The 115,009-nt window shown below is 71.6% G+C and carries 99 protein-coding genes, 1 tRNA gene and 1 pseudogene (1 of these 101 cut by a window edge); 67 read left to right on the forward strand and 34 right to left on the reverse strand.

Going from position 1 to position 115,009, the window contains the following annotated elements:
- The first annotated feature begins 77 nt into the window (after nt 1-77).
- Together ABZU52_RS01985 and ABZU52_RS01990 are read left to right on the forward strand one after the other, a co-directional pair.
- Nucleotides 78-1,091, forward strand: coding sequence for a 4-hydroxy-3-methylbut-2-enyl diphosphate reductase (locus ABZU52_RS01985; protein WP_354969375.1), 1,014 nt, complete (start codon nt 78-80; stop codon nt 1,089-1,091).
- A 40-nt stretch (nt 1,092-1,131) separates the two neighbouring features.
- Entirely contained in the window at nt 1,132-1,566 is a 435-nt protein-coding gene (locus ABZU52_RS01990) for a hypothetical protein (protein ID WP_354969235.1), read from the forward strand.
- Between the two features lie 70 nt (nt 1,567-1,636).
- On the opposite strand, the gene ABZU52_RS01995 is transcribed toward ABZU52_RS01990, so the two are convergent.
- Nucleotides 1,637-4,933, reverse strand: a complete 3,297-nt coding sequence (locus tag ABZU52_RS01995) for a S8 family serine peptidase (RefSeq protein ID WP_354969236.1) — start codon at nt 4,931-4,933, stop codon at nt 1,637-1,639.
- Between the two features lie 136 nt (nt 4,934-5,069).
- Nucleotides 5,070-6,245, reverse strand: coding sequence for a DNA recombination protein RmuC (locus tag ABZU52_RS02000; RefSeq protein WP_354969237.1), 1,176 nt, complete (start codon nt 6,243-6,245; stop codon nt 5,070-5,072).
- A gap of 54 nt (nt 6,246-6,299) precedes the next feature.
- Here ABZU52_RS02000 and ABZU52_RS02005 point away from each other — a divergent pair, with 54 nt between their 5' ends.
- A complete protein-coding gene (locus ABZU52_RS02005; RefSeq protein ID WP_354969238.1) occupies nt 6,300-7,139 on the forward strand; it encodes a hypothetical protein in 840 nt (279 codons plus the stop codon).
- A gap of 69 nt (nt 7,140-7,208) precedes the next feature.
- Here the strand turns inward: ABZU52_RS02005 and ppc are convergent, their stop codons facing one another.
- The 3 genes from ppc to ABZU52_RS02020 all read right to left on the reverse strand — a co-directional run bounded on the left by ppc (nt 7,209) and on the right by ABZU52_RS02020 (nt 12,293).
- Entirely contained in the window at nt 7,209-9,995 is a 2,787-nt protein-coding gene (ppc, locus tag ABZU52_RS02010; protein WP_354969239.1) for a phosphoenolpyruvate carboxylase, read from the reverse strand.
- Between the two features lie 192 nt (nt 9,996-10,187).
- Entirely contained in the window at nt 10,188-11,219 is a 1,032-nt protein-coding gene (locus tag ABZU52_RS02015) for a hypothetical protein (RefSeq protein ID WP_354969240.1), read from the reverse strand.
- Between the two features lie 117 nt (nt 11,220-11,336).
- Nucleotides 11,337-12,293, reverse strand: a complete 957-nt coding sequence (locus ABZU52_RS02020) for a cyclase family protein (protein ID WP_354969241.1) — start codon at nt 12,291-12,293, stop codon at nt 11,337-11,339.
- A gap of 433 nt (nt 12,294-12,726) precedes the next feature.
- On the opposite strand from ABZU52_RS02020, the gene mfd reads away from it, so the two are divergent.
- From mfd to ABZU52_RS02040, 4 genes are all read left to right on the forward strand, one after another.
- Complete coding sequence (gene mfd, locus ABZU52_RS02025) at nt 12,727-16,356, forward strand: transcription-repair coupling factor (protein ID WP_354969242.1); 3,630 nt, start codon at nt 12,727-12,729, stop codon at nt 16,354-16,356.
- A gap of 64 nt (nt 16,357-16,420) precedes the next feature.
- Nucleotides 16,421-17,227: a hypothetical protein gene (locus ABZU52_RS02030; protein WP_354969243.1), complete on the forward strand. Its 807-nt coding sequence runs from the start codon at nt 16,421-16,423 to the stop codon at nt 17,225-17,227.
- A gap of 2 nt (nt 17,228-17,229) precedes the next feature.
- Nucleotides 17,230-18,216 (forward strand): nucleoside triphosphate pyrophosphohydrolase, encoded by a 987-nt coding sequence (locus ABZU52_RS02035; protein ID WP_354969244.1) that lies wholly within the window; start codon nt 17,230-17,232, stop codon nt 18,214-18,216.
- A 107-nt stretch (nt 18,217-18,323) separates the two neighbouring features.
- Entirely contained in the window at nt 18,324-19,943 is a 1,620-nt protein-coding gene (locus ABZU52_RS02040; RefSeq protein WP_354969245.1) for a DUF885 domain-containing protein, read from the forward strand.
- A gap of 16 nt (nt 19,944-19,959) precedes the next feature.
- On the opposite strand, the gene ABZU52_RS02045 is transcribed toward ABZU52_RS02040, so the two are convergent.
- On the reverse strand, nt 19,960-20,652 hold the full coding sequence (locus ABZU52_RS02045) for a hypothetical protein (RefSeq protein WP_354969246.1): 693 nt from the start codon (nt 20,650-20,652) through the stop codon (nt 19,960-19,962).
- A 213-nt stretch (nt 20,653-20,865) separates the two neighbouring features.
- Here ABZU52_RS02045 and eno point away from each other — a divergent pair, with 213 nt between their 5' ends.
- From eno to ABZU52_RS02125, 16 genes are all read left to right on the forward strand, one after another.
- On the forward strand, nt 20,866-22,149 hold the full coding sequence (gene eno, locus ABZU52_RS02050) for a phosphopyruvate hydratase (RefSeq protein WP_354969247.1): 1,284 nt from the start codon (nt 20,866-20,868) through the stop codon (nt 22,147-22,149).
- Nucleotides 22,150-22,227: 78 nt separating this feature from the next.
- Nucleotides 22,228-22,866 (forward strand): septum formation initiator family protein, encoded by a 639-nt coding sequence (locus ABZU52_RS02055; RefSeq protein WP_354969248.1) that lies wholly within the window; start codon nt 22,228-22,230, stop codon nt 22,864-22,866.
- A gap of 34 nt (nt 22,867-22,900) precedes the next feature.
- The gene (locus ABZU52_RS02060) at nt 22,901-23,458 is read left to right on the forward strand and encodes a DUF501 domain-containing protein (RefSeq protein WP_354969249.1); all 558 of its coding nucleotides are present in this window, start codon (nt 22,901-22,903) and stop codon (nt 23,456-23,458) included.
- Nucleotides 23,455-23,991: an amino-acid N-acetyltransferase gene (locus tag ABZU52_RS02065; protein WP_354969250.1), complete on the forward strand. Its 537-nt coding sequence runs from the start codon at nt 23,455-23,457 to the stop codon at nt 23,989-23,991. The genes ABZU52_RS02060 and ABZU52_RS02065 overlap by 4 nt, the downstream gene beginning before the upstream one ends.
- Nucleotides 23,992-24,102: 111 nt before the next feature.
- Nucleotides 24,103-25,047, forward strand: a complete 945-nt coding sequence (locus tag ABZU52_RS02070) for a Ppx/GppA phosphatase family protein (protein ID WP_354969376.1) — start codon at nt 24,103-24,105, stop codon at nt 25,045-25,047.
- A gap of 190 nt (nt 25,048-25,237) precedes the next feature.
- Nucleotides 25,238-25,570 (forward strand): PadR family transcriptional regulator, encoded by a 333-nt coding sequence (locus ABZU52_RS02075; RefSeq protein WP_074316865.1) that lies wholly within the window; start codon nt 25,238-25,240, stop codon nt 25,568-25,570.
- The gene (locus tag ABZU52_RS02080) at nt 25,567-26,574 is read left to right on the forward strand and encodes a hypothetical protein (RefSeq protein ID WP_354969251.1); all 1,008 of its coding nucleotides are present in this window, start codon (nt 25,567-25,569) and stop codon (nt 26,572-26,574) included. Before ABZU52_RS02075 ends, ABZU52_RS02080 begins: the two co-directional genes overlap by 4 nt.
- 130 nt (nt 26,575-26,704) lie before the next feature.
- Nucleotides 26,705-27,292: a hypothetical protein gene (locus tag ABZU52_RS02085; protein WP_354969252.1), complete on the forward strand. Its 588-nt coding sequence runs from the start codon at nt 26,705-26,707 to the stop codon at nt 27,290-27,292.
- A gap of 199 nt (nt 27,293-27,491) precedes the next feature.
- Entirely contained in the window at nt 27,492-28,178 is a 687-nt protein-coding gene (locus ABZU52_RS02090; protein WP_112621668.1) for a dienelactone hydrolase family protein, read from the forward strand.
- Nucleotides 28,179-28,197: 19 nt separating this feature from the next.
- Nucleotides 28,198-28,911, forward strand: a complete 714-nt coding sequence (locus ABZU52_RS02095) for a uracil-DNA glycosylase (protein WP_354969253.1) — start codon at nt 28,198-28,200, stop codon at nt 28,909-28,911.
- Nucleotides 28,912-28,933: 22 nt separating this feature from the next.
- Nucleotides 28,934-29,719 (forward strand): DUF4129 domain-containing protein, encoded by a 786-nt coding sequence (locus ABZU52_RS02100; protein WP_354969254.1) that lies wholly within the window; start codon nt 28,934-28,936, stop codon nt 29,717-29,719.
- Nucleotides 29,716-30,300: a hypothetical protein gene (locus tag ABZU52_RS02105; RefSeq protein ID WP_354969255.1), complete on the forward strand. Its 585-nt coding sequence runs from the start codon at nt 29,716-29,718 to the stop codon at nt 30,298-30,300. The genes ABZU52_RS02100 and ABZU52_RS02105 overlap by 4 nt, the downstream gene beginning before the upstream one ends.
- On the forward strand, nt 30,300-31,307 hold the full coding sequence (locus ABZU52_RS02110) for a MoxR family ATPase (RefSeq protein WP_354969256.1): 1,008 nt from the start codon (nt 30,300-30,302) through the stop codon (nt 31,305-31,307). Before ABZU52_RS02105 ends, ABZU52_RS02110 begins: the two co-directional genes overlap by 1 nt.
- Nucleotides 31,307-32,749, forward strand: coding sequence for a DUF58 domain-containing protein (locus tag ABZU52_RS02115; protein ID WP_354969257.1), 1,443 nt, complete (start codon nt 31,307-31,309; stop codon nt 32,747-32,749). The genes ABZU52_RS02110 and ABZU52_RS02115 overlap by 1 nt, the downstream gene beginning before the upstream one ends.
- Nucleotides 32,749-33,309, forward strand: coding sequence for a hypothetical protein (locus tag ABZU52_RS02120; RefSeq protein WP_354969258.1), 561 nt, complete (start codon nt 32,749-32,751; stop codon nt 33,307-33,309). The genes ABZU52_RS02115 and ABZU52_RS02120 overlap by 1 nt, the downstream gene beginning before the upstream one ends.
- 102 nt (nt 33,310-33,411) lie before the next feature.
- Entirely contained in the window at nt 33,412-34,743 is a 1,332-nt protein-coding gene (locus tag ABZU52_RS02125; RefSeq protein WP_354969259.1) for an NAD(P)/FAD-dependent oxidoreductase, read from the forward strand.
- 87 nt (nt 34,744-34,830) lie between these two features.
- Here ABZU52_RS02125 and ABZU52_RS02130 read toward each other — a convergent pair whose 3' ends face one another.
- Nucleotides 34,831-36,690 (reverse strand): hypothetical protein, encoded by a 1,860-nt coding sequence (locus tag ABZU52_RS02130; RefSeq protein WP_354969260.1) that lies wholly within the window; start codon nt 36,688-36,690, stop codon nt 34,831-34,833.
- 101 nt (nt 36,691-36,791) lie between these two features.
- Between ABZU52_RS02130 and ABZU52_RS02135 the strand changes: the two genes are divergently transcribed.
- The 4 genes from ABZU52_RS02135 (at nt 36,792) to ABZU52_RS02150 (ending at nt 39,056) form a co-directional block, all read left to right on the forward strand.
- Nucleotides 36,792-36,872: transfer RNA gene (locus ABZU52_RS02135), tRNA-Leu, on the forward strand.
- 107 nt (nt 36,873-36,979) lie between these two features.
- Nucleotides 36,980-37,795, forward strand: a complete 816-nt coding sequence (locus ABZU52_RS02140; protein WP_354969261.1) for a Bax inhibitor-1/YccA family protein — start codon at nt 36,980-36,982, stop codon at nt 37,793-37,795.
- 135 nt (nt 37,796-37,930) lie between these two features.
- Nucleotides 37,931-38,689, forward strand: coding sequence for a Bax inhibitor-1/YccA family protein (locus tag ABZU52_RS02145; protein ID WP_354969262.1), 759 nt, complete (start codon nt 37,931-37,933; stop codon nt 38,687-38,689).
- Nucleotides 38,690-38,735: 46 nt separating this feature from the next.
- The gene (locus ABZU52_RS02150) at nt 38,736-39,056 is read left to right on the forward strand and encodes a hypothetical protein (protein WP_354969263.1); all 321 of its coding nucleotides are present in this window, start codon (nt 38,736-38,738) and stop codon (nt 39,054-39,056) included.
- 12 nt (nt 39,057-39,068) lie between these two features.
- Here the strand turns inward: ABZU52_RS02150 and ABZU52_RS02155 are convergent, their stop codons facing one another.
- The 3 genes from ABZU52_RS02155 to ABZU52_RS02165 all read right to left on the reverse strand — a co-directional run bounded on the left by ABZU52_RS02155 (nt 39,069) and on the right by ABZU52_RS02165 (nt 42,272).
- Complete coding sequence (locus tag ABZU52_RS02155; protein ID WP_354969264.1) at nt 39,069-40,331, reverse strand: acetyl-CoA C-acetyltransferase; 1,263 nt, start codon at nt 40,329-40,331, stop codon at nt 39,069-39,071.
- A gap of 79 nt (nt 40,332-40,410) precedes the next feature.
- On the reverse strand, nt 40,411-41,223 hold the full coding sequence (locus tag ABZU52_RS02160; RefSeq protein ID WP_354969265.1) for an SGNH/GDSL hydrolase family protein: 813 nt from the start codon (nt 41,221-41,223) through the stop codon (nt 40,411-40,413).
- Complete coding sequence (locus ABZU52_RS02165; protein ID WP_354969266.1) at nt 41,220-42,272, reverse strand: SGNH/GDSL hydrolase family protein; 1,053 nt, start codon at nt 42,270-42,272, stop codon at nt 41,220-41,222. The genes ABZU52_RS02160 and ABZU52_RS02165 overlap by 4 nt, the downstream gene beginning before the upstream one ends.
- Before the next feature lie 162 nt (nt 42,273-42,434).
- Between ABZU52_RS02165 and ABZU52_RS02170 the strand changes: the two genes are divergently transcribed.
- Together ABZU52_RS02170 and ABZU52_RS02175 are read left to right on the forward strand one after the other, a co-directional pair.
- Complete coding sequence (locus ABZU52_RS02170) at nt 42,435-42,791, forward strand: YkvA family protein (protein ID WP_354969377.1); 357 nt, start codon at nt 42,435-42,437, stop codon at nt 42,789-42,791.
- 73 nt (nt 42,792-42,864) lie between these two features.
- Nucleotides 42,865-44,235 (forward strand): cystathionine beta-synthase, encoded by a 1,371-nt coding sequence (locus ABZU52_RS02175; protein ID WP_354969267.1) that lies wholly within the window; start codon nt 42,865-42,867, stop codon nt 44,233-44,235.
- A 228-nt stretch (nt 44,236-44,463) separates the two neighbouring features.
- On the opposite strand, the gene ABZU52_RS02180 is transcribed toward ABZU52_RS02175, so the two are convergent.
- From ABZU52_RS02180 to ABZU52_RS02195, 4 genes are all read right to left on the reverse strand, one after another.
- Nucleotides 44,464-44,973, reverse strand: coding sequence for a GNAT family N-acetyltransferase (locus ABZU52_RS02180; protein ID WP_354969268.1), 510 nt, complete (start codon nt 44,971-44,973; stop codon nt 44,464-44,466).
- On the reverse strand, nt 44,970-45,899 hold the full coding sequence (locus ABZU52_RS02185) for a ribonuclease Z (RefSeq protein ID WP_354969269.1): 930 nt from the start codon (nt 45,897-45,899) through the stop codon (nt 44,970-44,972). The genes ABZU52_RS02180 and ABZU52_RS02185 overlap by 4 nt, the downstream gene beginning before the upstream one ends.
- A 362-nt stretch (nt 45,900-46,261) precedes the next feature.
- Nucleotides 46,262-46,924 carry a peptide-methionine (S)-S-oxide reductase MsrA gene (gene msrA / locus ABZU52_RS02190; protein ID WP_354969270.1) on the reverse strand — a complete coding sequence of 221 codons (663 nt, stop codon included), beginning with the start codon at nt 46,922-46,924 and terminating at the stop codon, nt 46,262-46,264.
- Between the two features lie 76 nt (nt 46,925-47,000).
- Nucleotides 47,001-47,423 (reverse strand): HIT family protein, encoded by a 423-nt coding sequence (locus tag ABZU52_RS02195; RefSeq protein WP_354969271.1) that lies wholly within the window; start codon nt 47,421-47,423, stop codon nt 47,001-47,003.
- Nucleotides 47,424-47,520: 97 nt separating this feature from the next.
- On the opposite strand from ABZU52_RS02195, the gene ABZU52_RS02200 reads away from it, so the two are divergent.
- The 4 genes from ABZU52_RS02200 to ilvA all read left to right on the forward strand — a co-directional run bounded on the left by ABZU52_RS02200 (nt 47,521) and on the right by ilvA (nt 52,458).
- Complete coding sequence (locus ABZU52_RS02200; RefSeq protein ID WP_354969272.1) at nt 47,521-48,663, forward strand: cystathionine gamma-synthase; 1,143 nt, start codon at nt 47,521-47,523, stop codon at nt 48,661-48,663.
- A gap of 13 nt (nt 48,664-48,676) precedes the next feature.
- Entirely contained in the window at nt 48,677-50,086 is a 1,410-nt protein-coding gene (locus ABZU52_RS02205) for an amidase family protein (RefSeq protein WP_354969273.1), read from the forward strand.
- Nucleotides 50,087-50,132: 46 nt separating this feature from the next.
- A complete protein-coding gene (locus ABZU52_RS02210) occupies nt 50,133-51,074 on the forward strand; it encodes a DUF4328 domain-containing protein (protein WP_354969274.1) in 942 nt (313 codons plus the stop codon).
- Between the two features lie 163 nt (nt 51,075-51,237).
- On the forward strand, nt 51,238-52,458 hold the full coding sequence (gene ilvA / locus ABZU52_RS02215; protein WP_354969275.1) for a threonine ammonia-lyase: 1,221 nt from the start codon (nt 51,238-51,240) through the stop codon (nt 52,456-52,458).
- A gap of 126 nt (nt 52,459-52,584) precedes the next feature.
- Here the strand turns inward: ilvA and greA are convergent, their stop codons facing one another.
- Both greA and ABZU52_RS02225 read right to left on the reverse strand, forming a co-directional pair.
- Nucleotides 52,585-53,082 (reverse strand): transcription elongation factor GreA, encoded by a 498-nt coding sequence (gene greA, locus ABZU52_RS02220; protein ID WP_091394193.1) that lies wholly within the window; start codon nt 53,080-53,082, stop codon nt 52,585-52,587.
- Between the two features lie 156 nt (nt 53,083-53,238).
- On the reverse strand, nt 53,239-53,679 hold the full coding sequence (locus ABZU52_RS02225; protein ID WP_354969276.1) for a DUF4307 domain-containing protein: 441 nt from the start codon (nt 53,677-53,679) through the stop codon (nt 53,239-53,241).
- Between the two features lie 201 nt (nt 53,680-53,880).
- Between ABZU52_RS02225 and mca the strand changes: the two genes are divergently transcribed.
- The 6 genes from mca to purE all read left to right on the forward strand — a co-directional run bounded on the left by mca (nt 53,881) and on the right by purE (nt 61,740).
- On the forward strand, nt 53,881-54,762 hold the full coding sequence (gene mca, locus ABZU52_RS02230; RefSeq protein WP_030337950.1) for a mycothiol conjugate amidase Mca: 882 nt from the start codon (nt 53,881-53,883) through the stop codon (nt 54,760-54,762).
- A 48-nt stretch (nt 54,763-54,810) separates the two neighbouring features.
- Complete coding sequence (locus ABZU52_RS02235; RefSeq protein WP_354969277.1) at nt 54,811-55,104, forward strand: hypothetical protein; 294 nt, start codon at nt 54,811-54,813, stop codon at nt 55,102-55,104.
- 179 nt (nt 55,105-55,283) lie between these two features.
- A complete protein-coding gene (locus ABZU52_RS02240) occupies nt 55,284-57,815 on the forward strand; it encodes a bifunctional diguanylate cyclase/phosphodiesterase (protein ID WP_354969278.1) in 2,532 nt (843 codons plus the stop codon).
- Between the two features lie 52 nt (nt 57,816-57,867).
- The gene (locus ABZU52_RS02245; protein ID WP_354969279.1) at nt 57,868-59,904 is read left to right on the forward strand and encodes a thioredoxin domain-containing protein; all 2,037 of its coding nucleotides are present in this window, start codon (nt 57,868-57,870) and stop codon (nt 59,902-59,904) included.
- Nucleotides 59,905-60,040: 136 nt separating this feature from the next.
- Nucleotides 60,041-61,216, forward strand: coding sequence for a 5-(carboxyamino)imidazole ribonucleotide synthase (locus ABZU52_RS02250; RefSeq protein WP_354969280.1), 1,176 nt, complete (start codon nt 60,041-60,043; stop codon nt 61,214-61,216).
- A 32-nt stretch (nt 61,217-61,248) separates the two neighbouring features.
- Entirely contained in the window at nt 61,249-61,740 is a 492-nt protein-coding gene (gene purE / locus ABZU52_RS02255; protein WP_354969281.1) for a 5-(carboxyamino)imidazole ribonucleotide mutase, read from the forward strand.
- Nucleotides 61,741-61,877: 137 nt separating this feature from the next.
- On the opposite strand, the gene ABZU52_RS02260 is transcribed toward purE, so the two are convergent.
- Nucleotides 61,878-66,773 (reverse strand): permease, encoded by a 4,896-nt coding sequence (locus tag ABZU52_RS02260; protein ID WP_354969282.1) that lies wholly within the window; start codon nt 66,771-66,773, stop codon nt 61,878-61,880.
- 150 nt (nt 66,774-66,923) lie between these two features.
- Nucleotides 66,924-68,351, reverse strand: a complete 1,428-nt coding sequence (locus ABZU52_RS02265) for a UDP-glucose/GDP-mannose dehydrogenase family protein (protein WP_354969283.1) — start codon at nt 68,349-68,351, stop codon at nt 66,924-66,926.
- Between the two features lie 250 nt (nt 68,352-68,601).
- Here ABZU52_RS02265 and ABZU52_RS02270 point away from each other — a divergent pair, with 250 nt between their 5' ends.
- Nucleotides 68,602-69,765 carry an acyl-CoA dehydrogenase family protein gene (locus ABZU52_RS02270; RefSeq protein WP_354969284.1) on the forward strand — a complete coding sequence of 388 codons (1,164 nt, stop codon included), beginning with the start codon at nt 68,602-68,604 and terminating at the stop codon, nt 69,763-69,765.
- Nucleotides 69,766-69,998: 233 nt separating this feature from the next.
- Here the strand turns inward: ABZU52_RS02270 and ABZU52_RS02275 are convergent, their stop codons facing one another.
- The 3 genes from ABZU52_RS02275 to ABZU52_RS02285 form a co-directional block, all read right to left on the reverse strand.
- On the reverse strand, nt 69,999-71,711 hold the full coding sequence (locus tag ABZU52_RS02275; RefSeq protein ID WP_354969285.1) for an ATP-binding protein: 1,713 nt from the start codon (nt 71,709-71,711) through the stop codon (nt 69,999-70,001).
- Between the two features lie 515 nt (nt 71,712-72,226).
- Nucleotides 72,227-73,273 (reverse strand): helix-turn-helix domain-containing protein, encoded by a 1,047-nt coding sequence (locus tag ABZU52_RS02280; RefSeq protein WP_354969286.1) that lies wholly within the window; start codon nt 73,271-73,273, stop codon nt 72,227-72,229.
- A 900-nt stretch (nt 73,274-74,173) separates the two neighbouring features.
- On the reverse strand, nt 74,174-74,461 hold the full coding sequence (locus tag ABZU52_RS02285) for a hypothetical protein (RefSeq protein ID WP_354969287.1): 288 nt from the start codon (nt 74,459-74,461) through the stop codon (nt 74,174-74,176).
- Nucleotides 74,462-74,481: 20 nt separating this feature from the next.
- Between ABZU52_RS02285 and ABZU52_RS02290 the strand changes: the two genes are divergently transcribed.
- Nucleotides 74,482-74,976 (forward strand): hypothetical protein, encoded by a 495-nt coding sequence (locus ABZU52_RS02290; protein WP_354969288.1) that lies wholly within the window; start codon nt 74,482-74,484, stop codon nt 74,974-74,976.
- A gap of 211 nt (nt 74,977-75,187) precedes the next feature.
- Here the strand turns inward: ABZU52_RS02290 and ABZU52_RS02295 are convergent.
- Nucleotides 75,188-75,391, reverse strand: a pseudogene (locus ABZU52_RS02295) (ABC transporter ATP-binding protein); the annotation flags it as partial.
- A 303-nt stretch (nt 75,392-75,694) separates the two neighbouring features.
- Here ABZU52_RS02295 and ABZU52_RS02300 point away from each other — a divergent pair.
- Nucleotides 75,695-76,987 carry a multidrug effflux MFS transporter gene (locus ABZU52_RS02300; RefSeq protein WP_354969289.1) on the forward strand — a complete coding sequence of 431 codons (1,293 nt, stop codon included), beginning with the start codon at nt 75,695-75,697 and terminating at the stop codon, nt 76,985-76,987.
- A 49-nt stretch (nt 76,988-77,036) separates the two neighbouring features.
- Here ABZU52_RS02300 and ABZU52_RS02305 read toward each other — a convergent pair whose 3' ends face one another.
- Entirely contained in the window at nt 77,037-77,714 is a 678-nt protein-coding gene (locus ABZU52_RS02305; RefSeq protein WP_354969290.1) for a hypothetical protein, read from the reverse strand.
- 23 nt (nt 77,715-77,737) lie between these two features.
- Between ABZU52_RS02305 and ABZU52_RS02310 the strand changes: the two genes are divergently transcribed.
- Together ABZU52_RS02310 and ABZU52_RS02315 are read left to right on the forward strand one after the other, a co-directional pair.
- Nucleotides 77,738-78,256: a hotdog domain-containing protein gene (locus ABZU52_RS02310; protein ID WP_238657289.1), complete on the forward strand. Its 519-nt coding sequence runs from the start codon at nt 77,738-77,740 to the stop codon at nt 78,254-78,256.
- Nucleotides 78,257-78,399: 143 nt separating this feature from the next.
- Complete coding sequence (locus tag ABZU52_RS02315) at nt 78,400-80,409, forward strand: acetoacetate--CoA ligase (RefSeq protein WP_354969291.1); 2,010 nt, start codon at nt 78,400-78,402, stop codon at nt 80,407-80,409.
- 381 nt (nt 80,410-80,790) lie between these two features.
- On the opposite strand, the gene ABZU52_RS02320 is transcribed toward ABZU52_RS02315, so the two are convergent.
- On the reverse strand, nt 80,791-81,480 hold the full coding sequence (locus tag ABZU52_RS02320; RefSeq protein WP_354969292.1) for a TIGR03089 family protein: 690 nt from the start codon (nt 81,478-81,480) through the stop codon (nt 80,791-80,793).
- Between the two features lie 152 nt (nt 81,481-81,632).
- Between ABZU52_RS02320 and ABZU52_RS02325 the strand changes: the two genes are divergently transcribed.
- Nucleotides 81,633-82,778 (forward strand): glycosyltransferase family 1 protein, encoded by a 1,146-nt coding sequence (locus tag ABZU52_RS02325; RefSeq protein WP_354969293.1) that lies wholly within the window; start codon nt 81,633-81,635, stop codon nt 82,776-82,778.
- A 63-nt stretch (nt 82,779-82,841) separates the two neighbouring features.
- Nucleotides 82,842-83,933 carry a sugar phosphate nucleotidyltransferase gene (locus tag ABZU52_RS02330; protein ID WP_354969294.1) on the forward strand — a complete coding sequence of 364 codons (1,092 nt, stop codon included), beginning with the start codon at nt 82,842-82,844 and terminating at the stop codon, nt 83,931-83,933.
- On the opposite strand, the gene ABZU52_RS02335 is transcribed toward ABZU52_RS02330, so the two are convergent.
- On the reverse strand, nt 83,902-84,519 hold the full coding sequence (locus tag ABZU52_RS02335) for an NUDIX domain-containing protein (RefSeq protein ID WP_354969295.1): 618 nt from the start codon (nt 84,517-84,519) through the stop codon (nt 83,902-83,904). The two genes, ABZU52_RS02330 and ABZU52_RS02335, sit on opposite strands and share 32 nt — an antisense overlap.
- A 39-nt stretch (nt 84,520-84,558) precedes the next feature.
- Between ABZU52_RS02335 and ABZU52_RS02340 the strand changes: the two genes are divergently transcribed.
- Together ABZU52_RS02340 and ABZU52_RS02345 are read left to right on the forward strand one after the other, a co-directional pair.
- Nucleotides 84,559-85,605, forward strand: a complete 1,047-nt coding sequence (locus ABZU52_RS02340; protein WP_354969296.1) for a hypothetical protein — start codon at nt 84,559-84,561, stop codon at nt 85,603-85,605.
- A gap of 282 nt (nt 85,606-85,887) precedes the next feature.
- Nucleotides 85,888-86,886 carry a winged helix-turn-helix domain-containing protein gene (locus ABZU52_RS02345; protein WP_354969297.1) on the forward strand — a complete coding sequence of 333 codons (999 nt, stop codon included), beginning with the start codon at nt 85,888-85,890 and terminating at the stop codon, nt 86,884-86,886.
- Nucleotides 86,887-86,956: 70 nt separating this feature from the next.
- Here ABZU52_RS02345 and ABZU52_RS02350 read toward each other — a convergent pair whose 3' ends face one another.
- Entirely contained in the window at nt 86,957-88,042 is a 1,086-nt protein-coding gene (locus ABZU52_RS02350; protein ID WP_354969298.1) for a coenzyme F420-0:L-glutamate ligase, read from the reverse strand.
- The gene (cofD, locus tag ABZU52_RS02355) at nt 88,039-88,986 is read right to left on the reverse strand and encodes a 2-phospho-L-lactate transferase (protein WP_354969299.1); all 948 of its coding nucleotides are present in this window, start codon (nt 88,984-88,986) and stop codon (nt 88,039-88,041) included. Before cofD ends, ABZU52_RS02350 begins: the two co-directional genes overlap by 4 nt.
- A gap of 98 nt (nt 88,987-89,084) precedes the next feature.
- On the opposite strand from cofD, the gene ABZU52_RS02360 reads away from it, so the two are divergent.
- From ABZU52_RS02360 to ABZU52_RS02385, 6 genes are all read left to right on the forward strand, one after another.
- Nucleotides 89,085-90,086, forward strand: coding sequence for a hypothetical protein (locus ABZU52_RS02360; protein WP_354969300.1), 1,002 nt, complete (start codon nt 89,085-89,087; stop codon nt 90,084-90,086).
- A gap of 196 nt (nt 90,087-90,282) precedes the next feature.
- Nucleotides 90,283-92,826, forward strand: coding sequence for a bifunctional FO biosynthesis protein CofGH (locus ABZU52_RS02365; protein ID WP_354969301.1), 2,544 nt, complete (start codon nt 90,283-90,285; stop codon nt 92,824-92,826).
- Nucleotides 92,827-92,989: 163 nt separating this feature from the next.
- On the forward strand, nt 92,990-93,268 hold the full coding sequence (locus tag ABZU52_RS02370; RefSeq protein ID WP_196921188.1) for a hypothetical protein: 279 nt from the start codon (nt 92,990-92,992) through the stop codon (nt 93,266-93,268).
- Between the two features lie 52 nt (nt 93,269-93,320).
- Nucleotides 93,321-94,715 carry a DUF4331 domain-containing protein gene (locus tag ABZU52_RS02375; RefSeq protein WP_354969302.1) on the forward strand — a complete coding sequence of 465 codons (1,395 nt, stop codon included), beginning with the start codon at nt 93,321-93,323 and terminating at the stop codon, nt 94,713-94,715.
- 21 nt (nt 94,716-94,736) lie between these two features.
- Nucleotides 94,737-95,066: a phospholipase gene (locus ABZU52_RS02380; RefSeq protein WP_354969303.1), complete on the forward strand. Its 330-nt coding sequence runs from the start codon at nt 94,737-94,739 to the stop codon at nt 95,064-95,066.
- A gap of 458 nt (nt 95,067-95,524) precedes the next feature.
- The gene (locus ABZU52_RS02385) at nt 95,525-95,782 is read left to right on the forward strand and encodes a WhiB family transcriptional regulator (protein ID WP_007455784.1); all 258 of its coding nucleotides are present in this window, start codon (nt 95,525-95,527) and stop codon (nt 95,780-95,782) included.
- 61 nt (nt 95,783-95,843) lie between these two features.
- On the opposite strand, the gene ABZU52_RS02390 is transcribed toward ABZU52_RS02385, so the two are convergent.
- A complete protein-coding gene (locus ABZU52_RS02390; protein WP_074316962.1) occupies nt 95,844-96,293 on the reverse strand; it encodes a metallopeptidase family protein in 450 nt (149 codons plus the stop codon).
- Nucleotides 96,294-96,446: 153 nt separating this feature from the next.
- Here ABZU52_RS02390 and ABZU52_RS02395 point away from each other — a divergent pair, with 153 nt between their 5' ends.
- A complete protein-coding gene (locus tag ABZU52_RS02395) occupies nt 96,447-96,815 on the forward strand; it encodes a DUF3499 domain-containing protein (RefSeq protein WP_354969304.1) in 369 nt (122 codons plus the stop codon).
- A gap of 134 nt (nt 96,816-96,949) precedes the next feature.
- On the opposite strand, the gene ABZU52_RS02400 is transcribed toward ABZU52_RS02395, so the two are convergent.
- Entirely contained in the window at nt 96,950-98,326 is a 1,377-nt protein-coding gene (locus ABZU52_RS02400) for an FAD-binding oxidoreductase (protein ID WP_354969378.1), read from the reverse strand.
- Between the two features lie 2 nt (nt 98,327-98,328).
- A complete protein-coding gene (locus ABZU52_RS02405) occupies nt 98,329-99,675 on the reverse strand; it encodes an aspartate aminotransferase family protein (RefSeq protein WP_354969305.1) in 1,347 nt (448 codons plus the stop codon).
- A gap of 608 nt (nt 99,676-100,283) precedes the next feature.
- Here ABZU52_RS02405 and ABZU52_RS02410 point away from each other — a divergent pair.
- From ABZU52_RS02410 to ABZU52_RS02420, 3 genes are read left to right on the forward strand one after another with little or no spacing between them, the layout of a single operon-like run.
- Entirely contained in the window at nt 100,284-101,054 is a 771-nt protein-coding gene (locus tag ABZU52_RS02410; protein ID WP_354969306.1) for a helix-turn-helix transcriptional regulator, read from the forward strand.
- Nucleotides 101,045-101,233, forward strand: coding sequence for a DUF397 domain-containing protein (locus tag ABZU52_RS02415; protein ID WP_354969307.1), 189 nt, complete (start codon nt 101,045-101,047; stop codon nt 101,231-101,233). The genes ABZU52_RS02410 and ABZU52_RS02415 overlap by 10 nt, the downstream gene beginning before the upstream one ends.
- A gap of 1 nt (nt 101,234) precedes the next feature.
- Nucleotides 101,235-101,423 carry a DUF397 domain-containing protein gene (locus ABZU52_RS02420; protein WP_354969308.1) on the forward strand — a complete coding sequence of 63 codons (189 nt, stop codon included), beginning with the start codon at nt 101,235-101,237 and terminating at the stop codon, nt 101,421-101,423.
- 108 nt (nt 101,424-101,531) lie between these two features.
- Here the strand turns inward: ABZU52_RS02420 and ABZU52_RS02425 are convergent, their stop codons facing one another.
- Nucleotides 101,532-102,044, reverse strand: coding sequence for an Lrp/AsnC family transcriptional regulator (locus ABZU52_RS02425; protein ID WP_354969309.1), 513 nt, complete (start codon nt 102,042-102,044; stop codon nt 101,532-101,534).
- 218 nt (nt 102,045-102,262) lie between these two features.
- On the opposite strand from ABZU52_RS02425, the gene ABZU52_RS02430 reads away from it, so the two are divergent.
- The 7 genes from ABZU52_RS02430 (at nt 102,263) to speB (ending at nt 110,091) form a co-directional block, all read left to right on the forward strand.
- On the forward strand, nt 102,263-103,447 hold the full coding sequence (locus tag ABZU52_RS02430; RefSeq protein WP_354969310.1) for a spermidine/putrescine ABC transporter substrate-binding protein: 1,185 nt from the start codon (nt 102,263-102,265) through the stop codon (nt 103,445-103,447).
- A complete protein-coding gene (locus ABZU52_RS02435; protein WP_354969311.1) occupies nt 103,447-104,604 on the forward strand; it encodes an ABC transporter ATP-binding protein in 1,158 nt (385 codons plus the stop codon). Before ABZU52_RS02430 ends, ABZU52_RS02435 begins: the two co-directional genes overlap by 1 nt.
- The gene (locus ABZU52_RS02440; RefSeq protein WP_354969312.1) at nt 104,601-105,506 is read left to right on the forward strand and encodes an ABC transporter permease; all 906 of its coding nucleotides are present in this window, start codon (nt 104,601-104,603) and stop codon (nt 105,504-105,506) included. Before ABZU52_RS02435 ends, ABZU52_RS02440 begins: the two co-directional genes overlap by 4 nt.
- Complete coding sequence (locus tag ABZU52_RS02445; RefSeq protein ID WP_354969313.1) at nt 105,503-106,339, forward strand: ABC transporter permease; 837 nt, start codon at nt 105,503-105,505, stop codon at nt 106,337-106,339. The genes ABZU52_RS02440 and ABZU52_RS02445 overlap by 4 nt, the downstream gene beginning before the upstream one ends.
- A 73-nt stretch (nt 106,340-106,412) precedes the next feature.
- A complete protein-coding gene (locus ABZU52_RS02450) occupies nt 106,413-107,879 on the forward strand; it encodes an FAD-dependent oxidoreductase (protein ID WP_354969314.1) in 1,467 nt (488 codons plus the stop codon).
- Complete coding sequence (locus tag ABZU52_RS02455; RefSeq protein WP_354969315.1) at nt 107,879-109,081, forward strand: saccharopine dehydrogenase C-terminal domain-containing protein; 1,203 nt, start codon at nt 107,879-107,881, stop codon at nt 109,079-109,081. Before ABZU52_RS02450 ends, ABZU52_RS02455 begins: the two co-directional genes overlap by 1 nt.
- Nucleotides 109,078-110,091 (forward strand): agmatinase, encoded by a 1,014-nt coding sequence (gene speB / locus ABZU52_RS02460; protein ID WP_354969316.1) that lies wholly within the window; start codon nt 109,078-109,080, stop codon nt 110,089-110,091. The genes ABZU52_RS02455 and speB overlap by 4 nt, the downstream gene beginning before the upstream one ends.
- A gap of 201 nt (nt 110,092-110,292) precedes the next feature.
- Here the strand turns inward: speB and ABZU52_RS02465 are convergent, their stop codons facing one another.
- Genes ABZU52_RS02465 through ABZU52_RS02475 form a run of 3 tightly spaced genes read right to left on the reverse strand, consistent with a single transcriptional unit; the run spans nt 110,293 to nt 113,468 of the window.
- Nucleotides 110,293-110,640 carry a DUF779 domain-containing protein gene (locus tag ABZU52_RS02465; RefSeq protein ID WP_354969379.1) on the reverse strand — a complete coding sequence of 116 codons (348 nt, stop codon included), beginning with the start codon at nt 110,638-110,640 and terminating at the stop codon, nt 110,293-110,295.
- Nucleotides 110,637-112,142 (reverse strand): aldehyde dehydrogenase, encoded by a 1,506-nt coding sequence (adh, locus tag ABZU52_RS02470; protein WP_354969317.1) that lies wholly within the window; start codon nt 112,140-112,142, stop codon nt 110,637-110,639. Before adh ends, ABZU52_RS02465 begins: the two co-directional genes overlap by 4 nt.
- Nucleotides 112,143-112,190: 48 nt before the next feature.
- Nucleotides 112,191-113,468 (reverse strand): GAF domain-containing protein, encoded by a 1,278-nt coding sequence (locus tag ABZU52_RS02475; protein ID WP_354969318.1) that lies wholly within the window; start codon nt 113,466-113,468, stop codon nt 112,191-112,193.
- A 238-nt stretch (nt 113,469-113,706) separates the two neighbouring features.
- On the opposite strand from ABZU52_RS02475, the gene ABZU52_RS02480 reads away from it, so the two are divergent.
- Nucleotides 113,707-114,372: a response regulator transcription factor gene (locus tag ABZU52_RS02480; protein ID WP_354969319.1), complete on the forward strand. Its 666-nt coding sequence runs from the start codon at nt 113,707-113,709 to the stop codon at nt 114,370-114,372.
- A protein-coding gene (locus ABZU52_RS02485; protein ID WP_354969320.1) for a HAMP domain-containing sensor histidine kinase crosses the window boundary here: on the forward strand, nt 114,369-115,009 show its 5' portion. It continues 424 nt past the right edge of the window; the window shows 641 of its 1,065 coding nt (coding positions 1-641); it begins with the start codon at nt 114,369-114,371; its stop codon lies off the right edge, out of view. The genes ABZU52_RS02480 and ABZU52_RS02485 overlap by 4 nt, the downstream gene beginning before the upstream one ends.

Raw genomic sequence — 115,009 nt, forward strand, 5'->3', positions numbered from 1 at the left:
GGTGATCAAGAGGTTTGCGTCAGCGTTGGGCGCGTTTCTGACGCAAACCTCTTGATCACCGGGACTCAGGGGTGGGGTTGCGGGCTGGGTCGGGTTTCGGGGGTGGCACGTACGATGGGGTGGTGACTGAGACCCGCAAGCGCGTGCTCCTGGCCAAGCCCCGCGGCTACTGCGCGGGTGTCGACCGCGCGGTGCAGACCGTGGAGGAGGCGCTGAAGCTCTACGGCGCCCCGATCTACGTGCGCAAGCAGATCGTGCACAACAAGCACGTGGTGCAGACCCTGGAGGCCCAGGGCGCGATCTTCGTGGAGGAGAACGAGGAGGTGCCGGAGGGCGCCACCGTCATCTTCTCCGCACACGGCGTGGCGCCGGAGGTCTACGAGCAGGCCAAGGCGCGTTCGCTGAAGGCGATCGACGCGACCTGCCCGCTGGTCACCAAGGTGCACCACGAGGCGCGGCGCTTCGCGGCCGAGGACTACGACATCCTGCTCATCGGCCACGAGGGGCACGAAGAGGTCATCGGCACCGCCGGTGAGGCCCCCGCCCACATCCAGCTGGTGGACGGCCCGGACGACGCCGACAAGATCACCGTACGTGATCCGGAGAAGGTGGTCTGGCTCTCCCAGACCACGCTCTCGGTCGACGAGACGCTGGAGACGGTGGCCCGGCTCAAGCAGCGGCTGCCGCTGTTGCAGTCGCCGCCCAGCGACGACATCTGCTACGCCACCTCCAACCGCCAGCACGTGGTCAAGGAGATCGCCGCCGACTGCGACGTGGTGATCGTGGTCGGCTCCACGAACTCCTCCAACTCGGTCCGCCTGGTCGAGGTCGCCCTGGACGCCGGCGCCCGCGCCGGTCACCTGGTCGACTTCGCGCACGAGATCGACGACGCCTGGCTGGAGGGGGCCACCACGGTCGGCCTGACCTCGGGCGCGAGCGTCCCGGACGACCTGGTCCAGGAGGTGCTGGTCCACCTCGCCGCGCGCGGCTTCGCCGACGTCGAGGAGATCACCACCGCCAACGAGCGGCTCACCTTCTCGCTTCCGCAGGAGCTGAGGCGGGACATGAAGGCCGCTGCGGCGCGCGGCTGAGCACGGGAACGAACCGGGGTCGGCGTACGTCAGATTCGGCATGAGGACTCTTCGGCTCGTCGTCCCCGCGCTGGCCGTCTGCGTGGCGCTGAGCGCCTGCGGCGGTCAGGGCGTCGGAGGCGGCACACCCACCCCGACCCCGACGGGAACGCAGCCGGTGACCAGCCAGCCCACGCCCGACCCGACCGCCTCGCCGGCGACCGTCACCCCCACCGTGCCGCCCGGGGTGAAGACTCCGAAGCCGGGCGGCCCGAGCACGCCGCCGGGCGTCGGGGCCACCACCCTGAGCGGCACCCTGCAGAGCGGCGTGGAGCCCGGCTGCGTACTGCTCGACGGTTACCTGTTGCTCGGCGGCCCTCGTGACGTGCTGATGGCGGGCGCGCGGGTCGAGGTCACCGGTCGGGTGGAGCCCGGCATGATGACCACCTGCCAGCAGGGCACCCCGTTCGTCGTGACGGCCGCCCACCGGTCCTGAGCACTCGCCCCTGACGTGCGGGAGCCCGCCCCCGAACCGGGGACGGGCTCCTGCGGGTGTCACCAGCGGATCAGTTCACGGCTCCGATGGACACGTTGCCGCGACCCACGATGGCGCCCTCGGTGGTGACGATCGCCAGTTCACCGGAGAGTTGACGCCCGTCGGCCGGAACGGCCACCGCGGTCACCGTGCCGGTGATGGTTGCCGACTCGCCGTGCATCAGCGGCACCGCGACGGCCGGGGCGGTGATCGTGCCCAGCGAGGCGGACGCGAACGCGTCGTAGTAGTCGTAGGCGGTGCTGGTCCCCGGCCCGTCGACCCCGTACGGCTCCACCACGACGCGGTAGGTGCCGGCCGGCGGGTTGGTCAGCGTCACCGCCTCCTCCGAGTCACCGTCGGCGGCCCGGCCGACCTCGGTGGTGCCCCGGTAGACGAACAGGTCCAGGTCGGCGCCCGCGTTCGCGGGGTTGCCGATCCGGGCGGTGAACGTCGACGTACCCGCCGGGATCTCGACGGTCCACTCCTGGTTGGGGCCGCCCTCGGTGATGGTCGGACGCTCGGTACGCACACCGGTCAGCGCGCCGCTGCGGCCACTGACCGAGACCGGGCCGAAGGCGTTGGTGACCTTCCAGCTCACCGGGGTCGGCTTGCCGGCCTCGACACTGGGCAGCTCGACCAGCGCCGGTTCGACGGTCAGGCCCTGCACCCGCGCCTGGAGCGTGAACGGGTTGTTCAGCGCCGGGGACGTCCGCCGCGACTCCACCTCGATCTCCCAGACCCCGGGAAGCGGGTTCTGGTAGTCACGCTCCTGCGGCTTGCAGACGTTGACGTCGGAGAAGTTGGTGTAGCAGGCGGTGCTCGCGGTGCTCTCCACCGGCACACCCAGCGGGTTGATCGCGATGAATCGGGTCTGCGAATCGGTGGCGATCCCGGAGAGGTTCACCTGGAGGGCCTTGGCGCCCTCCGGCACGGTGACGAAGTACGACGTGAAGCCGTTCCGGTCGACCGAGCCCTCGTTGGCGTACGAGAAGGAGGGCTTCTTCACGTCGTTCGAGGCCACCACCACCGTGGACACCTCGAAGTCGACCACGTTGGTGGCCGGATCGTCGATCCGCACGATCGCGCCGTGCGCGCCCTCGGTGGCCGGCTTGGCGGTGATGTTGATGGTGACGGCCTTGTTGAGCGGCAGCGCGACCGTCTTCGGCGCCTTGAAGGTGCCGTCGTCGCCCTGGAGCGTGACGTCGTGCTTGATGGTGCCGGCCGGGCCACTGGTGCGGGTCAGCGTGACCGGGTAGGTCTTGCTCTGGCCGACCTTGTGGCCGCCCACGGATGCGGCGCAGCGGTTGTAGACCCCGGTGCCCCGACCCGGGTTCGGCACGAACTTCACACCGTTCCAGATGGTCAGCTGGTCCGCCAGCGGGCTGCAGACCGGCGCGTCGGAGACGTACGACCGGGTTTCGACGCCCTGGCGCAGCAGCTGCCAGGCGCCCGGCACGTTGACCATGCCGTAGCCCTGCGCGTACGTCGGCACGTCCGCGATCGGCTTGGCGGAGCTGAACAGCGCCCGCCGCAGCGCCGCCGGGCTGACGCCCCGGTCGGTGGCCTTGGCGGCCGACAGCAGCAACGCGCCGGCGCCGGCGGTCTGCGGAGAGGCCATCGAGGTGCCGTTCAGCATCGCGTAGCCCGGCGGCAGCGGGTAGCCGGCCTCGGGGACCGGGTTGCCGAGCTGCCAGGTCGGTGCGGTGGAGATGGCCGAGCCGGGGGCGGCGATGTTCGGCTTGAAGCCGCCGTCCTCGCGCGGGCCACGGGAGGAGAAGTTGAACAGGGCGTTCTTCTTCCTCACGACCGAGCCGTAGTTGGCCAGCCAGGTGTCCTTGCTGATGCTGGCGGCAACGCTGATCACGTTGCTGGCGACGGACGGGTCGCCGACGGTGTTCAGACCCGGGCCGGAGTTGCCGGCCGAGATGACCAACTGCACGCCGTACGTCTCGATCAGCTCGTTGTAGAGGTTGGTCCTCGCGTTGTTGCCGTCGTTCAGGCCCGGAAGGCCGCCGATCGACATGTTGACGATGTCGACGCCACGGTTGGCCACCAGGTCGATCATGCCGGTGGTGAGGGCCGCCGCGGTGCAGCCGCCGCCCCACGAGCAGGCGCGGGCGGAGACCAGCTTGGCGCCGGGGGCCGCACCGTCGAAGGCGCCGTTGCCGAGCATGTCGTTGGCGGCGGTGATGCCGGCGACGTGGGTGCCGTGGGTGCTCTCGACGATGCCGATGTTGACGTAGTCGTAGGTGCCCGGCAACCCGATCGGCGTGGTGTTCACGTTCTTGCGGAACTCGACGACGAAGGGCTGCCGCTCGGCGACCGGCGTGGCCGGGTTGTCGGTGCCGAACCAGCCGATGTCGTACTTCTCCTTGTACGGCCGCATGATCGGGTCGTCGGTGAAGTTGAGGTTCTGGTTGGTGTCCACCCGGATGTTGTTGGTGGCCGGGTCGTAGAGCACACCCCAGGTGTCGGTCGTGTCGCCGTCGCGGTTGACGTCACCGCGGGCGTCGCTCGCGGTGGTGACGGACTCGCTGAACAGGTTGAACCGGTACGTGCCGGCCGGCGCCGTCCAGGTGCCGCCCGCGATGGTGAAGGACGGGCCGGCGACCTCGGCCTGCATCCGCCGCCAGCTGCCGTCCTCCAGCGGGTCGGTCGCGGTGACCCAGTCGACGATCTTGCGCTCGCCGGTGGTGGTCTGCTGCAACGCCGGGTGGGCCAGGTCCACACCGGAGTCCATGATGCCGATCGTGACGCCCCGGCCGTCCCACTCCGGGTGGGCCGCGGTGAACGCCACCGCGCCGGTCTCGTTCGTCGGCATGTAGGGGTTGTCCGCCGGGGTGGCTGCGCCCGGCGCGCCGACGGTGGCCTGCCGCGCGCCAGCGGTGCCGGCGGGGGTGCCTTCCGGGGTCGGGTCCGGCAGTTGGATGACCTCGTCCAGGTCGACGGCCGAGACGCCGGGCAGTCGCGCCGCCTTGAGGACGCGGTCGGTCGGGACCTTGGCCAGCACGAAGCCGACCCGGTCCTGCCGCTGGCTGACCGTGCCGCCGAGCTTGGTGAGGCTGTCGGCGACGTCTCCCGCCGCACCCTTCTCGGTGGCGACGATCAGGGTGACGGTCGGGGCCTTCTTGGCGCGGGCTTCGCTGAGCAGTTTGGCGTCGTGCGCGCCCAGCGTCTCGGCGGCGGTGGCCGGGGAAGTGTCCGCTGTGGTCGTGGGAGCGGCGGCCGCGGTGGCGGCACCACCCACGGCGGTCACGGCGCTCGCCGCCAGGACCGATGCGAAGAGCGCGGCGGAGGTGCGCCGGCTCAGGTTTGGGAGTCTGCTCACGTTCTCTTTTCCTCCAGAGAACAGGGCCCTTCAGAGGAGGGCGCTCGGGTGAGCAGAATCTTTCGTGTTGTCGACGAGCACTGTCACTAGTGGGCAGTTCCTTGTGACCACTTCGTGATATGCGGGATACGCACTGTCACATGAGTGGTGAGCGGGCCGAGACCTCGTCGCCGGCCGGGTCGGCCAGCTCGGGTGCCTGCGGCTGCCGGGGCGTCAACTCGACCTGGGCCGGCGTGGCCAACTCGTCGTCCGAGACGCCCAACTCGGCGAGCTTGCGGGCACTGACCAGCACCCGGGCCTCCAACGAGCCGACCGCCCGGTTGTAGGCGGTCACCGCACCGGCCAGCGAGGACCCGAGCTTGCCTACGTGATCACCCAGCGTGGAGAGCCGGCCGTACAGCTCGCGGGCGAGGGTGTGCACGGCGAGCGCGTTGCGGGCCAGTGCCTCCTGCCGCCACGAGTAGGCGACCGTACGGAGCAGAGCGACAAGTGTGGCCGGCGTGGCCAGCACCACGTTGCGGGTAAAGGCGTGCTCCAGCAGCGTCGGGTCTCGCTGGAGCGCGACGTCGAGGAACGGGTCGGCGGGGACGAACAGCACCACGAACTCGGGTGCGTTGTCGAACGCCGACCAGTACGACTTGGCGGCCAGGGCGTCCACGTGCCCCCGCAGGTGCCGGGCGTGCGCGTCGAGGTGGGTGTCCCGGCCACGTTCGTCGCGGGCCTCCATGGCGGTCAGGTACGCGTCGAACGGTGCCTTGGCGTCCACCACCACCGAGCGACCGCCGTGCAGTCGGACCACCAGATCCGGTCGGACGACCTGCTGGTCGGTGGCGGCGGTGACCTGCTCGGAGAAGTCGCAGTGCTCCAGCATGCCGGCCGCCTCGACGATCCGGCGCAGCTGGTGCTCACCCCAGCGGCCCCGCACCTGCGGCGCGCGCAGCGCCGCCACCAACTGCTTGGTCTCGGTGCGCAGCTCACCGGAGACCGCGTTCATCGACCGGACCTGCTCCCGCAGCTCGGCGTACGCGTCGACGCGGTCGTGCTCCAGCTCGGCCACCCGCTGCTCGTAGCGGCGCAGCGTGTCGTGCAGCGGCGCGACCGCCCGCGCCACCGCCTCCTGGGACTGTGCGGTGGCCTCGTAGCTCAACGCCCGCATGGACTGCTCCAGCCGACCCTCGCCCTCCCGGGTGGCGGCCAGGGTGGCATCCAGCCGGGCGATGTCGGCCGCCGACCGGGACCGGGCCGCGAGCCAGCCCACCGCCCCGCCGACACCGAGGCACACGATCACCAGGAGCAGCGTCGAGACGTCCATCACCGGAGCTTGCCAGACGGATACGACGTGACAGCCGGGGGTACGTTCGATGACATGGAACTTGTGCTCTGCCTCGCCGTCGTGCTGGTCGGCGCGCTGGGCGCCGCCGCGCTCATCCGCGCCCAGGCCGGTGCCCGCCGACGCACCGAGCTCGGCGACGCCCGCGCGGAGGCGCAGCGGTGGTACGAGCGCCTCGGCGGCCAGTTGATGAACCTGCACGGCGACGAACCAGCGGTACGCCAGGCGCTGGCCGACGCCGGTGAGCGGTACAACGCGGCCGGCTCCCAGCTGGAGCAGGCGTCCACGCCGCACCAGTTCGCGCTGGCCCGGGAGACTGCGCTGGAGGGCTTGGCGTACATCCGGGCGGCGCGAACGGCGCTGGGCATCGACCCGGGCCCCGAGGTGCCGACCCTGGCCGCCGCCCGCGGCGTGGGGCAGCTCACCAGGGAGCGCGAGGTCGACGTGCAGGGGCAGACCTTCCGGGCCGGGCCGCAACCCGGCCGGGAAACGCCCTACTACTACCCCGGTGGGCGGTACCAGGGTCGACCGGTGCCCGCCGGCTGGTATTCGACGCCCTGGTGGAAGACGGCGCTGGGCGCCGGCGCCGGTGTGCTCGGCGGCATCCTGATCGCCGACGCGCTCTTCTCGCCCGCCTTCGCCGACCCGGGGTACGGCTACGACGCCGGCTACCAGGAGGGCTTCGGTGACGGCGTCGACCAGGGCGGCGACGGCGGCGACCAGGGCGGGGACTTCGGCGACCAGGGTGGGGACTTCGGCGGTGGCGACTTCGGCGGTGGCGACTACGCCGGCGGCGACTTCGGTGGCGGCGATTTCGGCGGTGGCTTCGGCGGCGGCGACTTCGGCGGCGGGGATTTCGGCGGCGGCGACTTCTGACCGTCGTTCGCAGAGCTACGAGTACGGGCCCCGGTCGCAGTGACCGGGGCCCGTATCCGTAGCTGCTGATCAGCCGGTGTTGCGCATTCCGGCGGCGATGCCGTTCACAGTGGTGAGCAGCGCGCGTTCCAGGGCGGTGCCGTCGCTCGGTGCGCGCCGGCCGCCCGGAGCGGTGGCGATCGCCCGCCCGGCGGCACCCGACTCCCGGTACTGCCGCAGCAGCGCCACCTGAAGGTGGTGCAGCGGCTCCAGGTAGGTGTCGCGGACGGCAAGCGTGCGCTGAAGCACCGGCGAGTTCTCCAGCAGCGCCGGTGCGGCGGTTATCGCCAGCACCTCCCGCTTGGTCAGCTCGTACTCCTGCTCGATCTGCTCGAAGATCGGGTGCAGCTTCTTCGGCACCAGCGTCTCGACGTACCGGCGGGCGATGCTCAGGTCCGTCTTGGTCAGCATCATCTCGACGTTCGACAGGAACGTGCGGAAGAAGTGCCAGTTGCGGTGCATCTCGGCCAACACGTCCGCCAGCCCGGCCTCGCGAGCGGCGGCCAGCCCGGAGCCGACACCGAACCAGCCCGGCACGATCTGCCGGGTCTGCGTCCAGCCGAACACCCACGGGATGGCCCGCAGCCCGGACAACCCGGCGCCGGTGTTCGGGCGCTTCGCCGGTCGGGAGCCGATGTTCAGCGCGCCGAGCAGCTCGGTGGGGGTGGACGCCCAGAAGTACGCCGGCAGGTCCGGGTCCTCGACGAGCGACCGGTACGACCGGAACGCCGACTCGGAGACCACGTCCATCGTCGCGTCCCAGCGTTCCAGCATCTCGGCCGGCTGCCGGGGCGCGGTGTGCAGCAGCGTCGCCTGGAGCACCGCGGCGAGGGTCAGCTCCAGGTTCTCCCGGGCCAGCGAGGGCAGGGTGTACTTGTCGGAGATGACCTCGCCCTGCTCGGTCACCTTGATCGCGCCGTCCATGGTCCCGTACGGCTGCGCCAGGATCGCCTCGTGCGTCGGCCCGCCGCCGCGCCCGACCGTGCCGCCCCGGCCGTGGAACAGCCGCAGGTGTACGCCGTGCCGGGCGGCCACGTCGCGCAGCGCGCGTTGCGCCCGGTGGATCGACCACTGGCTGGTGGTGATCCCGGCCTCCTTGTTGGAGTCGGAGTAGCCGAGCATGACCTCCTGCACGTCGCCTCGGGCGGTCACCAGCGCCCGGTACGCGGGCAGCGACAGCAACTCGTCGAGGAGTTCGCCGCCGGCATTCAACTCGGCCGGGGTCTCCAACAGCGGCACGAACCCGATTCGGGCCCGCCGGCTGTGCACGTCCACCAGACCGGCCTCGCGGGCCAGCACCACGGCGGCCAGCACGTCGTCGACGCCCAGGGTCATCGAGATGATGTACGACTCGATCACCTCGGCGCCGAACCGGTCCTGGGCCTCCCGGATGGTCCCGAACACGTCGAACGTCTTGCGGGCCGGCTCGGACAGCGACGTGTCCACCGTCGACAGGGGTCGGCGGCCGCTCAGCTCGTCGGCGAGCAGCTTGGTGCGTTCCAGCCGGGTCAGCGCCGGGTAGTCGGAGACCTCGCCGACCGCCTCGTAGAGCTGCGCCAGCACCGCGTGGTGCGCCTCGGCGTGCTCCCGGACGTCCATGGTGGCCAGGTGCAGGCCGAACGCGGAGACCGTACGGATGGTGGAGGCCAACCGGCCGACCGCGGTGAGCTGCCCGGAGTTGCGGGCCAGCGAGGCACGCAGCAGGTCCAGGTCGGCGATCAGCTCGGCCGAGCCCCGGTAGTCCCGGCCGGGCACGTGCGCGGTGCCCTGACGCAACCTCAGCCGGGTGTTGGCGAGCTTCGCCTTCACGCAGCGCGCCTTGAGTCGGTAGGGCTCCTCCGCGTTGACCCGGCGGAAGCGCTGCGCCACCTCGGGCAGCGCGTCCAGGTCGGCGGCGAGGCTGGCGGAGAGGTCCAGGGACACCCCGCGCAGTCGGCGGGACACCGAGACCTCGTTGATCAGGTGGTCCATCGCCTTCTCGGTGGCCGCGATGCCGTGCTCGTGCTGAATGGTCAGGACCTCGCGGGTCACCGCCGGGGTGACGAACGGGTTGCCGTCGCGGTCGCCGCCGATCCAGGTGCCGAAGCTCAGCGGCCGGGCCGTCGGTGAGGTTTCCACACCGAGCGTGCGCAACGTGTCGGCCAGGTCGTCGAGCACCTGCGGGGCGGCCTCGGCGTACAGGTCGCGCAGGTAGTAGATCGCGTTGCGGGCCTCGTCGGTCGGGTCCGGCCGGTCGAGCCGCAGCTCGTCGGTCTGCCACATCAGGTCCAGCAACTCGGCCAGCCGGCGGTTGGCCGGGCCCTCGTCGCTGGCGCCGTAGAGGATGGCGTTGGCGGTCTCGGTGTCCAACTCGTCGGCGATCGCCCGCAGCTTCGACAGGATCGAGCGACGGGCCGCCTCGGTCGGGTGTGCGGTGAAGACCGGTCGTACCGCCAGCCGGCGAGCCGCGTTGGCGATCTCCTCGGCCGGCACCCCGCGCTCGGCGATCATCTTGGCGGCCTGGTCCAGCCAGCCGCCCTGCACCGCGCGGCGGCGGCGCAGATCCCGGGCCCGGTGCACCTGCTCGGTGATGTTGGCCAGGTGGAAGTAGGTGGAGAAGGCGCGGGCCAGCTTGGTGCCGGTGGTCACGTCGAGCCCGCCGAGGCGCTGGGCGGCCGCCGGGGCGTCGGAGCGCACCTGGGCGCGGATCTCCTCGACGAGGTCGAGCAGCGGGCGGCCCTCCTGGCGGGCCAGGGTCTGGCCGAGCAGGGTGCCGAGTCGGCGGATGTCGGCGCGCAGTGCGGCGTCCGGGCCGTCGTGGTCGTGCTGGTCGGTCACGATGCGCTCCCTTGCGTGGATACGAAGGACAGCGCTGTCCGACTTACTGGATGGTATCCGCGCGCCGGGGATGTCTGGAGGGCCCCCTGATGATCCATTGCCTCCGGGAGGGTGTTTTCCGGCGTGATCTCAACCACCGTGGCGGACTGGCGGGGGCCCGGGACGGCGTCGTTCGGGGCCAGGACGGGCGGGTCAGGAGCCGGCGTGGGCTGGCCCGGAGCCGGGGTTGGCGGCCCGGCCACCGCGGACCAGGCTCGCGCTGACCAACCCGACGATGCCGAGCACCGCCCACAGCGCCAGGGCGAGCGCGGGCCAGCCGGCCGACCGCCAGTCGAAGTACACAGCGGCCTTGGTCAGGTCGTTGGCGAGCCCCGGAATGTTCCACCGGTGCATGCCGCGCAGCACGCCGGGCAGGAACTCCGGCGCGTAGATGCCGCCGGAGCCCGGGTTGCCGAGCACCACCAGCAGCAGGATGACCAGCGCGGTGCCCGCGACGCCCAGCCAGCCCTGGATGGCGCTGGCGAACATGGCGGCGGCGAAGACGGCCAGCGCGCCGATGGCGGCGATCGTCGGTACGTCGTGGTGCCAGATGTCCAGGACGGGTCCGACCACGACCGCGCCGGCGATGCCGAGCAGCACGCTGTAGACCGCCAGGGCGGCGATGCGCAGTCCGGCTCGACGCGCCGTGCGGGGAGTGGTGCCGGCGGATATCCCGAGCACTGTCGAGGCGAGATAGCCCCCGAGCACGTACCCGACGTTCAGGTAGAAGGGCACCACCCCGCGTGGATCATCCGGGGTGACCGGCACCTCGTCGACGACCTGTAGCGGGGTGCCGGTGCGGGTGGCGGCGGTGCCGAGGACCTCCTTGATCGCGCTGGTGGCGGAGGGGCCGGAGGCATTGGCGATGGTGAGGAGCAGGCCGTTGTCCGGGCCGGTGCTGAGCACCGCGTACACCGCGCGGCTGAGCAGGCCGTCCTCGGCGGCGCTGCTGTCGTCGTACCCGATCGGTTTGATGATGGTGCTCTGGTCCCGGATGGCGTTGAGCGTCGCCTGGGCGCGTTGGTCGCCGCGGGCGACGCCGACCGGCAGGTCGCGCGGCGTGGGCTGGTGCAGTGCCCCGACGTAGGCGGCGATGAACGCGGTGGCCAGCGCCAGGGTGCCGAGGAGCAGTCCGATGCTGCGCGGCGCCCAGTCCCGAGCCGTACCGCGCGGTTCTTTGTCCACGTTGTTAGCTTATGGCCCGATTTGCGGAGCGAGCGGTGGAACCAGTTGGCCCGGGCCGCCAGCGGTTCGTGGTGCGGGCGAGACCGGCCCCGCGCGGTGACGGCGTCCCGGGTGGCGTCAGGGATTGACGACGGCAAAGGCGCGCACCGGAAAGGTGCCCATGCCGGCCACCATCGGCGGGGCCGCGGTGAACCGGAACCCACTCGGTGGCAACGCGCCCAGGCCGGTCAGGTGCTCCACGATCGGGATGCCGGCGGCGAGCAGCGTGCTGTGCGCAGGTCGTACGCCCCCGGCGGCCGGGCTCATGTCGTCGATGTTGATCGAGTCGATTCCGACCAGGGCCGCACCCGCGTCGGCCAACGCCTGGGCGGCGTCCCCGGCCAGATACGGAGCCTCCGGCGCGCCGTACCGCTCGGTGCCGAAGTGCGCATCCCACCCGGTATGCAGCAGCACCGCCCGCCCGGCCACCTCGTAGGGGGCCAGCATCAGTCGCTCCACCGCCCGGGTGCCCGACGGCACCCGCACCACCACCCCGGGCAGGTCGGCGAGTCGGCTCAGCGGCACCCCGGTCAGGTCGTCGCGGCCGGCCCAACGATGGGCGGGGGTGTCCAGGTAGGTGCCGGTGTTGGCGATCATGTCGATCCGTGCCACGTGGAACTCGGTGCCCGGCGCGTACCGCTCGCGGGACGCCGCGAAGGTCAGCCAGTCGGTGATCCGGGGCGCCGGCCAGCCCGGCAGGGTGGTCATTCCGTCGCTGATCACGTGGCTCAGCTCGACCAGCCTGCGGGCGGACGCCGGCTGATCGACTGACACGCTCCGGCCACCCTTGTGCCGCTCTTCGATGATCATCTTCGCGTTGATCCGGACCTCGGCGACCATCAGCAGCCCGAGATGCCGCACGAACAGCGCCGCCAGGTCATCGTCGGTGATCTCCGGACCGGGGATGTCCAGCCGGAATCCCTCGGTGCGCAGCCCGCCGCCGTTGGCGAAGCTCACCTCCGCGTCGAACTGTGCCCGCCACTGCTCACCCATCCCGAAACCCGACCATGAAGCCGACACACCGTCAAGATCCATGGGGGGTTCCGTCGCTGCGGAGCGGTCTGCACCCTCGACCCTCAAGATCGCGCTGGATCCAGGAAAGAGTGCGGTTCGGCGAGTTCGTGACCACTACATCCTGGACAACAACCGGCGCCACCTCGCCGATCATGCAGTTGTGGTGGGCAACAAAACGCCCGTAAACGGCTAAGCCGGGCACCACAACTGCATGATCGCCGCGCCCGCACTGCTCCTACCGGAAGCAGCAACTTTGGGATGACTTGCCCGGATTTTGGGCAGGCGTCGGTGGCCGGACGGGCGGGGCGGGCGCAGGCGACGCGCGGTACGGCGGGGACCTGGGCGGAAGGGGGTGGTTGTCGGTCGACGGGGCTAGGCTTGTTGTCGTGCACCCCCCGTCCGGCTGGACGAGGGGCCGCCGTCGTGTGCGTCGACTCCCCCCGGAAGGATTCCCTTGCTCACCGGTCTGTTCACCGCCGCCCTGGCCGACCCGGGGCTGGCCCGGGCGCGTGACCTGGCGCGCTCCGGTGCCGCCCAGGTCGACGGCCTCGACATCACCGCCCCGGCGGCGCTGCGCCCGTTCGCCGTGGCGGCTGTCGCCGCGGACAACGACGGGGCCGGCCGACCGGTGCTGGCGGTGACCGCCACCACCCGGGAGGCCGACGATCTGGCCGCCGCGCTGGGCGGGTTGCTCCCGGCCGAGCAGGTAGTGGTCTTTCCCTCCTGGGAGACGCTGCCGCACGAGCGGCTCTCTCCACGCTCGGACACGGTCGGCCGCCGGCTGGCCGTGCTGCGCCGGCTGGCGCACCCGGAGGCGACCGACGCGCACGGCGGCACCGGGCCGCTGCGGGTGGTCGTGGCTCCGGTCCGTTCGCTGCTCCAGCCTCAGCTGAAGGGGCTCGGGGACCTGGAGCCGGTGCAGCTCGCCGCCGGCGAGGAGGCGGACCTGGAGGAGGTCGCCCGTCGGCTGATCGACATGGCGTACGCCCGGGTCGACCTGGTGACCAAGCGCGGCGAGTTCGCGGTGCGCGGCGGCATCCTGGACGTCTTCCCGCCCACCGACGAGCACCCGTCCCGGGTCGAGTTCTGGGGCGACGAGGTGGAGGAGATCCGCACCTTCGCCGTCGCCGACCAGCGGACCATCGAGCAGGTGCCGCTGCTGTGGGCGCCGCCCTGCCGGGAGCTGCTGCTGACCCCGGCGGTGCGTGAGCGGGCGGCCGCGCTCGCCGAGCAGCACCCCGAGTTGGCCGAGATCCTGGACAAGCTGGCCGAGGGCATCCCGGTGGAGGGGATGGAGTCGCTGGCCCCGGTGCTGGTCGGCCCCGACTCGTTGGAGCTGCTGCTGGACGCGATGCCGGCCGGCACTCACGTCCTGCTCTGCGACCCGGAGCGGATCCGCACGAGGGCGCACGATCTGGTGCGTACCTCGGAGGAGTTCTTGCAGGCCAGCTGGGCCGCCGCCGCGGTCGGCGGCCAGGCCCCGGTGGACGTCGGCGCCGCCGCGTTCCGCACCCTGGGCGAGGTACGCGCCACCGCGGGCAAGCTCGGTCAGCCGTGGTGGACGCTGTCCCCGTTCGGTCTCGTCGAGGGGGAGACCGCCGAGGCGCGGCAGCCCTGGGAAGATGCGCCGGAGCAGGCAGCCGTCACCCCGGACGACGCCATCGCGGTGACCCTCTCCGCGCAGCCGGCGCCGCTCTACCACGGCGAGACCGCGCGGGTCGTCGAGGACCTCAGGCGCTGGGCCGGCGAGGGCTGGTCGATCGCGCTGGTCTTCGAGGGGCACGGCCCCGCCCAGCGGGCGGTGGAGGTGCTGCGCGACGCCGGCCTGGGTGCCCGGTTGACCGAGGAGGTGCCGACCGCGCCCGTCCCCGGCGAGCTGGTGGTCACCTGTGGTGCGTTGAGCAGCGGGTTCGTCGACGAGGCGTCCCGCTTCGTGCTGCTCACCGGCAACGACGTGACCGGTGGCCGGGGCACCTCGACGCGGGACATGCGCAAGATGCCGAGCCGGCGGCGCAACACCATCGACCCGTTGGAGCTGAAGGCCGGCGACTTCGTGGTGCACGAGCAGCACGGCATCGGCCGTTACGTCGAGCTGGTGCAGCGCACCGTCAACGGCGCCAGCCGGGAATACCTGGTCATCGAGTACGCGGCCAGCAAGCGGGGCCAGCCCGGCGACCGGCTGTTCGTCCCCACCGACCAGCTCGACCAGCTCTCCCGCTACGTGGGCGGCGAGCAGCCGACCCTGCACAAGATGGGCGGCTCGGACTGGCAGAAGTCCAAGGCGCGGGCCCGCAAGGCGGTCCGCGAGATCGCCGCGCAGCTCATTCAGCTGTACGCCGCGCGCAAGGCGTCCAAGGGGCACTCGTTCGGCCCGGACACCCCGTGGCAGCGGGAGCTGGAGGACGCGTTCCCCTGGCAGGAGACGCCGGACCAGCTCGCCGCGATCGACGAGGTCAAGCGGGACATGGAGCAGACCGTCCCGATGGACCGGCTGATCTGTGGCGACGTCGGCTACGGCAAGACCGAGATCGCGGTCCGGGCGGCGTTCAAGGCGGTGCAGGACGGCAAGCAGGTGGCGGTGCTGGTGCCGACGACCCTGCTGGTGCAGCAGCACTACAACACGTTCGCCGAGCGGATGAGCCAGTTCCCGGTCCAGATCCGGCAGCTGTCGCGGTTCCAGACGGCGAAGGAGACCGAGCGGACGCTGGAGATGGTCACCGACGGCACTGTCGACATCGTCATCGGCACCCACCGGCTGTTGCAGACGGCGACCCGGTTCAAGCAGCTGGGTCTGGTGGTCGTCGACGAGGAGCAGCGCTTCGGAGTCGAGCACAAGGAGCACCTGAAGACGCTGCGCGCGTCGGTCGACGTGCTGAGCATGTCTGCCACCCCGATCCCGCGCACCCTGGAGATGGCGATCACCGGCATCCGGGAGATGTCCACCATCGCCACCCCGCCGGAGGAGCGGCACCCGGTGCTCACCTTCGTCGGCGCCCAGGACGACCGGCAGGTGGCCGCGTCCATCCACCGGGAGCTGCTCCGCGACGGGCAGGTCTTTTACCTGCACAACCGGGTCGAGTCGATCGACCGGGCGGCCCGGCGGCTGCGGGAGCTGGTGCCCGAGGCGCGGGTCGCGGTGGCGCACGGCCAGATGGGCGAGGAAGCCCTGGAAAAGGTCATGGTCGGCTTCTGGGAGAAGGAGTTCGACGTCCTGGTCTGCACCACGATCGTCGAGTCGGGCATCGACATCCCGAACGCCAACACCCTGATCGTGGAGCGGGCCGACCTGCTCGGCCTGGCCCAGCTGCACCAGATCCGGGGCCGGGTCGGCCGGGGCCGGGAGCGGGCGTACGCGTACTTCCTCTACCCGCCGGAGAAGCCGCTCACCGAACACGCCCACGAGCGGTTGGCGACCATCGCCCAGCACACCGAGTTGGGCGCCGGCATGTACGTGGCGATGAAGGACCTGGAGATCCGGGGTGCCGGCAACCTGCTCGGTGGCGAGCAGTCCGGGCACATCGAGGGCGTCGGCTTCGACCTGTACGTGCGGATGGTCGGCGAGGCGGTCTCCGCGTTCAAGGGTGAGCGGCCGGAGGAGGAGGCCGACGTCAAGATCGACCTGCCGATCGACGCCCACCTGCCGCACGACTACGTGAGTGTGGAGCGGCTGCGCCTGGAGATGTACCGCAAGCTCGCCGAGGCACGCGACGAGGAGCGTCTGCGCGAGGTCGTCGCCGAGATGACCGACCGGTACGGCGAGCCGCCGGCCCCGGTGCAGAACCTGGTGGAGGTGGCCCGGTTCCGCCTGCTGGCCCGCCGGTACGGCCTGAGCGACGTGTCCATGCAGGGCAAGCACGTACGGTTCGGCCCGCTGCCGCTACCGGACTCGAAGCAGATGCGGCTCAAGCGCTACCACCCGGATGCCGTCTACAAGCAGGCCACCGACCAGGTCAGCGTGCCCCGACCGACCACCCGTCGGATCGGTGGCGAGCCGCTGCGGGACCAGGCGCTGCTCCAGTGGTGCGCGCAACTGCTCTCCGATGTGCTCGGTGCCCCCGCCCCACTGGCCGTCGCGACGGGTTGAGGGTGGGTCCGCGGTGCGGTGGGGGCCGTCACAGCCGGGGAGAGGGCATGAGAGAGTGACGGGTATGCGTGCTCGCCGTGTGATCGCCGCCGCCAGCGTCGCGGCCCTGGGTGTCCTCTCCCTCGCTGCCTGCGGCAAGTCCGCACCGAACGTCGCCGCGTATGTCGGTGACACCACCTACTCGGTGGACCGGGTCGACGCGATCTACGACGACGCGCAGGCGAAGTACGGCGAGGCGGTCCGGCGGGAGGCCGGCCAGGCGGGCGCGACGCCGTCGCCGGAGCAGTTGCGCGCCGCGGTGACCCGTCAGGACGTGGTCAACCTGCTGGTCAGCTTGGATCTCGGCAAGCGGGTGGCCGCGGCGAAGAACATCCAGGTGCCCGACGAGGTCACCCCGCAGCAGCTCGAGCAGAATCTGCGGGTGCCGGCGACCACCGAGTACGCCAAGCTCTGGGGTGAGTGGATCGACCTGCTCCAGGTGCTCAACCAGCAGCTCCCGCCGGCCGAGCTGAGCGACGATTCGCTGATGGCCGTCTACGACGCGCTGACGAAGACCGGGGCGATCAAGGGCGGCATGTCCGTGGCCGACGTCCGTCAGGCGTTCGGCGACGGCGGGTTCGTCCGCAGCGCCACCGCTCTCAGCACCGCACTGGAGGACGAGGCGAGCCGGCTCGACGTCTCGATCAACCCGCGCTACCGGGCGGTCGGCGTGCCGTCGGTGGTGAGCACCGGCCAGTCGCTGGTCTTCTACTCACTGCCGTACATCAACGAGGCCGGCCCGGTCACCGACATCTCCACCCCGGAGCCGCTGCCGTCGAGTGACGCGCCGAGTGCCGAGGGACCTGCACCGGATCAGGGCACGGCCAGCTGAGCATGTCGGCACGGATCGTCCTCCTGGTCACCTCACCCCGGTTGCCGGCCGGCCTGATGACCTCGGCGGCCTGGGACGTCGTACGCCAGCACCCGGTTCTGACCGGCGCGGACAGCGAGTTGGTCACGGCCGTGCGCCAGGCGGGCGCCGAGGTCACGGTGGTGGACGGCCCGGCGACGCAGCCGCTGCTGGACGCGGTGGCGGCGCACGGCACTGTGGTGTGGCTGGCCGGCCCAGCGGGTGACGAGGCGCTGGCCCGGGAGTTGGGTCTGCGGCTGGCCCGGCAGCCGGGGCTGGCCGAGATGGAGCTGATGTACGGCTCGTGGGACCCGCCGGGCGCCCGGCTGCTCGACGCGGTGGCCGTGCTGGATCGGCTGGCCTCGCCGGGTGGCGACCCGTGGAAGCGGGCGCAGACGCACCGCAGTCTCGCCGGTTATCTGCTGGAGGAGAGCTACGAGGCGTACGACGCCATCATCGCCGACGACACCGACGCGCTGCGCGAGGAGTTGGGCGACGTGTTGTTGCAGGTGGTGCTGCACGCGCGGCTCGCCGAGGAGTTGCCCGAGGAAGACCGGTGGACCATCGACGACGTGGCCGGTGGCCTGGTCGACAAGATGATCCGCCGCAATCCGCACGTCTTCGCCGGTGCCGAGGCGGGCACCCTGGAAGAGATCACCGAGAACTGGGAGCGGATCAAGCGCGCCGAGAAGGCGCGGAATTCGGTGCTGGACGGGGTGGCAGTGAGCCAGCCCGCGCTGGCCCTGGCCGCGCAGATCCTGGACCGCGCCGCGCGCAGGGGCATCGAGGTCCCACGTCCACTGCCCGACGCCCAGCCGGACGCCGAAGCGAAACTGGGCGCGAGCCTGTTGGCAGCGGTTGCCGCAGCCCGCGAGGCGGGCATCGACCCCGAGGCCGCCCTCCGCCGCACCACCCTGGCCTACGCCCAATCCATCCGCGCCGCCGAACCCGGACCCCCAGACCCACGTTGATCATGAAGTTATTGCCCCGACACGCCGAGGCGGACGGCAATAACTTCATGATCGACGCAACGGGCGGAACCGGTCGCCCAGGGTGGGGCGGTGGGTAGGGTGGGTCGGTGGAAGCGTTTGGGGTGCTGGCTGAGCGGGTTGTCGAGGCGCTGTTGGAGTCGCGGCCGGGGGTGGCCACCGCTGCCGGCGATCACCGGTTCGACGACCGGCTACCGGACCTGTCCGCGGACGCGCTGACCGCCGATCGGGCGATGCTCTCCGACGCGGCCAACGCGCTGTCCGAACTGGACCCGGACTCGCTCGACGTCGACGAGCAGGTAGACCACGCGCTGCTCACCTCGTTCGTCGATCGGGAGCTGTTCGAGCTGACCGAGATCCGGTCGCACGAGTGGGATCCGCTGCGGCACAACCCCGGCCCGCTCCTGCACCCGCTGTTGGTCCGACCGTACGCCCCCGCAGAGGTGCGGCTGACCCAACTGGCTGGCAGGCTCGCCGCCGTACCGGACGCCCTCGCCACCGCTCGCGCGACGCTGCGGGACATGCCGCGGATCCACGCGGAGACGGCGGTCGGGCAGTTCACCGGCACGGCCGCGCTGATCCGCGACGAGCTGCCGGCGCTGCTCGCGCAGGCGCCGAGCCACCTGGACCGGGTCGAGCCGGCGGCCACCGCCGCGATCGCCGCGCTGGACGAGTTCGTCGCCTGGTTGCGGACCGGTCTGGCCGCCGATGCCGGCCCCGGCCGTGACCCGCGACTGGGCCGGCGCCGGTGGGAGGCCCGGCTCTGGCACACCCTGGACACCGAGTTGGGCGCCGCCGAGATCCAGCGACGTGCCTGGGCCAACCTGGACCGGGTCACCGCGGAGATCCGCGAGGCGGCCGTCGAGCTGGTCGGCGGCCCGGCCGACGACGCGTCGGTACGCCGAGCGCTGGACCTGCTCGCCGCCGAGCACCCGAACGACGCGACGATCGTCGAGCTGGCCGCGGTGACAGTGGACGAGGCGACCGACTTCGTCCGCGCACACGACCTGGTCACCCTGGTCGACGACCGGTGCGTGATCCAGGAGATGCCGGAGTTCGCCCGGGGGGTCGCGGTGGCGTACTGCGACGCGCCCGGCCCGCTGGAGACCGCCGCCGTTCCGACCTTCTACTGCATCGCGCCCACCCCGTCGGACTGGCCGGCGCAGCGGGTCGAGTCGTTCTACCGCGAATACAACGACCACATGATCCGCAACCTGACCGTGCACGAGGCGATGCCGGGGCACTTCCTCCAGCTCGCCCACGCCCGCCGCTATGTCGGAGGCACCCGGGTCCGCGCGTTGGCCGAGTCCGGCCCGTTCATCGAGGGCTGGGCGGTCTACGCGGAGGAGGTGATGTCGGGGCTCGGCTTCGGCGGTCTGCCGGTGCGGTTGCAGCAGCTCAAGATGCAGCTACGGATGACCATCAACGCGCTGCTCGACCAGTTGGTGCACGCCGAGGACCTGCCCGAGGCCGAGGCGATGGCGTTGATGACCGGGCGCGGCTTCCAGGAGGAGGGCGAGGCGGCCGGCAAGTGGCGGCGCGCACAGCTCACCTCCACCCAGCTCTCCACCTACTTCGTCGGGTACAGCGAGATGGCCGAGATCGCCGCCGCCCGCCCGGACGGGGTGTCGGTCCGCGACTGGCACGACGCGATGCTCGCCCACGACTGCCCACCCCCGCGCCACCTGCGTACCCTGCTCGGTCTCTGAGAAAGACCGCCGCCGGTCACGAGCCGCCGGGGCGGCGGTCGATGACGCCGGCGCCGGCGGGCGGGTCGAACGCGTTCTCGTCGACAGTGGTGGAGTAGTCGCTCAGTGCCAGCTCCATCGGCTTGCCGTCGACCGGGCCGGTGAAGCTGCCGAGCACGCCCTCGGTGGTGACGCAGGTGGTGAAGTCGCCGGACGAGCTTTCCACCGCCACGCAGGCGGCGTGGTGCCCGGCGACGGTGGTGTCACTCTGCTTGATGACCGCCTGCGGGTCGAGCGCGGCGGCGGTGAGCAGCCCGACCACCACCGGCGGCGTGACGAGGCCCTGCCTGTTGGCCTCGCCGAACAGCGTCACAGTGGGCTTACTGCCCGGGGTGGGCGGGGCGATCAGCGTGCACTCCGGGCGGGCGCCGGCAGTCGTGCACCGGGTGATGGCCTCCGGGGTGACGGTGAGTTGGCCGCCGGGGTAGGTGTACGTGGATCGGGCCGGGTCCTGTGCCTGCACGATCGAGGCGCGCTGGCCGCCGGGCAGTTGGTAGTCGGCCGAGTAGGTCAACTCCAGTGCGCGGTCGAGCCGGGCGGCGAGGTCGTTGACGAGTTCCGAGCGGCCCATGGCGACTCCGGCGTCCTCGAATGTCTGACAGCCGGTGACCGTGAGCGACGCGATGACCGACACGGCGAGCATGCGGAGGGTGGTCGAGGCGGCGGGCATGGCGACCAGCCTGGTGGATCTGGTCCGCGCAGCGCAAACCCGTTGCCGGTTGACGCCCGGAAATCCGGGAATGTCCGTCAGTGCGGGGCGACCCGGGTGCGCGGGCGACGCCGTGCCCGTTCGCGCCGCCCGATACGCTGCGTTCAACACCTGCCTCAGCCGCACCGTCGCGGCCCACCCACGGACCGGATAACAACAACGAGGAGCGACTCAGTGGCAACCATCGAGGGAATCGTCGCCCGGGAGATTCTCGACTCGCGGGGCAACCCGACGGTCGAGGTCGAGGTCGGTCTGGACGACGGCACGGTAGCCCGTGCCGCCGTGCCCTCCGGCGCCTCCACCGGTGCCTTCGAGGCGATCGAGCTGCGCGACGGTGACGCCGACCGCTACCAGGGCAAGGGCGTGGAGAAGGCGGTCTCCAACGTCGAAGACAAGATCGTCGACCAGATCATCGGGTACGAGGCCAGCGAGCAGCGGCTGATCGACCAGAAGATGCTCGACATCGACGGCACCGACAGCAAGTCGGAGCTGGGCGCGAACGCCATCCTCGGGGTCTCCCTGGCGGTGGCGAAGGCCGCTGCCGGCAGCGCCGAGCTGAGCCTGTTCCGCTACCTGGGCGGCCCGAACGCGCACCTCCTGCCCGTGCCGATGATGAACATCCTCAACGGTGGCGCGCACGCCGACTCGAACGTCGACATCCAGGAATTCATGATCGCGCCGATCGGCGCGCCCACCTTCCGTGAGGCGCTGCGCTCGGGCGCGGAGGTCTACCACGCGCTGAAGTCGGTGCTGAAGAAGAAGGGCCTCTCCACCGGGCTGGGCGACGAGGGTGGCTTCGCGCCGAACCTGCCGACCAACGCGGCGGCCCTGGACCTGATCGCCGAGGCGGTCGAGAAGGCTGGTTACCGGCTCGGCACCGACATCGTGTTCGCGCTCGACGTGGCCGCGACGGAGTTCTTCGACAACGGCACCTACACCTTCGAGGGCACCGCGAAGTCCGCCGAGGAGATGAGCACCTACTACACCAAGCTGGCCGACGCGTACCCGATCGTGTCGATCGAGGACCCGCTGGCCGAGGACGACTGGAGCGGTTGGCAGACGCTGACCGCCTCGATCGGCGACCGGGTGCAGATCGTCGGTGACGACCTGTTCGTGACCAACCCGCAGCGCATCGCCCGCGGAATCGCGGAGAAGGCGGCGAACGCGGTCCTCGTCAAGGTCAACCAGATCGGCTCGCTGACCGAGACCCTGGACGCGGTGGACCTGGCCCACCGGGCCGGCTTCAAGTGCATGATGAGCCACCGCTCCGGCGAGACTGAGGACACCACCATCGCCGACCTGGCGGTGGCCACCGGCTGCGGCCAGATCAAGACCGGCGCGCCGGCCCGCTCGGACCGCGTCGCCAAGTACAACCAGCTGCTCCGGATCGAGGAGGAGCTGGCCGACGCGGCGCGCTACGCCGGCGCTGGCGCGTTCCCGCGCTACCGTTCGGCCTGAGACGCTGCCGGGAAGCCCCGCCGCGGGGCTTCCCGACAAACCCTGTAACGCACGAAGCCTCGGGGGAGGGGTGTGACGATGCAGCAGCGCCGCACACCGGGTGGTCAGCGTCCCGCCCGCCGGCCGGGTCAGTCCGGTCGGCCGGGCGGCGGGCGCGCCACGCGGGGATCGGTCCGGGAGGCCGGTGTACGCGCCGAGCCGCGCGCCGCCGGTCGCGCGCCGGGTGCTGCCCGGGGCGCCGAGGGCGTGCGCTCCGCGAATCGTCCGGCCGCCGCTCGGCGTACCGCCGCCGGTGGTGCCGTGAAGCGGCTCGCCGCACCCCACCCCCGTCGCTTCACCGGTCGGGCCACCGTGCTGGTCGCGGTCCTGATCGCGCTCGCGCTGGCCTACACCTACCCGGTCCGGGTCTACCTGGACCAGCAGGCCGACATCGAGCGGATGGAGGCCGCCCAGGCGGCGCAGGAGGCGGAGATCGCCAAGCTCGCCGCCGAGGCCGCCAACTGGAAAGACCCCGAGTACATCAAGACGCAGGCTCGGGAACGGTTCTTCATGGGCCGGCCGGGCGAGAAGATGATGGTGGTGCTGCACGACCCGGAGGGCGCCGCCCGCGACGCCGGGAAGTCGGCCGGTTCGGAGGCGCCGGCCGGGCCGACGACCTGGTACGACACGCTCTGGTCGAGCGTGCAGGCGGCGGACAGCCAGCAGCCGGGCAAGTGAGCCACCGACCACTGCACCAGGAGAGATGGGCACCGTGACTGTCGTACCACCGTCGGAGCCGGCGGCGGATTCCGTTCCCCTGCCGCAGCGCGAGCCGGCCACCGAGGCCGACCTGGCCGCAGTGGCCGCGCAGCTCGGCCGGACGCCCCGGGGCACCCGGGCGGTCGCCCACCGTTGCCCGTGCGGCCTTCCGGACGTGGTGGAGACGACCCCCCGCCTCGCCGATGGCACCCCGTTCCCGACGCTCTACTACCTGACCTGCCCCCGGGCCACCGCGGCGTGCAGCCGACTGGAGTCGGCGGGGCTGATGAAGGAGATGGCGGACCGGCTGACCACGGACCCCGAGTTGGCGGCCCACTACCGTGCCGCGCACGAGGACTACATCACCCGCCGGGAGGCGATCGGCGAGGTGCCGGAGATCGCCGGCATCTCGGCCGGCGGGATGCCGGGCCGGGTGAAGTGCCTGCACGTGCACCTGGGCCACGCGCTGGGCGCCGGCCCCGGGGTGAACCCGTTCGGCGACGAGACGTTGGAACTGGTCGAGCCCTGGTGGTCGGCGGGGCCGTGCGTGGACGTGCCGGCGGGCGAATGAGCAGGCAGGCCGGGTCCGAGGCACCCGAGAGCCAGATCCTCGTCCGGCGGGCCCGCACCGGGGATGTGCGGGGCATCCGACGACTCGTCGACACCTACACCGACGACCGGCGGCTGCTCAACAAGGCCACCGTCACCCTCTTCGAGGACGTGCAGGAGTTCCGGGTCGCGGTCCGGGCCGAGGACGACATGGTGGTGGGCTGCGGAGCACTGCACGTCATGTGGGAGGACCTGGCCGAGATCCGCACGGTGGCGGTGGACCCGTCCTGCCGGGGCCGGCGCATCGGTCACCGGCTGGTCGGTGAGCTGATCGACGCGGCCCGGGAGCTGGGCGTGGCGCGGATCTTCGCACTCACCTTCGAGACCCGGTTCTTCGGCTCGTTCGGCTTCCGGGAGATCGACGGCGCTCCGGTGCCGCAGCCGGTCTACGAGCAGCTGCTGCGCTCGTACGACGAGGGTGTCGCCCAGTTCCTGGACCTGGAGCGGGTCAAGCCGAACACGCTGGGCAACACCCGGATGCTGCTGCGCCTGTGATCAGCCTTGCGGGGGTTGGTCTCACCTTGAAGGCGCGCGCGGCGGGTAGCTGCGGCCGAGCCACCGGGTGGCCGCCCGTCCTGCCGTAGGGTTGCTGCCGTGACGACGCGTGTGGCGGCCATCGACTGCGGGACCAACTCGATCCGACTGCTGGTCGCCGACCTGCCCGACGCGTCGGCCGGGCCGCAGGCGCCGCTGGTCGACCTGATCCGGCGGATGGAGATCGTCCGACTGGGGCAGGGTGTGGACCGCACCGGCCGGCTGGCGCCGGAGGCGATCGAGCGGACCCGGGTGGCGTTGGCGTCGTACGCCGCCGACATCGAAAAGCTGGGTGCGCAGCGGGTGCGGATGTGTGCCACCTCGGCCTCCCGCGATGCCGCCAACGCGGCCGACTTCACCGAGATGGTGCGGGCCACCCTCGGTGTCGAGCCCGAGGTGGTCAGCGGCGACGAGGAGGCCCGGCTGTCGTTCACCGGCGCGGTGCGCGGGTTGCCCGCCGACGCGAAGGAACCGTTCCTGGTCGTCGACATCGGTGGCGGTTCCACCGAGTTCGTGGTCGGCGGCCGGGCTGACGGGGTGCGTGCGGCGATCTCGGTGGACATCGGCTGCGTCCGGATGACCGAGCGGCACCTGCCCGGCGACCCGCCGACGCCCGAGCAGGTCGCGGCGGCGCAGGCCGACATCGCGGCCGTCGTGGACCGGGCGCTCGCCGTGGTGCCCGGTCGCGAGGCGGCCACCCTGGTCGGCCTGGCCGGGTCGGTCACCACAGTGGTCGCCCTCGCTAAGGGCCTGCGGGAGTACGACCCGAAGCGCATCCACCACGCCCGGGTGTCGTACGAGGAGGTCGCCCGGGTGACCGCGGAGCTGCTGGGTCAGACCCGTGCGCAGCGGTTGGCGAACCCGGTGATGCACCCGGGCCGGGCCGACGTGATCGGCGCCGGCGCGCTGGTGCTTCGCGTGATCATGGAGCGGGCCGGGATGCCGTCGGTGGTCGCCTCGGAGCACGACATCCTCGACGGCATCGCCTGGAGCCTCCAGCCAGCCGCCGCGCGCTAGCGGGCTTGATCAACTCGCCTTCATTGAAGTCGCGGTGTCCGGGCAGCGTGGATGCCCCGACTTCCTGAAAACCGAGTCGATCATCGCCCGGTGAGAGCGCGCACCCCGCGCACCCCGCGCACCCCGCGGGGCCGGCGCGTCGGGGCGGTTTCGTTGACGCTACTTCGCATTACGCACTAGTGTGCAATGCGTGGACACCACACAGTTGTTGAAGGGCGTGCTTGATCTGGCCGTCCTGGCCGTGCTCCGAGAGGAGGACGGTTACGGGTACGACATCCTGCGCCGGCTTCGCGAGGCCGGCCTGGAGGAGGTCGGTGACGCCTCGGTCTACGGGACGCTGCGCCGCCTCTTCGCCGCCGGCCTGCTCACCACCTACGTCGTGCCGAGCGAATCCGGGCCGCACCGCAAGTACTACTCACTCAACGCCGCGGGGCGTGACCAACTGACGCGCTCCGGCAAGCTGTGGCGTTCGTTCGCCACCACCATGGACAGTCTGCTCGACGATCGGGGGATGGCGGCATGACCGTCGCGGAGCAGGAGATCACCGACTATGTGGCGCGGGTCCGGGCCGCTCTGGCCGACCTGCCGCCCGGGCAACGCGACGAGCTGACCGAGGATCTCGCCGACCACCTCGCCGAGGTCGCCGCCGAGGCCGAGGGCACCCTGGTCGAGCGGTTGGGCGAGCCCGAGACGTACGCCGCCGAGCTGCGCGCCGCCGCCGGTGCCGCGCCGGGCAGCGGGCGCAATCTCGACCAGCGGGTGGCCACCGCGATGGCCCGGTTCCGCGGCCGGCTGAGCACCCTGGACACCCGTCTCGGCCCACCCCTGGGGTACGCGACGGCCAGCGACTTCCTCCAGTTGCTGCGCCCCGGCTGGTGGGTGCTGCGGGGCTACCTGGCGGCGATGCTGGTCACGGTGATCAGCACGGGCGGCAGCTTCGGGCTGCTGCCGAGGTTCGGTGGTGAGTTGCTCGCCGGCATGATCATGCTGGTCGGCTTCGTGCTCGCCTCCATCTGGATCGGCCGCCGCTCCGGGCGGTTGACCCGCTGGCCGCGCTCGGCCGTGCAGGTCGGCAGCGCGGTGCTTGTGGTCTTCGCGTTCGCCGCGCTGATGCAGGCCGAGGACCGGATGCGCTACGGCGACTACGGCTACGACCAGACCTCGGTCAACAGCCCGTACGACCGGGTCCGGGACGTCTTCGTCTACGACAGCGAGGGTCGCCTGGTGGAGAACGCTCGGCTCTTCGACCAGAACGGCAACCCGATCCGGCTCGGCTACCCGGACTGCTCGGAAGAGGTCTATGACAAGCCGAACCTGCGGGCGTACCCGTACTGCCCGGAGCAGGCGCCCTTCGTGCCCCGCGCGCCGGGCGCGCCCCTGCCACCCGCGTCGCAAACCAGCACGCCGGACCCGACCAGCACGCCGGACCCGAGCGGAACGGCCAGCCCGAGCGGCACACCCGGGCCGACCGGTACGGCCACCGGCCTGCCGCCGAGCGAAACGCCACCTCCCACCCCGACGCGCTGAGCCGGGATGTGAATTGGATCATGTGGGTGAAGCTGGGAAATGGCTGAACGGATGAGGCGAGCGGGACGGCACCGAAAATCAATGATCGTTACGGTGTCGTCTGCTCATCAACCCCTCGGAAGGAACCCCCGTGTCAGAGCAGGTCGCACCGCCCCCCGCGCCCGACGCCGCAACCCCTGAGCCGGCCGTCGAGACGCCGCAAGCGGCCGCGCCGCAGCAGACCAAGCCGGAGTCGGCCGCTGAGACGCCGCAGCCTGCCGCGCCGCAGCAGCAGGCCGAGCCGCAGCCGGTCGCCGAAGCGCAGCCGGCGGCCGAGCCGAAGGCGGAGAAGTCCGGTGCAAAGAAGACCCTCGGCATCGTCGGTGCGATCCTCGCCATCGTCGTCGTCGCCGGCCTGAAGTTCGGCGTCGCCTCGGCGATCGGCAACTACTTCAACAAGGACGAGACCGCCGACGCCAAGGCCGGCGACTGCATCGCCGAACTGCCCGAGGTCACCGGCACCGAGCAGGAAGAGGTCGACGGCGCCAAGGTCGTCGAGTGCACCTCCACCGACGCGGCGTACAACGTGGTCGGTCGGGTGGACGGCCAGAGCGAGGCTCAGGCCAAGGCCGAGACCACCTGCACCCAGTTCTTCACTGAGGGCCAGGAGGGGTACATCTTCTCCAGCATCGAGCCGGGCAAGACGGGCTACGTGCTCTGCCTGACCAAGAAGGCCTGACCGGAGCGGTAGTACGACATCGACGGCGGCGGGGGTGTACCCCGCCGCCGTCGGCGTACCCGGAGTCACCGGGCGGCGAACGGGAGGTGAATGCCACTGTTCCGGCGTCTTCCAGACGGCCGCGCGGCGTGGCAGGCTACCGGCACGTAGGACCACTGGGCGACCAGCCAACGATGACTGACCGCTAGGAGGACGGCCCATGGGCGAGATGGTGAGCTACCGCAGCAACGGGGGCACGAGCGAGGGGTATCTCGCGATACCCGCCAGCGGCACGGCCAGCCCGGCCGTCATCGTCATTCAGGAATGGTGGGGTCTCGTTCCGCACATCCGGTCGGTGGCGGACCGGTTCGCCGAGGCCGGTTTCGTCGCCCTCGCCCCGGACTTCTACCACGGTGAGACGACAAGCGAGCCGGACGAGGCGCAGCGCCTCCTGCTGGCGATGCGGATGGACGAGGCGGCGAAGGACATCGCCGGAGCGGCCGACTATCTCGCCGGGCGGCCCGAGGTCACTGGCAAGGTCGGTGCCGTGGGCTTCTGCGCCGGTGGCAGCCTGGCCCTCTGGTCGGCCACCATCTCCGAGCGGATCGTCGCCACCGCCGGTTTCTATCCCGTGCTCCCCTGGGAGTCGATGCGCCCTGACTGGGCCGACTACGCCGGCAAGGCAGCGGTCATCCACTGCTCCGAAGAGGACGGCACCTCGGCCAACGAGGGCGTACAGACCGCCCGTCGGGCCATCGAAGAGGCCGGCGGCGACTGCCACCTCTACGACTACCCGGGCACCTCGCACGCCTTCTTCAACGACGACCGGCCGGAGGCGTTCGACCAGCGCGCCGCCGCCAGCGCCTGGGCCCGCACCCTGGAACTCTTCCGGGCCAAGCTTGGCTGAGACGCGTACCCCGGAACAGGTGGTCGCCCGCGCAGCGCGGGCGACCGACCTGGCCGACCTCGACGCGGCGGTCAGCGACTGTTTCGCCTGCCCACGGCTGGTCCAGTGGCGGGAGGAGGTGGCCCGCACCCGGCGGGCCGCCTTCCGCGACCAGGAGTACTGGGGTCGGCCGGTGCCGGGCTTCGGCACCGGTGACGCGCGGATCGCCATCCTCGGGCTGGCGCCCGCCGCCCACGGTGGCAACCGCACCGGCCGGATCTTCACCGGCGACCGGTCGGGTGACGTGCTGTTCGCCGCGCTGCACCGGGCCGGGCTGGCCAACCAGCCGACCAGCGTCGCCGCCGACGACGGGCTCACACTGCGGGACCTGCGGATCTTCTCGGCCGTCCGGTGTGCGCCTCCGGACAACAAGCCGACCCCGGCGGAACGGGACACCTGCGCACCCTGGCTGCACCGCGAGGTCACCCTCATCCGGCCCACGCTGCGGGTCGTGGTCGCGCTGGGCGCGTTCGCCTGGGCCGCGTGGTGGCCGGTGCTCCGCGCGGTGTACGGGCAGCGCCCGCCCAGCCCGCGACCGGCGTTCGGTCATGGGGCACACTGGTCCGGCACGGACGCTCCGGACCTGTTGGGCTGCTACCACGTCAGTCAGCAGAACACCTTTACCGGGCGGTTGACACCAGGGATGTTGGACGACGTCTTCGGCCAGGCTAAACAGCTGGCCGGCGTCGACTGAGACGACGCGTGGGGTGGTGGCGATGACAGACGGAACCCGCCCGCCCACACCGGCACCGTCCGCCGAGCCGGGTGTGCTGCGTCCGGTGTCCGGCCTGCTCCGCCGGTGGTGGCCGGTCGGCGTGGTCGCCGCCCTGCTGGCCGGTGCCGCGCTGGCGTCCGCGCACTCGTCGATCGGGGCCAGCCGGATCCCGCCGGCCGCGGACAACGTCCCCTGGGTTCCCGAGTACCCGACAGTCGAGCCGTCGCCGTCCATCCCGATCGAACCACGCGAGGCCGGCGAGGCCACCCAGGCGCACATCCCGCAGTGGATCGCGACTGTCGCGATTGTCCTGCTCGGGCTGGCCATTTTCGCCGCGCTCGGCTACCTCTGCTGGATCCTGATCCGGGGTGCGCTGCGCCGCACCACCCGGGCACTGCCGGCGCAGCGGGCCCGGCAGACCGCCGAAGGCACCGCCCGCGAGGTGGTCGCCGCCCTCGACGCCGGCCTGGTGGAGCTCGACGACCGGGACACCGACCCCCGGGTGGCGGTGATCGCCTGCTGGGTGCGTCTGGAGGAGACCGCCGCCGCGGCCGGTGTGCCGAGGCTCGCCGGTGACACCCCCACCGACCTGGTCAGCCGGCTGTTGCAGGGTGACCCGGCGGCGGGTGTGCCGGCCATCGCCAGCACCGACGTGCTGGCCGAGTTCGCGCACGTCTACCGGGAGGCCCGGTACGCCACCCACCCGGTCGGCGAACGCACCCGCGACCAGGCCCGCGCGGCGCTTCGCCGGCTGCGCGGAGAACTCACCGCGGCGGTGGTCTCATGAGCAGCACCAGCATCGACGATCTGCTCGCGTTCGAGGAGGAGGCGGCGCCGGTCGGTCCGCAGGCGCGCGCCTCCCGGTGGCGTCCGGTGCTGCGCTTCCTCGCCTGGGCCGCCGCGCTGGTCGCGGTCCTGCTCGTCGGCCTCCGCGCGGTGGGACTCCAGGTCTCGCTGCCGGTACTGATCGCCGGGGTGCTCGCCGTGCTGGCGGTCCGCCGGGTCACCGCCCTGCTCGCGCCGCCGCCCCCGCCGCCCGGCGGTGGCCGGGTCGGCACGGGCGAAGAGGACGGCAGCTACAACTGGGGTGCCCGGGACGCGCTGCGCAGCGCGATCAACCAGTGGGAACGGCCCCTGGACTGGTCCTCCAGCCGACCCGAACGGTTCACCGGGACGGTGCTGCCCCGGATCGGTGAGCTGGCCGACGAGCGGATGCGTCTGAAGCACGGCGTCACCCGTGAGTCGGATCCCGCCCGCGCCCGCGTCCTGCTGGGTGACCGCCTGTGGACGTTCCTGGAGACCCCGCCTCGCCGCACCCCGTCGCCGCGCGACCTCGCGGTGATCGTCGCCGAACTGGAGAGCATCTGATGAACGACGTGGACCGGAGCATTGCCCCCGCCGAGGTCGGGCACCTGGCTCGGGCGGTCCTGGACGCGGTCGGCACCGTCGTGGTCGGCAAACGGGACGCGTTGGAGCTGGTCCTCGCCGGCATCCTCGCCGGCGGGCACGTGCTCCTGGAGGACCTGCCGGGGCTCGGTAAGACGCTCACCGCCCGCTCGTTCGCCCAGGCGCTCGGGTTGGACTTCCGGCGGTTGCAGTTCACCCCCGACCTGCTTCCCGCCGACGTCACCGGCTCGTTCCTATACGACCAGCGCAACGGCGACTTCACCTTCCGGGCCGGCCCGGTCTTCACCAACCTGCTCCTCGCCGACGAGATCAACCGGACGCCGCCGAAGACCCAGTCCGCGCTGCTGGAGGCGATGCAGGAGAAGCAGGTGTCGGTGGAGGGGGTGACCTACAAGCTGGACGAGCCGTTCCACGTGCTGGCCACCGCCAACCCCATCGAGTACGAGGGCACCTATCCGCTGCCCGAGGCGCAACTGGACCGGTTCCTGCTGCGGGTCTCGTTCGGGTACCCGCAGCACGAAGAGGAGTGGGAGGTGCTGCGCCGCCGGATGAGCCGTCGCCGGGAGGAGGCGGACATCAAGCCGGTGGTCGACGCGGCAACCTTGCGGGCCATGCAGGCCGCCCTGGAGGACGTGGTGGTGGAGGACTCCATCGGCCGCTACATCGTGTCGCTCACCGCGGCCACCCGGGAGCACCCGTCGGTGCTGGTCGGCGCCTCACCGCGCGGTTCGCTGGCGCTGCTGCTGCTGGCCCGGGTCCGCGCGGTGTTCGCGGGACGGGACTACGTGGTGCCGGAGGACGTCAAGTCGGTGGCGGCGCCCGGCCTGGCCCACCGGATCACTCTGCGCCCGGAGATGTGGTTGCGCCGGGTCGATCCCGCGTTCGTGGTGGGCGAGGTGCTGGAGGCGACCCCCGCCCCGGCCAGTGGCGCGCTGCCCAGCTACGCCGCCGGCGGGCCCCGGCACTGATGACCGGACCGACCGTGCCGAGGGACACCGAAGCGGAACCGGCTGCCGGCTGGGCGCCCACCCCGGCGCTCGGCCGCGCGGTGCTGCTCGCCGGTCTGCTGCTGGTGGCCGGCGTGCTGCTGGGCAGGGTGGACCTGATCGTGCTCGCCGCCCCGTTCGCGTTGGGCACCGCGTACGCGCTGCGTCGCCGGCCCACGGCACTGCCCCAGGTGTGGATCACCGAGGGTGACGGCGGTCCGCTGGTCGAGGGTGGCGATGTGACGGCGGCGGTGAGCGTCGGCAACCCGGACACGATCGACTACGACCTGGTGGTGATGCGTTCCCGGGTGTCGCCGTGGCTGCGGATCGACCGGGCCGGCTTCGCCCTTGACGAGGCCGTCGACGACGGGGAGCCGAGCGCCGTCCCGGCGACCGGTGCGACGGCTCCGGGCAACGGTGGGCGGCGTTCCGTCGCGGACCGGCCGTTCGTGACCTCGGTGCCGATCGGCGCCGCTGTGGATTTGAAGTTGGCCGGCAACGCCCTGCGCTGGGGCCGGCACCCGATCGGCCCCGCCGGCGCCCGGGTCGCCACGGCCGGTGGTCTGCTGGTCTCCCGGGCGGTGATCACCGAGCCGGTCCGGGTGCGGGTGTACCCGCGTACCGAGCCGTTCGAGGCGGTCGAGGCGATGCCCCGCGCCGCCGGTCTGGTCGGGGCGCACCACTCCCGCCGACCCGGCGAGGGCGGCGAACTGGCCGGCGTACGCGTCTTCGCCCCGGGGGACCGGCTGCGCCGGATCGACTGGCGGGTCTCGTTGCGGGCCCGGCAGCTGCACGTGGCCGCCACCCTCTCCGACCGGGACGCGGAGGTGGTGGTGCTGCTCGACGTGCTCGCCGAGGCGGGCCGCTCCGGTGGGGTGGACGGCGCCGCCTCGGTGCTGGACACCACCGTCCGGGCCACCGCCGCGATCGCCGAGCACTACCTGCACCGTGGTGACCGGGTCTCGCTGCTGGAGTACGGGCCGGCCGCCCGCCGGCTCCGGCCGGCCGCCGGGCGGCGGCAGTACCTGACCGTCCTGGAGTGGCTGCTCGACGTCCGGGTGCACGCGTCCGCGCACGAGCCGTACGACCAGGTCTTCGGCCCGCAGCTGCTCTCCTCGGACGCGTTGGTGGTGGTGCTCACCCCGCTGCTGGACGAGCGGTCGGCGCAGATGCTCGCCCGGTTGGCCCGCGGCGGGCGGTTCGTGGTGGCGGTCGACACGTTGCCGGCCGACCTGGCGCCGCCGAAGGACCGGGGTTGGGCCGAGGTGGCGTACCGGCTGTGGCGCCTGGATCGGGAGATCATGATCGGACAGCTGCGGGAGCACGGCGTGCCGGTGGTGCGCTGGGCCGGCGCCGGCAGCCTGGACCAGGTGCTGCGGGACGTGGCGCGGTTGGCGACGGCCCCCAGGGTGGGTGGCCGGTGATGAACGCCGTCGTGGAGCGGGTTCGGGCGGCGCAGTACGCCGTCGCTCGGATCAGCGTGGCCCCGCTGTTGGTCCGGGCCGCGATCTTCGTCATCGTGTTTGCCGGGTTCGCCCTGGCGTTCCCCGCCGAGGTGCTGTCCGGCCGGCCGATCCTGTTCCTGGCGGTCGCCGCCCTGTTGCCGGCTTTCGGGCCGCGCCGGGTCTGGGCGACCTTCACGGCGTTGGTCACGGTCGGCGGCTGGTTGCTCGCCACCGACGGGTACGGCCGTCCGGTCGCCCTCTGGCGGCTGCTCGCCGTCGCGGCCCTGCTCTATCTGGGTCACACCCTCTGCGCGCTGGCCGCGCTGTTGCCCTACGACGCGGTGGTGGACCCGGAGCTGATCACCCGCTGGTTGGTGCGGTCGGCCGCCGTGCTGCTGGGTGCCGCCGTGCTCGGCGTGCTGCTGTTGCAGGCGGCGGGGAAGGGTGGGGGAGCCGGGTACCAGTGGGTCACCGTGCTGGGGCTGCTGGTGGCGGTGGGGACGGCCGCGTTGCTGGGCTGGCTGTTGCGGCGGCGGTGACCATTGCGACCTGAGGGTTACGCAGGTCACATGGGTTGTGCCACGTCACAGATGGGGGGCGCGAGCGGGATTACCTGAGCCGGCCGGGGAAAGATAGACGACGTGAATCCGAAGCGGATCCTTGTGGTTGGTGCCGGGCACGTCGGTCTGTACGCCGCGCTGCGCCTGTCGAAGAAGCTCAGCTCCCGTGAGGCTGAGGTCATGGTGGTTGACCCCCAACCCCACATGACCTATCAGCCGTTCCTGCCCGAGGCGGCGGCGGGCAACATTTCCCCGCGGCACTCCGTGGTGCCGCTGCGGCGGGAGTTGCGCCGATGCAAGATGGTGGCCGGCACGGTCACGCGGATCGAGCACGACCGCAAGGTGGCCACCGTGCAGCCGATCAGCGGCCCGGCCCGGGAGATCACCTACGACCACGTGATCGTGGCCCCGGGTTCGGTCTCCCGCACCCTGCCGATCCCGGGCCTGCACGAGCACGGCATCGGGTTCAAGACCATCGGTGAGGCGATCTACCTGCGCAACCACGTGCTGGATCGGCTCGACGTGGCGGCCGCCACGCCGGATCCGGACGTCCGCCGCTCGGCGCTGACCTTCACCTTCGTCGGCGGTGGGTACGCCGGCATCGAGGCGCTCGCCGAGATGGAGGACATGGCTCGCGACGCCCTGCGCTACTACCCGGAGCTCAAGCAGGACGAGGTCCGCTGGGTGCTGGTCGAGGCCACCCAGCGGGTGCTGCCCGAGGTCGACCGGGACATGGGTGCCTACACCGTGCAGCAGCTGCTGAAGCGGAACATGGACATCCGGCTGGACACCCGGCTCGAGTCCTGCGTCGACGGGGTGGTCAAGCTCTCCGACGGTGACAGCTTCCGCTCCGACACGATCGTCTGGACGGCCGGCGTGAAGCCGTCGCCGATGCTGGACTCGACCGACTTCCCGCGCGACGACCGTCGGCGGATCACCTGCCTGCCCACCCTCCAGGTGGTCGACGGTGACCAGGTGGTCGAGGGCGCCTGGAGCGCCGGCGACTGCGCCGCGGTGCCGGACCTGACGAAGGAGCCGGGCAACTTCTGCTCGCCGAGCGCCCAGCACGCGGTGCGCCAGGCCGCCCGGATGGCCGACAACATCGCGGCGGTGATCCGGGGCCGTGAGCCGGTGAACTACAAGCACAAGCACGTCGGCAGCGTGGCGAGCCTCGGCCTGCACAAGGGCGTGGCCCAGGTGTACGGGATCAAGATGACCGGCTGGCCGGCCTGGGTGATGCACCGGACGTACCACATGAGCCGGATCCCGTCGTTCAACCGCAAGGTCCGGGTCGTGGTGGACTGGTCGTTGGCGTTCTTCCTCAAGCGTGAGGTTGTCGCCCTGGGTCAGCTGCACGACCCGCGCGAGGAGTTCGCCGAGGCGTCCCAGCCCGTCGGCGCGCCCCGCGTCTGACCACCAACTGCACCAAGGGGCCCCTTCCTACCGGAAATGGTAGGAAGGGGCCCCTTGTCACATCCGCTGCCGACGCGCACGTCGTGGTCAGACGCGCCAGGTCCAGGCGTCGGCTATTCGGGTGGGTGGGCCGTAGAGCTGCTCCAGGGTGGCGCGCAGGCTCTCGGCGTGGGGGGCGTCGTCGGTAAGGGCGACGCAGGAGGCGCCCCAGAAGTCCGCGTCGCGGGCGGCCTGGCGGCGCTGCTCGTCGCCGATGGCCGGTTGGTCGCCGCGCCGGGCGACATCCGCCAGTAGCGCGGAGGTGGGCTGCTTGAAGGTGCCCATCGCCGCGGTGCCGCCCCTGCCGTACGGGCCGATGAAGAAGCCTTCCGGAAGCCCGAAACCGGCGTCGGCGGCGGTCGCCCAGCGCATCGGCCAGGGCTCCCTCGGGGTGGGCAGCGGCACCGGGACCAGCACCCCGCCCGGCGGTACGCACTGCCGCCAGTGGCCGCCGGCGATGAACTCCGGCACGGCCGGTCGCCCGGTGGTCGGCAGCGGGGTCGGGAAGATCGGCAGCAGCGCCACGCCGACGGCCAGCGGCACCAGCCGCCGGGCCCGCCCGGAGCTGCGCAGCGCCCGGTCGACAGCGAGCACCAGCAGCGTCGCGACGATCGGCAGCACCGCCAGCGCGAACCGCATCGGCAACGCCCCGTCCACCACCGGCATCCCTCCGATCAGGGCGTACGGGCCGGGAATCGCCGTCCTGGTGCCGCCGAGCACCACCTCCGGGCCGAGCGAGAGCGCCCCCATCACCAGACCCGCCACGACGCAGGCGAGGACCAGCCGGCGTCGCCCAGCCCGGATCGCGCAGACCGCGGCGACCAGCAGCAGTGGCCAGCCGAGGAACGTGTTGTACTCGGCCGGGCCGGTGGTCAGCCGGGCGGACTCGGCGCTGCCGGCCACCGACAGCGGGGAGACTGTCCACCAGCTACTCAGGTCGGCGGAGAAGTAGGCCGGGGTGAACATCCCGTCGGCGACTCCCTGCGGCCCGGCGAACTGGAACCACAGCGGATAGCCGAGCACCAGCAGGGCGAGCCCGGCGGCGATCGCCAACCCGCCGGCGAAGCCGGGGAGCGCCCGGCGGGCCAGGTCCCGGTCCGCCACGGCGTAGCTGATCGCCATCACCAGCAGCGTGACCGCGGCGAGGAAGAGCACCTCCTCGCCGATGAAGACCTGCACGGTGACCGCGGCGGCCAGCCCCGCCGCCGAGGTGAACAGCCGCCGACGATCCGGCCCGGTGGGTCGGGTACGGCCGGTCCCGTCCGGCGTTCCGGGCCGCGGGTCGGCGGCCCGTAGCAGTCGGACCACCAGCCAGATGATCACCGGCACCAGCCACTGGGCGGTCATGTGCAGGTGGCTGTTGGTCTGCGAGACCATGCCGGGTCCGAATCCGCACAGCCCGCCGCCGAGTGCGGCGGCCACCCTGCGGGCGCGCAGCGTCCGGTGGAACAGCAGGTACCAGGCGAGGGCGGTGCCGGCGAGGTTGGCGGCGGCGAGCAGCGCGAAGGTGACCGGTGCGCCCAGCAGCAGGGTGACCGGCGCGAGGAGGACGCCGAGTGCGATCACCGTGGTGTTGGCCATCATGTTGACGCCGTCGGGAGCGTTGAGCCGATCGGTGAGCAGGTCGAAGTGGCCGAGCCACGCGCGGGCGTCCACCGCCAGGAACCACTCGTAGAGGGTCTGGTCCTCCGGGTTGAGCGCCAGGGTGCGGCCGCCCGGGTCGGGCCACAGCCCGTGGGTGAGCCAGCCGGCCAGCACCGCGAAGAGCAGAGCGGCCAGCAGGTCCGCCCGGTGGCGGCGCACGGCGGCCAGCAGCCGGGTGGCCCGGGGGCGGCGGTTGACCTGATCGGCGAGGCGGAATGCCTGATCAGGGGCGGCGTCGGGGGCCGTGGGGGCTGCGCTGCTCACGGCATCGACCCTAATGTGGCCAGGCCGACGGGGTACGCCGGGTCGCCGTAGACCGGCTACGGTGACACTGCACGGTGCGTGTCGGCGCGCCGGTGCCACCCGCCCGGGTGGTGGAAAGGCAGACACGGCCGCCTTAAAAGCGGCTGCCGAAAGGCGTGCGGGTTCGACCCCCGCCCCGGGCACCTGTCACTCAGACGCATTCTCATTCGTGATCACCAGGACTTGGCTGCGCCGTTTACTCTTGGAGGGCACGTTCACGTGCAAACGACCCCCTGAGGGAGGCCAGACAGTGAAGACCTCGAACCCGGTGCTCGCCCGGCTCGGCCAAGCGGCCGAGCGGGAGCGCTCCGCCGGGTACGCCCCGGCCGGGCCGTACGGACAGCCCGGCATTCCCCAGCAGTACCCGTCCCAGGCCGGTTACCCGGCCGCGCCGCCGACCGTGGCGCCCATGACAGTCGACGACGTGGTCGTCAAGACAGTCGCTCTGCTCGGCATTCTCGGCATCACCGCCGCGGCCGCCTGGGTGCTCGTGCCTGACGCGCTGGTCGGTACGGCCTGGATCGGCGCGGCGGTGGTCGGCCTGGTCCTCGGCTTGATCATCTCGTTCTCCCGGATGGCCAACCCGGCGCTCGTGATCGCGTACGCGGTCGTCGAGGGTGTCTTCGTAGGCATGGTCAGCAAGGCGTTCGAGACGCGCTATGACGGCATCGTGCTCCAGGCCGCCGCGGCCAGCTTCGGCATCTTCTTCCTGATGGCGATGCTCTACAAGGCGAAGGTCATCCGGGCCACCCCGGCCTTCGTCAAGGGCATGATCGCGGTGATGGTCGGCCTCTTCGCCGTCATGATGATCAACCTGGTGCTGGCGCTGTTCGGTGTCAACACCGGTCTGCGTGACGGCAGCCCGCTGGCCATCGGCTTCAGCCTGGTCTGCATCGTGGTCGCCTCGCTGAGCTTCGTGCTCAGCTTCAAGGAGATCGAGGACGGCGTCCGAATGGGCCTGCCGCAGCGCTACTCCTGGGTGGCCGCGTTCGGCATCCTGGTCAGCCTGGTCTGGCTCTACATCGAGATCCTGCGCCTGCTGAGCTACTTCCAGGGCGACGACTGACCTCGTCCGCACTGCCGACCGGCGCCCGTCCCCACTCCGGTGGGGGCGGGCGCCGTCGTCCGCGCCGTTTGCCCGCCGCCGCCTGGCCGCCCCGGGCAGAGTGACAGAGGGGGTACGCGGGCGAAGGAGGCGACGGTGCGCAGCAACAACCCGGTGCTCAACCGGCTGGACGAGACCGGCCGGGTGGAGGCCCGGGTGCTCGGCGCCCGTGACGTCGAGCCGATGACCGTCGACGACGTGGTGGTCCGTACCGTCGGGTTGCTGTTGGTGACCGGCGTGACCGCGGCGGTGTCCTGGGCGGTGTTCCCCGACGCCGTGTGGCTGGGTGCCGCGCTGGCCGGCAGTGCGCTCGCCTCGATCGCGCTGGTCCTGGTCATCTCGTTGCGGGCGATCACCAACCCGGTGCCGATCGTCGGCTACGCCATCCTTCAGGGTCTGCTGCTGGGGGTGGCGAGCCGTACCTTCGAGCAGGTCTATCCGGGCATCGTGGTGCAGGCGGTGGCCGGCACCTTCGGCGTCTTCCTCGGCATGGCGGCGCTCTACCGGGCCCGGGTGATCCGGGCGACGCCCCGGCTGGCCCGCCTGGTGATCGGCACCCTGCTCGGCATCGCCGTGCTCAGCGTGGTCAACCTGGTGTCGTATCTGATCTCCGGGCGGCCGGGCCTGGAGATCTACAGCGTCAGCGGGGAGGTCGGCTGGTTGCCGTACGCCTTCTCGGTGGTGGCCATCATCGCCGGGGCGTTCAGCTTCATCCTCGACTTCGACCTCGTCGAGCGTTCGGTGCGCGACGGTCGAGCCCGTCGGTACGCGTGGCTGAGCGCGTTCGGCCTGCTCACCGGGCTGGTGTTCCTGTACTGGCAGCTGCTGCGGCTGCTCAGCTACCTACGCCGCTGACCGGTCCGACCAGGTGGGGTCGGCGGCGGCCGTAGACTCGGCGGCGATGAGCGCAGCGGAGTTGGACAAGGCCGTGCAGTTGCTGGTCCGTCAGATCGCGCACTGGCAGCAGCCCCGGTGGGCGGCGGCCGCGACCGCCGGCAACGTGTCCCGCGCCGACCTGGTGCACCGCCTGGTGCAGGAGATCGCCAACCTGGCCGCCGACGCCGAAGCGGAGCCCCGGCGGGTGGTGCCCCGGCTCGACAACGACCTGGCCCTGCCCGACCAGCTGCGAGTGGTCACGGCGGATCTGCTGGCCGCCGACCCGGGGGACGAGGCGCTGACCCGGGCCGCCGCCGAGGTGACGGCGACCCGCAGCGCGCTCTGAGGGCAGCTCGGCTCAGCTGAGCCGTTCGAGCACCATGGCCATGCCCTGGCCACCGCCCACGCACATGGTCTCCAGACCGATGGTCTTGTCGTGCCACTCCAGTGCGTTGAGCAGGGTGCCGGTGATCCGGGCGCCGGTCATGCCGAACGGGTGACCGACCGCGATGGCCCCACCCATCACGTTCAGCTTCTCCTCCGGGATGCCCAACTGGCGGTAGGAGGGGATGACCTGCGCGGCGAACGCCTCGTTGATCTCGACGAGGTCGACGTCGTCGATGGTCATGCCGGCTCGCCGCAGCGCCTGCCGGGACGCCTCGACCGGCCCGAGACCCATGATCTCCGGCGACAGGGCGGTCACACCGGTCGAGACGATCCGGGCCAGCGGGGTGAGCCCGAGTTCCTCGGCCCGCTGGGCGCTCATCACCACCACGGCTGCCGCGCCGTCGTTGAGCGGGCAGCAGTTGCCGGCGGTGATCCGACCGTCCGGGCGGAACACCGGCTTCAGGCCGGCGACCGCGTCGAGGGTGACGCCGGCCCGGGGCCCGTCGTCGGTGCTCACCACTGTGCCGTCCGGCGTGGTGACCGGGGTGATCTCCCGGGCCCAGAAGCCGTCGGCGATGGCCTTCTCGGCGAGGTTCTGGCTGCGTACGCCGAACTCGTCCATGTCGGCGCGGGTGACGTCGTACACCTGGGCCAGGTTCTCTGCGGTCTGCCCCATGGTCAGGTAGATGTCGGGCAGCTCGCCGGCCTCACGCGGGTCGGTCCACACCTCGGCGCCGCCCTGCGCGCGGCGCTTCGAGCGCTCGCCGGCCGACCCGAAGCGCGGGTTCTCCCAGCCGCCGCCAACCAGGGCCTGCGCCTCGGGCGGCAGCCCGTCGGAGCTGCCCCGGGCGTAGCGGGAGACCATCTCCACACCGGCGGAGACGAACACGTCGCCCTCGCCGGCCCGGATCGCGTGCATCGCCATCCGGGTGGTCTGCAACGAGGAGGCGCAGTAGCGGGTCAGCGTGGCGCCGGGGACAGTGTCCAGACCGAGGAGGGTGGACACCACCCGGGCCATGTTGAAGCCCTGCTCGCCGCCGGGCAGGCCGCACCCGAGGTAGAGGTCGTCGATCGTGGTCGGATCGAGCGCGGGGATCTTGTCCAGCGCGGCCTGGACGATGGTGGCGGCGAGGTCGTCGGAGCGGACGTCGCGCAGGGACCCCTTGTGCGCCCGGCCGATGGGGGAGCGGGCGGTGGCGACGATGACAGCGTCGCGGGACGACTCAATCGGCATGGGCCAACGTTAACCCGCCGGTAACATGGCGCGGAAGAAGCGGACGCGGCGGGAAATGTCACCCCTGGCCGGCGACGATCTAGCGGCGGGTGGTGGCCGCCGCCGCGGCGACGATTGCCGGCAGCAACGCGTGCGCCCACACCCGGTAGCCGTCGGCGGAGGGGTGGAAGCCGTCCTGGCAGAGCGTCCCCGCGTCGGCCCGGAACACCGGCCCGGTCTCGGTGGCCAGGTCGACCACCGAACCGCCCGCCTCCAGCACGGCCATGGTCTGCGCGCGGGCCACCCGACGCCCGGACCAGCCGACCACCTGGCGCAGCGGAGGGGCGATGGCTCGCACCGCGCCGAGGTCGGGGCAGGTGCCCACCACCACCTCGACGCGCGCCTCCCGCAGTCGGTGCACCGCCGCGCCGAGATAGGCCGCCGCGTCGGAGGGTCGGCGCAGCCCGGTGGCGTCGTTCGCGCCGATCAGGATCAACGCCACGTCGGGCCGCTCACCGAGCAGGGCACGGGCCACCTGGGTGGCGAGGTCCGTCGAGCGGGACCCGGAGACGCCGACGCTGGACAGCTGCACCCGGCGGCCGATCGGGCCCTCGGCGAGCAGGTGGGCCAACTGGCCGCCGATGGTGTCCTCCAGACGGTCGACCCCCACGCCCAGTGCCGACGAGTCGCCCAGCAGCACCAGGCGCAGCGGAGCAGCGCCCGCCCGGCCGATCGTGGCGCGCAGGGCCAGCCCCAGCTCCGGCTGGGCGTAGCGTCGGTGCCGGGCGACGAACGCCTCACCGGCGAGGACGGCGGCGCCGCCAACGGTGCCGGCGAGCAGCGAGAACGCCGCCGCCCGACCCAGTCGGCCGGCGACGCCGGAGGTCACGCTCCGCGCGCTGCGCTCGTTCATGCCAGTCCCTCCACTGTCGAGGTGTCCGGGGCGGACCCGTGCTGCGGCACCGCGCCGACACCGAAGAACGCCCGTCGGCGCAGCTGCGCCCACCGGCCGGCCGGCCCTCGGTCGCGGCCCCGGACCTGGACGCCGCTGACCTCCGTGCCGGCGTGTCGAGCCGCCTCCTGCGCGGCCTTCGGCAGCGACCGTACGCCCTCGGCGCGCGTCGGTGTGGCCCGTCGTTCCGGGGTCGCGCCGAGAGCGGAGAGCATCGTCGGCAGAAGCGCGGCGGCGGCCATCGCGTATCCCTCGGCGGAGGGATGGAACCGGTCCCAGGCGAACATCCGGGTCGGCTCGGCCGCGAACCGGGGGCCGAGCAGGTCACCGAGGGAGACCGTCCGGCCGCCCGCCTCGACCACGGCCACCGTCTGGGCGGCGGCGAGCTGGCGGCTCCAGCGGTGCGCCAGCCAGCGCAGGGGTGGCTGGATGGGGCGGATCGCGCCGAGGTCGGGGCAGGTGCCGACGACCACCTCGCACCCCGCGTCGCGCAGGGTGTGCACCGCCTCGACCAGGTAGCGCACCGCCAGGCCGCGCGGGGTGCGGTTGGTGATGTCGTTGCCGCCGATGAGGATCACCGCGATGTCGGGCCGGCACTCCAGTGCCGCCTCCACCTGGTAACGCAGCGCCGCCGAGATGGCCCCGACCACCGCGAAGCGGTGCAACTGCACCGGCCGGTGCAGTCGACGGGACAGACCGGTGGCGAGCAGCGCGCCCGGTGTCTCCCGCCGGCGGTACACCCCGTAGCCGGCCGCCGACGAGTCACCGAGCACGACCATGGTGAGCGCCGGACCGGGGAACTTCGCGCCGTACATCCCGTCGCAGCGGGGTGGTGGCGCCTCGGCCATCGGGATGGTCCGTCGAGCCTGGCGGGCCTGGCCGACCAGCACCCCGCCGGTCGCCACCGCGGCCGCCGCGGTGGCGCCTGTCCCGATGGCTGCCAGCCGGACGAACCGCCGGGCCTGCCGCCAGCGCTCATCACCGGGTACGACGGAACGTGCCACCCCCATACCGCGACATTATCGCGTCGGCCCGACACACCGCTGTCGTCGTGATGGCACCCGGATGCCTGGAAACCGACGCGACGGGGTACCTGGGTGGGAGAGGCCGGTCGACTTGCGCCGACCCGCCACGCTGATCCGGCGGAGAGGAGCGCGACGATGGGTAAGACGATGGGTAAGACACTGAAGCGCAGCGCGGCGTTCACGGCCCTGGCGCGGGCCCTGGCGGCCGGGGCGCGCAACGGGCCGTCGATCGGTACGCGGTTGGCGGCGCTGCCCCGGATGATCCGAGCCACCACCAAGGGGGAGTACGACGGCGGCCTCCGGCTGGCCCTGATGACCGCGGCGACGGCGTACATCGTCTCGCCGATCGACCTGCTCCCGGAGATCCCGCTGGCGATCTTCGGGCTGGCCGACGACGCGGTCATGATCACCTGGTTGGCCGGCAGCGTGCTCGCCGAGACCGACCGGTTCCTGGAGTGGGAGTCCCGCCGCAGCTCGGTCATCCCCGGGGGGCTGGTGCCCTGACGACACGTACGCTGGGCGACGAGGAAACGTCTTCCCGGCCGCCCACCGTCGGCGCCGCAACGAAGGGCACACCGTGCAGTACTACGACAACGTCGTCGACATGATCGGAAACACCCCGCTGGTGCGTCTGCGTAACGTCACCGAGGGCATCCAGGCCACCGTGCTGGCCAAGGTGGAGTACGTCAACCCGGGCGGCTCGGTGAAGGACCGGATCGCGCTGCGGATGGTGGAGGACGCCGAGGCCGCCGGCCTGCTCAAGCCGGGCGGCACCATCGTCGAGCCGACCAGCGGCAACACCGGTGTCGGGCTGGCCCTGGTGGCCCAGCTCAAGGGCTACCGGTGTGTCTTCGTCTGCCCCGACAAGGTCAGCCAGGACAAGCAGGACGTGCTCCGGGCGTACGGTGCCGAGGTGGTGGTCTGCCCGACCGCCGTCGCGCCGGAGGACCCGCGCTCCTACTACAACGTCTCCGACCGGCTGACCCGGGAGATCCCCGGCGCCTGGAAGCCCAACCAGTACAGCAACCCGGCCAACCCGCGCTCGCACTACGAGACCACCGGCCCGGAGCTGTGGAAGCAGACCGACGGCGAGCTCACCCACTTCGTGGCCGGCGTCGGCACCGGCGGCACCATCTCCGGCATCGGCCGGTACCTCAAGGAGGCCTCCGACGGCCGGGTGCGGGTCATCGGGGCCGACCCGGAGGGCTCGGTCTACTCCGGCGGCACCGGCCGGCCGTACCTGGTGGAGGGCGTCGGCGAGGACTTCTGGCCGGAGACCTACGACCAGGGTGTCGCCGACGAGATCGTCGAGGTCTCCGACAAGGCGTCCTTCGAGATGACCCGGCGACTGGCCCGCGAGGAGGGGCTGCTGGTCGGGGGCTCCTGCGGGATGGCCGTGGTCGCCGCGCTGGAGGTGGCCCGCAAGGCCGGCCCGGACGACGTGGTGGTGGTGCTGCTGCCGGACGGCGGCCGAGGCTACCTCTCCAAGATCTTCAACGACTCGTGGATGGCCCGGTACGGTTTCCTGGACAACTCCGGCGCCGAGCCGACGGTGGCCGACGCGCTGGCCAGCAAGCCGGGCGGGCTGCCCGAGCTGGTGCACGTGCACCCGACCGAGACCGTTCGCGACGCGATCGACTACATGCGCGAGTACGGCGTCTCGCAGCTGCCGGTGCTCAAGGCCGAGCCGCCCGTGGTGACCGGTGAGGTCGCCGGCTCGATCGCCGAGCGGGACCTGCTCGACGCGCTGTTCACCGGTCAGGCGCACCTGCACGACACCATCGAGCGGCACATGGGCGACCCGCTGCCGATGATCGGTGGTGGTCAGCCGGTGAGCGAGGCGGTGGGCATGCTGGAGAAGTCCGACGCGGCCCTGGTGCTGGTCGACGGCAAGCCCAAGGGTGTCCTCACCCGCCAGGACCTGCTGTCCCACCTCGGCGCCCACTGAGTCCCGTCCCGGTGCCCCGTCTGCCGGCGGGCGGGGCACCGAGCGGGCGAGGAGTGTCCTTTGCTCTGCTTACCTATACGCACCACCACCCACCACCCACCGCCCGACCACCCGCGCCACCCGCGCCACCCGCGCCACTGCGCCACTGCGCCACTGCGCCACCCACGCAGCCACCCGCCGCCGGTGCATATTGGTAAGCAGAGCAAAGGGTGCGCGGGCGAGGAATGCTCAGAGCGGGCGGGCGTAGCGCAGCTGGGGTGTGAGGGCCGTGCCGATGTGCTCCTCGCGCTCCGCTCCGGTGCGGGTCCAGCCGCCGCGCTCGTAGAACGAGCGGGCGTGCGCGTTCTCACTGAGCACCCAGAGCGCGGCGCGTCGCCAGCCCCGCGCCCGCATCGCGTCCAACGCGTCCACCATCAGGGCGCGCCCGACGCCGCGGCCCTGCTCGGCCGGGTCGAGGTGGATCGCGTTGAGCAGCCCGGTGGCGGGGTCGTCCTCGTCGTCGGGGCCCAGGTGGCTGAACCCGACCAGCGCCCCGGCCCGCTCGGCCACTGTCATCCGGTGGGTGTCCCGCTCCCAGTGCCACCGCTCGACCCAGTACCGACCCATCGCCTCCGGTGTCGGGTCGGCCAGCGCCTCGGCCGGCAGGAAGGCGGAGTACGCGGCGACCCGGGAGCGCTGGTGCAGGGCTCCCACCGCCATCAGGTCGCCGTCGGTCGCGGGGCGGAGCGTGATGGTCACCCAGCCGAGGCTACCCGGCGCGGTGGAAGCTGCACCGTGGTCAGATCCTCGGCGATGACCAGTTCGCCGTCGAAGTGCGCGCGCGCCTCGTCGTGGAACCGGCGCGGGTCAGGGTAGCGCTGGGAGAAGTGGGTGAGCACGAGTCGTCGTACCCCGGACTCGGTCGCCACCCGGGCGGCCTGCGCCGCGGTCAAATGGCCGACCTCGGCGGCGAGCGCGGCCTCCGACTCCAGGAAGGTCGACTCGATGACCAGCAGGTCGGCGTGCTCGGCGAGGGCGTAGACGCCGTCGCAGAGGCCGGTGTCCATCACGAAGGCGAACCGCTGCCCCGGCCGGGGCACGCTCACCTCGTCGCGGGTGACGCGGCGGCCGTCGAGGTCCAGGTGCCCGACGCGGATCAGCTCGCCGACGGCCGGCCCGGTGATGCCGTACGCGGCCAGCCGCTCCGGCAGCATCCGGTGCCCGTCGGGCTCGACCAGCCGGTAGCCGTACGTCTCGATGGGGTGCCGGAGCCGGCGTACCTCCAGCGTGCCGCAGCGTAGGGCGATCCGCTGCCCGTCCGCCTCGATGGGCTCGACCCGCAGCTCGGCGGTCTCGTAGAAGGAAGTGGCGTACCGTAGCCGGGCGAAGTACTCGGCGCCACCGGCGGGGAAGTGCACGGCGACCGGATGCGCCACCCGGTCCAGGGAGAGCCGTTGGATGGTGCCGGGCAGGCCGAGGCAGTGGTCGCCGTGGAAGTGGGTGACGCAGATCCGGGTCAGGTCGGTGGCGGTGACCGTGGTGTGCAGGAGCTGACGCTGGCTGCCCTCGCCCGGGTCGAAGAGGATCACCTCGTCGTCCCAGCGCAGCACGTACCCGTTGTGGTTGCGCTGACGGGTCGGCGCCTGGCTGGCCGTACCCAGCACCACCAGCTCGCGCATGGACATCGCCACTCCCGCGGATATGGAGCGACCCCCGGGGTGCTCCGCGCTTTCGCGCGGGCCGGCTGGACTTGGCCGGCACCCCGGGGGTCGGGTGGCTGTCGTGGATTCGCCGCACCGCTGCCACACGGTCTCGACGATGGTGCTGTTGCCCGCCTCGCGGCGGACCGATCACTGTCGAGGACAGCGGCTAGCTGACAGCCACCTCACGAGTCCGATTGCTATACAAGTCTGGACCACCTCCTTTCACGTGTACGGCCACGTTATCGAGTTCTCGTCAGGCCCGGCAACGGATTTCGATCACAGGGCCGTACGGGAATGCCCGACCACCTCCTGGGCAGCCGGGCATCACGTGTGTCCGCAGGTGGTCAGCCGCCGACGCGGGCGACGCCGACCGGGCAGCTCAGCCCGTTCGGGCCGTGGTTGCAGTACCCGTTCGGGTTCTTGGTCGGGGCCAGGTACTGCTGGTGGTAGTCCTCGGCGAAGTAGTAGCTGCCGAGCGGGGCGATCTCGGTGGTGATCTCACCCTTGCCGGCCCGCGTCACGATCGGCTGGAACGCGTCCCGGGACGACTCGGCGATGGTCCGCTGCTCGTCGGTGGTGGTGTAGATCGCCGAGCGGTACTGGGTGCCCACGTCGTTGCCCTGGCGCATGCCCTGGGTCGGGTCGTGGTTCTCCCAGAAGACCTTCAGCAGGTCCGCATAGTTGATCCTGCTGGGGTCGTACACCACCTGGACGACCTCGGCGTGCCCGGTCCGGCCGGAGCACGTCTCCTCGTACGTCGGGTTCTTGGTGATGCCACCCGCGTAGCCGGCGGAGGTGGTGTAAACGCCGGGCAGCGTCCAGAACAGTCGCTCGGCGCCCCAGAAACAGCCCATGCCGAAGACCGCGACCTCAAGTCCCTCAGGGAACGGGCCCTTCAACGGGGTGCCCAGCACCTCGTGGCGGTCGGCGACCGGCATGGCGATCGGGCGGCCCGGCAGGGCCTGGTCGGGCGTGACCATCTCGGCGTTCATACGGCGCAAAAACACGGTGGGGATCTCCTCTCGTACCGCTCGCAGCGTGCAACACCGGAGGGCCCTGCTTCCTTACCCGCGGGCGAGTGAGTCAGGCCAAACCGGGCAGCGCCGCGGCGACCCGGTCCGCGTACGTCTGGGCCTCGGTGTCGTCGGCGTACCGGGTGCGCGGCCAGAAGAAGCCACGCAACCCGTCGCCCTTGGTCCGCGGGACCACGTGGGTGTGCAGGTGGGGCACCGATTGGGACACCTTGTTGTTCATCGCCACGAACGTCCCACCGGCGCCGAGAGCGGTCTCCACCGCCACCGCCAGCCGCTGAACCATCGCGAAGTAGCCGGGCAGCAGGTCGGCCGGCAACTCCGCCAGGGTCACCAGGTGCACCCGGGGCACCACCAGCACGTGTCCCTTGAACACCGGCCGGGTGTCCAGGAACACCACCCCGTCCGGGGTGTCGGCCACCCGGAACGCCGGCACCTCGCCCGTCACGATGCCGCAGAACACGCAACCGCTCATCCGGCCAGGCTATGCCGACCGGCGCCGGACGGTCGGGCCCGGCCCAAGGCACGGGTTCCGTTCCGGCCCGCTCCGACCGGGCACTAGCCTCACCAGCATGAGTCACGGCTTCGAGACGCTCGCCATCCACGCCGGTCAGGACCCTGAGGCCCGCACCGGCGCGGTGATCCCACCGATCTACCAGACCAGCACGTACGCGCAGGACGCGGTCGGCGCACCGCGTCTCGGCTACGAGTACAGCCGCTCGGGCAACCCGACCCGGGACGCGCTGCAGGAGTGCCTGGCGGCGCTGGAGGGTGGGCCGGTGGGGCTCGCCTTCGCCAGCGGCCTGGCGGCCGAGGACACCCTGCTGCGGGCCGTCTGCCAGCCGGGCGACCACGTGGTGATCCCGGACGACGCGTACGGCGGCACGTACCGGCTCTTCGCCCGGGTCGCTCAGCGCTGGGGCCTGGAGTTCAGCCCGGCCAAGGTCTCCGACCCGGCCGCGATCCGGGCGGCCGTGCAGCCTGGCCGCACGAAGATCGTCTGGGTGGAGACGCCGACCAACCCGCTGCTCGGAATCGCCGACATCGCCGCCCTGGCCGCCGTGGCCCACGACGCGGGCGCCCTGCTGGTGGTCGACAACACCTTCGCCTCGCCGTACCTCCAGCAGCCGATCGCGTACGGCGCGGACGTGGTGGTGCACTCCACCACCAAGTACATCGGTGGGCACTCCGACGTGGTCGGTGGTGCGCTCGTCGTCGCCGACGCCGGGCTCGGCGAGGAGTTGCGCTACCACCAGAACGCGATGGGCGCGATCAACGGCCCGTTCGACGCCTGGCTCACCCTGCGGGGCATCAAGACCCTCGGGGTACGGATGGACCGGCACTGCGACAACGCCGAGCGGCTCGCCGCGTACCTCGACGGGCACGCCAAGGTCGCCCAGGTGATCTATCCGGGGCTGCCCTCGCACCCCGGTCACGAGGTGGCCGCCAAGCAGATGCGACGGTTCGGCGGCATGATCTCGTTCCGCGCCGCCGGTGGTGAGGACCACGCCGTGGACATCTGCAACCGGGCCAAGCTCTTCGTGCTCGCCGAGTCGCTGGGCGGCGTGGAATCCCTGATCGAGCACCCGGGTCGGATGACACACGCAAGTGCTGCCGGCTCGCCGCTTGAAGTTCCCGGCGATCTCGTGCGACTGTCTGTCGGCATCGAGACGGTCGACGACCTACTCGCCGATCTGGAGCAGGCACTGGGCTGACCGCTGGGGAAGGATGGCCGTGCAGGACATCATGGCGACCTGGGTCGGAGCGACCGCCAAGCAGATCGCCCGGGGCGTACGCCGAGGTGACGTCTCGGCGACCCAGGTCGTCGCCGACCACCTCGAATACATCTCCCGAACCGACCGTGAGCTGGCCGCGTTCCGCGCCGTTCGCGGCGGTGAGGCGATCACCGAGGCGGAGAAGGTCGACGAGCAGGAGGACCTGGCGAACCTGCCGCTGGCCGGGGTTCCGGTGGCGGTCAAGGAGAACACCCCGGTCGCCGGCCTGCCCACCTGGAACGGGTCGGCCGCCGCCCGCACCGGCGTCGCGGAGGCCGACCACGAGGTGGTGCGTCGGCTGCGCGGCGCCGGCGCGGTGATCCTCGGCGTGACCCGAATGCCGGAGCTCGGGCTGTGGGCACTCACCGACGACGACAGCGCGGTGACCCGAAACCCGTGGGACAGCACGCGTACCCCCGGTGGGTCCTCGGGTGGCGCCGCCGCCGCGGTCGCCGCCGGGCTGGTGCCGATCGCGCACGGCAACGACGGTCTCGGCTCGATCCGGATTCCGGCGGCCTGCTGCGGACTCGTCGGGCTCAAGCCGGGTCGGGGCGTGGTCCCCTGCCAGCTCGGGGCGGACGACTGGTTCGGCCTCACCGAGCACGGCATGCTGACCAGCACGGTCGCCGACGCGGCGGTCGGCTTCTCGGTGCTCGCCGGTCGCCGTCCCGAGAAGCTGGTCCCGCCGCAGCGGCTGCGGGTGGGCGTCTCGCTGCGCTCCCCGGTGCGCGGTGTCGCACCCGACGCGCCCAACCGGGACGCGGTCGCCGCCGCCGGCCGGCTCCTCGCCGCCGCCGGGCACGACACGGTGCCGGCCGATCCGGTCTACCCCACCGCGCTGGGCCTGCAGGGCATCGCCACCTGGCTCGCCGCAGCCGCCACCGACGTCCGCGCCTCCGGCCTGGACCGGCGCGGTCTGCAACGGCGTACCCGGCGGCACGTCGCGCTGGGCGAGTGGGCGCAGCGTCGCGGCTACGTGCGGGAGGCGGACCGGGCGGCCTGGCGGCAACGGTCGGTGGACTTCTTCACCGACCACTCGGTCGACCTGCTGCTCACCCCGGCCCTGGCCAGCGCGCCACCGGAGGCGGCCCGCTGGTCGGAGCGGTCCTGGCGGGCGAACATGTCGGCCAACATCCGGTACGCCCCGTACGCCGCACCCTGGAACATCGCCGGCCTGCCGGCGGTCGTCGTGCCGGTCGGCCGCCGCCCGGACGGCCTGCCGGTGGCCGTGCAACTGGTCGGTCCGCCCGGCTCGGAGCTGCTGCTGCTCGGTGTGGCCGGTCAGTTCGAGATGGCCGCCCCGTGGACGCGCCACGCCCCCGGCTATCCCCTCGTCGAAACGGGGTCGCCGGCCAGCGCATGATCGTCTAGCGTGTGCGCGCCACGTCGCGCGGACCCGGGAGAAACCAGTGCGCTGCCAGACCTGCGGGGACGCCACGTCCCCCGAGCACAACGAATGCCAGCGCTGCTACACGCCGCTGGGTCAGCCTGCCGTCGCGCCGGGAGTGCCGACCTACCGCGTACGCGGGATCGGGCTCGCGGCCAGCGTCGCCGTCGGCGCGACCGCCGTGCTGTACCTGGTGGTGGCGTTGTCCCCGGTGATCGGGATGGTGCTGGCCCGGCGGGCCATGGCCCACGACGACGCGGACCTGCTGCTCGGCGGGGTGATCGTCACCGGGCTGGTGGCGCTGACCATGACGGTGGCGCACCTTACCGCCGCCGTGCTGGTGATCATCTGGATATACCGGGCGCGCAAGAACACCGACGCCTTCCCCGGCGCGCTGCCGACGCTGGGATCCGGCTGGGCCATCGCCGGCTGGCTGGTGCCGTTCGCGAACTTCGTGGTGCCGGCGCGGGTCATGGCGAGTGTGGCGCGGGACAGCCTCTGGCAGCGGTTCACGCCGACCTCCGTGGGCGTCTGGTGGTGCTCCTGGCTGGTGTTCAGCGTCGGTTCACGGTTGAGCAGCCGCGCCGACGACAGGGCGTACGAAAAGCTGCCGGAGACCCCGTTCAACGAAGCCGGCTACCAGGCGTACGTCAACTACTACCAGGACTCCCTGCTCCGCAACACGCTGCCCGCGCTGGGTGCCGCGATCGCGGCGGTGACGCTGATCCTGCTGATCCACCGGATCTCCGCCGCGCAGGAGGCCCGGATCGCCCGCGCCGCCCCGGCGTGGCCGACCGCCCCAGCCTGGCCGGCGCAGACGTGGCCGCCCGCCCCGCCCGCCCCGGCTGCCTCGCCCGCCCCGGCTGCCTCGCCCGCCCCGGCTGCCTCGCCCGCCCCGGCGGCCTCGCCCGCCCCGGTGGCTGAGGCGACACCGGAGACGCCGGGGGCCGTGCCCGCGTCATGATCCACACCAGATCGATGTGGCGCTGTCAGGGCGGACCTGACACAACCCCATGTCGGCGATCTGGAGTGGATCAACGCCCGGCCCTGCGGCACGGCATGCCCGTGCTGGCCAACGGCCGGGGCCCACGGCCTGAGGGCCCGGGGGCGGGTGGCACGATCGGGGCATGACGGAACTGGTTGGCCTCGACGACGTACGGGCTGCGCGGAAACTGCTCGCCGACGTCGTCCGGACCACCCCGCTCGAGCCCTCCCGACCGCTCAGCGCGGCGCTGGGCGGGCCGGTATGGCTCAAGTGCGAGAACGTGCAGCGCGCCGGCTCGTACAAGGTGCGGGGCGCGTACGTCCGGATCTCCCGGTTGTCGGCGGCGGAGCGGGAGCGGGGTGTGGTCGCGGCGAGCGCGGGCAACCACGCGCAGGGCGTGGCCCTCGCCGCCGGTCTGGTCGGCACGCACGCCACCGTCTTCATGCCGGTCAACGCGCCGCTGCCGAAGGTGGCTGCCACCAAGGGGTACGGCGCGCAGGTCGAGCTGGCCGGGAACACCGTCGACGAGTCGCTGGTCGCCGCGCACACGTACGCCGAGCGCACCGGCGCGGTGCTGATCCACCCGTTCGACCACCCCGACGTGATCGCCGGGCAGGGCACGGTGGCGCTGGAGATCCTCGAACAGTGCCCCGAGGTGAAGACGATCATCACCGGGGTGGGCGGCGGCGGTCTGATCTCGGGCATGGCGGTGGCCGCGAAGGCGTTGCGGCCGGACGTCCGGATCATCGGTGTGCAGGCGGCCGGCGCGGCGGCGTTCCCGCCCTCACTGGTGGCCGGAGAACCGGTCCGGCTGCCCGTCTTCTCCACCATCGCCGACGGCATCGCGGTCGGCCGACCGGGGGAGATCACCTTCAACCACGTGCGCAAGCTGGTCGACGAGATCGTCACGGTCTCCGAGGAGGACATCTCCCGGGCCCTGCTGATGCTGCTGGAGCGCGGCAAGCAGGTGGTCGAGCCGGCCGGGGCGGTCGGCGTCGCCGCGCTGCTGGCCGGCGTTGTCGAGGTGGAGACGCCGGTGGTCGCGGTGCTCTCCGGCGGCAACATCGACCCGTTGCTGATGCTGCGGGTGATCGAGCACGGGTTGGCGGCGGCGGGCCGCTACCTGCGGGTGACCGTCCGCTGTTCGGACCGGCCGGGGCAGCTCGCGTCGTTGCTCAGCCAGATCGCCGAGCACCGGGCCAACGTGGTGGACGTGGAGCACCAGCGGGCCAACCCGCACCTCGGCCTCGGTGAGGTGGAGGTGGCGCTGTCGGTGGAGACCCGGGGCGTCGAGCACTCGGACACGCTGATCAGTGCCCTGCGGGCCAGCGGATACCAGGTGGTCTTCGCGGCCGAGGCGTGACACCGGTGGGTGCCACGCCTCGGATGCGCGATGGTTCGGAGCGGGCGCCGGCGACGGGTCAAGCCCGGCCGACAGCGGTCGGCGTCGGTCAGCCTGGCCGGCAGCGGGTGGCGCGACCGGCGATGGTCAGCCGGAGAACGGCTCGAAGCTGACCACTGTCACCTTGATGTCGGCGCCGCTGGGCGCCGTGTAGGTGCAGGTCTGCCCCGCTCGGCCGCCCAGGATCGCCTTGCCCAGCGCGGACTCGGGGCTGTAGACGGTCAGGTCGGTGGTGGCCGCGATCTCCCGAGAACCGAGCAGGAAGGTCTCGGTGTCGTTGGTGTCGTCGTCGAAGTAGATCGTCACCACCATGCCCGGCGACACCGCGTCGGCGGTCGGGGCCTCGCCGACCTTCGCGGTGCGCAGCAACTCCTGCAGGTAGCGGATGCGACCCTCGGCCTTGCCCTGCTCCTCGCGGGCGGCGTGGTAGCCGCCGTTCTCCCGCAGGTCGCCCTCCTCGCGCCGCGCGTTGATCTCGGCTGCGATCGCCGGACGGTTGGCGATGTGCTCGTCGAGCTCGGCCTGGAGGCGGTCGTACGCGTCCTGCGACAGCCAGGTGGCGGGCGCCTCGTTGCCAGTGGACACAGGCGTTCTCCTCAGTTGTGCGTGGCTGGCTGACAGGTGAACTACCAAGTTACCAGTGCGGTACGACACAGCGTGTCGGCCATCACCGCCGGTGTCTGTGATTGACACCCCGGGTAGGCGCTCGCTCAGCCCCGGTTTCGGTGCTGTCAGGGCAGCTCAGGACGGTGGTCGGCAGCGCAGGACCTCGCCGATGAACGGCCGCGCGGTGGTCGCCAGGCGGTGCCGGGTGGTGACGTGTCGATCTCCCGGATCCGCGGTCACGGTGACCTGTTCGCGGGCCACCTCGGCACCGGCACGGTCCCGGGCCCGCAGCACGCAGACCGCTGATCCACCCGGCGGGACGGTCACCCGAAAGTCGACAATCAGCTGATTGTCCGTGATGTCGGTGTACGTGATCACCTGGGCGTCGTAGGCCGGGTCGCCGTACTGGCGGTAGAGCCGGACCGAGATCACGGTCAGCGTCGCCACGAGCGCCAACAGCGCCAGCGCGGCGAGCAGCGTACGGCGGCGCTGACCGCCCGGCGCCCGGCGGCGGCCGTAGCGCCCGGCCGGGAACACCGGCGCGCCTGGTGAAATTGTGGCGTGCGTCTCGGTCACCGGCGGGTATCTCCTGGCGTTGTTGTCGGCGGCATCGGCAAGAATGGCAGAGCCCCATCCTCCCACCCGGTCCAGCGGCGGCAATGGCAGGTCATGCCCGGCCCGGTGACCGGCGGCAGGGTGCGGTGAGGAAGATCCCGGCAGGTCAGCCGGTCGAGCCCGGTCGGGTCCACCGTCCGGCACAGACGAGGAGCGCCGAAGTTGGCAGAGCAACTGCGTCTCATGGCCGTGCACGCGCACCCGGACGACGAGTCGAGCAAGGGCGCGGCGACGACGGCGAAGTATGTCGCTCAGGGGGTGGACGTCCTGGTCGTGACGTGCACGGGCGGCGAGCGCGGGAGCGTGCTCAACCCCAAGCTCGACCGGCCCGACGTGTGGGCCAACATCGGCGAGATTCGGCGGGCCGAGATGGACGCCGCGCGGGCCATCCTCGGCGTGGACCAGGCCTGGCTGGGCTTCGTCGACTCGGGCCTGCCCGAGGGCGACCCGCTGCCGCCGCTGCCCGAGGGTTGTTTCGCCCTCCAGGACGTCGAGGTCGCCGCGGGCCCGCTGGTGCGGTTGATGCGCGAGTTCCGTCCGCACGTCGTGACCACGTACGACGAAGAGGGCGGCTACCCGCACCCCGACCACATCATGTGCCACAAGGTGAGCGTGGCCGCGTTCGAGGCCGCCGGTGACCCGGAGCGCTACCCGGAGCTGGGTGCGCCCTGGCAGCCGCTGAAGCTCTACTACGACATCGGCTTCTCCAAGGGCAAGATCATGGCCCTGCACGAGGGCATGCTGGCCGCCGGTCTGGAGTCGCCCTACGAGGAGTGGCTCAAGCGGTGGGAGGATCGGCCCGACAAGGGCCCCCGGATCACCACCCGGGTCGAATGCGCGGACTACTTCCCGGTCCGCGACGACGCGCTGCGCGCCCACGCCACCCAGGTCGACCCGGATGGCTTCTGGTTCCACGTGCCGATGGAGCTCCAGCAGCGCGCCTGGCCGACCGAGGATTACGAGCTGGCCCGCTCGATGGTCGACAGCCCGCTGCCCGAGTCCGATCTCTTCGCCGGGGTGCGGGAGACGGCGCACGCGCGCTGATTCCCGGCAGGGCTACCCTGGTTACCAACCGCACATCGGAGGAACGCCATGCTGACCGCTACCCAGGTGCTCGCGGAGAACAACTTCGGGGACACCCGCACGGGTGGTCTGGCCGGGCCGATGGGCCTCTTCCTCATCCTGCTGCTGGCCACCGCGACCATCCTGCTGATCCGCAACATGAACGCTCGGCTGCGCCGCCTGCCGGACCGTTTTCCCCAGCAGTCCGGGTCGACCGACCCGACCAGGGCCGATGCGGCAGTCGTCGATCCGACAGACGGGACCGGGGGGCGTGATTCATCCACGCCCGCTCCCAACGGGCACCAGCAGCACCTGAACGGGTAGTCCGCGCATGAATCACGCCGAACCGGGTGGTCGCCCCCTGTTGCGACCACCCGGTTTGGCTTAGCCTTCCGCCGGGGGGACCAAAAGTCTCCGAGCCGTGTGCGGGAGGGGGCGCCGATGACCAGCACAGCACCGGCCGCCCGCCGCGACGTCGGCCGGTCGGCTGACGGGCAAGGTCGATGACCTCCGGTCCGGCCGACGACCCGTTCGATCGGCTCGGGGTGCGTGGCACACCGGGCCGGCTGCTCGTGCTCACCGCCGCCGTCACGCTGACCGCCCTGGCCGCCGCCGCGGTCGGGTTGACCCTCCCGGTCCGGCTGCCGGCCGACGACCCCCTCGGCGGTCCGGCCCGTTTCGGCATCGCCGTCGCCGTGCTGGCCCTCGCCCAGCTCGCCCGGCTGCGATTCCGCTCGGCCGCCGGCATGGTCAGCATCACCTGGGGCGAGGCCGCCCTGATCGTCTGCCTCTACCTGACCCCAGCCGGCTGGCTCCCGTCTGCCACGCTGCTCGGCACCGGGCTGGCCTGGACGATACTGTCGCTGCACAACGACCGCCGCCCGGCCCTGGAGATCGTCCGGATCGCCGCGTCGCTGGCCGCCGCGTCGGCGCTGGCCGTCTCCGTGACCACCGCGCTCGGTCGGCCGCTGCTCTCTCCGCCCACCCCGATGCTGGCGCTGGCCGTGATCGCCGGTTCGGTGACGTACCTCCTGGTGACCGCCTGGCTGGGCGGGGTGACGCTGGGTCTGCGGCACGGGCTGCCGATCGGGCCGCCGCTGCTCGCCGCGTTGCGCGGCAAGCTGCTGATGTTCGTCGGCAACGTGGCCGTCGGCCTCGTGGTGGTCGCTCTGCTGGAGCTCGACCCGCGCTGGCTGCTGTTGCTGCCGCCGCTGCTGTGGCTGCTGCAACAGACCTACCGGTACCGGCTGCGCTCCGATCAGGAGCGCCGCACCTGGCGGGCCTTCGCCGAGGCCACCGCCGCCCTCAACCAGCTCGACGAGCGGGGCGTAGCCAGCGCGGCGGTCACCGGGGCGCTGACCCTGTTCAACGCCGAACTGGTGGACGTCGACGTGGCCCGGGTCGACGGCCGGTGGCACCGCTACCGGGGCGACGCCAGCGGTCAGCTGGTCGACCGGGAGACGGGCCCGCCGGACCAGTCCGAGCCGGACGAACACGAGCTGAGTCGGGCGCTGTCGGTCGGCGCCGCGCCGGTCGGTCGACTGCGGGTGCGGTTCCCCCGTTCGGCCCCGCCCACGGCCCGGGAACGAGACGCGGTGGCCGCGTTCGGCGACGCGCTCGCCGCCGCGCTGCACGACGCCGCGACCCATCACGAGCTGCGGCTGGTGACCGCCCGCTCGTCGTACGAGGCGGTGCACGACCCGCTCACCGGCATCGCCAACCGGGCGGCGATGCTGAGCAAGGGCGATCAGTCGCTGCGACAGCTCAGCCACGATCACCCGGTGGCGCTGCTGCTGCTGGACATCAACCAGTTCAAAGAAGTCAACGACACCCTCGGCCATGCGGCGGGTGACCAACTGCTGCGGCTGACCGCGAACCGTCTCAACGCCCTGGTCCGCCCCGGCGACCTGCTCGGGCGACTCGGCGGCGACGAGTTCGCCCTCCTGCTCACCGCGGTGCCGGTGCTCGGCGACCGGGCCGCCCCGATGGCCCACGCGTTGCGCCAGGCCCGCGAGATCGCCGAACGGCTGGCCGCGCCGACCGAGGTGGCCGGCGTACGGATGTCCATCGAGGTCTCGGTCGGGGTGGTGGTGGCCGCCGCGGGCACCGCAGACCTGACCGAGCTGCTGCGGCGGGCCGACATCGCGATGTACCAGGCCAAGGAGGGCGGTGGCAACGTCGCCGCGTACGACAGCGCCCGCGACGCGGCCAGCACCGACCAGCTCGCCCTGCTGGCCGAGCTGCGTGAGGCGTTGAAGGTCGACGATCAGCTGGTGCTGGCACTGCAACCGGCGGTGGACCTGGCCACGGGTGCGCCCACCGGGGTGGAGGCGCTGATCCGTTGGCAGCACCCCCGGCGCGGGTGGCTGAACCCGGCCGACTTCATCCGGCCGGTGGAGAACAGCGAGCAGCTCGGCACCTTCACCCGTTACGTGCTGAACAAGGCGCTCGGCGTGGCCGCCGGTTGGGCCCGGGAGGGGTTGGATGTCCCGATCTCGGTCAACCTCTCGGCGCGCAGCCTGCTCGACCCCCGGCTGCCCACCGAGATCGCCGACGCGTTGCGCCGCCACCAGGTGCCGCCGCACCGGCTCGTTCTGGAGATCACCGAGACGGTGGTGATGAGCGAGCTGGAGGTCATCGACGAGGTGCTGGCGACGCTCCGGTCGATGGGCGTGCAACTCGCTGTCGACGACTTCGGCACCGGCTTCTCGTCGCTGACCTTCCTCACCCGGATCGCGGTGGACGAGTTGAAGGTGGACCGCTCCTTCGTCATCCGGATGGCCGACTCGCCGGAGGCCGCCGCTATCGTCCGGACGACCGTCGGCCTCGCCCACGAGCTGGGGCTGCGGGTGGTCGCCGAAGGGGTGGAGACCGCCGAGCAGCGGATGGCCCTGGCCGAGCTGGGTTGCACCTCCGCGCAGGGCTACCACTTCTTCAAGCCGATGCCGGCCGACAAGATCGGCGCCGTGCTGGGGTCGCTGCGCGACTCGGCGGAGTCGAACGTGTTCCGGCTCCGCGCCGACGGCGCGTCCTGACCGTCCGGGTGGAGCCCGCGCGGTCCGCGCCGGGGCTGGCTATGGTCGTCAGGTGAACCGACTCGTCGACGCCACCAGCCCGTACCTGCTCCAGCACGCCGACAACCCGGTCGACTGGTGGCAGTGGTCGGACGAGGCGTTCGCCGAGGCGAAGCGGCGGGACGTCCCGGTGCTCATCTCGGTCGGCTACGCGGCCTGCCACTGGTGCCACGTCATGGCGCACGAGTCGTTCGAGAACGCGCAGGTCGGCGCCCTGATGAACGACAACTTCGTATCGATCAAGGTGGATCGTGAGGAGCGTCCGGACGTGGACGCGGTCTACATGACCGCGACCCAGGCGATGACCGGCCAGGGCGGGTGGCCGATGACCGTCTTCGCCGCCCCGGACGGCACCCCGTTCTTCTGCGGCACCTACTTCCCCCGACCCAACTTCATCCAGTTGCTCCAGTCGGTCGCCACCGCCTGGCGGGAGCAGCGCGAGGCGGTGCTGGGCCAGGGCGCCGCCGTGGTCGAGGCGATCGGCGGCGCGCAGGCCGTGGGTGGCCCCACCGCGCCGCTGGACGCCCCGCTGCTCGACGCGGCAGCCGCGAAGCTGGCCAGCGAGTACGACGCCACGAACGGCGGGTTCGGTGGTGCCCCGAAGTTCCCGCCGCACATGAACCTGCTCTTCCTGCTGCGTCACCACCAGCGCACCGGCGACCCGACCAGCCTGGAGATCACCCGGCACACCGCCGAGGCGATGGCCCGGGGCGGCATCTACGACCAGCTCGCGGGCGGCTTCGCCCGGTACTCGGTGGATGCGCACTGGACGGTGCCGCACTTCGAGAAGATGCTCTACGACAACGCGCTGCTGCTGCGGCTCTACACCCAGATGTGGCGACTCACCGGCGACCCGCTGGCCCGCCGGGTGGCCCGGGACACCGCCCGGTTCCTCGCCGACGAGCTGCACCGGCCGGGGCAGGGGTTCGCGTCCGCCCTGGACGCCGACACCGAGGGCGTGGAAGGGCTCACCTACGCCTGGACGCCCGCCCAGCTCGTCGAGGCGTTGGGCGAGGAGGACGGCCGGTTCGCCGCCGACCTGTTCACCGTCACCGACGACGGCACCTTCGAAAAGGGCACGAGCGTGCTCCGGCTGGCCCGGGACGTGGACGATGCCGCGCCCGAGGTACGCGCCCGCTGGCAGCAGGTGGTCGGACGGCTGCTCGCCGCCCGGGACACCCGCCCGCAGCCGGCCCTCGACGACAAGGTGGTGGCCGCCTGGAACGGCCTGGCGATCACCGCCATCGCCGAGTTCCAGCAGGTCGCCGCCGGGTACGTATCCCCACAGGACGAGGATGCCAACCTGATGGACGGCATCACCATCGTCGCCGACGGGGCGATGCGCCAGGCCGCCGAGCACCTGGCCACCGTGCACCTGGTCGACGGCCGGCTGCGCCGGGTCTCCCGCAACGGCAAGGTCGGCGAGCCGGCCGGTGTCCTGGAGGACTACGGCTGTGTGGCCGAGGCCTTCTGCGCGCTGCACCAGCTCACCGGCGACGGCCGCTGGCTCACCCTGGCCGGCGAGCTGCTGGACACCGCCCTGGCGCACTTCGCCGCCCCCGGAGGCGCCTTCTACGACACCGCCGACGACGCGGAGCGGCTCGTCGCCCGGCCGGCCGACCCGACCGACAACGCCACGCCGTCCGGCCGGTCGGCGATGATCGCCGGGTTGGTGGCGTACTCGGCGTTGACCGGGGAGACACGCTACCGGGAGGCCGCCGAGGCGGCCCTGAGCACTGTCGCGCCGATCGTCGGGCAGCACCCCCGGTTCACCGGGTACGCGGCCATGGTCGGCGAGGCGTTGCTCTCCGGGCCGTACGAGATCGCCGTGGCCACCGACGATCCGGCCGGCGACCCCCTGGTGGCCGCCGCCCACCGGCACGCCCCGCCCGGGGCGGTGGTCGTCGCCGGCCGTCCGGACCAGCCGGGTGTGCCGCTGCTCGCCGACCGTCCGCTGGTCGACGGGCGGTCCGCCGCGTACGTCTGCCGGGGTTTCGTCTGCCAGCGGCCGGTCACCTCGGTGGAGGAACTAATCGCCGAGCTGAGCTGAGCTGAGCTGAGCTGAGCGCACCGCCACGCCGGGTAGTCGCCCGCGCCGTCCGCCGGGTGCTCCCGCCAGCGGTTCCGTGGTGGGTCGCCAGCCCTCCCGGTGGGCCCGTCGGCGGCCCGGATAGGCTGGCCGCGCTATGGATTCCCGTACCGGTCTGCCAGTTGTCGGCATGGTGGGTGGCGGCCAGTTGGCCCGGATGACCCACCAGGCCGCGATCGCCCTCGGCCAGTCACTGCGTGTGCTCGCGACCGCCCCCGACGACGGCGCGGCGCTGGTCGCCGCCGATGTCCAGTACGGCGACCACACCGACCTGGCCGCCCTGCGCACCTTCGCCAAGGGCTGCGACGTGGTCACCTTCGACCACGAGCACGTGCCCTCCGAACACATCCGCACGCTGGCGGCGGAAGGCGTGCCGCTGTACCCGCCGGCGGACGCGCTGCTGCACGCGCAGGACAAGCAGGTCATGCGGGAACGCCTGACCGAGCTGGGCGCCCCCAACCCGGCCTGGCGCCCGGTCGGGGAGCCCGCCGACCTGATCAGCTTCGGCGAGCAGGTCGGCTGGCCGGTGGTGCTCAAGGCGGCGCGGGGTGGGTACGACGGCCGGGGCGTCTGGATGGTCGACGACGCCGCCCAGGCCACCGAGTTGGCGACCACGCTGCTCGCTGGCGGCACCCGGCTGATCGTCGAGGAGCGGGTGCCGCTGCGGCGGGAGTTGGCCGTGCAGGTGGCCCGTTCGCCGTTCGGTCAGGTGGCCGCGTACCCGGTGGTCGAGACGGTGCAGCGCGACGGCATCAACGTGGAGGTGCTGGCCCCGGCACCCGGCCTGGACGAGGAGCTGGCGGTCTCCGCGCAGCAGCTCGCCATCGACCTGGCCACCGCGCTCGGTGTGATCGGCCTGCTGGCCGTGGAGCTGTTCGAAGTGCGCGACGACGCCGGCCGGCCCGCGATCGTGGTCAACGAGCTGGCGATGCGTCCGCACAACTCCGGGCACTGGACCATCGAGGGCGCCCGGACTTCGCAGTTCGAGCAGCACCTGCGGGCCGTGCTGGACTACCCGATGGGTGACACCGCGCTGACCGCCCCGGTGGTGGTGTCGGCGAACGTGCTCGGCGGTGAGCCGGGCGGAATGTCGATCGACGAGCGGTTGCACCACCTCTTCGCCGCCGAGCCGGGTGCCAAGGTGCACCTGTACGGCAAGCAGGTGCGACCTGGCCGCAAGATCGGGCACGTCACGGTGCTCGGCGACGACCTGGACGACCTGCGGGCACGGGCCGCACGGGCCGCGCGCTGGCTGCGCGAGGGGCACGAGTGAACCACGATTTCGGAAACGAGGAGAGGCCCGCAGTGAGCACGGTTGGGCTGATCATGGGTAGCGACTCGGACTGGCCGACGATGCGGGCCGCCGCCGAGGTGTTGGACGACTTCGGCGTGGCGTACGAGGTGCGCGTGATCTCGGCGCACCGGACTCCGGTCGCGATGATCGAGTACGGACGCGACGCCGCCGCCCGCGGCCTCAAGGTGATCATCGCGGGGGCGGGTGGTGCCGCCGCGCTTCCCGGCATGGTCGCGTCGGTGACGCCGCTGCCGGTGATCGGGGTGCCGGTGCCTCTGAAGCACCTCGACGGCATGGACTCGCTGCTGTCCATCGTGCAGATGCCGGCCGGGGTCCCGGTCGCCACCGTGTCGATCGGCAACGCCCGCAACGCCGGCCTGCTCGCCGTACGGATCCTCGGGGCGAGCGACGAAAACCTGCGCGCCCAGATGACGACCTACCAGCAGGGCCTGGAAGAGCTGGTAGCAACCAAGGAAGCCGCCCTCCAGGCAACCCTGCGCTAAGCCGTCGGCGGTAACCGACCCGCGAGCGCGCCCGTCGGCCGCGCCCGTCCCGCGAGCCGCGCCCGTCGCTCGTGAGCAACCCGCGAGCCGTGCCCAGTCACCCTGCCTACTCACGCACCCCGCCGTGACCCTCCGCCTTATCTCATGCCGCGTAGGGCGGTCTGTAGGCGTTCCTGGGCGCGGCGGCGGCGCTCGTTGCTCGCGCCGAGCACCAGTAGCAGGATGCCCACCGGGATCAGCGCCAGCCACGGGCCCAGGCTGAACAGGGCGTGGATCGCCGTGATCGCGGTGACCGACGCGCCGACGATCACCGGCGCCTGCTGCCGACTGGACGAGCCGAAGACCAGCACCGCGACCGCGCCGAGCAGCAGCAGCATCTGCCGCATCGTGCTGGACTCGGTGGCCAGCACGATGGCCAGCGTCGGCACGAAGGCCGCGACCAGTGCCGGCCCGTACGCCACCCAACTGCTCATGTCCGGTCGGTGGCGCAGCTCCAGGACCCCGACGAGGAGGGCCAGCGCGGCGAACGGCAGCGTGTACGCCTCGGGCAGCGCCACGTCGGCGACCCGCATCAGGATCCACCACGCGGTGATCTCACAGACCACCACCGCCCAGAACAGGATCCGACGTTCCACCGGCCGGCGACCGGTTCGGGTGGCTGCCACCCCCAGGACAGCGCCCCAGGCGGCCAGCAGGGCGGCGATGTGTCGGGGCGAGTCGAAGGCGAGGGCCAACGCGATCAGCGCGGCAGCGTACCCGGTCCATTCCACAGTGGACGCCTCCCGCTGCGCCTCCGGACGGCGCAGCCGGGGCAGCGTCGCGGCGAGCACCTGGAGGACCGCGCCGACGGCCAGCACCCCGAACGCGGACCAGACCGCCGCCAGCCCGGCGACCAGGCCGGCGGTGAGCACGAAGAGCTGCGCCATGAGTGAGGCGAAGAGCCAGCCGAGGATGCGCGCCCGCTGGGTGGTGCCGAACAGTGCCGCCACCGCGCCCACCCCGACCGCGCTGCCGAGGGTGAACAGGGTCATCTGCCGGTCGGCCAGGCTGCCGGCGAGCCCGGCGCTGCCACCGGCCAGACCGATGACGAACACCAGCACCCGGGCCAGCCGCAGCGAGCGGGCCCGCTCGACCAGTGGCGGCGGTGGGGTCAGCGCGAGACCGAGCATCGCGATGGTGAAGACGGAGAGCGCAGCGACGGTGCTGGCGGGCCAGCCCTGGCCCAGCGCGATCGGTGCGATCAGCAGCGTGACGGCTGCCCCGGGCAGCACCACCGGCACGGCCCGGGACCGGCGCCCGCCGCTGAACCCGGTGGCGGCCAACGCGGCGGTCGCGGTGAGCAGCAGCGCCGTCAGCACGTGGGTCGGGTTGACCACGTCCGGTGGTGGGGTGAGCAACTCCGGCGACGGGCCCTGCCAGATCCGGGTCAGCGTGCGGTGCGGCTCGACCAGGGCGGTGACCAGCGCGGGTGCGATCGACGCGAGGGCCAGGGCAGTCGGCAGCGCCGCCGCGGCCAACGCGCCCGCGGCCGGGTTGACCCGCCACCGCCGCGACTCTGGATCATCTGGCAGTCGCCGGAGCGCGCCGTCGAGCCGTACCGCCCAGCGCCGGACCGGTTGGGCGGCGCCGGTGGGTGGCACGGTGGCCGCGCGGATCAGCTCGGCCAGCACCCCGAGCAGGGCGGCGGCGGCCGCGTAGACGCCGGCGGCGAGACCGGTGGGGATGGCGGCGAGGGCGCTGATGGTGGCCCCGCCGACCACCGCCACGCTGACCCAGGGCAGATACTGCGGCACCTGCCGGCGGACGGCGGCCACGGCGGCCAGGCCGAGGCTGGTCGCGGCCAGCGCGGCGGTCAGCACCACCTGCGCCGAGTGTTCGAACTCGGCAGCCAGCGCCGCCACCGCACCGGGCAGGGCCAGCAGGGCGGCGCCGATCGCCGCGCCACCGATCTGCGCCAGGTGCGGTGGCATCCCCTCGGTGTCGATGTCGGTGACCTGCGGTCCGGCGAGGACGCGGGCCAGCGTGGCCACCACCACGCCGATCAGCGCGATGCTGCCCAGCGCCAACGCCGTGGTCCATGGGCGGACCAGTCCGGCTCCGGCGGCGTGCAGCGCGACGACCCCGGCCACGGTGGCCCGGGACAGCCCGGCGCGGGCCTCCTCGGTGGCCACCGCGGCCATTCCGAACACGGTGGCGACCATTCCGCCGACCAGCACCGGCGACCACCAGGCCAGGTCGAACGCGGCTGGCGCGCCGATCGTGGCGAGCACCACCGCCACGCCGGACACGTCCCAGCGCCAGGGCGGTGGGAGCAGGATGCCGGCCGCGAGCGCCAGCAGCGCCAGCGCGACCGGTGCCTGCCAGGCGGCACCGCCGACCGGGGCGGCCGGCCAGTCGCTCAGGTCGCCCCGCCAGATCGGGCCGGGGGTGGCCAGGACGCCGACCCCACCGCGCACCGCTGACCAGCCGGCGAGTACGCCGATCAGGGCGCCGCCGACGGCGAGGCCGAGGATCGGCCCGCGTCGCCACTCCTCCGGCATGCTGCGGGCGCCGACGGCGACCACCAGGAGCAGGGCGGCGGCCACGGCCAGTTGCCCGCCGGGGGCGAGGACCGCCCCGATCCGTACCAGCGTGGCGATCAAGGCGGTGGTGACCGCTGCGGCGGCCAGGTCCGAGCCGTCGAGAGTGAGGTCGGCTCGACGGCCGGCGTCGATGGAGGGAGCCAGGAAGAGCAGCACCGCCGCGACCAGCAGGAGCGCGCCGACCCAGGCGTCGGCGACGGTCGCGCCGGGTGCCCCGAACGCGGCGGCGGTGACCATCAGCGCGCCCAGGCCGGTGCCGACCGACAGCGGCGCGGGGATGTGCCGCTGGGAGACCTGCACGACGGCGGCGTAGCCGAGGGTCACGCAGACCGCCAGGAAGCTGGCCGCCAGGACCGGGACGGTCACCTCGCGGAGGCTCGCCGGGGTGGGGGTCGGGTCGCTCGGCATGGTCGCGGCCACGAACGCGGCCACCGCCCCGGGCAGCGCGAACGCGGCGCCACCGGCGGCCCAGGCGGTGACCGTGTCGGAGGCGGCCGAGGCGATCCGGATTCGGGGCGCCAGCGCGACCAGCGTCCCGGCCACGAACAGGGCGATCAGGACCGCGGCGGTGAGGGTGGGGCTGGACAGGCTGGCCCCCGCGCCGAACAGGCCGACCACGGCCGCCCCGATGGCGTGCGCGAGCGCGGCCCGGTCGGTGCGGGCGGACAGCCCGATGACCCCGATGCCGATCGCGGTGATCACCATTGGCCAGGGTGCCGTCGTCCAGCCGAGACCGAACGAGGCCGGGACGGCGAGCGCGGTCAGCGCCGCGCCGGCCACCGCGAACTCCCGGCGGATCTCGGTGGGCAGGGCCAGCACCGCCGCGATGGTGAGCAGGAATGCGGCACCCGCGAGCTGCCAGGTGGTCGGCCCGACCGCGGCGGCCAACTCGCCCGGGTACCGGCTGAGGTCGGGGCCCCAGGCGGGCAGCGCCGCCCGGACCGGTGCCACCCCGGCGCGGAGCGCGCCGCCGGCGACCACCAGACCGCTGACGGTCAGCGCCACCGCGGAGGCGATCTGTGGGCCACGTCGGGCCGCCTCCGGGACCGCGCGTACCGCCAGCCCGGTCACCGTGATGACCGCCGCGATCAGCAGCAGCGCCCGGCCGGGGAGGGCCACCGAGGCGATTCGGCTGAGCGCGCCGATCACGGCCAGGGTGACGATGCCGGCTGCCACGTCGGGCAGTGGCGGACGACGCAGCACCAGCGCGCCGACCAGCCCGATCAGGGCGGCCAGCAGCAGCACCACCCCGGCGCCGGTCGCGGTCGGCACGGTCTGTGCCCGCAGCAGGGCGGTGACCGCGTACGCCAGCGAGACGGCGACCGCCAGAGCGTGCAGCAACCAGGTCAGCTCCCGCAGGCCGGGCACCGGGCGGGCCGGCTGTGGGTCGGCGGAGCCCCCACTGGCGTCGATCAGTTCGGCGGCCTCCTCCGGGTCGCCCTCCGGTCGGCCCTCGGCGTCGCGTTGGCGGGGCGCCGACGGCGGGCCCGGCGGTGGCAGGTCCTGCCGGACCGGGCGCTCCACGGCCACCCCTGAGCGGGCCAGGCCGAGGTTGACGAGGGCGACCAGGGCCAGCACCAGCGCCCAGCCGCCCGGCCCGCTGATCTGGTCGTACGCCAGCAGAGGCAGCACCGGCTGTGCGGCGAGCACGGTGGCGAAGCGGGGCGCGCGCAGACCCGTCCAACCGGCGTACCCGAGTGCGACGACGGCGGTGACCGCGAAGATCACCCCGGCGAAGACCGTGCCGGATGCGCCGTCGGTGCCGATCCGGTCCACCGCCCAGAGGGCGTTGCCGGCGAGCGGCACCAGCAGCAGGCCGACCGCGGCGATGGTCTCGGCGGTCGAGGTGAGACCACGTCGGGCCAGTGCCGGTGGGGCGAGCAGCATCAGCACGGTGGCCACAAGCAGGATGCCGAGCCGGGCCAGCGCGTCCATCGAGCTGGTGGCCACCGCGGCGAAGACCACCGCGGCCACTCCGAGCAGCAGCGCGCCCAGCCCGAGCGGGATGTTCTGCACCTCCCGCGAGGAGGCCTCCGGCGGGTGCTCCGGGTCGTCCACGTCCAGCCAGGTGGCCCGGGGTGGGGGCGGCGGCGGATCCTCCGGGGCGGGTGGAGTGCCCTGGCGGGGCACCCGGGGTGGCGCTCCGGTGGTGGCGGTCGGTGGCCGCCGGCCGGGGCGGCGGCGCAGCACCCGACGTGGCCGGGTGGCCTGTTTGATCCGCTCCTCGCCGGCGTGGGCGAGGATGTCCCGCTGGAAGAGCGCGGCCTGCATCTTCGCGGCGATCTGCCGCTGTTCGCGAGCGATGGCGGCGTCGCGCGCCTTCATCTCCGCGATCGAACGCTCAATGTCGGCCAGGTGCTCGACCCACTGTGGTTGATCTGCCCCACAGTGCGGGCATCGGACGGCCGGCTTGATCTCCCGGCCGCACGAGGAGCATTGAAAGGTCGCCACGACACCCCTCCACCCGCACTGTGGACTCCCACTGTCGCAGCATGCCCAAAGCTGGCGCGGATTTCGACTCTTGTCGGCGGGTCCCGGGCAAACAACGACACCGGCCGGCCATCGAGGTGCTCGATGACCGGCCGGTGGGCGTCGGTGCCGTCAGGGGCGACCCATGCCCCGGTACTCCCAACCCGCCTGGGTCCACAGTGCCGGGTCGAGGCAGTTGCGGCCGTCGACGACCTTGCGGCCGTTGACCAACTCGCCGAGGGCGACCGGGTCTGCGTTGCGGAAGTCGGCCCACTCGGTGAGAACGCAGACCAGGTCGGCGTTGCTGACCGCCTCGTTGATGCTGCTCTCGTACGTCAACTCGGGAACCGCGCGGCGGGCGTTCTCGGTGCCCTGCGGGTCGTACACGTGCACGTCGGCGCCGGCCTTGTGCAGCAGCGCGGCGACGGCGAGCGCCGGGGCGTCGCGGACGTCGTCGGTGTTGGGCTTGAAGGTGGCACCCAGCACGGCGATCCGGGTGCCGGAGAAGTCCGGGCCGGCCGGGCCGGAGCGGCGGCCGAGCAGGTCCGCGGCGAGCTGGAGCACCCGGGTACGCCGGCGCAGGTTGATCAGGTCGACCTCGTGCAGGAAGCGCAGCGCCTCGCCGGCGCCCAACTCCTGAGCGCGGGCCTGGAAGGCCCGGATGTCCTTGGGCAGGCAGGCGCCGCCGAAGCCGAGGCCGGCCTGGAGGAACCGGTTGCCGATCCGCGGGTCGTAGCCGATCGCGCGGGCCAGCTGGGTGACGTCGCCACCGGAGGCCTCGCAGACCTCGGCCATCGCGTTGATGAAGGAGATCTTGGTGGCCAGGAAGGCGTTCGCGGCGACCTTGACCAGCTCGGCGGTGGAGAAGTCGGTGACCACCAGGGGCACCTCGCGGTCCTCCGTGGCGGCCAGGTCGAACACGCCCTTGTGCGCGGCGTAGAGCATGCCGTTGGCCCACTCGCTCTTGACGCCGACCACGATCCGGTTGGGCCGCAGGACGTCGTCGACGGCGAAGCCCTCCTGGAGGAACTCCGGGCTCCACGCGACTTCGACGTCCAGGTCGTCCGGGGTGTGCTTGCCGACGAGCTGCTCGACCCACTCGGCGGTGCCGACCGGCACGGTGGACTTGCCGACGATCAACGCCTTACGGGTCAGGTGCTGCGCGAGGCTGGTGACCGACGCCTCGACGTACGACAGGTCGGCGCCCATGCCGTCGGCCCGCTGCGGGGTGCCGACGCAGATGAAGTGCACGTCGCCGAAGTCGGCGGTCTCGGCGATGTCGGTGCTGAATCGCAGGCGGCCGGCGGCGAGGTTGCGCTTGAGCAGCTCGTCCAGGCCGGGCTCGTGGATCGGCACCTGACCGGCGTTCAGCATCGCGATTTTGTCCGCGTCGACGTCGAATCCGAGGACCTCGTACCCCAGTTCGGCGTAGCAGATGGCGTACGTCGCACCGAGATAACCGGTACCCAGGAACGTCACCCGCGGCCGGGGTGCGCCTGAAGGCGGTGTCACCGCGGCGATGGCGGGGGTCGGCTGGATGGTGGGGTAGGGGATCGTCACGCCTGTCTTCTCCGCTCGCACTGGCGTCGCGTCGTCGCGTCGCATTCTGCTGCGGCGCCTGGGCGGGGCACCGGAGGGTGGCTCACTGTCTCGTTCTCCATCATCGCCCAGCGCGTCGGGTGCACCATCTTGCCCATACCTACGCGCCGGTAACATCACCTGAACTGCAGTCGCTAGTCTTCAGTCTGCGCGGTCGGCGGTCAGGAGTCGCCACAGACTGCGCATGATAGTGGTGAAGGGGAGGGCCGAGATGGCCGCAGGGGAGTCGTTCGACGTCTACCGGTTGCCCGAGGAGCACCAGGCGATCCGGGAGGCGGTGCGTGAGGTCTGCGCCGCGAAGGTGGCTCCGCACGCCGCGGAGGCCGACGAGACCGGGGAGTTCCCCAAGGCGTCCTACGACGCGCTGCGGGCGGCCGACTTCCACGCCCCGCACATTCCCGAGGAGTACGGGGGTGCGGGCGCTGACGCGCTGGCCACCGCCATCGTGATCGAGGAGGTGGCCCGCGCCTGCGCGTCCTCGTCGCTGATCCCGGCGGTGAACAAACTCGGCACCATGCCGCTGTTGTTGTCCGGTTCCGCCGACCTCAAGAGCCGTTACCTGACGCCCGTCGCGGCCGGTGAGGCGATGTTCTCGTACTGCCTCTCCGAGCCGGAGGCGGGCAGCGACGCGGCGTCGATGACCACCAGGGCGGTTCGTGACGGGGATCACTGGGTGCTCAACGGTGTGAAGCGCTGGATCACGAACGCCGGCGTGTCCGAGTTCTACACCGTCTTCGCCGTGACCGATCCGTCCGCCCGGTCCCGGGGCATCTCGGCGTTCGTGGTCGAGAAGTCCGATGCCGGAGTGAGCTTCGGCGCGCCGGAGAAGAAGCTTGGCATCAAGGGCTCGCCCACCCGCGAGGTCTACCTCGACAACGTGCGGATCCCGGCCGACCGGATGATCGGCGCGGAGGGCACCGGCTTCGCGACCGCGATGAAGACCCTGGACCACACCCGGGTCACCATCGCCGCCCAGGCCGTCGGGATCGCGCAGGGCGCGCTCGACTACGCCAAGGGGTACGTGGCCGAGCGCCGGCAGTTCGGCAAGGCGGTCGCCGAGTTCCAGGGCATCCAGTTCATGCTCGCCGACATGGGCATGAAGCTGGAGGCGGCCCGGCAGCTCACGTACGCGGCTGCCGGCAAGTCGGAGCGCGGCGACGCGGATCTCACCTACTTCGGCGCGGCGGCGAAGTGCTTCGCCTCGGACGCCGCCATGGAGATCACCACCGACGCGGTGCAGCTGCTCGGTGGCTACGGCTACACCCGCGACTACCCGGTCGAGCGGATGATGCGGGACGCCAAGATCACCCAGATCTACGAGGGCACCAACCAGGTCCAGCGGATCGTCATGGCGCGGCAACTGCTGAAGGACTGAGAGGCTACGTTTGCGCAGGTCAAAGCGCTGACGTTGACGTGTCCCTATCCGGCGGAGTGGTTGGTGCGGCGCCGAGATGTCAGTAATCTACGGATGCGCTCCGGCGATGCCGGGGCCGGAGCGTTTCCGCAGGCAGAGACCTAGCGGCCCGCTCGCCGGTTGTCGTTCGACCGCACGACGGCCGAATGCATTCTGGGCAAATCCTGGGGTTGGGATCCCCTGTGGACATCCGCTCATTGATTGGGGAGGGATCCGGCCCATCGGTATCGTCGTTTGGGGCTTCGTGCTGCTCCGACGGCGATGACGGTGTCAGCCTCGACCAGCGCGCGTAGGTGGTTGAGGACGGCGGTGCGTGACAGTCCGGTGAGTTCGACGAGCTCTCCTGCTGTCGCTTCTCCCTGGCTCCTGAGCGCCTCGCTGACGTCAGGCAGGAGGTTGGTGAAGAGATCCGGCTCCTTTGCCCGACCGGCTGCTGTGGGATCGAGTACGTACTGTGCGTAGCGCCGTCCGCCCTCCTTTACGGCCAGTCCTTGGTCAACGAGATCCCTCAGGACCTGACCGGCAGCGATGCGGTCAACGCCCCATTGCCGCAGCATCTCGTTCGTGAGGTAGTTCTCGCGCAGCATCGCGAGGGCGATCTCATGCGCGGGTGTGGGCAAGTGTGCGTGCAGCCCGGCGATCCAGCGGCGAACTTCGGGATTGAGGAGTTCGGAGCGGGCCATGGTGACCACGAAGCTGGAGATGGAACTCCTAAAGTTCGGCCGTGGCAGGCCCCGGCGTCGCGCTACAGCGAGCATCGCGGGGATGCCTGAAGACCGGTTTTCGGCGACGAGTTCGTTCGACGACGGGAGGTAGGTGTCTGCGAGGAGGCTCGCCAAGACGGCATTGCGCGACGACGAGATGCCTTCCTCGCCGAGTTCGTCGACGACGACGCCCCCGTAGAGGCCACCTGGACTGCGGACGACAAGGCGGTCGGGGAACAGCTCAACCTGCACCTGGGTGCCTCTCGTCACGGGGCTGTAGTCGCGGTGCAGCAGGGCGTTGACGACCGCCTCGCGGACGGCTTCGAGCGGGTACTCGACCTCATCCATGCGTCCACCGTGATCGCTGATGACTGCGCGGACTGCGAGGCTGCGGCGGAGTACCGAAAGGGTGGTCTCGACCATTTCAGGGATGGAGCCCCGGACTGTCTGGTTGTCGAGGAACCTTACGCCGGAGGCCGGATCCGGGCCATGCACGACCACCGAGACCATCAGCTGAGGGAAGTGCTGTTGCGGAAATTGCCCGTAGGCCAGGAGCCCGGCGAGCGTCAACGACGATTCGGTTGCGGGCCCCGCCGTTATGCCGAGCCGGTAGAGGACGGTGGAATCGTCGGAGTGCGCGAGCTTCGGGTATCCGGTCCGCATCCTCCGCAGCGTGCGGCGCACGGCCTCGTCGTCCAGGTCGTCCGCAGAGGTCCCGTCAACGGGTTCGCGGTCGTACATCGGTTGAGTTCGGGCGGCCGTGACCATCGCGATCTCTGCCTGGGTCATGTGACGGTCGCCGTCGCCCCCGCGTAGATATGAGCCCCCGGAGATGCCTTGCACGGTGACGTAGACCGGACGCTGGTCCGCCGGGGCGGGCGGCACCTCCGCGACCACCAATCGGTGCCCGTCGACCTCGACGATCTCGGTGCTGATGCGCAGTGGGGGTGTGATGTCGTCTCGTGACATCTGCACCAGAGCGTTCCGGAGTCCGGCGGGATCGGTCAGCTCGACGAGGGTGAACCCACTCTGCTCGTCGACGCCGAGCAGGATCGTCCCGCCTTCGGTGTTCGCGAAGGCGGAGAGCGTCTCGCGAACGGACTTCGGCAGCCCTTTGGCGGCCCGCTTCGCTTCGACACCCGAAGGCTCACCGCCTATCCGACGCAGAGTAGCGAGCATCTCGATAATGTCGTCAGCAATCACAGCAGCTATGACATCACCGAACTTCGCACTTAGCAAGCGGTGCGTGAAGTAGGTGTTAAGCTTGGCAAGGCTCAGGCCAGGGTCACGGAGTGATCGACGCCTGACTCCAGGTCCCCGGGGTTCGGGTATGGCCAGATTGCTGTGAGGTCGTCGAGTCGCGTGCATGCTCCCGGGCGGCCCGGTGCGGGTGCGTTGGATCAGCGCAACGCACGCCAAGACCCTACCGCCGTCAAGCTTCCGGCCGACGCCTCGGCCTCCTCAAGTAGCGGCATGACTATCGCCCGCGCCCGCGAGCTGGTCAGCGCCCTTGTCGAGGGCCGCCACGTCGCCGCTTCCCGCCGACACACACCTGAACACCGGTGCCGATGATCTTCGATCCTCGACTGCCAGCTACGCCACTTCACGGCCAGGTTTTTTGCCTAAATGCACCCGAGGGTCTGCCGCCACCACCGCACGCTCAGAGGATTCTCTTCGCGTGCGGCGATGGCGCAGCAGACTCCGGTTTTCAATCTCGGTCAGAGCTTCACTGAGTCGCCGCCACGCAGCATGACCAACGCAAGGTCAACAATCTCAATCACGGAGGCCTCCGAAGATTTCGTCAGATCACAGATTTCTGAGACTGAGAGCTTGTCATGAAAGTGGAGATAGATAATCTCGCGCCAGTCGTCGGGCATCTCCCGCAATCGCCTCAAATACTGGCTATCGCCAGCAGATTCAGGTGAGGAGTCGATGTCAATAGCGTGCTGGAAGAAGAAGTCGAGATGGTCGACGCTTACGGTAGAATTGGCAAGCCTCGCGCGCCGGACCTCGCTGACTAGTCGGCAATGAATGTCTAGATAACGGGCAATCTCGCGCTCAGTGGGGAGCCTTCCGAGTTGATCAGACAGACTTTCTTCCGCCTCCCGAACGGATGGACCGTAATCGTGCAGGATGGTTTCGGTTCCGCTCACAAGGTTCCCTCGTACGAGATCGATGAGCAGCCCTGCGATACGGCTTTTGAGATAGGAGATAAAGAGTCCCCGTGCCGGATCTTGGTGTCGGATCGCCAGAACGATGCCCTCTCCCCACACCTCCTCTGCACAGTCAGGGCGGTTCAGTCTCCATGCTGCGCTTGCGGCGATCCGCTTTGCCAATGGGGCGAGTTCATGGGCCAGTTCGTTCTCGAGTCGGAGGCGTCGTGGATCCGCTACTGGATGTAGTCGGATCTTTTCCAGAACGCGCTGAATCTTGAGATCCTCTGCCGTGGGCCGGAGAACAGGGAAAACGGCAATTATGTCATCGATGGTGACGGTAGCGGTCAAAAAGTGCCGCGCCAGCCGAAGAAGGTAGCTCCGGTCCGGAATAATCCCGTGTTCAACGTCGTACACCATCTGGACAGACACACCAAGCTTCGCCGCCAACTGGTCCCGCGTGCGCCGAGCCGCCACTCGCACTGCAGCGAGATAGGTGGAGACGGGTAGGCGGCGATACTTGGATGGTCCGGCGATCCCGCATTTGCCCAGTCGAAGCAGTGGAGCGATCTGCTTGAACTCGGGGTCGGCGAGCGGGACTTTGTCGATCAAGTCTAGCAAGGCAAGAACGTCAACGAAGGTACCCGTCGTCCGACCTGATAGTCGCGGATTGTGCTTGGCCCATATCCGGTCAAGCGGGCGATATCGGCGAGAGACATGTCTAGCTCTTTGCCGGCCCACCCGATGTAATTTTTTGCCGCGGCGCGACGGGACCTGCGGCTTTTGCCCTCGGAGTCGGGCATCACGTCTGTCAACACGGTGGGGAACCGTAGAAGATTCTGCCCGTTTATCGACGGACCGCCTGTCCGTCCGGCGCTCATTCCAAGCAAGTATCTGATGCTCCTGTCGGACACCGTGCTCACGGCCGTTGTCGCTCCAGGCGTTCGTATGGTGGCGGTCGCGGCGCGAGGAAAGCGTGGGCGGGCTTGGAAGCTGACCTAGCAGTTTCAGAGTTCCGGCTGTGGGTTGGTGCAAACTGATGTCGACGAAGGCGGCATCGTCATCAGTGCCGACACAGCATGCGGACGGCTCACATCGCGATCGTTCGGCTGCCTCCCGCCACGCCGCTGCTGGTCCTTGATGACGTCTACCTCGCTCACCGGCTGTTTGTGACGCTGCGTAACGATCATCGTTTCTGGATGAGGAGCGGCCCCGTCACAGACTCGATCTGGTGCGAGACAGATATTGCATGCTGCTGGTCGAGGTGCTGACTGGAGGTGACTCACGGTGAGGCGATTTCCTGCATTCTGGTGCTGGCAAGCTCTGGGAAAATCCTGGGGGAAGCGTTAGACGGACGGGTTTTCGCAGCTCAGGGGTCATGCCGCCGTTGTTCACTCAGATCTACGAGGGCACCAACCAGGTCCAGCGGATCGTCATGGCGCGGCAACTGCTGGCCGGCGTCGTCTAGGGCCGGTGCCGGTGCTCCGGGATCCCGGAGCACCGGAGCGTCCGTCACCGGTCGGGGGCCGTCTCGCTCACCGGCCGCACGGGGCAACCCCGCAGGGCGTACGCGAGCAGACCGGTCACCGCCAGGATGGCGGTGCACGCGGTGACGGCGGTGGTCCCGGCCGGTTGGATCAACCAGCCGGCGACCTGCATCCTCAGATCCTGGCTGGGCCCCATCATCGGCAGCACCGCGATGAGGGTCCAGGTCAGCGGGGCGATCCAGGCCAGGGCGGCGCCCAGCACCGTGGCGCCGAGCGCGGTGAGCCCGAGCAGCCCCGCGGTGTTGCGCAGCATGAGGGCGCACGGCGAACACGATGGCGCGGCGGCGGACCGCGCCGAGCAGCAGCAGGCCGGTCACGGCGAGGGACACCAGCCACAGCGCCTGGAGCAGGCTGACCCGCGTCGCGATCGTCTGGAAGTCGTCCAAGCTGGTGATCACCGGCACGAGCAGCACCGCCGCCGGTTCCGGGCGGAACTGCGTGAGATCCGTGCTCGCGGGGCGCGACACGGCCAACTCCGGCACCAACCCCACCAGGACGAACCCGACCACGGCGAGAACCGGCGCGGTGATCACCCGGGGCACGGCCCGGGCGGCGGCCATGCCCAGCCAACCCGCCGGAACGCCGACCGCGAAGACGACGATCGTCGCGGTCGGGAAATATCCCGACGTCGGCACCACCCATGCGGCCGCGATCACAAAGACCAGGATGTACGCGGTCACCGCAGTGACCGCGAGAGCGCTGGCGGTCGGGACGACACGCTGCCACCGCGGCCGGACGGTGCTCGCGAACAACTCGTTGACCCGGTGACGCGCGTCGCGCCGGCCCATCCACGCCCCGCCGGCCAGCGCGAGTGGCAGCAGCACCATCAGCATCGACCGGGCGAGCACCGCCAGCTGCATCCACCGCCCCGCGAAGAACTCGGTGGACGGCAGCAGCAACGCCGCGCCGGTCACCAGCAACAACAGGCCGATGCCCAGCGCCGCCGAGCGGCGCAGCTCGATGCGGAGAATGCGTCCCGTCATGCCGACACCCGCCCACGGTAGGCGCGCAACAACGACGAGTAGCCGCGTTCGGTGGCGCTGTCGTCGGCGTCGTCGGCGCCGCCCTGCTCGGCCAGCTCTCCCGTGCTGCCCTGCTACACCAACCGACCCTCGCTGACCAGCACAACGTCGCTGCAGGCCACCGCGACGTCCTCGACCAAGTGGGTGGAGACCAGTACACAGACGACGCGTAACCCAGCCCCGATTCTGATCTGGTTGTGACCCCTGTCACAAGGGGCGCGGTCGGGTGCGGCGGGGTGACTCCCCACACACCGGGAACGTCACCCGCCGCCGACGTGTTGCCGACCGACAGAATCACCCTTGGATCATTCCCCGACCCGGCCGGCCCGCCACGACCCCTGCCTCGTCACGTCCACGCCGCCCACCGCCGAGCACCGCACACCGTGCCGCCGCCTGCGCGCGGTCCCGGTGACGCCCCGCGCCGCCGCTCGTGACGACGCATCAGCTTCCGCAGAGAGATCGAGATGATGAAGCAGTTGGTGGAGAAGACCGGACGCGATTCCACCGTCGCGCGAGAAATGCTGCCCGGTGACGCGATGACCAACCGTCAGCGGGCGCAGATCGTCCTCGTGCTGGGCGCCCTGATCGCGATCGGGCCGTTGACCATCGACATGTACCTGCCCGCGCTACCCGCCATCACGGCGGGCCTGGAGACCACCGAGACCGCGGTGCAGTTGACGCTGACCGGCACGCTTGTCGGTCTCGCGTTGGGTCAGTTGCTGATCGGGCCGCTCTCCGACGTGGTCGGGCGGCGGGTGCCGCTGCTGGCCGGGCTGGCTGCGCACATCGTCGCATCCGTGCTGTGCGTCTTCGCGCCCAACATCGAGGTGCTCGGCGGGCTGCGGGTACTCCAGGGGCTCGGCGTCGCCGCCGCCACAGTGGTCGCCACGGCAGTGGTCCGCGACCTGTTCAGCGGGGCCTCCTTCGCCCGGATCTTCTCCCGGCTGATGCTCGTCATGGGCCTGGCGCCCATCCTCGCGCCGACCCTGGGCAGTGGCCTGCTGAGCTGGACCGACTGGCGGGGTGTCTTCGCGGCGTTGGCGGTGCTGGGCGCGCTGCTGATCGTCGTGGCCGCGTTCCGGCTCCCGGAGACCCTTCCGGTGGCGCGTCGGCGGCACGGCGGGGTGAGCGCCACCCTGCGCGACTACCGGGGGTTGCTCAACGACCGGGCGTTCGTCGGCCTGGTGCTGGTCGCCGGGCTGGCCATGGCGGCCCTGTTCGCGTACGTCTCGGGCTCGTCGTTCGTGCTTCAGCAGGAGTACGGCCTCGACGAGCAGCAGTTCGGCATCGCCTTCGGGGCCGGCGCGGTGGGCCTGATCGGGGCCACCCAGTTCAACGTGCGGCTGCTGCGCCGCTACACCCCGCAGCAGATCCTGGTCAGTGCCCTGATCGCCGGAACGGCGGCCGGCCTGCTGCTGGTCATTTTCGCGGCGACCGGCTTCGGTGGCCTGGGCACCCTGCTCGCGTCACTGTGGCTGGTCCTGGCCGCCGCCGGCCTCGCCCTGCCGAACGCGCCGGCACTGGCCATGAGCCGGCACAGCGAGGCCGCTGGCACCGCCGCGGCGCTGCTCGGCGCGGTGCAGTTCGGTATCGGCGCGTTGTCGGCGCCACTGGCCGGGCTGTTCGGCACCGGGAGCGTACCGATGGCGATCGTCATCGCGGGCGGCATGGCCGCCGCGCTGATCGTCATGCTCCTCGTCGTGCCGCGTGCCAGCCTCGGCGCGGTCGACCCGGACCTGGCGGTCGCGCTGCACTAGCCCGGAAGGGACGAAAGGGGCGGGCCGGTTCACCGGCCCGCCCCGACGATCAGCGGATCTCGGTGGTGGTTTCGTCCTCGGGGCGCGGTTGACCGCGCGGTGGGGCGGACCAGGGTGATTCGCCACCCACCCGGCGGGGCAGCGGTTCGGTAGGTGTCGAGTCGGCCGGGTAACCCAGAGTGAGCGGCGCGGTGTCCCGCTCGGCGGGCGCGGGGGCCGGCCAGTCGGTCAACGTGAAGTCGTCGTCGCGGGGGCCTCCGTCCGACGCGGGGGCGGGTGCCGGGGCCCGATCGGTCGTCGGGCTCGGCCACTGCCGCCAACGCTGCTGGCTGAAGGTCGCCATCAGCAGCAGCAGGCCGATCAGGAAGAGCGTGCCGTTCTCCACGGGCAGTCGCAGCGGCAACGGATCGCCGAACACCTTCCACTCGTGCGGGATCGCGTCCCGCACCGAGAAGGGCGCCACGAACATCCCGATGTACGGGGTGACCAGCAGCGCTCCGGCCACCAACGGGCCCAGCGGTGAGAAGCGCAGCGTGCCGAGCAGGCCCAGCAGGACACCGCCGACTCCGAGGTACACGGCCGGCTCGATCAGGTTGGCGGTGTTGAACGTGCCGATCTCCACCCAGCGGTCGACCGTCCGGCTCGACCCGTCCTGCCCCAGTGTGACCAGCACCCAGGTGATGGGCGCCACCACCAGTCCGGCGAGGAAGCTCCAGAGATGTCGCATCCGCGCACCGTACCGTTTTCGCCATGACTGAGCACCTCTCCGCCGCTCCGATCGGCAAGCCGACGTCGTACTCGCGCGTCACTCTCAGCAAGATCATGACCGCGGTGGACGTCAACCTCTACGGCACCGTGCACGGCGGGGTTCTGATGAAGTTCGTCGACGACGTGGCCGGCGCCGCCGCCGCCCGACACAGCGGCGGCACCGCGGTGACCGCGGCGATCGACGAGATCGTCTTCTCCGAGGCGGTCCGGGTCGGCGACCTCGTGCACGCGCACGCCCAGGTGAACTGGACCGGCCAGACCTCGATGGAGGTGGGCGTGCGGGTGGTCGCCGAACGGTGGGACTCGGCCGAGGACGCGCCGGTCCGGGTGGCCACCGCGTACCTGGTGTTCGTCGGCGTGGACGTCGGCGGGGCACCGCGGGCGGTTCGCCCGGTGCTGCCGGAGACGGCGGAGGACGAGCGCCGGTACAAGGAGGCGGAGATCCGCCGTGCGCACCGCCTCGCCCGCCGCCGCGCCATCCAGGCGCACCGCGCCGGCTGACCCACATGAGGTGGCGGGTTGGAGTGTGGGACGGGCACGCGTCGGTGGGGCTACCCGGTGCGCAGAATGGCGCTTCGAGGTAGGGCAAGATGGCGTCACGGCCCAGTCACAGCGTCGTGTCGGGCCAGGGGGAGGGTGGAACAGTGGGTGACATGCTGTGGGCGCCGCCGGCGGACGTACGTGAGCGGTCCCGAATCGGCGCCTACCTGCGCTGGCTGCGGGAGCACCGTGGGCTGGACTTCGCCGACTACGACGCGCTGTGGCGCTGGTCCACCACCGACCTGGACGGGTTCTGGCGCTCGATCTGGGATCACTTCGAGGTGATCGCGCACACCCCGCCGACCGCCACCCTGGCCGAGCGGGGGATGCCCGGCGCGCGTTGGTTCCCCGACGCCACGCTCAACTACGCGGAGAACGTGCTGCGGATGCCGGGGCGGGCCGACGACGACCCGGTGGTGATCTCCCACGGGCAGACCCGAGCGCCGGTCACGCTGACCGCCGGGGAACTGCGCGAGCAGATCCGCCGGGTGTCGTCCGGGCTGCGTCGGCTCGGCGTCACCGCCGGTGACCGGGTGGCGGCGTACGCCCCGAACATCGCTGAGACGTACGTCCTGCTGCTGGCCACCGCCAGCCTGGGCGCCATCTTCTCGTCCTGCGCCCCCGAGTTCGGCACCCGGAGTGTGACCGACCGCTGGCAGCAGATCGAACCGACCGTGCTGGTCGCCGTGGACGGCTACCGGTACGGCGACAAGCCGGTGGACCGGCGGGCCGAGGTGGCGGCGATCCGGGCCGCCCTGCCGTCGCTGCGCCACACGGTCAGCATCGGCTACCTCGACCCGACGGGCCCCGCGCCCGAGGGCGCGCTGGGCTGGGCCGAGCTGGCCGCGCCCACCGACGAGCCGTTGACGTACACCCCGGTGCCGTTCGACCACCCGCTCTACGTGCTGTATTCGTCGGGCACCACCGGGCTGCCGAAGCCGATCGTGCACGGCCACGGCGGCATCCTGCTGGAGCACCTGAAGATGCTCGCCCTGCACCACGACCTGGGCCCGGCCGACCGGTTCTTCTGGTTCACCACCACAGGCTGGATGATGTGGAACTTCCTGGTCTCCGGCCCCGCGGTGGGGGCGGCCATCGTGCTGTTCGACGGCAACCCGGGGGTCCGGGCGGAGCCCGGCCGGCCGGCTGAGCCCGACCTCGGCGCGCTGTGGCGGCTGGCGGCGGAGACCGGCACCACGTACTTCGGCACCTCCGCGCCGTACCTGCTGGCCTGCCGCAAGTCCGGGTTGGTCCCCCGCGACGTCGCCGACCTGTCGGCGCTGCGCGGCGTGGGTTCCACCGGTGCGCCGCTGCCCGCCGAGGGTTTCCGCTGGGTGTACGAGACCGTGGGCGACCACCTCCAGCTCCAGTCGCTCTCCGGTGGCACCGACGTGTGCACGGGTTTCGTCGGCGGAGTGCCGCTGCTGCCGGTGTACGCCGGTGAGATCGCCTGCCGGGCGTTGGGCGCGAAGGTGGAGGCCCGCTCCGCCGACGGCACGCCGGTCATCGGCGAGCTGGGCGAGCTGGTGATCACCGAGCCGATGCCGAGCATGCCGGTGGGCTTCTGGAACGACCCGGACGGCACCCGCTACGCCGAGGCGTACTTCGACGTCTACCCGGGCGTCTGGCGGCACGGCGACTGGATCACCATCAATGAGCGGGGTGGCTGCGTGATCACCGGCCGCTCCGACGCCACCCTCAACCGCGGCGGGGTGCGGCTCGGCACCGCCGAGTTCTACTCGGTGGTCGAAGGGCTCGACGAGGTGCTCGACTCGGTCGTCGTCCATCTGGAGGACGACGAGGGCGGCGCCGGTGAGCTGCTGCTCTTCGTGGTGCTGGCCGAGGGCCTGGAGTTGGACGACCCGATGCGCACGAAGATCTGCCGCGAACTGCGGACGGCGCTCTCACCCCGGCACGTGCCCGACGAGATCCATCAGGTGCGCTCGGTGCCCCGTACCCTCTCGGCGAAGAAGCTGGAGGTGCCGGTCAAGAAGATCCTCACCGGCACTCCGGTCGACCAGGCCGCGGCGAAGGGCGCGCTGGCCAACCCGGAGTCTCTGACAGCGTTCGCCGCCCTGGCCCAACGCCGCCCTCCGCACCGGACGCCCGCCTGAGACCTTCCGGCCAGGGCTGGCTGGTTCGCGCCCCTCAAGGCGACCGGACCCGCCTCAGCGTGATCGCCCCTTTGCTCTGCTGCCTCCGATGCGCCACCCGGCGCCCACACCCGGCGCCCACACCCGGCGCCCACACCCGGCGCCCACACCCGGCGCCCACACCCGGGGCCTGCACCCGGCGCCTGCACCCGGGGCCTGCACCCGGCGCCTGCACCCGGGGCCCTGCACCCGGCGCCCTGCACCCGGCGCCCTGCACCCGGGCCCCCGCCCCGGTGCATCGAGGGCAGCAGAGCAAAGGGGGCGGCACTCACTCATCCACCGGCATGCCTCCCCACCCGCGGGCCCGACCACGTCGGGCGCCCGCGGGGCGCGGCGACCGGGCTACCCGAGGGAGTGCGTGATTTTTTCTGCGGTCAGCCGGGAGGACAGGCGGGCCGGGTCCTGGTTGGCGCAGAGGACCACGGTGGCGGCGCGGGTCAGCGGCGCCAGCAGCCAGTCGACCGGGTCGGGGTACCGATTGGCGTCCACGAGGACCCGCGCGCCGGGCTCGAAGCCCAACTCGGTGGCGCGAGCCTCGGCGCGGCCCAGCAGGTTCGCGTCGGTGGGACCCGGGCCGGCCTGCGGCGTGAAGTGGTCACCGTGTCCGCGTACCTCGACCACGTAGTCGGCGAACCCGGGCGGCACCTGCCGCAGCGGGGCGGCGAGCGGGGCCAGCCCGAGGGCGTACCGCTCGTCGGCGGACCAGGACTGCGCCTCGTCGAAATGGTCGGCCGCGGCGAAGAGCACTCCCACGTCGCCCGGCGTGTCGATCACGCTCAGCTTGGCCGACCAGCAGCCCAGCAGCACCGCCGCGGTCTGCCAGTGCGGCGGCAGCAGCACTCCGGCCGGGGTGCCAGGGGCGAGGCCGACCTCGTCGACGAGGAGGTTGGCGGTCTTCGCCACCCAGTTCGCCACTGTGGCGCCGGAGAGTTCGGTGCGGTCGCCGGTGGCGTCGTCGTACCAGGTGAGCAGCGGTCGGGTCGGGTCGGTCGCGATCGCGTCGGCGAACACCCGGGCAATGTTGTCGGCCATCGGCGCGAACGATACGCCCCTGCGGGCCGTACTCGATGACGATGACAAGTCGGCGTACCGTCGGGTCGCAGTCAGCGTGGGCCCCACGCCCCGGCGTAGGCTTGACCCCCGGAGTGTTGTTCCCCACAGACCGCCATACAAGGAGTCGCCCCGTGACCGCCGGTCGCCCGCCCCGCGTGCTCATCGACGCCACGAGTGTCCCCGCCGACCGTGGTGGTGTCGGTCGATACGTCGACGGTCTGCTCGGTGCCCTCGGCAAGGTGTGCGGGTCGGGGGTGGAGCTGGCGGTGGTCAGTCTCCGCACCGATCTGGAGCGTTACACCCGCATGCTGCCTGGCGCGGAGATCATCCCGGCCCCGGCCGCCGTGGCGCACCGCCCGGCCCGGCTCGCCTGGGAGCAGACCGGCCTGCCGCTGCTCGCTCAGCAGGTGGGCGCAGAGGTGCTGCACTCGCCCTTCTACACCTGCCCGCTGCGGGCCGGGTGTCCGGTCACGGTCACCGTGCACGACGCGACTTTCTTCACCGAGCCGGAGCATTACGACAAGTCGCGCCGCACGTTCTTCCGCAGCGCCATCAAGACCTCGCTGCGCCGCGCCGACCGGGTGATCGTGCCCAGCAAGGCCACCCGGGACGAGCTGATCCGGCTGCTCGACGCCGACCCGACCCGGATCGACGTGGCCTACCACGGCGTCGACCAGGCTGCCTTCCACGCTCCCACCGAGGAGGAGAAGGCCCGCGTACGCGCCCGTCTGGGGCTGGGCAACAGCAGCTACATCGCCTTCCTCGGCGCCAAGGAGCCACGGAAGAACGTGCCGAACCTGATCCGTGGATGGGCGCGGGCGGTGGCTGACCGGGTCGACCCGCCGGCCCTGGTGATCGCCGGTGGGCAGGGGCACGACGACGACATCGACCGGGCGGTAGCCGAGGTTCCGTCGCACCTGCGTCTGCTGCGCCCCGGCTACCTGCGCTACGGCGACCTGCCGGGCTTCCTCGGTGGCGCCCTGGTCGCCGCGTACCCGTCCTACGGCGAGGGGTTCGGGCTGCCGATCCTGGAGGCGATGGCGTGCGCCGCCCCGGTGCTGACCACGCCCCGGCTCTCGCTGCCCGAGGTGGGCGGCGACGCCGTCGCGTACACCTCGGAGGACCCGGAGCAGATCGGCGCGGACCTGGCCGCCCTGCTCGACGACGAGCAGCGGCGGTTGTCGCTGGCGAAGGCGGGGTTCGACCGGGCCAAGGAGTTCACCTGGGAGTCCAGCGCCGAGGTGCACATCGCCGCGTGGAGTCGCGCCCGTTCCTGATCCTCCGCGCCGCTGCTGGTGACCCGTGCCACTTCGGGCAGGTTTGTCGGGCATGATGTGCGGATGCTTTATGCGGTCATTCCGGCAGGTGGCAGCGGCACGAGGTTGTGGCCGTTGTCCCGCGCTGGCCATCCCAAGTTCCTCCACCCGCTGACCGGCACCAGCGCCTCGCTGCTGCAGGCGACCGTGGAACGGCTCGCGCCGTTGACCACACCGGATCGGACCCTTGTGGTCACCGGTGCCGCGCACGTGACGGCGGTGGCACGGCAGTTGACCGTGCTGCCGGAGGAGAACATCCTGGTCGAGCCCTCACCCCGGGATTCCTGCGCGGCGATCGCGTTGGCAGCCGCGGTGATCGCGACGCGCGACCCCGACGCGGTGATGGGCAGCTTCGCGGCCGACCACCTGATCCGCGACCCGGACAGCTGGGTCTGCACCGTCCAGGAGGCGGTCCGCGGGGCCGAGCAGGGCATGCTGATGACCGTCGGGATCACCCCGACCCGGGCGGAGACCGGCTACGGCTACCTGGAGACCGGCGATCCGACCGAGGGTGTGCCGTGGCGGCCGGTGGCCGAGTTCAAGGAGAAGCCGGCCGCCGAGGTCGCCGAGGCGTACGTCCGTTCGGGCCGGCACCTGTGGAACGCGAGCATGTTCGTGTGGCGGGTGGACGTCTTCCTCGCCGAGCTGGCCCGCCAGCAGCCGGCGCTGCACGCCGGAGTCGCCGCGATCGCCGCCGCCTGGGGCACCCCCGAGCAGGACGACGTCCTCGGCGCGATCTGGCCGACCCTGCCGAAGATCTCGGTGGACTACGCGGTGATGGAGGGCGCGGCCACGGCGGGTCGGGTCGCGACGGTGCCGGGCGACTTCGGCTGGAACGACGTCGGCGATTTCCACACCCTGGGCGACGTGCTGCCGGCCGACGACGCCGGCAACGTGGTGCTCGGCACGGAGGCCAAGCCGGGGGTGCTGCTGCGGGACAGCGCGAACCTCGTGGTCGTGCCGCAGTCGGGTCGGTTGGTGGCCGTCCTCGGTCTGCGTGACCTGATCGTGGTGGACACCCCGGACGCGGTGCTGGTCTGCCCGCGCGACCGGGCGCAGGACGTCAAGGCCCTGGTCGACGAGCTCAAGGAGCGAGGCGAAGAGGGCTACGTCTGAGGGCGGCGAGGGCCGGTGCGACCAGTTGCACGGTCCCGCCGGCCAGCGGCTCGGGCAGCTGGTCCGGCGGGAACCAGCCCAGCGCCTCGGCCTCGTCACTGACCTGCTCCACCGCCGAGGGTGGGGCGAGCACGGCGAACCGGACGTCGTGGTGCGCCGAGCCGCCCTGACACTGCACCTGGTGCACGTCCACGTCGATCGGCACCGGGTCGATGCGCAGGCCGGCGATCCCGGACTCCTCGGTGGCCTCGCGGAGCGCGGCGCCGACCAGGGTCTGGTCGGTCGGCTCGCAGTGCCCGCCGAGCTGCACCCACCGCCCCATCTTGCCGTGCAGGCAGAGCAGCACCCGGGAGCCGGTGGCGTCCAGCACCAACACGCTTGCGGTGACGTGCCCTGGGCGGTGCTGCCGGCTCATCGCGACCGGGCCGGCGGCGAGCAGGGCGAGGGTCCGGTCCCGCGCGTCGGCGGCACCCGGGCTGGTGGGCTGCCAGCCCTCCAGCAACGCGGTGGCGTCGGCGTGCAGCGCCGCGAACGTCTCAGGGTCGGTCGTCGGGGCGGTCGGGCCGGTGATCACGGTGTCGGGCACCCCGCCACTGTACGAGCGTGTGCTCCGTACGCTGGCTCGGTGACCCTGCGACTCCTCGAATTCGTGGTGGCCGGTAACGAGGCCAGCGATCTGTTGCCGGTGCGGTCGGCGGCGCTGCTGCGCGCGTACGGTGCCCGGCGGGGCTTCTGGACGGTGCTGGACGAGGGGCCGGTGGAGCGCTGCCTCGCGCTGCTGCTGGAGCAGGAGGACGGCGAGTGGACGGCCCGGCACGTGCGAGCGGATGCCGGTGTGCAGAACGGGCGGACCGAGGATGGTGAGGCACTCGCCCACCACGACGGCTGGGTGTACGTCTTCGGCTCCCACTTCGGCTCGAAGGCTGGCCCGCTGCGACCTCGGCGCGCCTTCGTGGCCCGGTTCCGCGAGGACGACGCGGCGGCCGGGCCGGTGTCGGTGCACGTGGTGCGCAACTCGTTCCGACTGCACCGGGCGGTGAACGATGCTCTCGCCGCGTCGCCGCTGACCCTCCTGCCGCCGGGGGAGCGGGTGCGGGAACGGTTCATCGTGGAGACGCTGGCACGGGGGACCGTCCGGGAGAAGAGCTGGGTGAGCCGGTTGGCACCGGACGACCTGCCGTTGAACGTGGAGGCCGCCGCCTTCACTCCGGACGGTACGGTGCTGCTCGGGCTGCGTTTCCCGGTCACCGACGCCGGTGAGCCGATCCTGGTCGAGGTGGCCGGCGTGCCGGGCATGTTCACGGCCGAGCCGGCGTGGCCGCGGGCGTTGGGCGCGTACGTGTTGACCGGGGTCACCCCGCCGGGGCAGCTGACCGGCTTCCGCGCGATGACCCCGACGGTTGATGGCGGGTACGCGGCCGTTATCGGCTCGATCGACGCGCTGGGCAAGGGGTCGGTCCTGCTCGACGACCACCCGGGTGGGGGCGAGGTCACCTCCCGGCACGTCCGCTTCCGGCTTCCCGGTGGCGAGGCGGGCGACCAGCGCCGGCTCGTTGGGGAGGAGGTTGCGGACCTGGCGCCGTTTCACCACGTCGAAGGGCTGGCCGAGGCGGACGGGCGACCGTTCTACGTCACGGACGAGGACCATCGGGTCGCGCTCTGGGTTGGCTGAGCCGGCCCCGGGGGCGGATGACCGGACGGCACCTCTGCGGAGCAAGGGCCGCAGACCCTCGTGGTGCCGTCCGATCACCGGGGCCTCCCCGGTCCCGGTGCCCCCCCCGGCAGCACGGGCGTCCAGGACGCGCGGCACCGTGTTCGGGCATGGGAAGCATGCCGAACCGGCCCCGGAGGCGTCGAGGTTTTTCAGTCCAGGCTTAAAGATGGAGATTACTGCCGGCCGGGTAGAGTCGAACGGTCACTCGGCATCCCCCTGCCGGCGACACGGGAGCGCTCCATGCTGAAGATCTACTTTTCTGGCGAGGACATCCTCCGGACCCGGGTTGCGCCGGCGCCGGACCCGGTCTGGGAGCTGGTCCTCAGCCTGCACGTGCTGCGCGGCCGCACCCGCGACCCGTTGACCGCCAACTGGCGGCGCAGCGTGGCCCGGGATCTGCGCCAGGACGCCTCTTCCGAGCAGCTCCGTCTGCTCTTCGCGTTGAACCCGCCACGCGGCTACTTCCCCGACTTCCTCACCCCGTACGCCAGCGTCGAGGGCTTCGAGGCCGGGCTGGACGCGCTCCGCCGGACGCCCGTCGAGTTGCTGCACCGTGACCTGAGCGTGCTGGCGGCCGAGAAGCCGCTGCCCGCCTCGGCAGCCGCGCTGGCCCGGGGCGAGGTGTCGGCGCTGCACCACCTGGCCGACTCGATGGAGCAGTACCGGTCGTTGGCGATCAGCCCGTACTGGAGTCGGATCCAGGCCGCGGTGGCGGCGGACCGCGCGCGGCGGGCGCGGGCGCTGCTCGACGGCGGTGTCGAGGGCCTGCTCACCAGCCTCCGGCCGGCGATGCGCTGGGAGAGCGGGGTGCTGGAGGTCCGCAGCTACCCGCACAGCCGGGAGCTGCACCTGGACGGCCGCGGGTTGCTGCTGGTGCCGTCGTTCTTCTGCGCGGCCACCCCGGTCGCACTGCTCGACCCGGCGCTGCCACCGGTGCTGGTCTACCCGGTGGACCGGCTGGGCGCGTTGGTGGCACCCGACGCCAGCGGCGGGTCCGCGTCCAGTGCCGCCCGCGAATCGCTCGCCGCGCTGCTGGGCCGCACCAGGGCGGCGGTGTTGCAGGCCAGCGACGAGGGCTGCACCACCGGCGAGGTCGCCCGCCAGCTCAACATCTCCGCGGCGGCGGCGAGCCAGCACGCCACCGTGCTGCGCAACGCTGGCCTGCTGGTCAGCAACCGCGAACGCAACAGCGTGCTGCACACGCTGACCCCGCTGGGCCGGGCCATGCTTGACGCGTGACCCGGCCGTCTCGCGCCGGCTGAGCGTGACCCCGGCCGTCTCGGACAGAGCGGGGGCGGCGCTGGCTGGTTTACAAGGCGAGCGCGGCGCTCGCCGGGCTGCCGGGCGGTGGCGGCAACAGCGTCGAACCGACACCCTCGGCGGCCAGGGCGGCGCGCAACCGGTGCAGGTCGGCGCCGAAGCGGACCAGGCCCATCGGCTCGACGGGCGTCGGGGCTGAGCCGAGCAGCAGGGCAGCGCCCTCCGGCCACCCGGGCATCTCGGCGACCAGGCCGGCGCGTACCTCGGCCTCGTCGACCATGGTGAAGACCGTGCCGGGGGCGACCACCTCGGCGACCGCGTCGATCGCCCGTCGCACCGCGGCCAGGTCGGCCGGTGTCGGGCCGGGACCGTCGGCCAGGGTGGCGGCGTCGACCAGCCCGGCGGCGCGGGCCTCGGCGGTACCGAGCGAGAACAGGTCCTGGGTCGCGTCGCGGACCAACGCCCGCGCGCCGCCAGCGTCGTCGCCGTTGGTGGCGGGCAGGTAGCCCCGCACCACCGCGACCGGGACCTGATCGCACTTGCCCTTGATCAGCTCACCGGCACCCGCCAACTCGTCCACCACGGCCATCTGGGTCAACTGCAACTCGTTGCCGTACGGGTCGATTTCGCCCCGGTGGTCGCGGATGGCCGGCATCCCGGCCACGCCGAGCGCCACGTCGGTGAGCCCGTTGCGCCACGGCCGGCCCATCGTGTCACTGATGATCACGGCCAGGTCCAGGTCGTAACGCTCCCGCAGCGCGTCCCGCAGAGCCCGCGCCGAGGCGTCCGGGTCGACCGGTAGCAGCACCAGTTGGGTCTTGTCCACGTTCGACGCGTCGATCCCCGCCGAGGCCATCACGAAGCCGTGATGGGTCTGCACGATCCGGGTCGCCCCCCGGCTGGCGACCACCCGGGCGGTCTCACCGGCCAGGACCTCGTCCCGGGCGGCCAGCCGTTCCGGACCGTCCGCCGGCACGTCGACCAGTCGCCCCTCCGCCTTGGACACGATCTTGCTGGTCACCACCAGCACGTCGCCGTTGCGCAGCCACGGCGCGGCGGTCGCGATCACCGCAGCCAGGTCGTCGCCCTCGGTCACGTGGCCGATGCCGAGCACCGGCAGAATTTCCAGCCTCACGTCAACTCCACCGCGGCGCGGACCATGGCCGCCGTCGCCGCCTCGTCGGTCATCCGCAGCGGCACCGCGCGGACCGTCACCTCGGGCACCAGCGTGCCCGCGTCCTCCTCGGCCACCAGCCAACCGTCCAGCAGGCCACCGATCGCCCGGCCACCGTAGAGCCGACCCACCCCCGCCGCGCTGCACTCCACACCGAGCACCGCCAGACACCGGTCGGCCATCCCGCGGACCGGCGCGCCACCGATGATCGGAGAAACACCCACCACCGGCGCCGGGCCGTCCACCACCGCCTCCCGCAGCCCCGGTACGGCCAGCACCGGCGCGACGCTCACCACCGGGTTGCTGGGCGCGATCAACACCAGGTCGGCCGACGCGATCGCGTCCAGCACCCCCGGTGCCGGCTGCGCCGTCTCCGCGCCGACGAACACGAAACGGTGAGTGGGGATGTCAGCCCGGTACCGCACCCACCACTCCTGGAAGTGGATCGCCCGCTGGCCCTGGTCGTCCTCCACCACGGCATGGGTCTCCAGCCGGTCGTCCGTCGCCGGCAACAGGCGTACGCCCGGCTCCCAGCGGCTGGCCAACGCCTCGGTGACCGCGCTCAACGGGTAACCGCCGTTGAGCATGGTGCTGCGGACCAGGTGGGTGGCGATGTCCTTGTCGCCGAGGCCGAACCAGGTCGGCTGTGCCCCGTACGCGGCCAGCTCCTGCTTGACCGTCCAGCTCTCGCCGACCCGACCCCAGCCCCGCTCCGGGTCGGCGCCCCCGCCGAGCGTGTACATGACGCTGTCCAGGTCGGGGCAGATCTTCAACCCGTGTAACCACAGGTCGTCGCCGACGTTTACCACGGCGGTCACCTCCGCGCCGACGTCGCGGGCGTACGCCCGGACCCCGAGCAGGAACCGGGCGCCGCCGATGCCGCCGGCCAGAACCACGATGCGCATGTCGACCATCCTCGCGCACGTGACGCCTCCGATCCGTCGGTGGCCCGAGAGACTAGGCTCACTCGCGCCCTGTCCGTTCCTGCCCTGAGGGGGAGCTCGTGACCAGCCCCGCCGAGCCGACGTCCGCTGACGCGGCGCAGGCCCGCCAGCTGACCAAGCCACTACGGGAGCTCGCCGCGCTCGCACTGCTTGGTGCCAACGCCGTGTTCCTCTTCGTGGGCCTGCTCCGGCTCATCGCACCGAACGACGACAGCTCCTTCACCGACCGCGCGGGCAGTGCGTTCGACGCGTTCATCGGGGTGGAGGCGGTGGGCCTCCCACTGCTGGCGGTGCTGCTGGCCACGCACATCTCGCCGGTGCTGGCGAAGGCGAAGCTGATCACGCAGGCAGCTCTCATCGAGTACGCGGTCAGCGCCCTGTTCGGCACGCTGACCATGCTGATCTGGACGGTGGGCCGGCTGGCCGAGGCCGAGGTGCTCGATGCGCTGCTCGGTGTGCTGACCCGGTTCGCCTGGATGGTGATCTTCGCGATCGCCGCCTGGGTGGTCTACACCATCTGGCGCGCCCACTACTACGTGCCGCGACCCAAGCCCCAGCCGGGCGTCTACGGCCAGCCGCATCCGGGCCAGCCGCATCCTGGTTGGCCGCAGCAGCAGGGTGGTTGGCCGGCGCAGCCCGGTGGTCAGCCGCAGGGCGGATGGCCCGCCGCCGGCCAGCCGGGCGGGTACCCGCCGGCGCAGTACCCGGGCCAGTTCGGTCAGCAGTCCCCGCCGTTCCAGGCGCCGCAGTCGCCACCGCCGCACCCGCAGTCCGCGCCGCCGTTCCAGGCTGCCCCGCAGTCCGCGCCGCCGTTCCCGCAGTCCGCACCGCCGGCCAACCCCGCGCCGCCGTCTCCTGCCGCGCCGCCGTTCGGGCAGCCGCCGTCGGCTGATCCGACGCAGGCCATCCCGCGTCAGCCCGCCGACTCGGCCACCGCCGACAAGACGCAGGCCATCGCGCATCCCGCCGATCCGACGCAGGCGATCAGCCGCCCCACCGACTCGGACGACGACCGCACCCAGCACATCAAGCCCAACGACCACCCCGACCAACCCCGCTGAGTCGGCCTTCCGGGTGACTCCATGATCAGGTGATGAGAAGTAGGTGTCAGGACCGCCACTGACCTACTTCTCATCACCTGATCACCGCGCCGGCCGATCGCCGACGTGCTGGCGCAGTGCCGAGCCAGATGGGCCCTTTCTCACGGTGCGGGCCGGGCCTGGCCGGGTGGCGTAGCACTGCGCATAGGGTGAGTGGATGGTTGATCGCACCCAGTCAGTTCCGAGCGACGCGAGTGTGCGGCGGGCCCTGGGCCGGGCCGCGAACGGGCGGGCGCTGGATGTCGACGAGGCGACCGCGCTGCTGTCCGCTCGTGGCGACGCGCTCGACGAGCTGCTCCGGCTGGCCGGGGGGATCCGCGACGCCGGGCTGCGGGACGCTGGGCGACCCGGTGTGGTCACGTACTCCAAGAAGGTCTTCATCCCGCTGACCCGACTCTGCCGGGACCGCTGCCACTACTGCACCTTCGCCACCGTGCCGCACCGGCTGCCGGCGCCGTTCCTGGACCGCGACGAGGTCCTCGCGATCGCCCGGGCCGGCGCCGCCCAGGGTTGCAAGGAGGCGCTGTTCACCCTGGGTGACCGGCCGGAGGAGCGCTGGCCGGCGGCCCGGACCTGGTTGGACGAACGCGGTTACGACTCGACCCTGGACTACCTGCGGGCCTGCGCGGTGGCGGTGCTGGAGGAGACCGGCCTGCTGCCGCACCTCAACCCGGGGGTGCTGTCCTGGTCGGAGCTGCAACGGCTCAAGCCGGTCGCGCCGAGCATGGGCATGATGCTGGAGACCACCGCGACCCGGCTCTGGTCCGAGCCGGGTGGCCCGCACTTCGGCTCACCGGACAAGGAGCCGGCGGTCCGGTTGCGGGTGCTTGAGGACGCGGGCCGGGTCGGGGTGCCGTTCACCACCGGCATCCTGATCGGCATCGGGGAGACTCCGGCGGAGCGGGTGGACGCGCTCTTCGCGATTCGCCGCGCGCACCGGGAGTACGGCCACCTCCAGGAGGTGATCGTGCAGAACTTCCGCGCCAAGCCGGACACGGCGATGCGCGGCATGCCCGACGCGGAGCTGCACGACCTGGCCGCCACGGTGGCGGTGGCCCGGCTGCTGCTCGGCCCGAAGGCCCGGATCCAGGCCCCGCCGAACCTCATCGCCGGCGAGTACAACCTGCTGCTGCGTGCCGGCATCGACGACTGGGGCGGCGTCTCGCCGCTCACCCCGGACCACGTGAACCCGGAGCGCCCGTGGCCGCAGATCGAGGAGCTGGCCCGGCACACCGAACTGGCCGGGTTCACGCTGCGGGAGCGGTTGACGATCTACCCGGAGTACGTGCGGGCGGGCGACCCGTGGCTCGACCCGCGGCTGCTGCCGCACGTCGGCGCGTTGGCCGACCCGGCGACGGGCATGGCGGTCGAGTCGGCGATGCCGCAGGGACGACCGTGGCAGGAGCCGGAGGAGGTGTTCGGCGGGCGGGTCGACCTGCATGCCACCATCGACACCACAGGTCGCACCGACGACCGGCGCGGTGACTTCGACAGCGTCTACGGCGACTGGTCCGAGGTGGCCGGCAAGGTCACCCCGGAGGCGGCCGCGCGCCGAGCGGGCGTACCCCAGGCGTCGGCCGGCGGTGGCGCGGACCGTGACCTGGCGGCCGGGCTGCGGTTGGCCGCCGACGACCCGGCGGCGCTGCTCGACCCCCGGCACGCCGACGCCGCCCTGGCGTTGTTCGGCGCGGACGGGCCGGCGCTCGACGAGTTGTGCCGCCTCGCCGACGACGTGCGCCGCGCGGCGGTCGGCGACGACGTCACCTACGTGGTCAACCGCAACATCAACTTCAGCAACGTCTGCTACGTGGGCTGCCGCTTCTGTGCCTTCGCGCAGCGTGAGCGGGACGCCGACGCGTACCGGCTCTCCGTCGAGCAGGTCGCCGACCGGGCCGAGCAGGCGTGGGCGGTCGGTGCCAGCGAGGTGTGTCTCCAGGGCGGCATCGACCCGAAGATGCCGGTCACCGGGTACGCCGACATCGTGCGCGCCATCAAGGCCCGGGTGCCCGAGATGCACGTGCACGCGTTCTCGCCCATGGAGATCGTCACCGCCGCCGCGAAGGCCGGCGTGCCGGTCCGTGAGTGGCTGCTCCAGCTGCGCGAGGCCGGGCTGGACACCATTCCCGGCACTGCCGCCGAGATCCTCGACGACGACGTGCGCTGGGTGCTGACCAAGGGCAAACTGCCGGCCGCCGCCTGGGTCGAGGTGGTCAGCACCGCACACGAGCTGGGCATCCGGTCCAGCTCCACAATGATGTACGGCCACGTCGACCATCCCGGGCAGTGGCTGGCGCACTTCCGGGTGCTGGCCGGGGTGCAGGACCGCACCGGCGGGTTCACCGAGTTCGTGGCGCTGCCGTTCGTGCACACCAACGCCCCGATCTATCTGGCGGGTATCGCCCGACCGGGGCCGACCTGGCGGGAGAACCGGGTGGTGCACGCCATGTCCCGGCTGCTGCTGCACGGCCGGATCGACAACATCCAGTGCTCCTGGGTGAAGCTGGGTGACGAGGGCACTGTCGCGATGCTCCAGGGCGGCTGCAACGACCTCGGCGGCACCCTGATGGAGGAGACCATCTCCCGGATGGCCGGCTCCGACAACGGGTCGGCGCGTACCGAGGAGCAGTTGCGGGCCATCGCGAAGGCCGCCGGTCGTCCGGCGCGCAAGCGGTCGACTGCGTACGGTCACGCCCGGCCCTGACGTCGAACCTTTCCCCGCCGCCGGCCGTATCACGCGATGCCGGTGGCGGTCGCGGCGAGGACCGCCGCCGGTGTCCCCCTCAGGGGCCCGGCGGCGTCGCGAGACGGCACCGGACCCGTCCGTCTCCGCGGGCGCGTTCGCGCCACCGCCGGAAAGGTTGCCCATGACCAGTGATCAGCGGAAGCGGCAGTGGCCGCGACTGACCCGCCGGCAGACGTTGACCGCCGCGGCCAGCGCCACCCTCGGCGCCGCCGCGCTCACCGTGCCCGGCCTGTCGGCTGCCCAGAACGCCCCCGGCGCGGCCGGACGAGCCGACGAACCGATCGTCGTGCACCTGCGTGACGCCGACTCCGGAACGATGGACGTCTTCGTCGGTGAGACGCGGATCGAGGTACGCGACCGTGGCCTGGCGGACCGGCTGCGCCGCGCCGCCCGGCGCTGACCCCGACACTCCGTCCCGTCGTCCTGTCCCCGCCCAGTGAGGTTGGTCCGTCATGTCTTCCCACCGCGAGGCCCCGGAAATAGCCAAGGATCCGGTCGCCGACAGCTCCGACCTGTACGCGTTCGTCAGCCCCGACAAACGCGACACGGTCACGTTGATCGCCAACTACGTGCCGTTGCAGCTCCCTTCCGGGGGCCCGAACTTTTTCGAGTTCGGCGACGACGTGCGGTACGAGATCCATATCGACAACGACGGTGATGGTCGTCCGGATGTCACCTACCGGTTCGAATTCACCACCGAGATCACCAATCCGAACAGTTTTCTCTACAACACCGGGCCGATCGACTCACTGGACAGCAAGAACTGGAACCGGCGGCAGTTCTACAGCCTGACCCGGGTGGCCGACGGCCGCGAGCACCGGTTGGCGCACAAGCTGCCCTGCCCGCCGTGCAACGTCGGCCCGCTCTCCACCCCCAAGTACGCCGACCTGGTGCGGCAGGCCACCTACTCGCTCTCCACCGGGGAGCGGGTCTTCGCCGGGCAGCGCGCCGACGGGTTCTTCGTCGACCTCGGGGCGATCTTCGACCTCGGCACGCTGCGGCCGTTCCAGCAGCTGCACGTCGCCGGAAAGAAGATCTTCAAGGCCGAGGGCGAGCCGGTCAACGCCACCGACCGGATGAACGTGCACAGCATCGCGGTGCAGGTGCCGCTGGAGCGGGTGCGTCGGCGCGCCAACCGGTACGGTGCCGGCGACCGGGCATCGGTGATCGGGGTGTGGACGTCGGCGTCGCGCCGGCAGGTGCGGGTGCTCGGTGACCGGGGTACGGCGGACACCTCCACCGGCCCGTTCACCCAGGTCTCGCGGCTGGGCAATCCACTGTTCAACGAGGTCATCGTGCCGATGTCCAAGAAGGATCTGTGGAACTCGCTGCCGCCCTCGGAGGACAAGCGGTTCGCCCAGTTCGTCGAGCAGCCGGAGTTGGCCGCGTTGCTGCCGGCGCTCTACCCGGACGTCTTCCCCAACCTGGACAAGCTCACCAAGGCGAAGAAGGCCCGCGCCGACCTGGTGGCGATCCTGCTCACCGGCGTGCCGGCCGGGCTGATCGACGGCTTCACCAACGCCACCGGCGACGTGCAGGCCGACATGCTGCGACTGAACACCGCGATCCCGCCGGCCAAGCGGCCGGACCGGTTCGGGGTGCTCGGTGGCGACCTGGCCGGGTTCCCGAACGGACGACGGGTCGGTGACGACGTGGTCAGCATCGCGTTGCGGGCGATCGCCGGGGTCACCGTCCCGCTGGTGGACAAGACGTTCCGACCGGACGCGGCGGCCGCCGCGGTCACCCCGGGGCTGAGCGCCGCCGACGTGACAGCGCCGTTCCTCGGAAACTTCCCCTACCTGGGTACGCCGTACGACGGGTTCAACAACCCGCCGGCGGCGTCCTGATCGGCGCGGGGGAGCGAGCGGATGCACGAGCACGCGTACGGGCCGTCGGAGACCGGGAGTGTCGTCCTCGATCTGGGCGGTGGCACCGGTGCCCTGATCGTCTACACGGGTCGGGATCTGCACGGCCGGGAGATCGAGATCAGTCGCGGCGATGACCGGCGGGTCCACTCGGCGGTGCGCGAGCGTCGGGTGCGGGACGGCTCGTTCCACAGTGCGGTCTATCCCGATCTGCCGAGCGGGATCTATACCGTCTGGTGGGACGATCGTACGCCTGCCGGCACGATTTCTGTCCATGGTGGAGAGATAGCCGAGTTCGCCTTGCCGAGCAGCGGTTTTGGGGTCGCCGGCTGACCTCGGAGCATCGGTTCTACCGCCGCGCCCTGTCCACAATGTGGACGGGGCGCGAGTGCTGTCCGCAGCTCGACGGGCGGTCTGCGCCGCGTCGCGTTAACCTGTCCCCCACCAAGATCAGCTTAGGGGTGGAGGTCTCTGGTGGCTTCCGGCCGGCGACTCGTCGGGGAAGCGCCACGGCAGAAAAGTTGGGCAACTCGCCGGAGAGGGCGTTACTCGGCCGGGGTCTGAATCGATAGGGCATGTTGCGAGGCTGGGCGGCCCGAGTGGCCGACTGGGGGTGTCGGGAGGGCGACTCCATTATCAAGTTTGGCTTGACGGCGCACGCATTACACGCGTGTAATTTGAATGGGGTTGTTCGCACGGAACGCAACAAAATGGGACCGGACGGACAAGCACGCCTTTCGCGTGGGGGGTTGCAGCGGCGATGACGCCGGTGCGCGACAAGGAGGCATTTGATGGACGGCCAGCTTGAGGTGGCCGACCTGCTCGGAAACGCGCCGGAGTGGCAGGAGCGGGCGTTGTGCTCGCAGACCGACCCCGAGGCGTTCTTTCCCGAGAAGGGCGGCTCGACCCGGGAGGCGAAGCGGATCTGCTCGCGCTGCGAGGTCAAGACCGAGTGCCTCGAATACGCTCTGGGTCACGACGAGCGGTTCGGCATCTGGGGTGGGCTCTCCGAGCGGGAGCGGCGCAAGTTGAAGCGGCGAGCCGCCTGAGCGGTGCAGGGTCGGGGCGGTGGGGGCCGCCCGGCTCAGCCGTCGTACGGGCGCGTACGGCTCAGGCCAGCTCGTCCGGGTCGACCCCGAGCAGGTTCGCCACCTGTTCGATGATCACGTCATGGACGAGATCGGCGAGATCCTCACGGTCCATCGCCCGGAACTCCAGGGGCCGTCGGTACAGCACGATCCGCGGCGGCACCTCCTGCCGACCGGGGCGGCCGGGCAGCAGCCGGGCCAGCGGGACCTCGCCGTCCTCCAGCACATCCGAGTCGTAGACGTTCAGATCCGGCGGGACATCCTCGACCGCGAACTCGACCCCGGCCAGCTCCTTGGCGAACCGACGCTCCAGCGTCTCCACGGTGTCCAGGACCAGGTCGTCGAAGACCTCGGCCTTGGTCCGCGCCAGCGGCACGGTGGCCGGCACCAGCCGCCCGCGCAGGCCGCGCCCGTGCCGGTCGCGGTGCGCCCGCCGGCCGGAGCCGGGGCGGCGGTGTTCCGGGCTCGTCATGAGGCAAAGGGTAGCGCCCGTGTCGGGCTGCCCAGCGGCAGCGCCGCTACCGTGGCGCGGCGCGCCCAGGACGGTCGATTGTGATCACCATGACGGGCGTGTCGCAACGCGAAGCGATGCGCCGGACCCGGTAATGGAGATACCCTGCCGCACGTGAGGTCACCACGGCGCTGCTCCCGTAACGGCTGCCCCCGGCAAGCGGTCGCCACATTGACCTATGTCTACAACGAGTCGACAGCCGTGGTGGGCCCGTTGGCGGCGTTCGCCGAGCCGCACACGTACGACCTGTGTGAGCAGCACGCCCGCAGCCTGACCGCACCGCGGGGCTGGGACGTGGTGCGGCACGAGGGCGAGTTCGAGCCGCCGCCGCCCACCACTGACGACCTGGTCGCGTTGGCCGAAGCGGTCCGCGAAGCCGCCCGCCCGGCCCCCCGCCCCCCGGAGCCGGACCAGACCCGTGCCGAGAACCCCCACCAGACCGGCCGCCGAGGCCACCTCCGAGTAATCCCCCCAAACCACTAACCCCCCAGCCCACCTCCCCCCACCCCCCACCGGGCCCGGCCCCCGCTCAAGCCGGTGATCATGAAGTTGTTGCCGCGACACGCCGTGGCGAGGCGCAACAACTTCATGATCGACGCGGTCGAGCGGAGGGGCGGTCAGTGCCCCAGGAGGCGGGAGAGGGCTTTGGCGCGGTGGGAGGGGCGGTTGGTTCGGATCTCCTTGGCGTCGGCGCTGGTCATGACGCGCAGAGCCGTGTTCATCGCCAGCCAGCGCAGCGGTTCCGGCTCCCAGCGGGGCGAGCTGTGGTTGACCCAGGGCAGGCTGGTCAGCTCGCTGCGCTCGCCGCGGATCAGGTCGGCCAGGGTGCGGCCGGCGAGGTTGCTGGAACCCACCCCGTCCCCGACGTAGCCGCCCGCCCAGGCCAACCCGCTGGCCCGGTCGAATCCGACCGAGGCGGCCCAGTCCCGGGTCACCCCGAGCGGGCCACCCCAGGCGTGGGTCACCGGGACGTCCGGCCCGAGCACCGGGAACAGCTCGCCCAGCGTCCGCCGCAGCGCCGCGAAGACCCGTGGCTCCCGGTCCTGGCCGGGAGAGACCCGGGACCCGAAATGGTACGGAGCGCCGCGCCCGCCGAAGGCCAGCCGACCGTCCGCCGTCCGCTGGCCGTAGATGATCACGTGCCGGTGGTCGGAGAACGTCTCCCGATCCGCCAGGCCGATCCGCTCCCAGGTCTGCGCCGGCAGCGGTTCGGTGGCCACCATCAGTGAGTACACCGGCGCCACCGTGCGTCGCAGGCCGGGCAGCATGGGCGTGTACCCCTCGGTGGCCCGCACCACCACCGACGCCCGCACCGTCCCCGACGCGGTGACCGCCGCGCCGGACCGGATCGCGGTCACCGTGGTCTGCTCGTGGATCCGCACCCCGAGTCGCTCCACCGCCCGCGCCAGACCACGCACCAGCTTCGCCGGGTGCACGACCGCGCAGTGCGGGGTGTACGTCCCACCGCGTACCCCCTCGGCGCCGCACCGGGCCGCGGCCTCGTCGGCGTCGAGGAGCGCCAGGTGGTCCGCGCCGAAGCCGAACGCGCGGGCCTCGTCCACGGCGGCCCGGGCCCGGACGAGCTGCGGGCCGGTGCGGGCGAGCGTGACGGTGCCGCCGTCGGCCCAGTCGCAGTCGATGCCCTCGGCCGCGACCACCCTGCCCACCGCACGGACGGTGTCGTGCAGTGCCCGCTGCATGGCGACAGCCGCGTCGCGGCCGTGCCGGCGGGCCAGCCCGGTCAGTGACGTGGGAAAGAGCGCCGAGCACCAGCCGCCGTTGCGCCCGGACGCCCCGTACCCCGCGATCTCCCGCTCCAGGACGACGACCCGCAGCGTCGGATCGGCCTGGGCCAGGTGGTACGCCGTCCACAGCCCGGTGTAGCCGGCGCCCACGATCACCACGTCGGCGTCCGTGTCGCCGGGCAGCGCCGGCCGCGGCGTGAGCGGCTCGTCCAGGCTGGACAGCCAGTACGACAGATTCTCGTAGCCCATGGTCAGAGCCGCGACCACGCCTCGGTCAGCACCGTGCGGAGGATCTGCTCGATCTCGTCGAAGTGCTGCTGCTCGGCGATCAGCGGCGGGGCGAGCTGGATGACGGGGTCGCCCCGGTCGTCGGCCCGGCAGTAGAGACCGGCCTGGAACAGCGCGGTCGACAGGAAGCCGCGCAGCAGCCGCTCCGACTCGGCCTCGTCGAACGTCTCCCGGGTCGTCTTGTCCTTGACCAGCTCGATGCCGTAGAAGTAGCCGTCGCCCCGCACGTCGCCGACGATCGGCAGGTCGTGCAGCTTCTCCAGGGTGGCGCGGAACGCGTCCTCGTTGGCCCGTACGTGCCCGACGAGGTCCTCGCGGGCGAAGACCTCCAGGTTGGCCAGGGCCACCGCGCAGGAGACAGGGTGGCCGCCGAACGTCACCCCGTGGGCGAACATGCCCGTCTCGGTGAGGAACGGCTCCATCAGCCGGTCGCTGGCGATCATCGCGCCGAGTGGCGCGTACCCCGAGGTGATGCCCTTGGCGGTGGTGATGATGTCGGGCTGGTAGCCGTAGCGCACGGCGCCGAAGTATTCGCCGAGCCGACCCCAGGAACAGATCACCTCGTCGGAGACGAGCAGCACGTCGTACGCGTCGCAGATCTCGCGGACGCGCTCGAAGTAGCCGGGCGGGGGTGGGAAGCAGCCGCCGGAGTTCTGCACGGGCTCCAGGAAGACCGCGGCGACAGTGTCCGGCCCCTCGCGCTCGATGGCCCGGCCGATCTCTTCGGCGGCCCAGCGGCCGAACGCCTCGGCGTCGTCGCCGTGCTCGGGCGCTCGGTAGAAGTTGGTGTTCGGCACCTTGATCCCACCGGGCACCAGCGGCTCGAAGTCGCTCTTGATGCCGGGCAGGCCGGTGATCGACAACGCGCCCATCGAGGTGCCGTGGTAGGCGATGTAGCGGCTGACCACCTTGTGCTTGTTGGGCTGACCGGTGCGCTTGAAGTAGGCCCGGGCCAGCTTCCACGCGGCCTCGACGGCCTCCGAGCCGCCGGTGGTGAAGAAGACCCGGTTGAGGTCGCCCGGGGTGAGCGAGGCGATCTTCTCGGCCAGCTCGACCGCCTTCGGGTGCGCGTACGACCACAGCGGGAAGTACGCCAGCTCACCGGCCTGCTTGGCGGCGGCCTCGGCCAGCTCGGTGCGGCCGTGACCGGCGTTGACCACGAACAGCCCGGCGAGCCCGTCGAGGTAGCGGCGGCCCTGCGCGTCCCAGATGTACGCGCCCTCGCCGCGCACGATGGTCGGCACCTCGCCGGCGGAGTAGCTCGCCATCCGGGTGAAGTGCATCCAGAGGTGGTCGGTGGCGTTGGCCATGTCAGCCCCATCGGTCGTCGGGCCGGTCAAAGGGGTGAAGCCGGCCGCTCTGCAACGGTTATCGCACAGTCTCGGGCTCTTAGGCAAGTGGTATCAGTGGCGTGATGGGCTGACCGCGACGGAATCAGCGAGCGGTGGCACGCTCGGCAACGGATTTCGCAACGCTGCGTGGCCTGCTCGTATGGGGTGCCAGCCCTGTCGAGCTGCCCCAGATGTGGGGCACCCGCCTGGCCTGCGCCGGCGTTCGCCCGCGCCTCAGGGTTGATCCACTCCGGATCGCCGATGTGGTGGCATCGGGGCGTGGTTGATACCCCGATTTCGGCGACGTCGAGTGGATCATCGGCAGGGCCGGTGCGAGGTGGGTGTCGGGACGCTGGTGGGACACCCCGGGGGCGCTCGGGGGGCGTCCTGAACGCACGCCAACACGTTCCACCACAACACGCCGGTAGGCCGGAGACATCGACACTCACCGTGGCTATCGTGCGGCGCAGCGTGCACCGAGCGGGGCGGCGCTCTGGACCGCGCGGTGCGGCGCAGCGTGCATGACGCGGATCGGCGCTCCGTACCGAGCGGAGTTGTGGTGTGTGCCGGCGGGCGGGAGGATCCGAATGGCGAACGAGGCGTTGCGGGTGGCGATGGCCGAAGCGGGGGAGACGGTCGAGTCGCTGGCCGAGAAGGTCCGCGTCGACCCCAAGACGGCGGCGAGGTGGCTCGCCGCGGGGCGCATACCGCACCCGCGTACCCGGATCGCGGTGGCCGAGGTCCTACGCCGGGACGCGGCCGACCTCTGGCCGGAGCCGTTCCGCCGCCGCGATCTGCCCTGGTTCCGGCCGTGGGCCGAGCTGGAACAGGACGCGACCGGCATTCGGTGGTACGAGCCGCTGCTCGTGCCGGGCCTGCTCCAGACCGAGGGGTACGCCCGCGCGGTCCTGAGCACCGGCGGGCTGGTCCCGCCCACCGAAGTGGACCAGATCGTGGCGAGCCGCGTCGACCGGCAGGCGGTCCTCTGCCGCGATTCCCCACCCCAGCTCGTGGCGGTAATCGACGAGGTGGTGTTGCGCCGCCCGGTCGGCGACGGCTCGATGATGGCTGGGCAACTCCGGCACCTCGCCGCGGCGGCGGAGTGGGAGCACGTGCAGGTCCGGGTCATCCCCACCGAGAGTCCGTGGCACACCGGCCTGGCCGGACCGTTCATTCTGGGACGCCTGTCCGACGGGACGGAATTGGCGTATCTCGACAACCAGCTCCGCGGTCAGATCGTGACCAATCCTCTCGACGTCGCTAGCCTGGGACGCAGATGGGAGAGCGTCACCGGTGAGGCGCTGCCCCGACGCCAGTCGATCGAGCTGATCAGGGAAGTGGCCACGACATGGACATGACCGACGCGCGCTGGCGCACCTCGACCCGCAGCAGCAACAACGGCGGTGCCTGCGTCGAGGTGGCCGACAACCTGCCCGGTCGGGTGCTGGTGCGCGACAGCAAGGACCGCGACGGTGGCACCCTGACCTTCGCCCCGACCAGTTGGCGTTCCTTCGTCGAGCAGTTGCGGCAGGCGTGACATGACCGACGCCCGTTGGCGCACCGCTACCCGCAGCAGCAACAACGGCGGAAACTGCGTCGAGGTGGCCGACAACCTGCCCGGTCGAGTGCTGGTGCGGGACAGCAAGGACCGCGACGGTGGCACCCTGACCTTCGCCCCGACCGCCTGGACGTCGTTCGTCGACGCAGTCCGGGCAACGGCACGCTGACCCACTCGGGATCACGGAAACCGGGGTATCAGGACCACCCGGACACCCCGACTTCCTGAAAGCCGAGTCGATCAAGCCCCGAGTCGATCAAGCGCCATCAAAAGCGCGTCAGGCCGTACCCCAGGTGTAGGTCTGCTTGCGGAGTTTGAGGTAGACGAACGCTTCGGTGGCGAGCACGCCGGGCACCGCGCGCAGTCGTTGCAGGATCTCCAGCAGGTGGTCGTCGTTGCGGCAGACCACCTCGGTGAGCAGGTCGAACGACCCGGCGGTGATGACCACGTAGTCGACCTCGTCCAGCTCGGCCAGCCGGTCGGCCACCGCCTCCAGGTCGCCGTCGGTACGCAGCCCGATCATCGCCTGGCGGGGGAAGCCGAGCTGGAGCGGATCGGTCACCGCGACGATCTGCATGACGCCCGAGTCGAGGAGCCGCTGGACCCGCTGGCGGACCGCCGCCTCGGAGAGGCCGACGGCTTTGCCGATCGTCGCGTACGGCCGTCGGCCGTCCTCCTGGAGCTGTTCGATGATCTGCTTGGCCACGTCGTCCAGCAGAGCGTGACTGGCACCTTCACGTACAGCGACGCGTCGACCGCCGTTGCCGTTGTCATGCTGCCGGTTCGTCATCGTGCGCTCCCCGTGTCCTGAATCGTGATGTCGTGCGTGTGTCCCCGCGCAGTCTGGCGTATTTCGTCGTGCATCGCTAACCCCGCAACGGAATCCCTTGTGAGAGAGGGTCTCTCATGTCAGGATCAGTCGTCCCTGGTACTTGAGCCTCCCGACATTCCCGCCGGCGCGCGCCTCCCCCGTCCCGCCCGCCGACGATGACCCGACTAGGAGTCGTCATGCGTACTCCCCTCCGGCCCCTCTCCCGGCGTGGACTGCTCACCGGCACTCTCGGTTCGGCCGCCCTGCTCACCATGGGCGGCAGCCTTGCCGGCTGCGGCACCAAGGGCGCGCAACAGACCGAGGCCGGCTGCGTCAGCGAAGATCTCTCCGGCACCGAGAAGAAACTTGCCTTCTCCAACTGGCCGCAGTACATGGACGTGGATGAGAAGGACGAGTCCAAGCGGCCGAGCCTGGACGAGTTCATCACGAAGACCGGCATCCAGGTCACCTACACCGAGGACATCAACGACAACAACGAGTTCTTCGGCAAGGTGCAGAACCAGCTCGCCGCCTGCCAGAGCACCAACCGGGACATCATCGTGCTGACCGACTGGATGGCGGCCCGGATGATCCGGCTCGGCTGGATCCAGAAGCTCGACCCGGCGAAGATTCCGAACGTCCAGGCCAACCTGCTTCCGTCGCTGATCAACCGCCCCTTCGACAGCGAAAACCGGATCTCCATCCCGTGGCAGTCCGGCCTCGCCGGACTGGCGTACAACGGCAACGTCACGAAGGAACTGCGCACTGTCGACGAACTGCTCACCCGCCCCGACCTCAAGGGCAAGGTGACCGCGCTCAGCGAGATGCGCGACACCATGGGCCTGCTGCTCGGGTCGAACGGGCACGATCCGGCGAACTTCACCGCCGCCCAGTTCGACGACGCCCTCAACAAGCTCAAGAAGGCCGTCGACTCCGGGCAGATCCGCAAGTTCACCGGCAACGACTACGCACCCGACCTGGCCAAGGGCGACATCGCCGCGTGCATCGGCTGGTCCGGGGACGTCATCCAGCTCTCCAGCGAGAACGAAAAGGTGCGGTTCGTCGCCCCGGACTCCGGCGTGATGCTGTTCAGCGACAACATGATGGTCCCGAACAAGGCCACCCACAAGGCCAACGCCGAAGCGCTGATCAACTACTACTACGAGCCGGCGGCCGCGGCGAAGCTCGCCGCGTACGTCAACTACATCTGTCCGGTCAAGGGCGCCCAGGCCGAGATGGAGAAGATCGACCCCGAGCTGGCCGCCAACCCGCTGATCTTCCCCGACGAAACGCTGCTCTCGAGGTCCAAGGTGTTCATGGCCCTGGACGAGAAGCAGGAGAAGGAGTACGAGGGCAAGTTCCAGCAGGTCATCGGGGCGTGATGACGATGACACGCGAGACACCCGCCGGCGATCTGCGCCTGGCCGACCTCACCAAGCGGTTCGGCGTCTTCACCGCCGTCGACGACCTCAGCCTGACGATCCCGCAGGGCTCGTTCTTCGCGCTGCTCGGCGCGTCCGGCTGCGGCAAGACCACCACCCTGCGGATGATCGCCGGGCTGGAGGAGCCGACAAGCGGCCAGGTGCTGCTCGGCGACACCGACATCGCCCGGCTGCGACCGTACAAGCGGCCGGTCAACACCGTCTTCCAGAGCTACGCGCTCTTTCCGCACCTCACCATCTTCGAGAACGTGGCCTTCGGGCTGCGCCGACGCGGCATCCGCTCGGTCGACGACCAGGTCCGGCGGATGCTGTCGCTGGTGCAGCTCGACGGCTACGGCAGCCGCCGCCCCGCCCAGCTCTCCGGCGGTCAGCAGCAGCGGGTCGCGCTGGCCCGCGCACTGATCAACCAGCCGCAGGTGCTGCTGCTCGACGAGCCGCTCGGCGCTCTCGACCTGAAGCTGCGCCGGCAGATGCAGATCGAGCTGAAGCGCATCCAGACCGAGGTCGGCATCACCTTCGTGCACGTCACCCACGACCAGGAGGAGGCCATGACCATGGCCGACACCGTCGCGGTGATGAACGCCGGCCGGATCGAGCAGCAGGGCGCCCCGGCCGACCTCTACGAGTTCCCGGCCACCGCGTTCGTGGCGAACTTCCTCGGCCAGTCCAACCTGCTCGCCGGCGAGGCCGCCGGAACGAGCGGCGGCGAGGTGGCGGTGACGGCGCACGGCGCGCGCTTCTCGGTGCCCGCCGGCCGGTCGCGCGTCGACCGGGGTCCGGTCCACCTGGGGGTACGCCCGGAGAAGCTGCATCTGGTCGGCTCCGCCGACCAGGTCCCCCAAGGACACCAACTGGTCACCGGGGTGGTCACCGACGCCTCCTACGTGGGGGTCAGCACGCAGTATCTGCTGCGCACCGGTTGGGGCACCGAGTTGTCGGTCTTCGCGGCGAACAACGGCGCGGAGGCGCGGGTGCCGGTGGGCAGCGAGGCCGTGGCGTACTGGGATCCGCGCCACGCGTTCCTGCTGGCCCGCGACGCCGCCGACACCGACCGGACCACGCCGGTGCTCGACGAGCCGGTGGGCGCGTCGTCATGACCCTCCTGGCCCCCACCAAACCGGGGCAGCTGCCGCCGCCACCGGCCGCCCGGTCCGTGCGGTTCCGGCTCCTGCCGTACCTGTTGCTGCTGCCCGGCGCGGTCTGGCTGCTGGTGTTCTTCGGCGTGCCGCTGCTGCAACTGGCCGCGGCGAGCCTCTACGACCCCAGCGGATCGCTCTCCACCGGGTACGCGATGACGTGGGCGTTCGGCAACTATCCGGACGTCGTGCAGGCGTACTGGCCGCAGCTGCTGCGCTCGTTCGGCTACGCCGGGCTGGCCCTGGTGCTGGCGCTGCTGCTCGGCTACCCGCTGGCGTACGCCATCGCGCAGAAGGCCGGCCGGTGGAAGAACCTGCTGCTGGTGTGCGTGGTCGCGCCGATGTTCACCAGCTTCCTGGTCCGCACGCTGGCCTGGAAGACGATCCTGTCGGACAACGGCGCACTGGTCGGTCTGCTGCGCGACGTGCACCTGCTCGCGCCGGACGGCCGGCTGCTGGCCACGCCGTTCGCTGTGGTGCTCGGCCTGACGTACAACTTCCTGCCGTTTCTGGTGCTGCCGCTGTACGCGAGCCTGGAGCGGCTGGACCCCCGGCTGTTGGAGGCGGCGAGCGACCTGTACGCGAGCGGCGTCCAGGCGTTCCGCCGGGTGACCCTGCCGTTGTCCATGCCCGGCCTGGTCGCCGGCACGCTGCTGTTCTTCATCCCGGCCAGCGGCGACTACATCAACGCCGAACTGCTCGGCACCCCGAACGAATACATGATCGGCAACGTCATCGACTCGGCGTTCCTGGTCCGGCTGGATTACCCGCAGGGCGCAGCGCTGTCGTTCCTGCTGATGGCGGCGATCCTCGCGGTGGTCTTCGGCTACCTGCGCAGGGCCGGCACGGAGGAGGTGCTGTGAGGGTTTCCCGCTGGCTGGCCGACCGCTGGGTGATGATCGTGGCGCTGCTGGTGCTCGGCTACCTGTCGCTGCCGATCCTGGTGGTGGCCGGGCTGTCGTTCAACCGGCCGTCGAGCCGCCTGTCGTACGACTTCAACGAGTTCACCCTGGACAACTGGCGGCAGCCCTGCGCCACCTCCGACATGTGCGACGCGGTCGTGCGCAGCGTGCAGATCGGTTTCATCGCCACGGTGGTCGCCACCGTGCTCGGCACCCTGATGGCGTTCGCGCTGGTCCGGCACCGCTTCCGCGGCCGGTCCGGCATCAACGTGCTGATCTTCCTGCCGATGGCCACACCGGAGCTGGTGATGGGCACGTCGCTGCTGGCCCTGTTCGTCTCGGCCGGGGTGCCGCAGGGCTTCTGGACCATCGTCATCGCGCACGTGATGTTCTGCGTGTCGTTCGTGGTGGTGACGGTCAAGGCGCGGCTCGCCGGAATGGACCGGCGGCTGGAGGAGGCCGCCATGGACCTCTACGCCAACGAGTGGCAGACCTTCCGGCGGATCACCCTGCCGCTGGTGCTGCCCGGCATCGTGTCCGCCGCGCTGCTGGCGTTCTCGTTGAGCTTCGACGACTTCATCATCACGAACTTCAACGCCGGCACGACCGTCACGTTCCCCATGTACGTCTGGGGCGCTGCCCAGCGGGGCATCCCGCCGCAGGTCAACGTCATCGGCACCGCGATGTTCGCCATCGCGCTGCTGCTGGTCGGGCTCAGCTCGCTGCGCGGGCGGCGTGCTCGCCGCGCGAACCTGCTGGCCGGGGCGACACCGCAGGCGCGGCGGCCGTCATGACCGCGGGCCGGCGCGCTGATCGGGATGGCTGCCCTGCCGACGGCCAACCGCCCTGGGCGCGAGGGCGGCCGTCGTGACGCCCGCGCACGTCGGCCGGGCGCTGGCCGACGCGGCGCCCGTGCCGTACTGGCTCGACCGCAAGGAGCGGCCCGACCCGCTGCCGCCGCTCACCGGCGCGCAGACCGCCGACCTGCTGGTGATCGGCGGCGGGTACGGCGGGCTCTGGGCCGCCCTGGAGGCCAAGCGCGCCGAGCCGGACCGTGACGTGCTGCTCGTCGACGCCGGCACCTGCGGGTGGGCCGCCTCCGGGCGCAACGGCGGGTTTTGTGCCGCCTCGCTCACCCACGGCCTGGCCAACGGCGTCGACCGGTTTCCCGGCGAGATCGGCGAGCTGGAACGCCTCGGCCGCGCCAACCTGGACGCGATCGCCGCCACCGTCGCGGAGTTCGACATCGACTGCGACTTCGAGCGCACCGGCGAACTGGCCGTCGCCGTCGAGCCGTACCAGCTCGACGGGTTGGCCGCCGACGCCGAGCTGGCCCGCCGGTACGGCCACCGGGTGCGGCTGCTCGACACCGACGAGGTGCGTGCCGAGGTGAACTCGCCGACGTACCTGGGTGGCATGGTCGACGCCGACCGGGTGGCCATGGTGGACCCGGCGAAGCTGGCCTGGGGGCTGCGCCGCGCCTGCCTCGACCTCGGCGTACGCGTGCACGAGCACACCCGGGTCACCGGGCTGCGCGCCGACCGGGCCGCGTTGCACGCCAGCACCCTGGGCACCGATCCCGCCACCCACCCGGCCGACCCTGGCCGGGCCGACACCCGGGCCGCCGGCCGCCCCGGCTCGGTACGCGCCCGCCGGGTCGTGCTGGCCACCAACGCGTTCCCGCCACTGCTGCGCCGGCTGCGCGCGTACGTGGTGCCCGTCTACGACCACGTGCTGATGACCGAGCCGCTCAGCCCGGCGCAGCGCGACGCGATCGGCTGGCGCCACCGGCAGGGGCTGGCCGACACCGGCAACCAATTCCACTACTACCGGATCACCCGCGACGGGCGGATCCTCTTCGGCGGCTACGACGCCGTCTACCACTACGGCAACCGGGTCGCCCCGAAGCTGGAGCAACGCCCGGCCACCTTCACCGCCCTCGCCAACCACTTCTTCACCACGTTCCCGCAGCTCGCCGACGTGCGCTTCAGTCACCGCTGGGGCGGCGTCATCGACACCTGCACCCGGTTCTGCCCGTTCTACGGGACCGCGTTCGGCGGTCGACTGGCGTACGCGGCCGGCTACACCGGCCTCGGCGTCGGCGCCACCCGCTTCTCGGCCCGGGTGCTGCTCGACCTGCTGGCCGGCGGGGACACCCCGCTGACCCGGCTCGATCTGGTCCGCCGCAAGCCCCTGCCGTTCCCGCCGGAACCCGTCCGCGCGGTCGGCATCAATCTCACCCGCCGGTCGATGGCCCGCGCCGATGCGCATGAGGGCCGTCGCGACCTGTGGCTCCGTACTCTCGATCGTCTTGGTTTGGGGTTTGATTCCTGATGCGTGTCCTGCTCGTCGGCGCCGGTGGCGTCGGCTCCGCCGCCGTAGCCATCGCCGCCCGACGCTCCTTCTTCGAGACGATGGTGGTCGCCGACCATGACCCGGACCGCGCCGCCCGCGCGGTGGCCGGGCACGGCGACCGCTTCGTCGCCGCCCAGGTGGACGCCTCCTCGGCCGACGCGGTCACCGCGCTGTGCCGGGAGCACCGGATCACCCACGTGCTCAACGCCGTCGACCCGCGCTTCGTCATGCCCATCTTCGACGGCGCGTTCGCGGCCGGCGCGGACTACCTCGACATGGCCATGTCGCTGTCCCACCCGCATCCGTCCCGCCCCTACGCCGAGACCGGAGTGAAGCTCGGCGACGACCAGTTCGCCGTCGCCGACCGGTGGGCGGCGGCCGGCCGGCTCGCGCTCGGCGGCATCGGCATCGAGCCCGGCCTGTCCGACATCTTCGCCCGCTACGCCGCCGACGAGCTGTTCAGCGAGATCGACGAGATCGGCGTCCGGGACGGGGCGAACCTGACCGTCGACGGCTACGACTTCGCGCCCTCGTTCTCCATCTGGACCACGATCGAGGAGTGCCTCAACCCGCCCGTGGTCTGGGAGGCCGACCGCGGCTGGTACACGACCGAGCCGTTCAGTGAGCCGGAGGTCTTCGACTTCCCGGAGGGAATCGGGCCGGTCGAGTGCGTCAACGTAGAGCACGAGGAGGTGCTGCTCATCCCGCGCTGGGTCAAGGCCCGCCGGGTCACCTTCAAGTACGGCCTCGGCGACGAGTTCATCGACGTGCTGAAGACGCTGCACAAGCTCGGACTGGACTCGACGACGCCGGTCAGCGTGCGCGGCGTCCAGGTGTCGCCGCGGGACGTGGTCGCGGCCTGCCTGCCCGACCCGGCCACCCTCGGCGAGCGGATGCGCGGCAAGACCTGCGCCGGCACCTGGGTGCGTGGCCTGGGCCCGGACGGGCAGCCCCGGGAGGTCTACCTCTACCACGTGGTCGACAACGAGTGGTCAATGCGCGAGTACGGCCACCAGGCGGTCGTCTGGCAGACCGCGGTCAACCCGGTGGTGGCGCTGGAACTGCTCGCCACCGGCGCGTGGTCCGGCGTCGGCGTGCTCGGGCCGGAGGCCCTACCCCCGACGCCCTTCCTCGACCTGCTGACCAGCTACGGCTCGCCCTGGGGGATGGAGGAGCGATGAGCCGCTACGGCGCCATGTACGGCCCGGACGTCACCTTCCTCGGGGTGGACCGGTGCGCGCTCGACGACCCGTCGTCGTACGCGGACGCCGACGTCGTCATCGTCGGCGCGCCCTTCGACGGCGGCACCTCGCACCGGCCCGGCACACGGTTCGGGCCGTCGGCGATCCGTCAGGCCTGCTACCTGCCCCACGACGGCTCCCGCCCGTCCCTCGCGCTGCGCGTCGACGCGCTGCGCGACCTTCGGGTGTACGACGCCGGCGACGTCGAGATGTTCTCCGGCGACATCGAACGGTCACTGGCCGCGCTGGAGTCGGCGGTGTACGCCGTGTCGTCCTCCGGCGCCATCCCGATCGTGCTCGGCGGGGACCACTCCATCGCGCTGCCGGACGCGACCGGCGTCGCCCGCCAACACGGACATGGTCGGGTGTCGCTCGTGCACTTCGACGCGCACGCCGACACCGGTGAGATCGAGTTCGGCTCGCTGCACGGGCACGGGCAGCCGATGCGCCGCCTCATCGAATCCGGTGCCGTACGCGGCGACCGGTTCCTCCAGATCGGGCTGCGCGGCTACTGGCCCGGCCCGGACATCCTGTCCTGGATGGCGCAGCAGCACATGCGCTCGTACGAGATGACCGAGCTGGTCGCCCGCGGGCTCGACACCTGCCTCACCGAGGCGTTCGAGATCGCCGTCGACGAGTGCGAGGGGGTCTTCCTCTCCGTCGACGTGGACGTTGTCGACCCTGGGATGGCCCCCGGCACCGGCACCCCCGAACCGGGCGGCCTGACCTCCCGGCAACTGCTCGACGCGGTCCGCCGGGTCTGCTACGAGCTGCCGGTGGTCGGAGTGGACGTGGTCGAGGTCGCCCCGCCGTACGACCACGCCGACATCACCGCCTACCTGGGCAACCGGGTGGTCCTGGAAGCACTGTCAGCGATAGCCCGCCGCCGCCGCGACGTCGTGGGCGGGCCACCGTGGAACCCCCACCAACCCCTCCTGGATGCCCGCTAAACCCGCCCCGCCCCCGTGCCCCGCGCCCCGCGCCCCGCGCCCCCCTGAACGGCGTCGATCATGCAGTTGTGGTGCCTGACAAAAGGTGCATTCAAGTGTCATCCGCCCACCACAACTCCTTGATCGACGCGGCGGGTGGGGGCGGGGCGGGGGCGGCGGGCGGCGGGCGGGCGGGAGGGTGGGGTGGGGTGGGGCTCGGGTTCAGGGGGCTAGGTGGGAGCGGATGAGGAAGCGGACGCCTTCGGGGGCCTCCAGGGAGAAGCCGCTGCCTCGGCCGGGGACCACGTCGACGGTCAGCGTGGTGTGTTTCCACAACTCCCACTGGGACGTCGACATCCAGAACTCGACCGGCTCAGCCACCCCGTCGACGGCGAGGGAGGCGAGCAGCACGTCGGACGCGCCGGTGCGGAACTCGCCCGCCGGGAAGCACATCGGAGCGCTGCCGTCGCAGCAGCCACCGGACTGGTGGAACATCAGCGGCCCGTGCCGCCCCCGCAGCGACCGGATCAACTCGGCCGCGGCGGGGGTGACGGAGACGACCGGCATCAGAAGAAGCCGAGCTTCTTGGTGGAGTAGCTGACCAGCAGATTCTTCGTCTGCTGGTAGTGCTCCAGCATCATCTTGTGGTTCTCCCGACCGATGCCGGACTGCTTGTACCCGCCGAACGCGGCGTGCGCCGGGTACGCGTGGTAGCAGTTGGTCCACACCCGCCCGGCCTGGATGGCCCGCCCGGCCCGGTACGCGGTGTTCATGTCCCGGCTCCACACCCCCGCGCCCAGCCCGTACAGGGTGTCGTTGGCGATCTTCACGGCGTCGTCGAGGTCGGCGAAGGAGGTCACCGAGACCACCGGCCCGAAGATCTCCTCCTGGAAGATCCGCATCGAGTTGTCGCCCTCGAAGATTGTCGGCTCGACGTAGTACCCGCCGGACAACTCGCCGCCCAGATCCGCGCGCGAGCCGCCGGTGAGCACCCGGGCGCCCTCTTTGCGGCCGATGTCGAGATAGGACAGGATCTTCTCCAACTGGTCGTTGGATGCCTGCGCCCCGATCATCGTGTCGGTGTCCAGGGGGTGTCCGGCGACGATCGCCTTCGTGCGGTCCACCGCCGCGGCGAGGAAGTCCGAGTAGTGGCCCTGCTGGATCAGCGCCCGGGACGGGCAGGTGCAGACCTCGCCCTGGTTGAGCGCGAACATGGTGAAGCCTTCCAGCGCCTTGTCCAGGAAGTCATCCGCAGCAAGACTGACGTCGTCGAAGAAGATGTTCGGGCTCTTGCCGCCCAACTCCAGGGTGACCGGCTTGATGTTCTCACTGGCGTACTGCATGATCAGCCGCCCGGTGGTGGTCTCACCGGTGAAGGCCACCTTCGCGACCCGGGCCGAGGACGCCAGCGGTTTACCGGCCTCCACACCGAAGCCGTTGACGATGTTCAGCACTCCGGGCGGCAGCAGGTCCGCCACCAGCGACAACCAGTAGTGGATCGACGCCGGTGTCTGCTCGGCCGGCTTGAGCACCACGGCGTTGCCGGCGGCCAGCGCGGGTGCGAGCTTCCAGGTGGCCATCAGGATCGGGAAATTCCACGGGATGATCTGCCCGACCACGCCGAGTGGTTCGTGGAAGTGGTACGCCACGGTGTCGTCGTCGATTTCGCCGAGGGAGCCCTCCTGGGCCCGGATCGCCCCGGCGAAGTACCGGAAGTGGTCGATGGCGAGCGGGATGTCGGCAGCGAGGGTCTCCCGGACCGGCTTGCCGTTCTCCCAGCTCTCGGCCACGGCCAGGGATTCCAGGTTCTCCTGCATCCGGTCGGCGATCCGGTTGAGGATCAGCGCCCGTTCGGCCACCGAGGTGCGCCCCCAGGCGTCGGCGGCGCCGTGTGCGGCGTCGAGGGCCTTCTCCACGTCGGGTGCGGTGCCCCGGGCGACCTCGGTGAAGGTCTGCCCGGTGACCGGCGTCGGGTTCTCGAAGTAGGCGCCGCCGTGCGGCTTGACGTACTCGCCGCCGATGTAGTGGTCGTAACGGGACTGCCAGTGGGTGGGCGCGTCGTAGCGCGTCATGGTTACCTCCGCCGTCGTTGTGCGGGTGTGCCGACGGCGACGGTAGTTTCAGCGACGTTGCAGCCACGTTGCGCGCGCGAGGTCGTACTCCCCGGCGAGCTGGTCGATGCGCGCGAGGGCGAGGGGCCGACGCGGCGCGCCCGCCGGCAGGGCCTGCGCCAGGGCCTGCCAGGCGGCCAGGTCGTCGGCGCCGGCCGGCGTCGCGGTCCAGGCCGCGAGCAGCGCCGGGTCGCCGGCGGCCAGCACCGCCGCGCGGAGCTGGCCGTCGATCAGCCGGCGCAGTCGCGTCACTCCCGGCGCGTCCGACCCGGGCAGCAACGACCCGGTGTACGCGTCGAGGGCGCCCGCCGGATCGCCCTGGTCCAACCGGTCGGCGACGGTGGTGAAGTCGGCGTGGACGGCCCTGCGCAGCCGGTACGGGCGGGAGTCGAGCAACTCCGGGCCGAGCACCCGGCGTAACCGGGACAGTTCGGCGCGCAGTGTGACCGGGCGAATCCGGTCGTCGCCGTACAGGTCGAGGCCGAGCTGTTCGCCGGTGCGCCCCTCAGGGTGCTGGATCAGCAGCACCAGCAGTTCGCTGTGCCGTCGGCCGAGCCGGATTCGTCTGCCGTCGAACCGCAGCTCCGCCTCGTCCCGGCCGAGCGAGGTCACGGTGGCGACGCCGGGCTCCGGCGGTCGGTCGGCAGCGAGCTGCGCCTCGGCGGCCCGGGCGGTGGCCCGGACCAGCGCCAGGCTCTGCGGGTTGGCCAGGTGGTCCCCGCCGGTGATGTCGATCGCGCCGAGCAGCCGCCCGGTGACGGGGTCGTGGATGGGCGCGGCGGCGCAGGTCCACCGCTGGACCTGGCGACGGAAGTGCTCGGTGGCGAAGATCTGCACGCTGTGGTCGACGGCCAGCGCGGTGCCGGGCGCGTTGGTGCCGGCGTGCGTCTCGTCCCAACGGGCGCCGGGCACGAAGTTCATCCGTTCGGCGTGCCGGAGCACACCTGGATGCCCCTCGACCCAGAGCAGCCGCCCGTGGGCGTCGCAGACCGCCATCAGGTGCGCCCCGTCCTGGGCGATGCCGCCGAGCAGGTCCCGGAACAGCGGCAGCACCCGGGCCAGTGGGTGGACCGCCCGGTACGCGGCCAGCGCGTCGTCGGCCAGGTCGACCGGCGGGGTGGCCTCGGGGTCGAGCCGTGCCGAACGTTCCCAGGAGCGCCGGACCACCTCCCGCACCCGGTGTGGTGCCGCCCCGGCGGTCAGGAAGGCTTCGTGAGCGGCGCCGACCTGCGCGATCCGTTCTGCCGGATCGACGCCGAACTCCAGGGCGAGCCACGGGTCAGCCATCGGGCGACCTCCTCGGCCCCCATCGTGACGCAGCACACCCCTGAGCGCCAACCGTCACCGTCGTCGGGGACGGACGGCGCGGATGACGTAGGCGGGGTACGAAGTCGACATCCTCTGGCTTGCGGTGGTTTGCCCGCTGGACACTCCCGTGGAGGATGGCTGCGGCGGGTGCTTACAGAACCCTTAACCCGGGCCTGCGACGGTATGCCGGGCAAGCCGAAATCGGGGGAGCGGAAACGTGCGGGTGCTGGTGGCGGATGACGAGCGGTTGTTGGCGGACACGGTGGCCGAAGGGCTGCGCCGCCTCTCGATGGCCGTCGACGTCTGCTACGACGGTGACGGTGCGCTGGAGCGGGTCGGGGTGAACCGGTACGACGTCGCGGTGCTGGACCGGGACATGCCGGGGCACACCGGCGACGAGGTGTGCCGCAGCATCGCCACCTCCCAGGTCGGCACGCGGGTGCTGCTGCTCACCGCGGCGGCCGGCATCCGGGACCGGGTGGAGGGTCTGGGCCTCGGCGCGGACGACTACCTGACCAAACCGTTCGCCTTCGCCGAGCTGGTGGCCCGGGTGCAGGCCCTCGGCCGACGGTCCACGCCGGCGCTGCCACCGGTGCTGGCCCGGGGCGGCCTGGCGTTGGACGTAGGCCGACACCTGGCCACCCGGGACGGCCGCCCGCTCGCGTTGAGCCCGAAGGAGTTCGCGGTGCTGCACGTGCTGTTGCGCGCGGACGGTCAGGTGGTCAGCGCCGAGGAGCTGCTGGAGCAGGCCTGGGACGAGTTCGCCGACCCGTTCACCAACGCCGTACGGGTCACCGTGATGACCCTGCGCAAGAAGCTCGGCGATCCCGCGATCATCCACACCGTTCCGAAGGTCGGCTATTGCATCGGCGGGACGGCGTGAGCTGGACGCCCCGACGTCGGGTGCTGCTGGTGAGCCTGCTGGCGCTGCTGGCCGGGCCGGTGCTGCCGGCGATCGGCAAGTGGCTGGCCGGGGTGACCTGGACCTGGGGGCAGCAGTTCTGTGATCTGCCCATCCCCGGGTTGTCGACGGTCTGCGGCAACGTGCGCCCGGGGGCGTTCGTGCTGCCCCTGGTGGCCGTCCTGCTCGTGACAGTGGCCGCCCTGGTGGGGCTCTGGTTCGCCGCGGTGTGGTGTCTGCGCCCGGTCGCCGACCTGGCCGGGCCGATCGGGCACCTCGGCCCGCAGAACCTCGGTCACCGGATCCGGCCCCGGGGGCGCGACGAGTTGGCCCGGTTGTCCCGGGCGATCGACGAGATGATGGAACGCGTCTCCGCCGGGTACGAGGGGCAGCGACGGTTCGCCGCGAACGCCTCGCACGAGCTGCGGACGCCGCTGGCGGTGCAGCGGACGCTCATCGAGGTCGGCATGGCCAGGGCGCTCACCGGCGAGCAGTTGGAGTTGTTGACCGGCCAGCTGCTGGAGACCAACGAACGCAACGAACGCCTGATCGAGGGTCTGCTCGCGCTCAGCGAGAGTGACCAGGGCCTCCGTTCGCGGATACCGCAGCGGTTGGACAC

The sequence above is a fragment of the Micromonospora sp. NPDC005220 genome (assembly GCF_040607895.1).
Lineage (GTDB): Bacteria > Actinomycetota > Actinomycetes > Mycobacteriales > Micromonosporaceae > Micromonospora.

Excerpts from the sequence above, each read along its gene's own strand:
- ABZU52_RS02405 (WP_354969305.1), bottom strand. The coding sequence starts at position 99,675 with ATGGCCAACGCCACCGACCACCTCTGGATGCACTTCACCCGGATGGCG.
- ABZU52_RS02455 (WP_354969315.1), top strand. The coding sequence starts at position 107,879 with ATGCGTGTCCTGCTCGTCGGCGCCGGTGGCGTCGGCTCCGCCGCCGTA.
- ABZU52_RS02430 (WP_354969310.1), top strand. The coding sequence starts at position 102,263 with ATGCGTACTCCCCTCCGGCCCCTCTCCCGGCGTGGACTGCTCACCGGC.
- ABZU52_RS02105 (WP_354969255.1), top strand. The coding sequence starts at position 29,716 with ATGAGCAGCACCAGCATCGACGATCTGCTCGCGTTCGAGGAGGAGGCG.
- ABZU52_RS02390 (WP_074316962.1), bottom strand. The coding sequence starts at position 96,293 with ATGACGAGCCCGGAACACCGCCGCCCCGGCTCCGGCCGGCGGGCGCAC.
- ABZU52_RS02385 (WP_007455784.1), top strand. The coding sequence starts at position 95,525 with ATGGACGGCCAGCTTGAGGTGGCCGACCTGCTCGGAAACGCGCCGGAG.
- ABZU52_RS02100 (WP_354969254.1), top strand. The coding sequence starts at position 28,934 with ATGACAGACGGAACCCGCCCGCCCACACCGGCACCGTCCGCCGAGCCG.
- ABZU52_RS02435 (WP_354969311.1), top strand. The coding sequence starts at position 103,447 with ATGACGATGACACGCGAGACACCCGCCGGCGATCTGCGCCTGGCCGAC.
- ABZU52_RS02205 (WP_354969273.1), top strand. The coding sequence starts at position 48,677 with ATGGCCGTGCAGGACATCATGGCGACCTGGGTCGGAGCGACCGCCAAG.
- cofD (WP_354969299.1), bottom strand. The coding sequence starts at position 88,986 with ATGCGCATCGTGGTTCTGGCCGGCGGCATCGGCGGCGCCCGGTTCCTG.
- ABZU52_RS02030 (WP_354969243.1), top strand. The coding sequence starts at position 16,421 with ATGCGTGCTCGCCGTGTGATCGCCGCCGCCAGCGTCGCGGCCCTGGGT.
- ABZU52_RS02420 (WP_354969308.1), top strand. The coding sequence starts at position 101,235 with ATGACCGACGCCCGTTGGCGCACCGCTACCCGCAGCAGCAACAACGGC.
- ABZU52_RS02415 (WP_354969307.1), top strand. The coding sequence starts at position 101,045 with ATGGACATGACCGACGCGCGCTGGCGCACCTCGACCCGCAGCAGCAAC.
- ABZU52_RS02235 (WP_354969277.1), top strand. The coding sequence starts at position 54,811 with ATGCTGACCGCTACCCAGGTGCTCGCGGAGAACAACTTCGGGGACACC.
- ABZU52_RS02365 (WP_354969301.1), top strand. The coding sequence starts at position 90,283 with ATGGTTGATCGCACCCAGTCAGTTCCGAGCGACGCGAGTGTGCGGCGG.
- ABZU52_RS02065 (WP_354969250.1), top strand. The coding sequence starts at position 23,455 with ATGAGCAGGCAGGCCGGGTCCGAGGCACCCGAGAGCCAGATCCTCGTC.
- ABZU52_RS02375 (WP_354969302.1), top strand. The coding sequence starts at position 93,321 with ATGTCTTCCCACCGCGAGGCCCCGGAAATAGCCAAGGATCCGGTCGCC.
- ABZU52_RS02045 (WP_354969246.1), bottom strand. The coding sequence starts at position 20,652 with ATGCCCGCCGCCTCGACCACCCTCCGCATGCTCGCCGTGTCGGTCATC.
- ABZU52_RS02370 (WP_196921188.1), top strand. The coding sequence starts at position 92,990 with ATGACCAGTGATCAGCGGAAGCGGCAGTGGCCGCGACTGACCCGCCGG.
- ABZU52_RS02240 (WP_354969278.1), top strand. The coding sequence starts at position 55,284 with ATGACCTCCGGTCCGGCCGACGACCCGTTCGATCGGCTCGGGGTGCGT.
- ABZU52_RS02170 (WP_354969377.1), top strand. The coding sequence starts at position 42,435 with ATGGGTAAGACACTGAAGCGCAGCGCGGCGTTCACGGCCCTGGCGCGG.
- ABZU52_RS02160 (WP_354969265.1), bottom strand. The coding sequence starts at position 41,223 with ATGAACGAGCGCAGCGCGCGGAGCGTGACCTCCGGCGTCGCCGGCCGA.
- ABZU52_RS02400 (WP_354969378.1), bottom strand. The coding sequence starts at position 98,326 with ATGGGCTACGAGAATCTGTCGTACTGGCTGTCCAGCCTGGACGAGCCG.
- ABZU52_RS02300 (WP_354969289.1), top strand. The coding sequence starts at position 75,695 with ATGATGAAGCAGTTGGTGGAGAAGACCGGACGCGATTCCACCGTCGCG.
- ABZU52_RS02110 (WP_354969256.1), top strand. The coding sequence starts at position 30,300 with ATGAACGACGTGGACCGGAGCATTGCCCCCGCCGAGGTCGGGCACCTG.
- ABZU52_RS02035 (WP_354969244.1), top strand. The coding sequence starts at position 17,230 with ATGTCGGCACGGATCGTCCTCCTGGTCACCTCACCCCGGTTGCCGGCC.
- ABZU52_RS02185 (WP_354969269.1), bottom strand. The coding sequence starts at position 45,899 with ATGTCCATGCGCGAGCTGGTGGTGCTGGGTACGGCCAGCCAGGCGCCG.
- ilvA (WP_354969275.1), top strand. The coding sequence starts at position 51,238 with ATGACGGAACTGGTTGGCCTCGACGACGTACGGGCTGCGCGGAAACTG.
- ABZU52_RS02000 (WP_354969237.1), bottom strand. The coding sequence starts at position 6,245 with ATGGACGTCTCGACGCTGCTCCTGGTGATCGTGTGCCTCGGTGTCGGC.
- ABZU52_RS02115 (WP_354969257.1), top strand. The coding sequence starts at position 31,307 with ATGACCGGACCGACCGTGCCGAGGGACACCGAAGCGGAACCGGCTGCC.
- ABZU52_RS02270 (WP_354969284.1), top strand. The coding sequence starts at position 68,602 with ATGGCCGCAGGGGAGTCGTTCGACGTCTACCGGTTGCCCGAGGAGCAC.
- ABZU52_RS02330 (WP_354969294.1), top strand. The coding sequence starts at position 82,842 with ATGCTTTATGCGGTCATTCCGGCAGGTGGCAGCGGCACGAGGTTGTGG.
- ABZU52_RS01990 (WP_354969235.1), top strand. The coding sequence starts at position 1,132 with ATGAGGACTCTTCGGCTCGTCGTCCCCGCGCTGGCCGTCTGCGTGGCG.
- ABZU52_RS02155 (WP_354969264.1), bottom strand. The coding sequence starts at position 40,331 with ATGCCGATTGAGTCGTCCCGCGACGCTGTCATCGTCGCCACCGCCCGC.
- ABZU52_RS02475 (WP_354969318.1), bottom strand. The coding sequence starts at position 113,468 with ATGGCTGACCCGTGGCTCGCCCTGGAGTTCGGCGTCGATCCGGCAGAA.
- adh (WP_354969317.1), bottom strand. The coding sequence starts at position 112,142 with ATGACGCGCTACGACGCGCCCACCCACTGGCAGTCCCGTTACGACCAC.
- ABZU52_RS02200 (WP_354969272.1), top strand. The coding sequence starts at position 47,521 with ATGAGTCACGGCTTCGAGACGCTCGCCATCCACGCCGGTCAGGACCCT.
- ABZU52_RS02425 (WP_354969309.1), bottom strand. The coding sequence starts at position 102,044 with ATGACGAACCGGCAGCATGACAACGGCAACGGCGGTCGACGCGTCGCT.
- ABZU52_RS02285 (WP_354969287.1), bottom strand. The coding sequence starts at position 74,461 with ATGCTGCGCAACACCGCGGGGCTGCTCGGGCTCACCGCGCTCGGCGCC.
- ABZU52_RS02195 (WP_354969271.1), bottom strand. The coding sequence starts at position 47,423 with ATGAGCGGTTGCGTGTTCTGCGGCATCGTGACGGGCGAGGTGCCGGCG.
- ABZU52_RS02120 (WP_354969258.1), top strand. The coding sequence starts at position 32,749 with ATGAACGCCGTCGTGGAGCGGGTTCGGGCGGCGCAGTACGCCGTCGCT.
- ABZU52_RS02305 (WP_354969290.1), bottom strand. The coding sequence starts at position 77,714 with ATGCGACATCTCTGGAGCTTCCTCGCCGGACTGGTGGTGGCGCCCATC.
- ABZU52_RS02310 (WP_238657289.1), top strand. The coding sequence starts at position 77,738 with ATGACTGAGCACCTCTCCGCCGCTCCGATCGGCAAGCCGACGTCGTAC.
- ABZU52_RS02005 (WP_354969238.1), top strand. The coding sequence starts at position 6,300 with ATGGAACTTGTGCTCTGCCTCGCCGTCGTGCTGGTCGGCGCGCTGGGC.
- ABZU52_RS02150 (WP_354969263.1), top strand. The coding sequence starts at position 38,736 with ATGAGCGCAGCGGAGTTGGACAAGGCCGTGCAGTTGCTGGTCCGTCAG.
- ABZU52_RS02290 (WP_354969288.1), top strand. The coding sequence starts at position 74,482 with ATGGCGCGGCGGCGGACCGCGCCGAGCAGCAGCAGGCCGGTCACGGCG.
- ABZU52_RS02250 (WP_354969280.1), top strand. The coding sequence starts at position 60,041 with ATGGATTCCCGTACCGGTCTGCCAGTTGTCGGCATGGTGGGTGGCGGC.
- ABZU52_RS02380 (WP_354969303.1), top strand. The coding sequence starts at position 94,737 with ATGCACGAGCACGCGTACGGGCCGTCGGAGACCGGGAGTGTCGTCCTC.
- ABZU52_RS02320 (WP_354969292.1), bottom strand. The coding sequence starts at position 81,480 with ATGGCCGACAACATTGCCCGGGTGTTCGCCGACGCGATCGCGACCGAC.
- ABZU52_RS02345 (WP_354969297.1), top strand. The coding sequence starts at position 85,888 with ATGCTGAAGATCTACTTTTCTGGCGAGGACATCCTCCGGACCCGGGTT.
- ABZU52_RS02090 (WP_112621668.1), top strand. The coding sequence starts at position 27,492 with ATGGGCGAGATGGTGAGCTACCGCAGCAACGGGGGCACGAGCGAGGGG.
- speB (WP_354969316.1), top strand. The coding sequence starts at position 109,078 with ATGAGCCGCTACGGCGCCATGTACGGCCCGGACGTCACCTTCCTCGGG.
- ABZU52_RS02440 (WP_354969312.1), top strand. The coding sequence starts at position 104,601 with ATGACCCTCCTGGCCCCCACCAAACCGGGGCAGCTGCCGCCGCCACCG.
- ABZU52_RS02055 (WP_354969248.1), top strand. The coding sequence starts at position 22,228 with ATGCAGCAGCGCCGCACACCGGGTGGTCAGCGTCCCGCCCGCCGGCCG.
- ABZU52_RS02165 (WP_354969266.1), bottom strand. The coding sequence starts at position 42,272 with ATGGGGGTGGCACGTTCCGTCGTACCCGGTGATGAGCGCTGGCGGCAG.
- ABZU52_RS02410 (WP_354969306.1), top strand. The coding sequence starts at position 100,284 with ATGGCGAACGAGGCGTTGCGGGTGGCGATGGCCGAAGCGGGGGAGACG.
- ABZU52_RS02020 (WP_354969241.1), bottom strand. The coding sequence starts at position 12,293 with ATGGATCTTGACGGTGTGTCGGCTTCATGGTCGGGTTTCGGGATGGGT.
- ABZU52_RS02080 (WP_354969251.1), top strand. The coding sequence starts at position 25,567 with ATGACCGTCGCGGAGCAGGAGATCACCGACTATGTGGCGCGGGTCCGG.